This window comes from Pseudoxanthomonas sp. GM95 (genome assembly GCF_900109775.1).
Classification (GTDB): Bacteria; Pseudomonadota; Gammaproteobacteria; order Xanthomonadales; family Xanthomonadaceae; genus Pseudoxanthomonas_A.
Genome location: NZ_FOAX01000001.1, coordinates 1,358,773 through 1,473,864, shown reverse-complemented (window position 1 = coordinate 1,473,864; position 115,092 = coordinate 1,358,773). Strand labels below are relative to the sequence as shown.

Genomic DNA, 115,092 nt, shown 5'->3' with positions numbered 1-115,092 from the left:
TTTGCCTGAAGACCGGCTATACACGGCCTGCACTTGTCAGGGTTTGAAACATCCACCGTACAGCAGGCAACACCTCGCAGCGGCGCGCTTCCTAGCATGGACTCACCGCGCCGGAACACCTCCGGCCGGACTTCCATGACGATAGGAGCAACCCCAATGCGCATTTTGATTCTGACCTCGCTGCTGACCCTGCCCGGCCTGGCGTTCGCCTCACCCCAACTGGGTGGCGGCGATCCCGAACAGGCCGCCGCGCAGGTCGCTGAGAAGTTCAAGCAGGCCGATGCCGATCAGGACGGCAAGCTGACCGAAGCTGAAGCCAAACAGGGCATGCCGCGCATCGCCAAGAACTTCTCCAAGATCGATCTGGCCGGCAATGGCTACGTCACGCTCGACCAGCTGCGCGCCTTCGCCCAGCAGCAGGCCGCTGGCCGCTCGCGCTAAGCGCGCAAGCCGTTCCCTCCCCGCTCGCCCAGGCATCGCCTGTCCTCTCCCCCGGTCCGGCGAGCGGGGTCCTGTTCCATCCGCCAGGAGTGTTCCGATGGCAAAGAAGCAACCTGCGGCAGCCCCAGCGCTGCCGGCAACGACCAAGCGCCCACGACGCGCCAAGCCCCGTCCCATGAGCGCGGCACAGAGCGCGACCAGCCCTTCGCCCGCGCGGTCATCGCCACGCATCGCGACAGACGGAGACACCGCAAGCAAGACCGAGCCACCGGGCGTGCTCCGCTACACCCTGCGCATGCACTGCAGGGGCACACCTTTCAGGGCGTGGGCCTCATGGCGAATCGATTCGGTCCGACTCGATCTCGTCCGCCCACGCGTGCCGCCTTCCAAAGCTGCGACCCACAAAGGAGCTCGACGTGCACGGCCAAGCCAGCCACGTGTGCGCGTTCATTGACCTGGACGAAGAGCAGCGGTACTGGCTCGATCTGTTCTCCAGCCATTCGGCGGTGATGAAGATCGGCAGTTTCGGTGACTGTTGGCCATTGGTGGTGCTGGGGTACTCACGCTACCTCACCCACATCCGCAGCGGCGAAGACGTGTTCCAGGACGCCTTCCTGCACGCAGCGAAGCGTTCCTCCCAATTGATTCGCGACAGCGATGCCCATCAACTCCTGATCGTCCTCAAGGCGCGCATGGCGTGGCTCGCAGAACAACAGCAACCCAACAGGCAGCAGGCCCTTCGCAAGCAGGCAGATAAGCGTGCATCGGGGCGTCGTTGCTGAACTGACCTTCGGCCACTCAAGAAGCGGCTCACTTACTCAAAGCGGAAACACCATGAATACATCACAGCGACTGATCTTCTCCGCCCTGGTCCTGGCTTGCGCGCCGGCCTTCGCACAACAAGGCGATGATTCCGCCCCCGCACCCGCCACCGAAGCATCCAATGCACGCGGGTGGTCATTCGGCCTGGGCGCGCTGGTCACGGACAGTCCCTACGCCGGCGAAGATCACCGCACCCTGCCCTTCCCGTTGATCAGTTATGGCGGCGAGCGCTTCTACGTACGCGGGCTCTCCGGCGGCTATCACCTGTTGAACAGCCGGGCTTTCACCCTTGATGCGGAATTGAGCGTGCGCACCGACGGCATCGATGCCGATGACTTCGGCCGCGCGGAACTCGCGCGCAACGGCATCGACAAGTCGCAACTCTCCGACCGCGACCGCGGGATCGATGCAGGCCTTGCCGCCCAGTGGCGTGGCCCCGCTGGCATCCTGCGCGTCGGCGCAAAGACCGATGTCTCCAACGCCAGCGAAGGCTATGAGCTCTCCGCAGACTATGGCTTCCCGATCCGCGTTGGCACCGGGGTCATCACGCCCCGCATTGGCGTCGCCCGCTATTCGGACGACCTGGCCAACTACTACTACGGCATCTCCGACGAAGAAGTCGCTCGCGGTGTCACTGCTTACAGCCCCGGCGCCGTCACCTTCGCGCGCGCAAGCGTGGATTTCGCCTATGCATTGGGCAACGGCTGGGGCGTGGTCAGCCGGCTCAGCTACAGCCAGCTGCCCGACGAGCTCCAGGACAGCCCGCTGGTGGAGCCCGATACCGATGGCGTGACCTCGCTGATGATCGGCCTCACCCGCCACTTCTAAAGCCGGCCCGGCGATGCCGCCGGCGTCCCTGCTCGCGGGACGGATCGATCACGTCAGTCCAATACCCAATGATCGTTGAGTTCCGGGCCACCGCCCCGGTTGGCGCTGCCGGCCACGAGATGCAGGTCGCCGCTGATCACGGCCGCCTGGGTTCCGTGCCGGCCCACCGGTAATGCGGGAAGCGTGCGCCACTGGGCGTGTGCGATGTCATAGGCCTCGACCTCGGCATGCGCCTGGACATGCGCATCGCTCTCACCCCCGATCACTACGACACTGCCGCCCACCAGTGCCGCAGCCGTGCCCGCACGCTTGGTGGGCAGCGGCGCAGTCGCCGTTGACCACGTCCCGGAACCGATGTCGTAGATATCCAGCTCGCTGATGGTCAGCGCGAGCGGCTGGCCGGTGTCGTACGAAGACCTGCGCCCACCGCCCGCGTAGAGCTTTCCGTCGTGGGCCACCGCCTGAAAGTGATCCCGGGCGCGCGGCGCGTCCTTCAGCGGCGTCCATGTCCCGGTGGCGGGATCGAACACATCAAGCCACGGCACGTAGCCACTGTTATGGCCGCGCGTGTTGCCGCCGATGACGTAGATCAGCCCCTGGTGGGTGACCACGCCACTCGCGCCGCGACGACGTTCCTTGGGAATCTCGGGGCCGTTCGACCAGCGATCCGTACGCGGGTCGTAGATCAGCACATGGCGCAACGAAGCCTCTTCAGGAAACGGACCGGTCAACGCACTGACAACAAATACCCGCCCAGCGAAGCCTACGGCTTGTGCGTGGTGGATCTCCAACGGCGGTTTGGCGCCGATCGTCCACGCGCCTGTCGCAGCATCGAAGATCTCCAGCGGCCGATCGCCACGCCCTCCGAACAAATAGCCCTTGCCGCCTGCTTCGGCGAAGCTGCTTTCGTGGCGCGCCGTTGGCGTTCCGCGCGGTGCAAGGCTCCTCCATGTAAGCGCGCCCGCACCATCTGGATCGGCGATTTCTTGTCTCTTCAAACTTGAGGTTTCAGCCCCTTCCGCTGGCATCGTCGCCGAGAGCGCGAAGAACAACAGGGTGGATGTGGCCAGCAGGACGCGCATCTGGGATCTCCGTTGGAAGGCATGCGCGACGGTCGCCAGCGCCTTGGCCCTTATCCTGCCAGCTCATGTCATGCGCTGGCCTGGCATCTCACGCGCCCAGCATTACAACTCGGACCGACGTTCAACGCGCTGCTGGCGTATTCCAGAGCAATCGTTGGCGATGCACTGGCCGACCTCATCGCGCATGACCCCAGACTCGTCTCCGGTCCTGGAGATGCAGGACTCATTTTTTTTGACGCTTTTTCTGCAGGCACATGGGACATCCTCGAAACGAGCCGGGACGCAGCTTTCTGCCGATGCCCGGTCGGATTCATCCCGCCCTTCGGATCGCCTCACTATCCTGATCGCCCCTTTTTCATGCGACGGATTTTCCATGTCGACCTCCTATCCCAACACCCAACTCCTAATCGGCAACGATTGGGTGGATGCCGCCAGCGGCAAGACGCTGGACGTGCTGAACCCGGCCACCGGTCAGGTCATCGGCACCGTCGCCCATGCCGGCAAGGCCGATCTGGATCGGGCCCTCGACGCGGCCAGCCAGGGCTTCAAGGCCTGGCGCAACACGCCGGCACACGAACGCGCGGCCACCATGCGTCGCGCCGCCGCGCTGCTGCGCGAGCGGGCGGACGCGATCGCTGCCCTGCTCACCCAGGAACAGGGCAAACCGCTGGCCGAGGCGCGCGTGGAAGTCGCCGCCGGCGCCGACATCATCGAGTGGTTCGCCGATGAAGGCCGCCGCGTCTACGGCCGCATCGTGCCTTCGCGCAACCTGGCCGCTCAGGCGCTGGTGATCAAGGAGCCGGTCGGTCCGGTGGCCGCATTCACGCCCTGGAACTTCCCGATCAACCAGGTGGTGCGCAAGCTCGGCGCGGCGCTGGCCGCGGGCTGCTCGTTCCTGGTCAAGGCGCCGGAAGAAACCCCGGCCTCGCCGGCCGCGCTGATCAAGGCTTTCGTCGATGCTGGCGTGCCGGCCGGCACGGTTGGCCTGGTGTTCGGCGATCCGGCCGAAATCTCGTCCTACCTGATCCCGCATCCGGTCATCCGCAAGATCACCTTCACCGGTTCCACGCCGGTCGGCAAGCAGCTGGCAGCGCTGGCCGGCCAGCACATGAAGCGCGCCACGATGGAGCTGGGCGGCCACGCGCCGGTGATCGTCGCCGAGGATGCCGACGTCGAACTGGCGGTCAAGGCCAGCGGCGGCGCCAAGTTCCGCAACGCCGGCCAGGTGTGCATCTCGCCGACCCGCTTCCTGGTCCACAACAGCATCAAGCAGGCCTTCACCGAAGCGCTGGTCAAGCATGCCGAATCGCTGACGCTGGGCAACGGCCTGGACGCCGGCACCACGCTGGGCCCATTGGCCAACGCGCGTCGCCTGGACGCGATGGCACAGGTGGTGCTGGACGCGCGCAACAAGGGCGCCAAGGTCGCCACCGGTGGCGAACGCGTGGGCAGCAGCGGCAACTTCTTCGCGCCGACCGTGCTGGCCGACGTGCCGCTGGATGCCTCGGTATTCAACGACGAACCATTCGGCCCGGTGGCCGCGGTGCGTGGCTTCGATACGCTGGAAGACGCCATTGCCGAAGCCAATCGCCTGCCCTACGGCCTGTCGGCCTACGCGTTCACCCGCTCGATCAAGAACGCGCACCTGCTGACCCATCAGGTCGAGACCGGCATGCTGTGGATCAACCAGCCGGCGCTGCCAGCACCGGAACTGCCGTTCGGCGGCGTCAAGGATTCCGGCTACGGCTCCGAGGGCGGCCCGGAAGCGGTCGAGGCGTACTTGAACACCAAGACCGTGAGCATCACGGCGGCTTAAGTCGGTGCGCTGAAGCGTAAGCCAGGGGTTCCATGCGGCGGTCATGCACGTGCATGACCGCCGCTTTTTTTTGCGCGGGACAATGATCGCCGTGTGCCTGCGTTGACGCAGCGAATTCAGCATCGCGGTCGTTGCCGACTCAGTCAGCCCTGCCCCGCCATAGCGCCACTTTGTACTGCAGGATCAGGCGATTCTCTTCCGCATCGCGCCGGCCCAGAACCTACTTGGCGAGCTGCACGCCCGAGACTGCGGCGTTGTCCCGGGCCTGCTTACGCTGCTGTCCGCGGGTCAGGAGGTAGGTGATCAGGGCCGAGCCGACTAGCAGCGTGCCGACGAAGATCAGCCCCCAGCGATAGCTGCCGGTGCGCTCCAGGATGAAGCCGATCACCGAAGGGCCGACGAAGCCACCCAGATTGCCGATCGAATTGATCGTAGCGATGCCCGTCGCAGCGGCCGAACCGGACAGGAACAGTGTCGGCATGCTCCACAATGGCGGCTTGGACGCGCTCACACCCATGTTGACCAATGCCAGCGCGGCAACCACAGCCGCCAGGCCTACCGCGAAGCCGGCCAAGTACAAGCCCACTGCGGCCACTAGGCAGGCGACCACCACATGCCAAGAGCGCTCGCCGGTCCTGTCCGAATGGCGCGCCCAGAAGAACATCGCCACCACCGCCACGATTGCGGGAATCGCATTCAACAGGCCGGTCTGGAAGGTGGTCAGGCCCAGCGAATGGATGATCTGCGGCGCCCAGATCCCGAGCGTATAGAGACCCGCCGACGTACCGAAGTACACCGCAGACAGAGCCAGCACGCGCGGATCGCTCAGGCCCTTCCAGATACTGTGGCTCGCTCCCGCGCTGGCCTTGGCCGCGCGCTCTTCTTCCATCGTCTTGGTCAGCCAGGCACGCTCGTCATCGGCCAGCCACTTGGCTTTCTCCGGCTTGTCGGTCATGTAGAACAGCACGACGACGCCGAGGATCACCGCGGGAATGGCTTCGATCAGGAACATCCACTGCCAGCCGTTCCAGCCCAGATGTCCGTCCATTTCCAGCAACGCACCGGACAGCGGAGAACCGATCGCCACGGAGATGGGCGCCGCCGCCATGAACAAGGCCGTGACCGACGCGCGCCGACGCGCCGGAAACCAGAAGCTCAAGTAGAGAATGATGCCTGGGAAGAAGCCGGCTTCGGCCACGCCCAGCAGGAAGCGCAGCACGTAGAAGCTCATCGAGCCCTGCACGAACACCATCGCCGCCGAAAGGATGCCCCAGGTGATCATGACGCGAGCAATCCAGATCCTGGCACCGAAGCGGTTCAACGCCAGGTTGGAAGGCACTTCGAACAGGAAATAGCCGACGAAGAACAGGCCGGCGCCCAGGCCGAACACCGAGGGCGACAGGCCCACGTCCTCGTTCATGTGGATGGCCGCGAAGCCGACGTTGACCCGGTCCAGAAAAGCGATGAAGTACAGCACCATGACGAACGGAATGATGCGCCATGCCACCCGCTTCATCGTGCGGGATTCGATATCTGAAGTCATGTTCCCCTCCTCAAGCGAACATTGATCAGTGGATGTCGATGCGCCGCGCGCAGTGCTACTGGATCTGCGCGATACGCATCACGTTGGTGGTCCCTGGTGTTCCGAATGGCATGCCGGCCGAGATCACGACGGTCTGCCCGGTCGTGCCGAATCCCTGCGCCCTGGCGGTGGAGCACGCGCGGTCGCTGACTTCCTGCGCGTCGAGCAGTTCTTCGCAGATGACCGGATGCACGCCCCACACCAGCGAGAGCCGCCGGGCGACGGCGTTGTCGGGGGTCATGCCGATGATCGGCGTGGCCGGTCGCTCCCGGGCCATGCGGATCGCCGAGTAGCCGGAGCTGGTGTAGGCCACGGTGGCCGCGGCGTTGAGCAGGCCGGTGACATGGCGCACGGCGTAGCCGATGGCGTCAGCGGTCTCGGCACGCGGCGCGGTATGCGAGCTGGTGATGATGTCGCGGTAGTACGGGTCGCGTTCGGTGTGGCGGATGATCGAATCCATCACGCGTACTGCTTCGACCGGATGCGCGCCGCTGGCCGATTCGGCCGAGAGCATCACCGCATCGGCGCCGTCGTAGATTGCCGTCGCCACGTCCGACGCCTCGGCGCGCGTGGGCGTCGGGGCGGACACCATGGATTCGAGCATCTGCGTGGCCACGATCACCGGCCGCCCCAATCGCCTGCAGGTGCGCACGATCCGGCGCTGGATCGACGGCACCTGCTCCGCCGGCATTTCCACGCCCAGGTCGCCGCGCGCCACCATCACCGCATCGCTGTGCTGGACGATGGCATCGAGCGCATCGATGGCGGCTGGTTTTTCCAGCTTCGAGACGATGGCCGCCCTGCCCTGCACCAGTTCGCGCAGTTCCAGCAGGTCCTCCACCCGCTGGACGAACGACAGCGCGACCCAGTCCACCCCAAGCCCGAGGCCGAAGGCAAGATCCGCGCGGTCCTTCTTGGTCAAAGCAGAGATCGGCAGCATCACGCCGGGCACGTTCAGTCCCTTGCGCTCGGAAAGCCTGCCGCCGACCACGACCACGGTCTTGGCGAAGTCCGCCGCGCACGTTTCCACACGCAGCTGGATGCGGCCATCGTCGAGCAGCAACATCGCGCCAGGCACCAGCACCGACAGGATCTCCGGATGCGGCAACGCGACCCGGGTGATGTCGCCCGGCGTGGCGGTGTCCAGATCCAGCCGGAACACGGCACCGACCGCCAGCTGGACAGGCCCATCGGTAAAGGTGCCGATACGCAGCTTTGGCCCCTGCAGGTCCAGCAAGATGCCGACCGGCCGGCACGCCTCGCGTTCAAGGTCGCGGATCATCGCCACGCGTGCTGCGTGGTCCTGCTGCAGGCCGTGGCTGAGGTTCAGCCGGAACACATCCACGCCGGCGTGGAAGAGCGCCGCGATCATCTCGCGGTCGTTGGTGGCCGGACCAAGTGTCGCCACGATCTTCGCGTTGCGTTCGCGACGGATGTTCACGCGTGCTCCTGTTGCTGGAAGGAAGGCGCCGGCGCTGCGATGTAGATGGCGCGGAAGTCGTTGACGTTGGTCAGCGTTGGCCCGGTGATCACCGAATCGCCCAACGCCTGGAAGAATCCGTGGCCGTCGTTGCCGTCCAGGCATTGCTGAGGCGAGAGGCCGAGCGCACGTGCGCGCGCCAGCGTGTCCGGGCCGATGTAGGCGCCGGCCAGTTCTTCGGCACCGTCCACGCCATCGGTATCGCCGGCCAGGGCATGCACCCCGGCGGCACCGCCAAGTGCGATGGCCAACGCCAGCAGAAACTCGACATTGCGTCCGCCGCGGCCCTGGCCGCGCACGGTCACCGTGGTTTCGCCACCGGACAGCAGCAGGCACGGGGCAACGAAGGGCTGCCCGCGGCGACGCACCTGCAGTGCGATGCCCGCCATGACCTTAGCGACATCGCGCGCCTCGCCTTCGATCGAATCGCCGAGGATGTAGGTCGCAATGCCGGCCTTGCGTGCCTGCGACGCAGCGGCTTCCAGCGCAGCCTGCGGTGCGGCGACCAGATGGGTCTGGATCTGCGGCAAGCGCGCATCGCCAGGCTTGAGACTTTCGTTGCGGCCGGCCTCAAGCGCTTGCTGCACCTCGCTCGGCAACGACACACCGTAACGACGCACGATGGCCAGCGCATCGGCGCAGGTGGTGAGGTCGGGCACGGTCGGACCGGAGGCAATATCGCTCAGGTCATCGGCCGGCACGTCGGAGATCACCAGGTTGACCACGCGCGCCGGATGGCAGGCCGCGGCCAGGCGCCCGCCCTTGATCGCCGACAGATGCCGGCGCACGCAGTTCATCTCGGAGATGCTGGCGCCCGCGGCCAACAAGGCCGTATTGATCGCCTGCTTGTCCGCGAACGCCAGGCCCTGCATGGGCAGCGGCATCAGGGCCGAGCCGCCCCCGGAGATCAGGCAGATCACCAGGTCTTCCTCGGTCAGCCCGGACACGGCCTGCAGGATCTGCTGTGCGGCGGCGTGTCCCTGCAGATCGGGCACTGGGTGCGCCGCTTCCAGGATGCGGATCTTCTCGCAGGCCACGCCATAGCCGTAGCGCGTGACGACAACGCCTTCGAGCGGCCCTTGCCAATGCTGCTCCAGCACGCGCGCCATCGCCGCCGAGGCCTTGCCCGCGCCGATCACCACAGTCCGTCCTTTCGGCGGCGACGGCAGGAATGCGGGAATCCGCAACGCCGGCTGCGACGCCTCGATCGCGGTGTTGAACAGTGCAGTCAGCAGCGGCCGGATGTCGACCGCTGGCTGCGGATCGGCGGCGCGTAGAGGCATCACGCGCATCGCGTGTACACCGTTGCGCAGCGCTGGAGATCCATCGCGCGCTCGCATCGCAAGTTCATGCCCTGATGCATCATGGTTCGCATCGTTCCACCCGTTTTTCGCAGGGCACAGTTGCCCGTGATCCGGCCGGCGGCCGAATGTCTTTCGCTATTTCGAGATCAGGGCCGGACACCTCGCGGTGCCTGGCGCCGGTGGTTTACGCCGCCAGTTCGCTGGCCTGCATGGACTTGGCGATGAAGTCGCAGGCTGCGGCGGTCACCTGGGCCGTCGTGGCCGATCCGCCCAGGTCGCGCGTGTGCAGGTGCGGGTTGGAGGCGATCTCTTCCACCGCATCCATCACCAGCCTGGCGGCGTCGTGCTCGCCGAGGTGTTCCAGCAGCATCGAGACCGACCAGAAGGTGCCCAGCGGATTGGCCAGGCCCTTGCCCATAATGTCGAACGCCGAACCATGGATCGGCTCGAACATCGACGGGAAGCGGCGCTCAGGATCGATGTTGGCGGTCGGCGCGATGCCCAGGCTGCCGGCCAACGCCGCGGCCAGATCGCTCAGGATGTCGGCGTGCAGGTTGGTCGCCACGATTGTATCCAGCGACGCAGGGCGTCCGACCATGCGCGCGGTCGCCGCATCCACCAGCTCCTTGTCCCAGGTCACATCGGGGAAGTCCTTGGCCACCTCGGCGGCGACTTCATCCCACATGACCATCGCGTGGCGCTGCGCGTTGCTCTTGGTCACCACGGTGAGCAGCTTGCGTGGGCGCGCCTGGGCCAGCTTGAACGCGTAGCGGATGATCCGCTCGGCACCGGCGCGGGTGATGACCGAGACATCGGTCGCCACTTCGATCGGAAAGCCCTGGTGCACGCGGCCACCGACGCCGGAGTATTCGCCTTCGGAGTTCTCGCGCACGATGACCCAATCTAGGTCCTTGCCCGTGCAGCGCTTGAGCGGCGCATCGATGCCAGCCAGTATCCGGGTCGGGCGCACGTTGGCGTACATGTCCATGCCCTGGCAGATCTTCAGGCGCAGGCCCCACAGCGTGATGTGGTCGGCGATGTCCGGGTCACCGGCGGAACCGAACAGGATCGCGTCCTTGTCGCGCAGCGCGTCCAGGCCATCGACTGGCGCCATCAACCCGTGCTTGCGGTAGTAGTCGCCGCCCCAGTCGAAGTCCTCGAAATCAAACGCAAACGACTTGCTGTACTTGGCCAGCGCCTGCATGACTTCCTTGCCGGCCGGGACGACCTCCTTGCCAATGCCATCGCCAGGAATCGTCGCGATCCGATAGGTTTTCATGTCTGTTGTCTCCGCTCAACGTTGAAAGTGGCGAGGACTTTATCGGCTCCGCACTGCAGCAAAGATCGCGCTAGACTTAAATCATTATTAACTTTGTTTCACAAGCGAAGATGGCCGAAACCGTCCAGCCGACCGACCTCTCCTTCTTCTCCGTGCTCGCTGCCGCCGGCAGCCTGAGCGCCGCCGCACGCGAGTTGGGCCTCACGCCTGCCGCGGTCAGCAAGCACCTTTCCGCGATGGAACAGCGCGCCGGCGTGACGCTGGTCAACCGCACCACGCGCAGCATGACCTTGAGTCCGGAGGGCGAGCTGTACCTAGAACACGCGCGCCGCATCCTGGAAGACATCGATGCGCTGTCCGAGTTGATCGGCAGCTCGAAAAAAGAACCCAAAGGGCTGCTGCGGGTGAATGCGACGCTTGGCTTCGGCCGCAGTTTCGTCGGGCCGGCGATCTCGCGCTTCGTGGAGAAGCATCCCCAGCTCTCGGTGCAGCTGCAGCTTTCGGTGACGCCGCCGCCGGTGACCGATGATTCGTTCGACGTGTGCATCCGTTTCGGAGAGCCACCGGATTCTCGCATCGTTGCGCGCCGGTTGGCACCCAATCGACGCCTGCTGTGCGCGGCGCCGGCGTACCTCAAACGCCGTGGCCATCCGCGCACGCCCGGCGACCTCGCACGACATAGCTGTATCGGCATCCGCCAGGGCGACGAAGCCTACGGGGTGTGGCATCTCAGCACCGGTCGGGGCAGTGCGCGCAAGACGCGCTCGGTGCGCATCAACGGCGGCCTGGCGACTAACGACGGCGAGATCGCGGTCAAATGGGCACTGGATGGCCACGGCATTCTGATGCGCGCCGAGTGGGACATCCGGCAATACCTGGAGAACGGAGCGCTGGTGCAGGTGCTGCCCGAGTACGACACGCCCAACGCCGACATCTTCGCCGTCTATTCGCAGCGCCGACAGCTGTCCAACCGGATCAGGACGTTCGTGGATTTCATCGCGCAGGATCTGAAAAGCTCGCAGCCGATTCGCAAGGCCTAGCGGCGCAGCTTGTCAGCGAGCCCGCGCTCAGATGATGGCCCGATCACTCCATCGCACACGTAAGTATTGTGAGGCGATCTTCGACTCTTTATCCTTCGCCGCCCCGCTCAATGGGCATGCGCGCAAGACGCAAGCCCGGCATCGTTTCGACGGCAGACCAGTGCACCCGCGACAAGCCAGCCTCATGCAACCGGATCTGTGGTCCGCAGAGCTTCTCAACCCGATGCAGGGCGCAGGCGTGGCATCGACACGTGCAGTGAATGAGGCGTCGCGCAGCGCGCAGGCTTCGCGGCCGGCCGCACGTAGCGCCGCCCCAAAGGCACGCGCGCCGCGTCGCATGATCCGCGCATCGTCCCTGGCGCAACTCGCGCTGTTCTAGCGCCTGCGCGGATGTGATCGCGTTGCGCGCCATCACGTCATGCCGATCCCACGCTGCTGTGTCACGCTAATGCGCCCTGCCCCGCGATGCCTGCACGTGAACGCTTCCGATTCTTCGTCCGCCGCGCCTGTCGATCCTTCGCTGCGCATCTTCGTGATCCGGCATGGCGAGACCGAATGGTCGCGCTCGGGCAAGCACACCGGGCGCAGCGATATTCCCCTGACCAACCGCGGCGAGCAGATGGCGCGCGAACTCGCACCGCTGCTGACGAACGTGGACTTCAGCGAAGTGCTCAGCAGTCCGCGCCGGCGTGCGCATGACACCTGCGTGTTGGCAGGGCTCGGCGCGCTGGTCGGCACCGAGCCGGATCTTGCCGAGTGGGATTACGGCGATGACGAAGGCCGAAAATCCGTCGAGATCCTGGCCGAACGCCCGGACTGGGACATCTGGCGCGATGGTTGCCCGGGCGGCGAAACGCCGGACGAAGTTGCCGCGCGCGCAGATCGACTCGTCCACAAGCTCAAGGGCCTGTCGGGCAATGTCGCGGTGTTCTCGCACGGACACTTCGGCCGCGTGCTGACGGCGCGCTGGCTGGGCCAACCGATCGGCATCGGCCGGCACTTCATCCTGGACCCGGCGACGCTGGGCATCCTGGCGCTGGATGCCCGTCACGGCCTGACGCCCGTGATCCAGCGCTGGAACGTCGCGCCCTGACGGCGCGACGACCTCAGGGATTGGCCAGCGCGTAATCCAGCGCTGCACACACTGCGGCGACCTGCGCGTCGTTGCATTGCTGCGGCGTGGCGCGCGGACTGTCCGGGTAGACCTCGGTGGTCGTGGTGTAAATCGCGTTGGTCGCGCCTGCGCACAGGCCGGACCGCTTGAGCGTGTAGTTGATGACGCCCGGTGCAACCACCGGCGAGCCGATGATCTGCCCCTGCGCATCGGCCGGCGCGATATGGGTGACCTTGGCCACCGCGGCGATCACCGCCTGCTGGAAGGCCGGCTGCGGATTCTCGCTATCGCCGACCAGGTAGAAGCCATCAGGGATGCTGTCCGGCTCATAGGCCACGCCATCGCGGGCGGCCAATGCGGGGCGGAACTCGGACTCGTCGCTGTCGGTGGTTTCGTGCAGGTCGATGTGCATGACGACCCGCCCGTCCAGCGGCGCGACCAGCGCCAGGATCGCCGCGGATTCCTGGGCGGGGCTGGGCGTACGGAACGAACGATTGGGATCGATCGCCTCGGCATTCCAGCGCTGGATGCGCTCGTAGCCCCACGGGCTCACGCAAGGGGCGACCAGCAGGTTGATGCGACCGGCATAGGCTTCAGCGTGTTTGTCCACGAACTGCAGCGCGCCATGCACGCCGCTGGTTTCGTAACCGTGCACGCCGCCGGTGACCAGGGCGACGGGCAACGCGTCATCCCACTGGCGGCTGCGCAGGCAGAACAGCGGGAACTGCTCGCTGCCGTAATCCAGCTGGCCGTACTGCGAGACCTCGAAGCGATCGCCCAGCTGCTCGATGCGGCGCACGACCTCATCGGCGTAGCTGCGCTTGACGGTCTGCATCGCACGCCACTGCGCCTTTTCCTGTGCGCCCCAGGGCTGGCCGGGCGTGCCGATCGGGAAGAAGGAAGTGTCTGCTGGCATGGAGAGCGCTCGCGTGGAAAAGGCGACGCGATTTTCGCATGCCGGCATCGCGTCGGGCGCCCTCGCGCCGCCCACGTTGCGGAACGCTCAGGCCGGGATGCGCACCCAGCCTTCCATCAACACGCGCGCACTGCGGCTCATCAGCGCCTTGCGCACGACCCATTGGCCAGCGACCTGCGTGGCTTCGGCTCCCACGCGCAAGCTGCCGGAGGGATGGCCGAAGCGCACCGCCTGGCGCGCGCCACCGCCAGCCGCCAGATTCACCAGCGTGCCTGGGATTGCCGCAGCCGTGCCGATGGCCACCGCCGCGGTGCCCATCATCGCGTGGTGCAGCTTGCCCATCGACATCGCGCGTACCAGCAGGTCCACATCGCCTTGCGCGACCTGCTTGCCGCTGGAGGCGGTGTAAGCGGCTGGCGGCGCCACGAACGCCACTTTCGGCGTGTGCTGGCGCTTGGCGGCCTCGCTCACCTCGCCGATCAGGCCCATGCGCACCGCGCCGTGCGCGCGTATGGTCTCGAACATCGCCAGCGCCTTGGCATCCTCATTGATCGCGCCCTGCAGCTCGGTGCCGGTGTAGCCCAGGTCCGCGGCGTTGAGGAAGATCGTCGGGATGCCGGCATTGATCAGCGTGGCCTGGAAGCTGCCCACGCCCGGCACGTCGAGCGTATCGACCAGGTTGCCGGTCGGGAACATCGCGCCACCCTCGCCTTCGCCATCATCGGCCGGGTCGAGGAATTCCAGCTGCACTTCGGCGGCGGGAAACGTCACACCGTCCAGTTCGAAATCGCCGATCTCCTGCACCTGGCCGGCGGTCATCGGCACGTGCGCGATGATCGTCTTGCCGATATTGGCCTGCCAGATGCGCACCGTGGCGATGCCATCGCGTGGCACCCGCGCAGCATCGACCAGGCCATTGGCAATCGCGAACGGCCCGACCGCCGCCGACAGGTTGCCGCAGTTGCCGCTCCAGTCGACGAACGCCGTGTCGATGGACACCTGGCCGAACAGGTAGTCCACGTCGTGATCGGCGCGTTCGCTGCGCGAGACGATCACCGTCTTGCTGGTGCTGGAGGTCGCCCCGCCCATGCCGTCGATCTGCTTACCGTACGGATCGGGGCTGCCGATCACCCGCAGCAGCAGCGCATCGCGCGCTGCACCGTGGACCTGTGCGGCATCGGGCAAATCCTGCAGGCGGAAGAACACACCCTTGCTGGTGCCGCCACGCAGATAGGTGGCGGGAATCTTGATCTGGGGTGCGTACGACATGGAGCGTCCTTCGGCGTGCGCGTGCATGCCTCGAATCAGAAAAGAGAAGATTGCAGCGTGGGCGGTTTGCTCGGCGCCAGCGCCCAGCGTGCCAAGGTCTGGTAGCGATACGGATCGCCACTACCAACCACCAGCTCGAAGCTGTCGATGGCCCAGGCGATGGTGCGGATCGGATGGCTCTGCTGCCGCTTCACATCCGTGTGGTGGCGATAGCTCAGGGTCACGTGCGGACGATGGCCGCTGCGCGTGGTGAGAAGATCCTGCCCGGCGATGGCGGCCTTCAAGGCCACGATCAGCTGCTTCAACCCATCGACGTCCTGCGAGCAGCACAGCTCCACATTGGCGCTTTGGCGCTCGTTGGGCGAGATACGCAGGCGATCCAGCGCCAGGGTGAAACCACGCAGCTGGATGCCATCGCCGGCACGACGCAGCAGGTCGCGGGTGTCAGGCGTGTCGATGAAGCGGTCGGACAAGGTCTGGTGCCAGTTGACCAGCGGGAACATCGCCAGCCCGGTGCTGGCCTGGATGCCCTGCTCGCGCGTGGACGCATCGAACACTTCGCGCATCGCCTCGTCCGGGCGCGCAATGAACAACAAGCGGTCGCCGCCCATCCCCGGCGACCAGAGTCGATCCATCAAGCGCGGTCGTTCCATGCCCGGGCCTCCGCTCTGCAACGTCGACAGCATGCCTTCAGGCCGCCTTGGCCGAGGCCAGGAAATCCTGTGCGAAGCGCTGCAGCACGCCACCGGCTTCGTAGATCGCCACTTCCTCGGCCGTATCCAGCCGGCAGGTCACGGTGACCTGCTGCTGGCTGCCGTCGGCACGATGGATGATCAGCCACAGATCGGCGCGCGGCGTCGGCTCGCCGATCACGTCGAAGGTCTCGGTGCCGTCGATATGCAGATCCTTGCGATCGACGCCGCGCTTGAACTCCAGCGGCAGCACGCCCATGCCGACCAGGTTGGTGCGGTGGATGCGTTCGAAGCCCTCGGCCACGATCGCCTCCACGCCCGCCAGGCGCACGCCCTTGGCTGCCCAGTCGCGCGAGCTGCCCTGGCCGTAGTCGGCCCCGGCAATGATGATCAGCGGCTGCTTGCGGTCCATGTAGGTCTCGATCGCTTCCCACATGCGCACCACCTGCCCCTCCGGCTCGATGCGCGCCAGCGAGCCCTGCTTGACCTGGCCGTCGACCACGGCCATTTCATTGATCAGCTTCGGGTTGGCGAAGGTGGCGCGCTGGGCAGTCAGGTGGTCGCCGCGATGGGTGGCGTAGGAATTGAAGTCCTCTTCCGGCAAGCCCATTTTCGCCAGGTATTCGCCGGCGGCGCTGCTGGCCAGGATCGCGTTGGACGGCGAGAGGTGATCGGTGGTGATGTTGTCGCCCAGCACCGCCAGCGGCCGCATGCCGCGTAGCGTCCGCACGCCGGCCAAGGCGCCTTCCCAATACGGCGGACGACGGATGTAGGTACTCTGCGGACGCCAGTCATAGAGCGGATCGATCTTCGGCCCGGTCTGCGGATGGCGGGCGAACATCGGGTCGTAGACCCGGCGGAAATGCTCGGGCTTGACGCTGGCCGCAACGATTGCATCGATCTCCGCATCGCTGGGCCACAGGTCCTTCAGCGTGACCGGCTGGCCATCGTGGTCCAGGCCCAACACGTCCTTTTCGATATCGAAGCGCACCGTGCCGGCGATCGCATACGCCACCACCAGCGGCGGCGAGGCCAGGAAGGCCTGCTTGGCATACGGATGGATGCGTCCATCGAAGTTGCGGTTGCCCGACAGCACGGCCGTGGCATACAGGTCACGCTCGATCACTTCCTGCTGGATCGCCGGATCCAGCGCGCCGCTCATGCCGTTGCAGGTGGTGCAGGCGAACGCGACGATGCCGAAGCCCAACTGCTCCAGCTCGGGCAGTAGGCCGGCTTCTTCCAGATAAAGCTGCACAGCCTTCGAGCCCGGCGCCAGCGAGGACTTCACCCACGGCTTGCGGGTCAGGCCGCGCGCATTGGCGTTGCGCGCCAGCAGGCCGGCGGCGATTACGTTGCGCGGGTTGGACGTATTGGTGCAACTGGTGATGGCGGCGATGATCACCGCGCCATCGGGCATCAGGCCTTCGGCCTCCTGCGCCAGCGGTCCGGCCATGTCGCCGGCGATGCCGCGCGTGGCCAGGTCGCTCGTCGCCACGCGCTTGTGCGGGTTGGACGGCCCGGCCATGTTGCGCACCACGCTGGACAGGTCGAACTGCAGCACGCGCTCGTATTGCGCGGTCTTGAGCGCGTCAGCCCACAGGCCGGTCGCTTTCGCGTAGGTTTCGACCAGCTTGACCTGCGCATCCTCGCGGCCGGTCAGGCGCAGGTAGTCGATCGTCTGCTGGTCGATATAGAACATCGCCGCGGTCGCACCGAATTCCGGGGTCATGTTGGAGATGGTCGCGCGGTCGCCGATGGTCAGCGCATCGGCGCCCTCGCCGAAGAATTCCAGATACGCCCCAACGACCTTCTCCTTGCGCAGGAATTCGGTCAGCGCCAGCACGACATCTGTGGCCGTGATGCCCGGCTGCGGGCGCCCGGTCAGTTCGACGCCGACGATATCCGGCAAGCGCATCCACGAGGCGCGGCCCAGCATCACGCTCTCCGCCTCCAGGCCGCCGACGCCGATCGCGATGACGCCCAGTGCATCGACGTGCGGCGTGTGGCTGTCGGTGCCGACCAGCGTGTCAGGATAGGCGACGCCATCGACGGCGTGCACCACCGGCGACATCCGCTCCAGATTGATCTGATGCATGATCCCGTTGCCCGGCGGGATCACGTCCACGTTCTTGAACGCACGCTTGGTCCAGTCGATGAAGTGGAAGCGGTCGAAATTGCGGCGGTCTTCCACTGCGCGATTCTTGGCAAACGCCTCACGATCGAAGCCCGCGTATTCCACCGCCAGCGAATGATCGACGATCAGCTGGGTCGGCACCACCGGATTGACCTGCGCCGGATCGCCACCCTGTTCGGCAATCGCATCGCGCAGGCCGGCCAGGTCCACCAGCGCAGTCTGGCCGAGGATGTCGTGGCAGACCACGCGTGCGGGAAACCAGGGGAAATCCAGGTCGCGCCGGCGTTCGATCAGCTGCCGCAACGCTTCGTCCAGCAACGCCGGATCACAGCGACGCACCAGGTTCTCGGCATGGACGCGGCTGGTATACGGCAACCCGTCATACGCGCCGGGCTGCAGCGCCTCGACCGCCGCGCGGGCGTCGAAGTAATCCAGGTCGGTGCCGGGCAGCGGCTTGCGGTTGGCGGTATTCATGGGCGGATCGGATCTACGAAAGAGGACAAGGCGTCTGGAGCGCAGGCGCTCAACGCGGCGTGGGCGTCGTCTTCCTGCATCTGGTGCATCCACATCGCAGGCGGAAATGTGGCACCGGCAAATGCATTGATCAATCTTGATTCCGACAATCAACCTGTCGCCAGCACCCTCGCCTTCATCGAAGCGAAGCACAGCCGCCTGCGCCACACAGTCTGCGGCGCGGCGCGTGAAATTCTTCAGCGCGTGCCCCAGCAGTGACGGGATCATCGGCCTCCCGCCCGCTCGCTTACCGCGACCCAAGAAAAAGGGAACCGGACATCGCCGGTTCCCTCGATTCTCAACGTGTCGGCGACGCGGCTGTTCGCACTGACGCGCAAAAACGCCACAGGCCGACCTAGCCTGCTCCCACCGATCGGCGCGCACGTTCAAAACGCCCGCTGCGCACGTCACAAAGGACGTAACTGACGCCTACGACTTCGGCGCCTGCGCTGCCCAGGCCACCGCGGCGTCGAACAGCTTCACGCCATCCGGGCTGAGGTTGGAAAACGTGTCGTTGTCCAGGAACAGCGCCACCCGCCGCGCCGGTGCGACGAAGTCGTAATCCATCGTCGCGCCGCGCTCGTAGGCGAAGACCACCGCCTTGTCCGGCTCGCCCGGCAGGGTGGCGATCACCGTCGCCGCACGCGCCGGCACGCCCCAACCCATCATCACGTCGCGCGGATACACGTAGGTCTTGCCGTTGGACACGCCGCCGGCCAACGCATGCGGCGCATTGATGACGCGGATGTAGTGCTCCTTTTCCACCTCGCCGTAATCGAGGCCCTTACGCCGCCCGGTCAGGCGCAGCGAATCCATCAGGTCGTTCTCCCAGGTCAGCAGCGGCACCTTGACGTCCTTGAAGCCGGTGTCGGCCATCTCACGCGACTGCACCACCGAGGACAGCACCACCAGGTCGAAGCCGGCCGCCTTGGCCGGATCGACGGTCTGGTCGAAGAAGGTCACCTTGAACCCCAGCTGCTCCAGGTGCGCGGCGACCAGCTTGTCGGCGGCCAGCCCCTGCTGCTGGATCTGCTGGTGGCGCTCGGTGGCGCCCGGCACTTCATCCAGCCGGGTCACATAGAACACGCGCTTGCCGGCCTGTGCTGGCGCGGCATTGACCGTGCCCAGCGACAGCAGCAGCGCGCACACCAGCGCGATCAGTACGAAAGTTTTGCTTGAGAATCGCATGTAGGTCAGCTCCTTCGGCTCAGAAATCGAACGTGGCATTGAAGTTCACCGTGCGCGGCAGGCCGACGGCGAGCTGGCCGCTGCCGGCCGCACTCCAGTACTGCTTGTCGGTCAGGTTTTCCACGTTGAGCTTGAAGGTGGTCGGCACGCCATGCAGCCGCGTGGCGTAAGCGGCGCCCGCGATATAGGTCGTGTAGCCGGGGATGCTGGCGCGGTTCTGGTCGTCGATCGGCCGCGACGCCATCGCAAATGCACCCGTGCTCACCGACAGTCCTTCCAGGAACGGCACGCGATAGTTGAAGAACAGGCTCGCCGTGCGCTTGGGCGTGTTGTTGGGCGTGTTGCCCTCCAGCGTGGCGGTGGTCGCCTTGGCGATCTCCGCATCCAGCAGCATGCCGGTGACCACGGCCGAGAAGTTCTCGGTCAGGTTGCCCTGCGCGGAAAACTCCAGACCCTGATAACGCGCCTGGCCGTTGAGCGCGTAGACGCCGCTGTCATCGGTATCGGCCGAGGCCTGGTCGAGGCGAAACACGGATGCCGACAGCAGCGTGCCGTTGTCCATGCGGTAGCGCGTGCCGACTTCCTTCTGCCGGCTGACGGCCGCTGGCAGCGCCTGGCCGGCATTGATCGCGGTGCTCGGCGCGGTGCCGCCCGACTCCAGGCCTTCGACATAACTCGCGTAGACCGTGGCCTTGGGCGAGAGCTTGTAGGTCAGGCTGAGCGACGGCGTGGTCGCGCTGGTGTTGTAGGAATCGGCATTCAGCTGACGCGTCCCATAGCGGGCGTAGCGCAGCGCGCCGATGACCTGCCAGCGATCGCCCAGCTCCATCCGGTCCATCGCGTAGACGCCGCTGTCGCGGATGGTCTGCTCGTAGAACGCGCGGTCGCGCAGCGTGGTCTTCGACCCGGTCGGCGAGCGCGTCAGCGAGGTGATGGTCACCGCGTCGTACATGTTCTGCGCAGCGGTGTACATGTAGGTATTGAAGCTGGGCTGGTAGAGCTTGTTGGCGTCGGCGCCAACCTGCAGGTGGTGGATCACCGGCCCAGTCTGGAAGCTGCCTTCCACACTGCCGCGGACGTTGGTGTTGGTGTATTCCTGGCCCTGCTGGTCGGCACCGTAGACGGTGCCCTCGCCCGTGGTCTTGTTGTAATTGTCGAAGATCCACAGCCAGCGATCGCGGCGCGTCACCGACTGGCCGGCACTGAAGCGTGCGGTCCATGCATCGTTCAAGGCGTATTCGCCACTGAGCAGGTGCGTGGTGGCATCGGACAACGTGTCCTTGCCCTTCATCGACAGCAGCTTGCTCGCATCAGGCAGGCTGGGCAGCGTAATCACGCCATTGACCGCCGACGGCGGCACGATCGCAGCCTGCTCGGTGATCCGCGCGCGAATGCGCTCCACGTCGTAATGCAGGCTCAGGCGGCTGTTGACGTCCCAATCCAGCGCGGCGCTGGCCATCTTGCGATAGCCGTTGTCGCCGTCGATGGGCAGGTGGACGTTCTGGTCCACCGCGTTGACGCGGATGCCGAACTGCTTCTCCGCGCCGAAACGGCGCCCGACATCCAGATGCACCTGGCTGCCGCCCTGGTCGTCTGCCGACAGCGACACCGAGGTGATCGGCTTGACCGTCGCGCGCTTGGTCACCAGGTTGACCACGCCGCCGGGCGTGACGAAGCCGTAGTACAGCGCGGCCGCGCCCTTGAGCACTTCCACGCGCTCCTTGTCCTCCATCGGGATCGGCACGTTGTTGTCGAACGGCAGCACGCCGTTGAACAGGTAGCTGGAGCGGTTGTCCAGATTGATGCCGCGGATGGAGAGCTGGTCGTACGCCACCCCACTCTGCTGCTGGCGGACCACGCCGGCCACGTTGCGCAGCGCGTCGTAGAGGCCGGTCGCGCCCTGCGCATCAAGCAGGTCGCGCGAGACCACGTTGATGTTGGCCGGCACGTCCAGCATGTCCAGGCCGCGGTACGGCCCGGTCTGGCTGTCGGGCACGGTGAAGCCGTTCTGGCGCAGGCCCACGACCTTCACCGCGTCGAGATCGGTCTGGGTTGGCTCATTGGTGGCCAGCGTGGCCTGGGGATCGGATTCGGAGGCAAGCGCGGGCAACGCCGCCAGCAAGGCCAGCGGCAGGAGTTTGGGAATAAGCGGGGACATGGAAGACCTGTAGGGGGTGGAGAAGCACACCGCGCCGTTCTTCCGTGACGTTAGATGCGAATGCGTCGCATTAGTCTAGAATGCTGCGCTGCCACAGGCAAACCCGTTCATCTCCAGGTGATACACGTGCACGCCATCTGTTCTGTTGCCCTCCCCGCCACCGGATGTGTCCGGTGCTGAAGAACATCCTGTTCCAGTTGCACTGGTTCCTGGGTATCACTGCCGGCACGGTGCTGGCGGTGATGGGCATCAGCGGCGCGACGCTGTCGTTCGAGGACGAACTGGTCCACTGGACCACGCCGGCCATGACCAGCATCGCCGCGCAGCAGCGCGCCGGCGCGACGCCGCTGGCGTTCGAGCAATTGGTCCAACAGCTGCGGCCAAAGCCCGACACCGAGGTCACGCGCTTCAATCTCGATCCCAGTGGCGAGCGGCTGTCCAGCATCCGCTTCAAGGGCGTGGACGGCAGCGTCTATTTCGACCCGTACACGGGCAAGACGCTGGCCGAGCCGACCCTGACCCCGGTGCTGCAGTTCATGGAAGACCTGCACCGACGCCTGGTCGCCGGCGAGGTCGGCAAGCAGATCACCGGTGTGTGCGTGATCACGCTGGTGTTCTTCTGCCTCTCAGGCCTGTACCTGCGCTGGCCACGGCGATGGTGGTCGCCGCGCGAGTGGTGGCAGGTGCAGTGGAAGCGCACCGGTCGCAGCTTCCTGTGGAGCCTGCATTCGGTAATCGGCACCTGGTGCATGGTGTTCTACCTGATGATCGCGCTGACCGGCCTGTACTGGTCTTACGACTGGTATCGCAAGGGCTTTGTCGCCGTGCTCGGCGGCGAACAACGCAACGAAGGTCGTCCAGCCGGCAAGCTGGGCAAGCGCGTGGACCTGGCGGCGATCCAGCAGGCGCTCGACCAGACGCCGGCGTTGGCGGGCGTCGCTTACGAGCTGCGTTTCCCGAATCGCCCCGGCGCGCCCTTGAACGTGCGCTTCCGGCAGGACAGCGCGCCGCATCCGCGCGCCTTCGACAGCGTCGAGCTGGACCCAAGCAGCGGCCAGGTCGTCAAGCAGACGCAATACGCCGATCAGCCGCTGGGCCGGCAGCTGGTGACCAGCGTCTTCGCGCTGCATTCGGGCAGTTTCTTCGGCCTGCCCGGCCGCGTGCTGGTGATGCTGGCCAGCCTGTGCATGCCGCTGTTCTTCGTCACCGGCTGGATGCTTTATCTGGATCGCCGCCGCAAGAAGCGTGAGGTGGCTCTGAGCCGTGGCGCGCTGGCGCCGATGGCGACTGGCGACGGCACACCGTGGCTGGTGGCCTTCGCCAGCCAGAGCGGCTTTGCCGAACAGCTCGCCTGGCGCGCCGCCGGGCAGCTGCAGGCCGCCGGCATGCCGGCCGAAGTGCGCTCGCTGGCGCAGCTCAAGCCCAAGGAATTGCAGGACAAGCGCAACGCGCTGCTGGTGCTGAGCACCTTCGGCGATGGCGAGCCGCCGGATACTGCGCGGGCCTTCGACAAGCACATGCGCGAAGCGTCGCACCGCCTGGAAGACCTCCGCTACGCGGTGCTGGCGCTGGGCGATCGGCAGTACGACCGCTTCTGCGGCTTCGCCCTGCAGGTCGAGCAGTGGCTCGCGAAGCAAGGGGCCGCGGCGCTGTTCCCCACCGTGCAGGTGGATGCGGCCGATGACCGCGCGCTCACCCAGTGGCAGCGCCACCTCAGCGACCTCACCGGCGTCGAGCACGTGTTCGAATCCAGCCACGAACCGCTGCAGGCCTGGCGGCTGGCCGAACGCACACTGCTCAATCCCGGCAGCGTCGGCGGTGAGGTCTGGCATCTGCGCCTGGCCCCGCCGCAAGGCGTGACCTGGCAGGCCGGCGACATCCTGCGCATCCAGCCGCACAACAGCGAGGCGAGCGTGCTGGCCGCGCTGGCGCGTGATGGCCTGTCGCCCGAGGCGCTGGTCCAGCACGCCGGCCACGCCGTGCCGTTGATCGAGGCCGCCGCGCAGCATGCGCTTCCGCCGCGCGCGGTGGCCGAACAGGACGCCGAACACTGGTTGGCCCATCTGCCGCTGCTGGCCGAGCGCGAATACTCCATCGCCTCGGCCCCGGTCGATGGTCTGGTCGATTTGGTGGTGCGCCTGGTCACCCATGACGACGGCCAATTCGGCATCGGCTCGGGCTGGCTGGGCCGGCATGCGCCGCTCGGCGGCATCGTGCATGCGCGCGTGCGCAGCAACGCCGGCTTCCATCGCGTACTGGATCGCGGGCCGATGATCCTGATCGGCAACGGCACCGGCATCGCCGGCCTGCGCAGCTTGTTGCGCGACGCCGACGCGGCAGGCCACCGCGGCCACTGGCTGCTGTTCGGCGAACGCAACGAAGCGCACGATCTCCTCTTCGGCGATGAACTGGACCAGTGGCGGGCGTCAGGCCATCTGGCCCGCCTGGACCTGGCCTACTCACGCGACGCCGGCGGCGCGCACTACGTGCAGGACCTGCTCGAAGGCCAGGGCGAAGCCCTGCTGGCGCAGCTCGATGCCGGCGCCGTGATCCATGTCTGCGGCAGCGCGGTCGGCATGGCGCAGGCCGTGGACCAGGCCTTGCGCACGCTGGTCGGCGAAAGCCCCATGGATCACCTGCTCGCCGAAGGCCGCTACCGCCGCGACGTGTACTGAGCCTGGCTTGCCGGCACCCGACGGCGCCGGCAGCCTCGCCTTCAGTCAATGGCGATGTGCTGCGCCTGGGCGCGCTTGACCCGGTACATCGCTTCGTCGGCGCGCTTCATCAGCTCGGCCGCGTCGTAATCCGGCCCGGCCTGAATCGCCACGCCGATGCTGGGCGTGATGCGCAACCCATGTCCGGCCGCCGGCAGCGGCGCCACCATGCCGGCCATCACCTTGGCCGCGATCAACTGCGGATCTTCGCCGGCGTTGGACATCGGGCCCAGGTGCACCACGAACTCGTCGCCGGACAGGCGCGCGATGAAGTCTTCCTCACGCAGCGTCTCGCGCAGGCGCACGGCGAAATCCACCAGCACCGCATCGCCGACGTCATGCCCGTAGGTGTCGTTGACCTGCTTGAAGCCATCCAGGTCGATGAACATGATCGCCACCGGCACCTGGCTGGTCCGGGCACGGGTGATCTCCAGGTCCAGCTCGACCATCCAGGCCGCACGATTGGGCAGGCCGGTCAGCGCATCGGTCATCGCCCGCTGTTCCAGCATCCGCGACAGGCGCGTTTGTGCGGTCATGTCGCTGACCATCAGGTGGAACCCGCGGCCGATCCGCTCGCCCGTATCGGCATCGCGCGGCGTGGGAATGTAGGCGGCGTGCATGTGCCGCAACTGACCCTCGCGGTCGATCACATCAGCGTCGAACAACACCGTCTCGCCCGCCAGCGCCGCCTCGGCGCGATGGCGGATGCGCTCCCAGTGTTCGGGGCGCAGCAGGTCGCCCATGCGCCGCCCGACGATGTCGGCCGGGGTCAGGCCGAACCACCGCGCATAGGGCTCGTTGACGAATTCGTAGCGCATGTCGTGGTCGACGCGGCCGATCATCGCCGGCACGTTGTCGGCAATGGTGCGCAGCCGCTCTTCGCTGGACCGCAGCGCGTGCTCGACTTCCCACTGCTGGGTCAGGTCCTGGATCTGCGAGACGAAATGCAGCGGCTTGCCGTCGGCGCCATGCACCATCGACACGGCCAGGTGCGCGCGGATGGTGTGGCCATCGCTGTGGAAATAGCGCTTGTCCATCTGGTAGCTCACGCGCTTGCCGTCCAGCAGTTCGTGCACCAGTTCCAAGTCGGCCTGCAGGTCGTCGGGATGGGTCAGCTGCTGGAAATCCAGCGCCATCAACGCATCGCGGCTGTAGCCGAAGATCACGCAGGCGGCGTTGTTGACGTCCAGCCACTTGCCTTCCAGCGACACCAGCGCCATGCCCTGGGCGGCGGCGGAGAATGCATCGCGGAAGCGCTGGGCTTCGACCTGCGCCGCATCCTGCGATGCGCGCAGGCGGGTGACGTCGTGCATCACGCAGACCGCGCCCAGCAGCGTGCCGTCCGGCGCATGCAGCGGTTCGGCATTGCACAGCACCCGCCGCGGCGGCTGGCCGCGTGCGCAGATGACGATCTCCAGCTCCACCACGTGCAGGCCGCGCAGCGCACGCGCCAGCGGTACCTCATCGACCTCCAGCAGGCGCGACATGCCGACCTCATAGAGGCTGAAGTGCTCGGCCCAGCGCTCGGACGGCACCGCGGCCGGGTCCAGGCCGTGCCATTGACGGGCCTGGCGATTGAATTCGGACAGCTTGCCGTGCGCATCGCAGGTCACCACCGCGTCGGGCATGGCCTCCAGCAGCAACTGCAGGGTCTGCTCGCGCGCCTCGCTCTGGCTGTTGCGTTGGCGCATTTCCAGGCTTTCGGTCACCTGGCGGGCCAGCGCGACCAGGCCCCGATGCTGCGCCTGGCTCAAGGTGCGCGGCACGGTATCGATCACGCACAGGCTGCCGTAGCGATGCCCTTCGGCGCCGATCAGCGGCGCGCCGGCATAGAAGCGGATGTGCGGCGCGCCCAGGACCAGCGGATTGTCAGCAAACCGCGCATCCTCCAGGGCATCGGGCACTTCCATCAGCGTGTCGCGCAGGATCGTGTGGGCGCAGAAGGCCATGTCGCGCGGCGTCTGCTGGGCGGCCAGGCCACAACGCGCCTTGAACCACTGGCGCTCTTCATCGACCAGGCTCACCAGCGCGATGGGCGCTTCGCAGAGCTGGCCGGCCAGCCAGGCCAGGTCGTCGAAGACGGGCTCGGCCGGAGTATCCAGCACATCGAGGGCTTGCAGGGCCGCCAGCCGGGAAGCCTCCTGCAACACCACCAGCGACTCGGGAGTAGGACGGGAATGCGACACGATGCAGCGGCAGCCTTGATGCTGTGACGTGGCGGATTATCCGGCATCCAGCGCTGGAATGCGGGGCGACGTTCACATCGGGACCTGGCCGTGTGTCATCTGCTGGGACCTGCCCAGGCGTCAGCGACACACCTTGAAAACCCGCGCGTCCCAGTACGAGGCCTCCCGATACGACCAGCGCACTCCAGTGCGCTCATGGGCCGCGTGGCGGGCCTGGCGTTCGCGCTCGCAGGGCGACAGCGCCCGCGTTGATGCGCGGCTCGCCAGGCGCGGGGTTCGCACGGGCTTGGGCCGATTACTGGCCTGCAGGTATTGGCGATCGCGCGCGATGCTGCGCTCCGCGGCCTGCCGCTCGGCCGAGGCCGTCGTCGCAAGACCGGGATCGGCCATCCAGGTCTTCTCCGTCTTGCCGCTGCAGGCTGCGGACTGATAGACCACCGCGCCTGCGGCATCACGGCATCTGTAGACCGACTGCGCCGTGGCACTGGTGGCCAGTGCGCATAGTGCCAGCATCAGGACCAGCTTCATCACGCACTCCCTTGCGCGGGTTGAGGCGGTCAGTGTCGATATGCGCGTGCGGCCACGCCATCGGCCGACTGCGCGGCGCGATGTCGGACAACGCCCCGGGTGCATCCGTGTCGCTGTTGCCTGCGTAAGTGGATTATCGAACGCACCGCAGGTGATCCATGCCCAAGTTGATCGCACTCGCCCTGGCCCTGTCCTCCGCAGCGGCTTCGGCTGCGCCTGCCATTACCCACTACGAAGGGGTCGCCTATGCGGCTTCAGGCAGCGTGCTCTACAAGGAGTCGCATTGGATTGGCGACGGTGGCGCGCGGACGGTGCTGTATCGCTGCCCGAACGGCCAGCCGTTCGCGCGCAAGCAGGTGTCCGATGGCAGTGCTGCGCCGGATTTCGAGCTGGTCGACGCGCGTGCCCATTACCGTGAGGGCGTGCGTGGCCAGGGCGGCGCGCGCGAGGTCTTCAGCAGCGAAGGCGGCAAGGAGCAGGCCAAGGCGCTGAAGACACAGGCCGCGCAGGTCATCGACGCAGGCTTCGACAGCTACGTGCGCAAGCACTGGGACGGCCTGGTGAACGGCCAGGACACCCAGATCGCCTTCCTGGTGCCTTTGCGCCAAGGCAACCTGGACCTGCGCATCCAGCCCATGGCGAGCAAGGATCAGACCCATCAGTTCAAGCTGGCCCTGGATGCGTGGTACGGCGCGATCGCGCCCAGCATCACCGTGACCTACGACAACGCCAGCCACCGACTGATGCGCTTCGAAGGCGTGGGCAACATCCGCGATGCCAAGGGCAGCTATCCGAAAGTGCGGATCGAATTTCCTGCCGACGCCGTCGGCACCGCGACGCCGGCGCAGATGCAGGATGCCGGCACGATGCCCCTGGTGAACCGCTGTGCCGCTTAATCCCGCCACCGCGTTCACCGTGCTTCCCGCCGCGTCCGGTCATAAGGAGCGGGCGCGGCCCGCCTGCCCGCTTTCCCTGGAACTACCATGGTCAATGCCTATCTCTGGTTCAACGCCCTGCTCTACATTGGCCTGGCCATCTGGTGCACGCTCGCCCCGGACAGCACGGCCGCGGCCGTGGGTTTCACCGCGCTCACGCCGTCCGGTCAGACTGAATTCCTCGCCGTCTACGGCGGCATGGAATTCGGCATCGGCCTGCTGTTTGCTTACTTCGCTGTCAGCCGGCAGCCGCGCAACGGCCTGGTCCTGGGCGTGGCCTTCTACGCGCCCATCGTGGCTTGGCGCGCGTTCGCCATCAGTCGTTATGGGCCGCTGGAAACGACCACGATCGCGCTGGCCGGGTTCGAGTGGCTGCTCTTCCTTGTGGGACTGGCGCTCTTCCTGCGGCAGCGCAACAAGCATCGGTGACGCCGTCGAGAGCTCATTGACGCCCGGGCCTGTAGCATCGTGGAACGCAACTGCCACCACGACCTTACAAGGCCACCTTCGCATGGCGGATTCCCCTGAGCGCAACCTGCCGGCCGACGATGCCGACCGGCTGCTGCTGGCTACGGCCCAAGGCGACACGCTCGCCTTCGAGCAGCTCTACCGATCCACATCACCGCGTCTGTTCGCCGTCTGCCTGCGCCTGCTGCACCAGCGCAGCGAGGCCGAGGACGTGCTGCAGGAGGTCTACAGCAACGTCTGGCGCAAGGCGGCGCAGTTCGATCCCGGCAAGGCCAGCGGCCTGACCTGGCTGTCGATGATGGCGCGCAACCGGGCCATCGATCATCTGCGTGCATCGCGGGTCGAACGCGCCTCGGTGCCGATCGACCTGGGGCCGGAGCTGATCGATACCTCGCCGCGCGTCGAGCAGATGGCCGAGGCCGCCATGGAAGCGCACGGGCTTGAAGTCTGCCTGGACGAACTGGAACCGCAGCGCCGCAGCCTGATCCGCACCGCGTTCTTCGAAGGCAGCACCTACGAGGAACTGGCCACGCGCAGCGGTACGCCGCTGGGCACCGTGAAAAGCTGGATCCGCCGCAGCCTGACCAAGCTCAAGGCATGCCTGGAACGATGAACACATCCACCGCCCCTTTCGAAAGCGATCCACCCGAACGCGACGTGCTCGCCGGCGAATACGTGCTGGGCGTGCTCGATGCCGCCGGTCGCGACCGCGTGCGCAGCCTGATGGCCAGCGACCCGGTGTTCGCCGATGAAGTGCTGCGCTGGGAAGCGCACTTCGGCCCGTTGATCGATCAGGTCGCGCCCGTGGCCGTGCCCGAATATGTCTGGGCCCGCATCGGCAACGCACTGGGTCTGGCGCCTGCGCCTCGCCAGGCGCCGGTGACGTCGCCTGCGCCCAAGCGCGGCTTCTGGGACAACATCGGCCTGTGGCGCAGCGTCGGTATCGGCGGCTTCGCCACTGCCGCGGTGGCCGTGGTCGCGTTGCTGTCGGTCCTGCGCACCGAGCCGGTCGCGCCGACCCCGCCCCCCGTGGTGGCCCAGCAACCGCCGGTCCCGGCCATGCCGCAGATGGTGGCCTCGCTGGCTGGCGATGATGGCAAGACCGGCTACGTCGCCACCATGGAAACACGCAGCGGCAGGATGACGATCATGCCCATGAGCCCGACCCGCGAAGACGGGCGCGTGCCCGAGCTGTGGATCATTCCCAAGGGCGGCGCGCCGGTCTCGATGGGCATCCTCGATACCGAGCACGTGGCCGAACACACGCTGCCCGAAAACCTGCGCGCACTCCTCAACACCGACGCCCTGCTGGCGATCACGATGGAACAGCCCGGTGGCTCGCCATCCGGGGCACCGACCGGGTCGATCGTGGCCAAGGGCGGCATCACGGCACTGCTGGCTCCCTGAGACCGGGTGCATCCAAGGCGATGCCCCCGACGTATCTGTGTAGGACCTGACGTTCGAAGGAACCCGCGTGCAAGAGCCGTCGATTACCACCACGCATGTGTCTGCCGCACCGCCGGCCGCGCCGAAGGCGCGCGGCTGGTGGAAGACGGTGCTGCGCTGGTTCGATACCGACGCGCAGTCGCCGCTGGACCCCGCGCGCGCCGATCGCATCGACTGGCTGCGCGCGGTGCCGTTCGTGGTGATGCACCTGATGTGCATCGGCGTGGTGTGGGTGGGTTGGTCGTGGTTTGCCGTGGGCGTGGCTGCGGCGTTGTACGTGGTGCGCATGTTTGCGATCACCGCGTTCTACCACCGCTACTTCTCGCACAAGACCTTCAAGGCCTCGCGGCCGGTGCAGTTCGTGTTCGCCGCGATCGGCGCGTCCAGCGTGCAGCGTGGGCCGCTGTGGTGGGCCGCGCACCATCGCCACCACCATCGCGTGACCGATACGCCGGAAGACCCGCATTCGCCAAGCCAGCATGGCTTCTGGTGGAGCCACATGGGCTGGTTCCTGACCCCGCGCGGGTTCCGCACCAACTGGGATGCGATTCCGGACCTGAAGAAGTTCCCGGAGCTGCGCTTCCTGGACCGCTTCGACATCCTGTTGCCGGTGCTGCTGGCACTTGGCCTGTTCCTACTCGGCGGCTGGCTGGAAGAGGCCGCGCCGCAGCTGGGCACCAGCGCCGGGCAGCTGCTGATCTGGGGCTTCTTCATTTCCACCGTCGTGCTGTTCCACGCGACGGTCACGATCAACTCGCTGTCGCACAAGTTCGGCTCGCGCCGTTTCGACACCCATGACGACAGCCGCAACAACTGGATGCTGGCACTGCTGACCTTCGGCGAAGGCTGGCACAATAACCACCACTACTTCCCCGGTTCCGCCCGGCAGGGTTTCCGCTGGTGGGAAGTCGACCTGACCTGGTACGGCCTGAAGGCGATGTCGTGGGTCGGCCTGGTCCGCGATCTCAAGCCGGTGCCGGCGGGACTGGTCAGGAAAGCCCGGAGCCCGCAATGAGCCGCATCGCCGTGGTCGGCGGCGGTATCGCCGGCATGGGGGCGGCCTGGGCGCTGTCGCAGCAGCATGATGTCACCCTGTTCGAAGCCGGCGACTATCTCGGCGGCCACACCCATACGCACGACATTGTGGTCGAAGGCCGGCATTACGCAGTCGACAGCGGCTTCATCGTCTTCAACCCGGCCAACTATCCGCTGCTGACGCGCCTGTTCGACACGCTGGGCGTGGCCTCGCAGCCGACCACGATGAGTTTTTCGGTCAGCGATGACCGCACCGGGCTGGAGTACAACGCCGGCAATCTCGCCGGCCTGTTCTGCCAGAAGCGCAACCTGGTGAGCCCACGTTTCTGGAAGATGCTCGCCGACCTGCGCCGCTTCTATCGCGAGTCGCCGGCCGTGCTGCAGCTGCCCGCACCCGGCCCGACGCTGGGCGATTACCTGCGTGACAACGGCTATGGCGCCACGTTCCGCGACGCGCACATCGTGCCGATGGCATCGGCCCTGTGGTCTTCGCCGTCGAAGACCATCCTGGATTTCCCCATGCAGCACCTGGTGCGCTTCATGGACAACCACCACATGCTGCAGCTCAGCGGCCGCCCCGAATGGCGCGTGGTCAGCGGCGGCTCCAACCGCTACGTGCAGGCGTTGAAGGCGGCGTGGAATGTGCAGCTCAGACTGCGCACGCCGGTCCACGCGGTGCAGCGGAGTGCCTCCGGCGTCGCGCTGCAGACGGCCGAAGGCAGCGCCGAATTCGACGAGGTCGTGCTGGCCTGTCATGCCGACGATGCGCTGCGCCTGCTCCGCGATGCGGACGCGCAGGAACAGCAGGTCCTCGGCGGCATCACCTACCAGGCCAACGACACCGTGCTGCACACCGATACCCGGGTGCTGCCGCGCGATCGCCGCGCCTGGGCCGCGTGGAACGCGCACATCCCGGCGGCCGACGACGGCCAGTGCACGGTGAGTTACTGGATGAATGCGTTGCAGTCGATCGACGCGCCGGTGCCGTTCATCGTCAGCCTCAACCAGGGCAACCAGATCGACGAGAGCAAGGTGTTGCGCCGCATGCAGTACCGGCATCCGCACCAGACGCCGGCCTCGGTCGCCGCGCAGCGCGCCCTGCCGCAGATCCAGGGACGTGGGCATGTCTGGCACGCCGGCGCGGGCTGGGGCTTCGGTTTCCATGAAGACGGCCTGCGCAGCGGGATCGACGTCGCGCGTGCACTCGGGGCACCGCTGCCGTGAGCACGCCGCGCCATGTCGCCCTGCGGACCGCCGCCTCGCCTGCGGTAGAGGGCGCCCGCGCGCCGAAGGCGAGCGCCGGATCGTCCACGGAGATCCGCGACACCCTGGCCAGCGCGCTCTACGTCGGCCGGGTTAGCCATCGCCGCCATGCACCCGAACCGCACGCGTTCACGTGGCCCTTGTTCATGGCCTATCTCGACCTGGGCGAACTGGAGCGCGTGTTCGCCAGGCGCTGGCTGTGGTCGGTCGGCCGCCGCAACGTGGTCGAGTTCCGCCGTTCGGATTTCCTCGGCGATCCCGCGCTGCCGTTGGACCAGGCCGTGCGCGACTGCGTGGCAGCGGAGGTCGGCCATCGCCCCGCAGGCCCCGTGCGCATGCTCACCCACCTGCGCATGTTCGGGCATAGCTTCAATCCGGTGACGTTCTACTACTGCTTCGCCACCGATGGCCGCACGCTGGACACGCTGGTGGCGCAGATCACCAACACGCCGTGGAAGGAACGCCACACCTACGTGCTGCCGGTCAGCGATGCCGCGCGCGAAGGCGAGTTCTTCAGCTGGACCTTCGACAAGCAATTCCACGTGTCGCCGTTCATGGCGATGGAACATGACTACGGCTGGCGCTTCCAGCTGCCGGGCGACGCGCTGCGGGTCCACATGGACGTGCTGTGCCAGGCCGACGCCGCCGGCGATATCGCGCCCAAGCGGTTCGATGCCACGCTCACGCTGCAACGCCGTCCGATGCGTGGCCGCGCAATGGCATGGGCCTTGCTGCGTTTCCCGCTGATGACCCTGCAGGTCGTCGCTGCGATCCACTGGCACGCGCTGCGCCTGTGGCTACGTGGCAATCCCATCCACGATCATCCCGACAAGAGGGCTGCCCCATGAGCCGCATCGACGCGTCCACCACGCCCGGCACCCCGGCAACCGCTGAAACCGGCTCGCTGGCCGAGCGCATCCTGCGCCGCCGCCTGATCGACACACTTGCGCAGCTGCGCGGCTGTCGCCTGCTACTGGAAGAAGGTCACCAGGTCCACGTCCTCGGCACCGTCGATGCGGACGATGCGACGCCGTTGCAGACCCGCCTGCGCGTGCATGATCCGGCGTTCTGGCGCATGGCCGCGCTCAACGGCAGCGTCGGCGCCGGCGAGGCTTTCATGGACGGATTGTGGGACTGCGATGACGTGGTCGTGCTGATGCGCATGCTGGTGCGCAACCGCGACCTGCTCGATGCGATGGACAGCGGCACCGCCAGGCTCGGCGGTGCGTTGATGAAGCTGCTGCACCTGTTCGCCCGCAACACGCGCACCGGCAGCCGGCGCAACATCGCCGCGCATTACGACCTGGGCAATCCGCTGTTCTCGCTGTTCCTGGATGAGAACCTGATGTACTCCTCGGCGATCTACGAGGATGAAGGCGAATCGTTGGAGACCGCCGCCACGCGCAAGCTGGACCGCATCTGCCAGAAGCTGCAGCTCGGGCCGCAGCATCGGGTGGTCGAGATCGGCACTGGCTGGGGCGGTTTCGCCCTGCATGCCGCGGGCAAATACGGCTGCCATGTCACCACCACCACCATCTCGCGCGAGCAGCACGACCTGGCGGCGCAGCGCATCGCCGCGGCCGGGCTGCAGGACCGCATCACCCTGTTGATGCAGGACTACCGCGACCTGGAAGGCACCTTCGATCGCGTGGTCTCGATCGAGATGATCGAGGCGATCGGCCACCAGTACCTGGACACCTATTTCGCCAAAGTCGCCAGCCTGCTCAAGCCCGATGGCCAGGCGATGATCCAGGCCATCACCATCGAGGACCATCGCTACGTGCAGGCGCGCGATTCGGTGGACTTCATCAAGCGCCATATCTTCCCGGGCAGCTTCATTCCCTCAGTGGCGGCAATGACCGGGGCGTTGGCCAAGTCCAGCGACCTGCGCCTGTTCAACCTGGAAGACATCGGCCCCAGCTACGCGCTGACCCTGCGCGCCTGGCGCGAACGCTTCATGGGCCAACTCGATCAAGTGCGTGCGCTGGGCTACGACAGCCGCTTCATCCGCATGTGGGAGTTCTACCTGGCCTATTGCGAGGCCGGTTTCCTGGAACGCTCGATCGGCGACGTGCATCTGTGGCTGACCAAGCCCGGCGCGCGTGCGACGCAATATCCCTACGCGCTGCAGGGCCTCTGAGCCTGATGTGGCCGAACCTGCGCAATTACCTGGCCCTGCAGCTGCTGTGGCTGGCTGCCGTGGCCGGCGCGGGGCGCGGCTGGTGGTGGGCAGGTCCGGTGGCGTTGTTGCTGTTCGTCGCGCTGCACTTCGGCCTGCACTGGCAGGCGCGCGGTGACCTGTTGCTGATGCTGGCTGCACTGCTGCTGGGCAGCGTGGTCGATTCGCTGGCCACGATGAGCGGCGTGGTGCATTACGCGGCGGCGTGGCCATTCCCTTCGCTGGCGCCGCTGTGGATCCTGGCGCTGTGGATGGGCCTGGGGCTGACGCTCAACCATTCGTTCGGCTGGCTGATGCGCCGACCTGCGCTGGCGGTGCCGGTGATGGCGCTCGGAGGGCCGCTGTCTTACTGGGGCGCGCAGGCCTCGTTCGGCGCAGTGCATTTCTCAACGCCGCCCTTTGTCGGCCTGTTGCTGATCGGAGTGTCGTGGGCGGTGGCCACGGCCGTGCTGGCCGCTTTGGTGCTGCATCTGCGCCGTCCCGCGCCGCTCTCCATGCGGGGCGTCGAATGAATGCCTGGCCGATCCTGTGGGTGTTTCTCGGCACGCTGGCACTGATGCTGCTGGCCTGGCTGTGGCAACGCCACACGCGCAATGCCGGCGTGGTCGACGTGGTGTGGTCCGCCGGCATGGCGGGCAGCGCGGTGCTGTATGCCTGCACATTGCCAGGCGCCGCCCTGCCCCGCCTGCTGGTCGGCGTCCTCGGCGGCTTCTGGGGACTGCGGCTGGCCTGGCACCTGGGGGCGCGCGTGTTCGGCGACGCGCATGAGGACGGCCGCTACGCCTACCTGCGCGAGCACTGGCACGACGCGCAGGGCAAGTTCCTGCTGTTCTTCCTCGCCCAGGCCGTGATGGTGGTGCTGCTGTCGCTACCCTTCTGGATCGTCGCCCACAACCCCGTCGGTGCGTGGTCACTGTGGACCACGCTTGGCGTGCTGGTCTGGCTGCTGGCCGTGGCGGGCGAAAGCCTGGCAGACCGCCAACTGGCGGCGTGGAAGCGCGATCCGGCCAACAAGGGCCACACCTGCGATCGCGGCCTGTGGCGTTACTCGCGCCATCCTAATTATTTCTTTGAATGGCTGCACTGGTTTGCCTATGTCCTGCTCGCCGTCGGCCTGCCGTTGGGCTGGGTAGCGGCCAGCCTGTGCGGCCCGGCACTGATGTTCGCCTTCCTCTATCGCGTGACGGGCATCCCGTACACCGAAGCCCAATCGCTGCGCAGCCGCGGCGAAGACTATGCGCGCTACCAGCGCACCACCAGCGCGTTTTTCCCGCTGCCGCCAAAACATTGATCGATCGAAGGAGAACACGATGTCAGTTCCTGCCGCTGAAGAAACGGAAGTTCGCGAGAGCCTCGCCACGCGCCTGGCCGAGTCCGGCCGCCTGCCCGACGCGCTGCTGCGCATGGGCATCCGCCGCATGTGCGCCCAGCGCCTCAAGGACGAGCGCAAGGGCGGCACCGGCGCGGTATTCGAACGCCAGCAGGCGTGGCTCGACGGCCTGCGCGAAGATGCCATCGCGGTGGAAACCCAGGCGGCCAATCGCCAGCACTACGAGCTGCCGCCGGAGTTCTTTCGCCTGTGCCTGGGTAAGAACCTCAAGTACAGCAGCTGCTTCTGGGACGAGAGCACCACCGACCTGACCCAGGCAGAGGAAAAGATGCTGCGCCTGTACTGCGAGCGCGCCGAGCTGGCCAACGCCAGCCGCATCCTGGAGCTGGGCTGCGGCTGGGGTTCGCTCACCCTATGGATGGCCGAGCGCTATCCCAAGGCGATGATCACCGCCGTCTCCAACTCGCGCTTCCAGAAGGAGTTCATCGAGGCCCGTTGCCGCGAGCGCGCGATCTTCAACGTCGAGATCATCACCGCCGACGTCAACGCCCTGCAGCTACCCGAAGAAATGTTCGACCGCGTGGTCTCGATCGAGATGTTCGAGCACATGCGCAACTACCAGGAGCTGCTGTCGCGCGTGGCCAATTGGCTCAAGCCCGGCGGCAAGCTGTTCGTGCATATCTTCTGCCACCGCGAGCTGCTGTACCTGTTCGAGACCGAAGGCAGCGACAACTGGATGGGGCGGCATTTCTTCACAGGCGGCCTGATGCCCGCCGCCGACACGCTGCTCAAGTTCCAGGAAAAGCTCACCATCGAGGAGCGCTGGCTCCTCTCGGGCACGCATTACGAAAAGACCGCCAACGCCTGGCTGGAAAACCAGGACGCCAACCACGACCAAGTCATGGGCCTGATGCGCCAGACCTACGGCGTGGCCGATGCCTCACGCTGGTACCAGCGCTGGCGCATGTTCTGGATGGCCTGCGCGGAGCTGTTCGGATACGCGGGGGGGAATGAGTGGATGGTGGCGCATTATCGATTCACGCGCTGATCGCTATTTATTCTTTACAAGCAAAGACAAGAGCTTTCGTGCGGCTTCGCCGCCCGACCTACTTTCTTTGCTTGTGCAAAGAAGGCAAAGAAGCGCTTTTCCACTGACGCATGTCTTGTCAACACACTCCGGGCGGCACGCCTGCGCTGCGCGCAGGTTCGCTACGGGACGAGGGATTTTTGGAAGGGACATCCATGTCCCTTCCAAAAACGCCGCACCTCCTTGTGCAGCGCCCTCCGGGTCTTTCCTCGCCCTTTGCCGTGTCTCACGGAGACCTGAAAGCGCAAGCAAGAGCAGCACCGCGCCCGGTGCCGATTTTGCTTTTGCTGTTGCTTCGCTTTTGATCTTCAGCGCCTTCAAAGCGAGCCGAGCACCGCAGGCGGAAACGGCCGCAGAGGCGCGGGTGTCTGAGCGCAGCGAGTTCCCGCGCCGTGCCGTTTCCGGCGAGGAGCACAGGGCACCGATGCGCAGCATCGGCGAGTGTCAGGCGCTGGCGGTTTTGGCTACTTTTGTCAAGCACAAAAGTAGCTCGCGCCGCGAAGCGGCGTGAAAGCTCTTGCCCCTAAAAAGCCACACCGATCGAATGAATGACCTGAGCCAAAAAACTCAGGGCGCAACGCGCAATAACCCCGCCACCCAAGCCCCCAAAAACACCAACACCAATCCCCCAACCAAGCTGATCCCCAGATTGGCCAGCATCACCGCTGAACGCCCGGTGCGAGCAAAGATCAGGCTTTCCATCATCAGCGATGAAAACGTGGTCAATCCACCCAGGATGCCCACGATCAGAAATGCGCGCACATATAGCGCCGACGGGCCACGTCCTTCCAGCCACACCACCAGGAACCCGCCGATCAGCGATCCCAGGAAATTCACCGCAAGCGTGCCGTAAGGCAAGCCGCTGCCGAACTGGCGCAGCATCATGCCGCCGATCCAGAACCGCATCCCCGCACCCAGCGCACCGCCGCCCATCACCAATGCCAGTTGCTGCCACCAGATGGCCGGATTCATGGCTTGCCTTTCCCGGTCCGCGCCTGCGCACGCGCAGCGCGCAAGGCATCGAGCTTCTGCTTGAGTTTGATTTCCAAGCCGCGCTCCACAGGTTCGTAGTACACGCGTTCGCCCATCGCATCGGGAAAGCCGGTCTGATCCAGCGCGATACCACCTTCGGCATCGTGGTCGTACTGGTAGCCGTCGCCGTAGCCGAGGCCTTTCATCAGCTTGGTCGGCGCGTTGCGCAGATGCATCGGCACTTCCTGCGTGCCGGTTTCGCGCACTTCGGCCTTGGCCAGGTTGAAAGCGGCATAGCCGGCGTTGGATTTGGCGGTGGACGCCAGATACAGCACCAGCTGGGCCAGCGCCAGCTCGCCCTCAGGGCTGCCCAAGCGCTCGTAGATGTCCCACGCTTCCAGCGCCATCTGCTGCGCGCGCGGATCGGCCAGGCCGATGTCCTCGATCGCCATGCGCGTCAGCCGCCGCGCCAGATAGGCGCGATCGCAGCCGCCGTCGAGCATGCGCGTGAGCCAGTACAGCGCCGAATCGGGATTGGAGCTGCGCACGGATTTATGCAGCGCCGAGATCTGGTCGTAGAACTGCTCGCCGCCCTTGTCGAAGCGCCGCGTGCGGTCGGCCAGCACCTGGACCAGCGTGGCCTCGGTGATCTCGCCGTCTTCGTCGGCGGCCAGTTCGGCCGCGATCTCCAGCAAGGTCAGGCCACGGCGCACATCGCCGTCGGCGGCGCTGGCAATCTGCAGCAGCGCCTCGTCGGACACCTTGAGTCCCTGCCCGCCCAGGCCGCGCTCGCCGTCGTCCAGCGCATGCTGCAAGGCCTGTGCGATATCGGCCGGCGAGACCGCCTCCATCACGTGCACGCGGCAACGCGACAGCAGCGCGGAGTTCAGCTCGAACGACGGGTTCTCGGTCGTCGCACCGACGAACAGAATCGTGCCGCGCTCGATGTGCGGCAGGAACGCATCCTGCTGGCCCTTGTTGAACCGATGCACCTCATCGACGAACAGCACGGTGCGCCGGCCTTCGGCAAAGCGATGCGCGGCCTCGGCCAGCACCTGGCGCACTTCCGGCAGGCCGGACAGCACCGCGGAGATGGCCTTGAACTCGGCATCGGCATAGCGCGCCAGCAGCAGCGACAGCGTGGTCTTGCCGCAGCCCGGCGGGCCCCAGAGGATCATCGAATGCACGTGGCCGGACTCGACCGCGCGACGCAGCGCGGTGCCCGGCGCCAGCAGCCGGCGCTGGCCGACCATGTCGTCCAGCGTGCGCGGACGCATGCGTTCGGCCAGCGGCTGCATCGCGCTGCGATCCACGCTCAACAGGTCCGGCGTATCGCTGGGAAAGGTCTTGGCTCTGGCCACGTCCCTATTCTATCGCGGCCCCGCCAAGACACCGGCCTGGGCCGCACATTGCTTCAGACGGCTCAGCTTTCGCCGACCACGTCCACGCCGGCCGCCGGCTTGTAGCTGAAGGTGCCGGCGCTGAAGGATGGATTGCGCTTCCAGCCGGTGAAGTCCACCTCGGTGCGCTGGCCGACCGCGTCGGTCACGTCCATGCGCATCAGCTGACCGTTGGCAAAGCCGAGCTTGGCGATCTGGAAGCTGGTGGCCGAGTCATCGCGCTTGGGCGTCAGCGTCATCCACTGCAGGCCCTGCTCAGTCGGGCCTTCGGACACGTCGAACTTGCTGTCCAGCTCCCTGGGCTTGAGCAGCGCCGCCAGCGGGCTGGTCTGGGCCTCGTTGCCCTGGCTGCGCACGGTCACCTGCTGCAGGTCGGGCTCATACAGCCACACCTTCTTGCCGTCGGCCACGATCAGCTGCTCGTAAGGCTTGGCGTATTCCCAGCGGAACAGGTCCGGCGCCGACAGCGCGACACGGCCGCTGGAACGCTCTTTCAGGCTGCCGTTGCCGTTGAAGGTCTTCTGGGTGAACTGGCCATCCAGCCCCTTCAGGCCGTTGGTGAAGGTGGTCAAGTCATCGCGCGCGCCGGCCAGGGCGGTGCCGGCCAGCAGCGCCGTCCCCAGGACGGCCAATCGCAGCATGCGGATCATGGGAAAACCCCCGTTGTTTCGATACGACAAGTGTGACGCGTTCAGTCTGAATCCGCATGCCACGGCGCGCGGCGCCTCGTGGCGCGCGTTCAGCGTGGCAGCGTCACATCAGCGCGCGGTCTGCACCGTGGACAGGTCGCCGTACAGGATCTGCCCGCGAAAGCCGCGGCGCACGTCCTGGTACAGCGCGCGGAACGCCGGGTAATCGGCCGGCCGGCACAGCTGGTCGCTGCCGTGAATCGCATTGAGCGTCAGCCGATGGGTGGCGGTGACCTGTTGCCCGTCGCGCGCCCAGGTCACTTCGTACCGGCCGGCGGCGTTTTCGAACTGTGCGCTGCGCGGGATCGCGATCACCGGCACGCTGGCGGGGAACCGCAGCACGTAGGTTTCCTCGCGCAGGGTCTGGTTGCACTGGAACGGGGTCAGGTTGGCTTCGGCCACGGCCTTGGAGTACAGGTCGCGCATGGAATCGGCGCCCGGCATGTCCGGCAGGATCATCCCGCCGACGCTGCTGAAATCCACATCGTCCTGCGCCTTGAAATCGAACGCGTAGCCGAATGGCTGGTCCAGGTCCTCAGCCTGGCCCTGCAAGCGCAGCTGGCCCTGCCCGTTGAGGCCGGAGCCGGCCATGATCGAGTCCTCGATCCGCTGGCGGTTCTGCGTGGTCAGCTGCGAGAACGTGCCGCGCAGGCCGATCTCGCCACTGGCGCCGCTGTCGATCGCGGTATGGCCGCTGACGTTGCCCTGCGCATCGAAATCGAACGTGCTGGTCGCGCGGTACGCACTGCGGCTCGGGTCGTTGGCCGGCGTGCGCGCGACCACGCCATCGGCCGTGTGCACCACCGGCGCGCCCAGGTCCGAGGCGGGCAGCTGGCCGAAGCGCGCGTACGGGCTGGTCGAATCCAGGTACAGCCCGAATTCGGGCACCCAGGTGATCGCATGGTTGAAACGCCCCAGGACCACGCCCTTGGGCAGGGTCGGGCCGCCGCCTGCGCCGATCAGCACCGGTGAACTGGCAATGCCCTTGGCCGCCAGCAGCGCCTCCAGGATCACCGTGTGGTCCTTGCAGTCGCCGTAGTGGTTGGCCAGGATCGCGCCGGCCGGGTTCGGCTCCAGCCCGCCATTGCCCAGGTATACCGCCACATAGCGGATGTTGGCAGCGACCCATTCGTAGATTGCCTGCGCCTGCGCGCCCCGGTCGCTAATGCCGGCGGTGATCGCATCGGCCTGGCGCTGGATATCGGGCGTGACCTTGGCCGCCTGCCCCGCCGCCTGCTGGTAGGCGCGGCCGAGCTGGCCATAGCTGTCAAAGGTGCTGGCCATGATCCCGGGGCTGAACTCCCAGGCCGACACGCTCCACGGCTGCGGGTCCATTGGGGTGCGGTTGCTGTAGGTCCATTCCCAGCGCGCGTTGCCGCCTTCGACCTTGCGCTTGCCGCCCTGCATGCCGGTCGCCTGCAGGTGCATCGGCATCGCCACCGGCGCAGTCAGGGTGACCTTGGCCTGGTCGTACTGCTGCATCAGCGGGAAGGTTTCCCACAGGTTGAAGTAGCCGGCGAAATACGGCTGGATCTGGTGCGTGCGGTAGCGATAGACCACGCGCGTGCCCGGCGCCAGGTTCGGGAACACGATCACCTTGACCTTGCGGTCGGCGTACATCGCCGCCGAGGCGCTGGAATAACTTTCCTGCGTGTAGATGCGGTCCGGCGCCACGTCATGGCGCTGGCCGTCGGCGGTGATGGTGTAGGCGGCCAGCACCTCCAGCCGCTCCATCTTCTCGCTGTAGCTCAGGCGTACCTGGCTCCAGGCGTCGACGCCGGCCTTGGTGCGCACCAGCACTTCGTACTCGTCGGTCTCGGTACTGGTGTAGTCCGGCGCGACCACGTAATCGGCCAGATAGCGGACGAAGCTGAAGTTGTTGCTGGCCTCGGCCGGCGTTGCGCCCTGGCGGCTGGACGCCGGCCTGGCGTCAGTGGTCGTTTGCGCCCACGCGCAGGCAGGCAGCAGACAGGCACACAACAGGAGCAGCAGACGCGACATCAGGGCATTCCGGGACACACAGACCAGGCTTGGAGTGTGACGCGCGCGGAAGGGTTCCCGCACGCGCCTGACCGTCTTGTCGATCTGGCGCCGCTCAACGCGGCGGCGGCGGGGCCAGCACGCTGCGATCGCCGTTGTGCTCGGGCGGCGACACGACGCCGGCTGCTTCCATCGCCTCGACCAGGCGCGCGGCGCGGTTGTAGCCGATCTTCAGGCGACGCTGCACGCCGGAAATCGAAGCGCGGCGGGTTTCAGTGACGATCTTCACCGCTTCGTCGTACAGCGGATCGGATTCGTCGCCACCGCCACTGTTGGATTCGGGCAGGCCGGTCGGGCCGACCATCACGCCGTCGCCCATCGACTGCATCTCTTCCAGCACGCCCTCGATGTAATCGACCGGGCCGCTGGCCTTGAGATGTTCGACCACGCGGTGCACTTCCTCGTCGCTGACAAACGCGCCGTGCACACGGTCGGGCATCGCCGTACCCGGCGGCAGGTACAGCATGTCGCCGTGGCCCAGCAGGGTCTCGGCGCCGGACTGGTCCAGGATGGTGCGCGAGTCGATCTTGGAGCTGACCTGGAATGCGATGCGGGTCGGGATGTTGGCCTTGATCAGGCCGGTGATCACGTCCACCGACGGGCGCTGGGTCGCCAGGATCAAATGGATACCGGCCGCACGCGCCTTCTGCGCCAGGCGGGCGATGAGTTCTTCGACCTTCTTGCCGACGATCATCATCATGTCGGCGAATTCGTCGATGAAGATCACGATGAACGGCAGCGTGTCCAGCTGGCGCGGCATCTCGTCCAGGTCCGGGTTCGGCTTGAACAGCGGATCCATCAGCGGCTGGCCGGCGTTGACAGCGTCGGTGACCTTCTTGTTGAAGCCGGCCAGGTTGCGCACGCCCACCGCGCTCATCAGCTTGTAGCGGCGCTCCATCTCGGCCACGCACCAGCGCAGGCCATTGGCGGCCTCCTTCATGTCGGTGACGACCGGCGCCAGCAGGTGCGGGATGCCTTCGTAGACGCTCAGTTCGAGCATCTTCGGGTCGATCATCAGCATGCGCAGCTCTTTCGGGCTGGCTTTGTAGAGCAGGCTCAGGACCATGGCATTGACCGCAACCGACTTACCCGAACCAGTCGTACCGGCCACCAGCAAATGCGGCATGCGCGCCAGGTCGGCCACGGTCGGCTGGCCTGCGATGCCCTTGCCCAGCGCCAACGTGAGCGGGCTGGCCGACTTGTCGTATTCCTTTGAGCGCAGCAGCTCGGAGAGATAAATCATCTCGCGGCTGGTGTTGGGGATCTCCAGGCCGATCACCGACTTGCCGGGGATCACGTCGACCACGCGCACCGCCTTGACCGACAGGCCGCGGGCGATGTCCTTGTCCAGCGAGCTGATCTGGCTGACCTTCACGCCCGGCGCCGGCTCCAGCTCGAAACGGGTGATCACCGGGCCCGGATAGGCGCCGACCACCTGCACGTCGATGCGGAAGTCCTTGAGCTTGAACTCGATCTGCCGCGACAGGGTTTCCAGGGTTTCCTCGGAATAGCCCTTGGCCTGCGGCTTGGGATCGTCCAGCAGGGCCAGCGGCGGCAGGCCGTCGGCGGTTGCGCCGGTGCCGTGGAACAGCGGGATCTGGGTCTCGCGCTTGGCGCGCTCGCTCTTCTCCACCACCGGCGCGGCCGGCGGCTCGATCTTGACCGGCTCGCGCTTGGCCTGCTTGACCGCATCGACCTTGCGCACTTCCTCGCGCTGTTCGCGCAGGGTGCGGGTCTGCTGCCAGTCCTCAGCCTGCTTGCTGCCCCGGCGCAGCAGGCCCGGCAGCGCAGTCACGCCCTGCCCGATCCGCTCCATCACCGCAAACCACGACAGCCCGGTCGCCAGCGTCACCGACACCAGGAACAGCGCCAGCAGGAACAGATTGCCGCCCAGGTCACCGAACAGCACCGTCAGCGAGCGCCCCACCAGACGCCCCAAGATGCCGCCCGGCCCGGCCGAAAAATCGGTGGCCGAGATGTGGCGCACGAACAGCAGGCCGCTGAAGGAAATCAGGAAGCCGACCATGCCGACCAGACGCAGCGCCGGGCCGAGGTCGGATTCGCCATCGCCGTCCTTGTCCATGCCGAACAGTGCAATCCAGGCGATCGCGCCCAGGATCAGCGGCAGCACGAAGGCGACGTAACCGCAGAAGCCCAACAGCAGGTCGGCCACGATTGCGCCGACCTTGCCGCCCATGTTGTGGATCGGCGTGGTCAGCGTGCTGGCTTGGGTCCAGCTGGGGTCCTGCGGCGAATAGGTGAACAGGCAGGCCAGCAGGTACAGCAGCACCGGCGCGATGACGATCAGCGCAAGGTCGCGCCACAGCCGCTGGCGGCGGGGATTGGGCGGCGTGGACGGCTTGGTGCGGCGCGCGGCAGGGGCGCCTTTGGATTTGCCGCGTTCCGGGAGCGCTTTTGCCACCTTGGGATCCGACCTCAGGAATATTTCGTTAGTGCTTGATAGTAAACGAATCGCCGGCGAAATTCAGTGAGGCCTGCGGGAGCGCTGCGTCCGCCTGAAAAACGCCCCGTGTCCGGCTGGCCCGAGTCCATGCAGCTGGAGCATTCCACCTGCGCGCCTTGATTCGACCCGCCCGGACCGCCACTCTATGCCCCGCACGCAACGGGCCCAATAGCGCCCGTTTTGCCCGGTTTTCCCTACTTTTTCGAGTATACATGAGCACTTCCAAGCACAGCCGCCTGTTGATCCTGGGCTCCGGCCCGGCCGGATGGACCGCCGCCGTCTACGCCGCGCGCGCCAATCTCAAGCCTGTGGTGATCACCGGCCTGCAGCAGGGCGGCCAGCTGATGACCACCACCGAAGTAGACAACTGGCCGGGCGACGCCCACGGCCTGATGGGCCCGGACCTGATGGCGCGCATGCAGGCCCACGCCGAGCGCTTCGAGACCGAGGTCATCTTCGACCACATCCACACCGCTGATGTCTCCCAGCGCCCGTTCAAGCTGATCGGCGATTCGGCCGAGTACACCTGCGACGCCCTGATCATCGCCACCGGCGCCACCGCCAAGTACCTCGGCCTGGAATCGGAAGAGGCTTTCAAGGGCCGCGGCGTCTCGGCCTGTGCGACCTGCGACGGCTTCTTCTATCGCGACCAGGACGTGGCCGTGGTCGGCGGCGGCAACACCGCGGTCGAGGAAGCGCTGTACCTGTCCAACATCGCCAACAAGGTCTACCTGGTCCATCGCCGCGACACCCTGCGCGCGGAAAAGATCATGCAGGACAAACTGCAGGCCAAGATCGACGCCGGCAAGATCGTCCCGGTCTGGCACCACACCGTGGACGAAGTGCTGGGCAACGAGGCCGGCGTGACCGGCCTGCGCGTGAAGTCGGTGCTCGATGGCAGCACCCAGGACCTGGTGGTGCACGGCTTCTTCGTGGCCATCGGCCATACGCCCAACACCAGCCTGTTCGACGGCCAGCTGGCCATGAACAACGGCTACCTGACCATCCAGTCCGGCCTGGACGGCAACGCAACGCAGACCACGGTGGCGGGCGTGTTCGCCGCGGGCGATGTGGCCGACCAGCACTACCGCCAGGCGATCACCTCGGCCGGTTTCGGCTGCATGGCCGCGCTGGATGCCGAGCGCTTCCTGGACAAGGGCGCCTGATCCGGTCCAGCCGATGATCTCGCTGGGAATGGAATCCCACGGACTGTTGCGCGCAATCGTCCTGCACGGCGGCGGGTTGGCCTGGCCAACCGCCGCCGTCTTCGTTTGGGCGCTCTGGCGCCTGCGCCACCGGGCGTGCTGGCGCCTGCTGCTGGCGATGGCGCTGGCGGCGAACCTGCTGTTCCTGTGGGCGCGCTTCATCGAGCCCAACCTGATCGTGGTCCGGCACACCGCACTGGCCGGCACCGGCGCCAGCGCCCGCATCGCGCTGATCGGCGACCCGCATGTCGGGATGTTCAAGGACGCCGCGTTCCTCGAACGCGTGGTCGCGCGGGCCAATGCGCTCAACGTCGACGCAGTCCTGCTCGCCGGCGACCTCACCTACGAGCCGCAGGGCCAATCGCTGGACGCGCTGCTGGCGCCACTGGCCAGGCTCAAGGCGCCGGCATATGCCGTGCTCGGCAACCACGACCAAGGCAAACCCGGTCCGGATATCGACATCGCGCTGCGCCGAACGCTGGCGTGTCACGGCGTGCAGGTGATCGAAGGCCGCGCAGTCAAGCTGAAGGGCTTCCAGCTGGCCGGGCTCGGCGACCGCTGGGCCGGCAAGGATGATCCGGCCATCCTCGCCACGCTGCCTGCCGATGCGCCCACGCTGGTGTTGGCGCATAACCCCGACAGCGCCGAGCGCCTGCAGCCCGCGCCGCATCTGCTGATGCTGGCCGGGCACACGCACGGCGGGCAGATGCGCATTCCCTTCCTTTACCGGCATGTGCTGCCGGTCCAATACGGCTTCGATCGCGGCGAGCAATGGCTCGATCGTCCGCAGGGCACGATCCGCGTCTTCACCACCGCCGGCGTCGGCGAAAGCGGCCTGCCGCTGCGGCTGTTCAACCCGCCCGTCATCGACGTGCTGGATTTACAGCCTTAATCGCAGTCCGCTTCTCGTGAGGGATCTAATGGAGGCGGACTGCGATGGCACCGCATTGCCCCCGCACGTCCACGCGCCACATGCGGCAGGCATGGGCATACTGGTCGCCCGTCCCGACGTCCCGCACACCGCCCCATGATGTCGAAGTGGAAACTGAGCTGGGGCCGCGTGACCCGTCGCATGTGGTTCCGCTCCACGCTTTATGGCGCCTTGGGCGTGGCAACCGCGCTGGCCGGTGCATTCGCGAAGTTCCTGCTTCCCACCGGGTTGGCCACGCGAATCGGCGCCGATTCGGTCGGCAACATCCTGGGTATCCTCGCCGCATCGATGCTCACGGTGACCATTTTTTCCCTGTCGACCATGGTGTCGGCCTACGGCTCGGCCTCCAGCGGCGCCACGCCGCGCGCGGCGCGCCTGCTGATCGAGGACACCCGCGCCCAGGGCGCGCTGGCGACCTTCATCGGCGCCTTCCTGTTCTCCATCGTCGGCTTGATCGCCCTGAGCACCGGGATCTACGGCGACAGCGGCCGGCTGGTGCTGTTCGGCGCGACCATCGCGGTGATCGTGGTCATTACCGTGACCTTGCTGCGCTCGATCGAGCAGCTCTCGCGCTTCGGGCGCATGGGCGAAACCATCGACCTGGTCGAGCGTGCAACCCTGCAGGCCATGCGCCTGCGCGCGGACGACCCGCTGTTGGGCGCCAGCCCCGCGCCGGACCAAATCCCCGAAGACGCCAGCCCGCTCTGCGCGGGCAAGGTGGGCTACGTCGAGCACATCGATACCGCCGGCCTGTCCGCCCTGGCCGAACAGCACGACCTGACGATCCAGGTCACCTGCCAGCCCGGCACGTTTGCCACGCCCGACCGGCCGCTGCTGTCGGTCCAGGGCCGGCTGGACGGTGACTTGATCACGCAACTGCAAGCGACTTTCAGCCTGGGCGACACGCGCATCATCGAGAACGACCCACGCTACGGCCTGGTGGTGCTGACCGAGATCGCACAGCGCGCCATGTCGCCGGCGGTGAACGACCCGGGGACCTGCATCGATGTGATCGGCACCTGCGTGCGACTGCTGAATGGCTGGGCCGAAAAGCGTGCCAGAGGCGAGCCGGCCGAGGTGCGGTTCCCCCGGGTACACATGGCGCCCCTGGCCGAAGCCGACATGTTCGATGACATCTTCCCCCCAATCTCCCGCGATGCAGCCGCCTCGCTGGAGGTCAACATCCGCTTGCAGAAGGCCTACGCGGCCATCGCCGCCAGCGGCTATGCACCGATGCAGCAAGCCGCCAGCGCGCACGCCGCACTGTCGTTGGCACGCGCGCTGCAGCACCTTGATTTCGCGCCGGACCGCGCTCGCCTCTCCAGCATCGCGCTGCGCGAAAACGGGCTATCGGCCCCGCCGCAAGGAACTTCGCCTTGATGGAGGCCCGCTGGATCCGCAGTCTGGACCAGGTCCCTCGCCAGGCCTGGGACGCCCTGCATGGCGGCGACAACCCTTTCGTCTGTCACGCGTTTCTGTCCGGTTTAGAACAAACCGGCTGCCTGCGCACGGACTGGGGCTGGACGCCGCAGCACCTGACGCTCTGGGCGGGCGACACGCTGATGGCCGCGGCGCCGGGCTACCTGAAAAGCAATTCGCACGGCGAGTTCGTGTTCGACCACGCCTGGGCGCACACCTACGCGCGCTACGGCGAGGACTATTTCCCCAAGTGGCTGTGCGCCGCGCCCTACTCGCCCGTGACCGGTCCGCGCCTGCTGGCCGCAACGCCGCAGGCCCGGCAGGCCTTGCTGGAGGCGATGACGGCGCACGTGCGGCGGCACGGCCTGTCCTCGGCCCACGTCAATTTCCACACCGCCGCCGAAGACGCCGACTTCGGGCCGGAATGGCTGGCCCGCACCGACGTCCAGTACCAGTGGCACAACAGCGTCGGTTGGGCAGACTTCGATGCCTTCCTGGGCGCGATGGACCACAAGCACCGCAAGAACATCCGCCAGGAGCGGGCCAAGGTCGCGCGCAGCGGCGTGCGTTTCCGCGTGCTGCATGGCGATGAGGCCAGCGACGACGACCTGGAGGCGATGTACGGCTTCTACCTGCAGACCTTCCACGAGTACGGCAATTCGCCGGCACTGACCCTGGATTTCATCCGCCACCTGGCACTGACGATGCCGCGCTCGCTGGTGCTGTTCCTGGCCGAACTCGAAGGCGTGCCGGTCGCCGGCGCGCTGTGCCTGCGGGGCGGCGACACGCTCTACGGCCGTTACTGGGGCGCCGATGCCACCCTGCCCGGCCTGCATTTCGAGACCTGCTACTACCAGGGCATCGACTATTGCCTGCGGCAGGGCCTGACCCGCTTCGAGCCCGGCGCGCAGGGCGTGCACAAGATCGCGCGCGGCTTCCTGCCGACCTTCGTGCGCAGCCGTCACTGGATCGCCGATCCCGGCTTCCGCGAGGCGCTGGGCCGCTGGTGCGCGGAAGAAAGCGCCGACGTCCGCGCGCATGCGCAGACGCTGGCCGAACGCTCGCCGTTTCGCGCGGCCGACGCGTGAGCGCGCGGCTGATCGTCGACAACGCGGGGACAGGCCTGCGATGAGCCGCCGTTTGCCGTTCCTGCTCGACACCGCACCAGATGCGCCTTTCCCCGATCCGCGCCTGGCGCTGCGCGAGCCCGATGGCCTGCTGGCCGTCGGTGGCGACCTCTCGCCGCAGCGCCTGCTCAACGCCTATCGCAGCGGCGTGTTTCCGTGGTATTCCGATGGCCAGCCGCTGCTGTGGTGGTCGCCCGACCCGCGCACCGTGTTCCGCACCGATGGCGTACGCCTGAGCACGCGGTTCCGACGCCAGCTGCGTGGCAGCGGCTGGGTGCTGCGCGCCGATACGGCTTTCGCCCAAGTGATGCAGGCCTGCGCAAGTGCGCCACGCCCCGGCCAGGACGGCACCTGGATCACGTCCGAGATGCTGGATGCGTATCTGGCGCTGCACCAGCTCGGCCACGCGCACTCGCTTGAAGTCTGGGACGGCGACGCACTGATCGGCGGCATCTATGGCGTGGTGATCGGCCGGATGTTCTTTGGAGAAAGCATGTTCAGCGCGGTCTCCGGCGGCTCCAAGGCCGCGCTGGCGGGCCTGGCCCGCACCCTCGCCGATTGGGGCTGGCCGCTGATTGATGCGCAGGTCGATAACGACCATCTGGGCCGCATGGGCGCCGAGCAGTGGCCGCGCGCGGAATTCCTCGCCCTCGTGGCAAAACAGGTCCAGTTCGACGAGGCGCCAGGCAGCTGGACGGCGCGCCTCGGCGAACTGCCGGGTTCCACGTTGGGCCACGGTTAACGCTATTTTTGCGATGACGGCGTAAGCGAGGTACAATGCGCGGCTCCGCGGGCAGCGCTTCCGTTGCCGCACTCTCAGCAGGCTTCCATGTCGAAAGACGATTCAATCGAATTCGAAGGCGCCGTCACCGAGACGCTGCCCAACACCATGTTCCGCGTGAAGCTGGAAAATGGACACGAAATCATCGCCCACATCTCCGGCCGCATGCGCAAGAACTACATCCGCATCCTGACCGGCGACAAGGTCAAGGTCGAAATGACGCCCTACGACCTGACCAAGGGCCGCATCACCTACCGCATGAAGTAAGTCGCCCAGGCGGCTTGTTTGAAAAGGCAGCTCTTCGAGCTGCCTTTTTGCGTTGGGCGATGTCGAGGAAACTGCCGCCCGACGCATTCATTCGCTTGGCCGGACACCGGGCAAAGAAAAAGCGGCTTGCGCCGCTTTTTCTCGCTCTCGCTTCCCGCGCGATCAGTCGACCGTGGCCGGCAAAAGGCGCTCCGGCTCGGACTGCGCGGTGACCACCAGCTCGTCGTCCTTGACGTCGATGCTGACCCGGCCACCGCCGATCAACTTGCCGAACAGCAGCTCGTCGGCCAGCGGACGCTTGATCTTGTCCTGGATCACGCGCGCCATCGGACGGGCGCCCATCTGCGGGTCGAAGCCATGCTGGGCCAGCCAGTCGCGCGCTTCCGGCGTGGCCGAGAGCGTGACGTGCTTTTCGTGCAGCAGCATTTCCAGCTCGATCAGGAACTTGTCCACCACGCGCAGGATGTGATCGAAGCCCAGCGCCTGGAACTGCACGATCGCATCGAGGCGATTGCGGAATTCCGGGGTGAAGCCGCGGCGGATCACTTCCATCGCATCGGTCGAGTGGTCCTGCTTGGTGAAGCCGATCGAACGACGCGACGCCTGCGCCGCGCCAGCGTTGGTCGTCATCACCAGGATCACGTTCTTGAAGTTCGCCTCGCGCCCATTGGTGTCGGTGAGCACGCCGCGATCCATGACCTGCAGCAGGATGTTGAAGATGTCCGGGTGGGCTTTTTCCACCTCGTCCAGCAGCAGCACGCAGTGCGGGGTCTTGACGATCTTCTCGGTCAGCAGGCCGCCCTGGTCGAAGCCGACATAGCCCGGAGGCGCGCCGATCAGGCGGCTGATCGAATGCGGCTCCATGTATTCGGACATGTCAAAGCGCACCAGCTCGATCCCGAGCTGCATCGCCAGCTGCTTGGTGACCTCGGTCTTGCCCACACCGGTGGGACCGGCGAACAGGAAATTGCCGATCGGCTTTTCCGGATTGCCCAGGCCCGAGCGCGCCAGCTTGATCGCCGAGGCCAGCGATTCGATCGCCGGATCTTGGCCGAAGATGACCATCTTCAGGTTGCGCTCCAGGTGCTGCAGCACGTCCTTGTCGGTCGCGCTGACCTGTTTGGCCGGGATGCGCGCCATCTTGGCGACGATCGTCTCGATTTCCTCGATGTCGATCAGGGTCTTGCGCTGCTCTTCCGGCAGCAGGCGCTGGCGGGCGCCGGCCTCGTCGATCACGTCGATGGCCTTGTCCGGCAGCAAGCGGTCGCCGATGTGCTTGACCGACAGGTCCACCGCGGCCTGCAGTGCATCGTCGGCGTAGCTGACGTTGTGGTGCGACTCGTACTTGGGCTTGAGGCCCTGCAGGATCTCGTAGGTCTCGGCGATGGTCGGCTCGACCACGTCGATCTTCTGGAAGCGACGCGCCAGGGCGCGGTCCTTCTCGAAGATGCCGCGGTATTCCTGGAAGGTGGTCGAGCCGATGCAGCGCAGCTCGCCCGACGCCAAGGCCGGCTTGATCAGGTTGGAGGCATCCATCGTGCCGCCCGACGCCGAACCCGCGCCGATGATGGTGTGGATCTCGTCGATGAACAGCACCGCGTTGGGCACCTTCTTCAGCGCGCCCAGCACCGCCTTCAGCCGCTTCTCGAAGTCGCCGCGGTACTTGGTGCCGGCCACCAGCGCGCCCAGGTCGAGCGAATAAATGACCGCGTCTTCCAGCACCTCGGGCACTTCGCCGTCAACGATGCGCTTGGCCAGGCCTTCGGCCAAGGCGGTCTTGCCCACACCGGCCTCGCCCACGTAGAGCGGGTTGTTCTTGCGGCGGCGGCACAGGACCTGGATGGTGCGTTCGATCTCTTCGGCGCGGCCGACCAGCGGGTCGATCTTGCCGTTGCGGGCCGCCTCGTTGAGGTTGCTGGCGTATTCGGCCAGCGCGTCGCCCTTGGCTTCGCCCTCGCCGCCTTCGGCCTTGCCTTCGGCCGCATCGCCGGAGGACGCCTGCGGCTCGCCCTCGCCCTGCTTGGCGATGCCGTGCGAGAGGTAGTTGACGATGTCCAACCGGGTCACGTCCTGCTGGTTGAGGAAGTAGACCGCGTGCGAGTCCTTCTCGCCGAAGATCGCCACCAGCACGTTGGCGCCGGTGACTTCCTTCTTGCCCGAGGACTGCACGTGGTACACGGCCCGCTGCAGGACACGCTGGAAGCCCAGCGTCGGCTGGGTATCGCGGCCATCGTCCTCGGCCAGGCGCGAGACCGAAGCCTCCACGGCCTGGTCCAGGTCGGTGCGCAGGCGGCCGGTATCGGCGCCGGTGGCCTTGAGGACCGCCTGGGCCGAGGGGTTATCGAGTAATGCGAGCAGGAGATGCTCGACCGTCATGAACTCATGGCGCGCCTCGCGGGCGCGCTTGTAGCACTGGCCGATGGTCTGCTCGAGGTCTTTGCTGAACATGGATCGCTCCCAACTGCTGTTGCCAACAATATGCGGCCTGTAGCGGGAATTTCCACAACGGGTTTGGACTGCAGTGTTCAGCCGGCGGTTGGCCAGGCCGTAGCCGGGGTCAAGACTGTTCCATCGTGCACAGCAACGGGTGCTGGCTCATCCGGGAAAACTCGTTCACCTGGGCGACCTTGGACTCTGCCACCTCGCGCGTGTAGACCCCGCACACGCCCCGACCGCGGGTGTGGACGTGGAGCATCACCTGGGTGGCCTTTTCGATGTCCATGTTGAAAAACTGCTGCAGCACCGAGATCACGAAATCCATCGGCGTGTAGTCGTCGTTGAGCAGCAGGACCTGGTAGAGCGGCGGTGGCGCGACTTCTGGCTTGCCGGTTTCGACAAGGACGCCGTGCTCATGCTCGTGTTGGGGGGTGCGGGGCATGGGGGAATTATACGGATTGGACTGGCCGCGTCTGCGCACGCACAATTTGCCTGGTGAAGATTTCCCACCGCGTGCGCGTGCGCGATGGATTTACGCGCAACTGTCCCAATATCGGGTCAATTCCCTGCATGACGTCCCTGCGATGACCTTCGAGAACGACCGCTTCTGGCAACCCGACACCACCGTGGCCACGATCGTCGTGCGCGACGGCAAGCTGCTGATGGTCGAGGAACATGCCGAAGGCCGGCTGGTGCTCAACCAGCCCGCGGGCCATCTGGAGCCGGACGAAAGCCTGCTCGACGCCGCCGTGCGCGAGACCCTGGAGGAAAGCGCCTGGACGGTGCGCCTGACCCAGTTCGTCGGCGCTTACCAGTGGAAGGCCGAGACCGGCCGCCACTACCTGCGCTTTGCCTTCGCCGCTGAACCGGTCACGCACGATGCAGCGCTGGCGCTGGACGAGGGCATCGTCCGCGCGGTGTGGATGACGCCCGAGGAATTGCAGCAGGCGCACGCGCGCCACCGCAGTCCACTCGTCTGGAAGGTGGTCGAGGACTATCTGGCCGGCCGCCGGTTCCCGCTGACAGCCGTGAACCAGCTCACATGAGCACCCCGCGCATCGTGGTCGGCGTGTCCGGCGGCGTGGATTCGTCGGTGGCGGCGCTGCAGCTGGTCCAGGCCGGCGAGCCGGTGGCCGGCTTGTTCATGCAGAACTGGTCCGACGACGGCAGCGGCGAATGCCGCGCCGAGGACGACCGCCGCGACGCGGTCGCGGTCTGCGGCCGGTTGGGCATGCCCTTCCACTTCCGCGATTTCTCCCAGGAATACTGGGACGGTGTGTTCGCGCATTTCCTGGCCGAATACGCGGCCGGCCGCACGCCCAACCCGGATGTGCTGTGCAACCGCGAGGTGAAGTTCAAGCATTTCATCGACGCGGCGCGCGAGCTGGGCGCGGAGAAAATCGCCACCGGCCACTACGCCCGGGTCGAACAGCGCGGCGCGCGCTGGCACCTGCTGCGCGGCGCCGATGCGGGCAAGGACCAGAGCTACTTCCTGCATCAGCTCGGGCAGGAGCAGCTCTCGGCCACGCTGTTCCCGATCGGCCACCTGCACAAGCCGGACCTGCGCGGGATCGCGCGCGAAGCCGGCCTGCCGGTGCACGATAAAAAGGATTCCACCGGGATCTGCTTCATCGGCGAGCGCGATTTCCGCCAGTTCCTGGGCCAGTACCTGCCGGCCAAGACCGGCGAGATGCGCGATCCTGACGGTGCGGTCATCGGCCAGCATCCGGGCGTGTTCTTCTTTACCCTTGGCCAGCGCGAAGGCCTGAACATCGGCGGCGTGCGCGGCCGGCAGGCGGCGCCCTGGTACGTGGTCGGCAAGGACGTGGCGACCAACGTGCTGTACGTCGACCAGGACACGCGCAGCCCCTACTTGCATTCCACGCGCCTGCGCAGCGAGGCCATGCACTGGATCGCCGGCAGCGCCCCGGCGGCGCGCTTCGACTGCAGCGCACAGACCCGCTACCGACAGGCCGCCGAGGCCTGCACGGTCCACGTTTTAGAGGACGGAACACTGGATATCGAATTCGCCCGCGCGCAACGCGCCGTCACACCCGGTCAGTCCGTCGTGCTCTACGACGGCGATGACTGCCTGGGCGGGGCCGTGATCGCGACCACCAACGCGCCGCTGGAAGTGCGCCTGCAGGAGCGCGCGGCATGAGCGCACCGCTGAACGAGCGCGTGCTCGCGCTGGCCGCGTTGGCCCAGGCACTGGCGCAGGTGCGCCGCATCGCCGAGACCGGGCATTCGGACAACAGCGCCACCGGCGCGGTGCTGGACAGCGTGTTCCGCATGGATGCGCCGTCGACCGAAGCCGTGTACGACCGCGCCGCCAACCTCGGCCCGGGCCTGCGCCTGGTGCGTGATTACTTCGGCGGCGAGAACAAGGACCCGTCCCTGCCCCGCCTGGCGATGGCGGTGCTGCAGGTCGAGCGCCGCTTCATCCATGAGGACGACACCGTCCAGGCCGTCACCGGCGGCCTGGAGGAAATTGCGCCCCAGGCCAGCGAGCGCGGCAGCACGCATCCGGACGTGCTGATGGCGCTGGGCACGCTCTACGCCGACACCATCAGCCACCTGCGCCCGCGGGTGATGGTCCAGGGCAATCCGCACTACCTGGCTCAGCCGGGCGTGGTGTCAGAGATCCGCGCGATCCTGCTGGCCGCGGTACGCGCGGCGGTGCTGTGGCGGCAGCTGGGCGGCAGCCTGTGGGACTTCGTGTTCGCCCGCAAGGCGATGGCGCAGGCCGCGCGTGGCTGGCTGGGCGCCTGACGCCTGCAGCGCCGACACCTTCGCCCGCCGGTTGATCCGCGGCGCGTAGTAGGCAAAGAAAAAGCCCGGCGAACGCCGGGCTTTTTCTTGTCGCACTTCAAACCTGATCAGGCGGCGGTCTTCTCGCCGACCTTGTAGTCCTCGATCTGGTCGAAGTTCATGTAGCGATAGATGTCCGCGCTGGAGGCATCCAGCACGCCCACGCCTTCCATGTATTCGGCCTTGGTCGGGATGCGACCCAGGCGCGAGCAGATCGCGGCCAGTTCGGCCGAACCCAGGTACACGTTGGAGTTACGGCCCAGGCGGTTGGGGAAGTTGCGGGTGGAGGTGGAGAACACCGTCGCGCCTTCCTTCACCTGCGCCTGGTTGCCCATGCACAGCGAGCAGCCCGGCATTTCCATGCGCGCACCGGCCGCGCCGAAGGTGCCGTAATGGCCTTCCTTGGTCAGCTCGGCGGCATCCATCTTGGTCGGCGGGGCAACCCACAGCTTGGTCGGGATGTCGCGCTTGCCTTCCAGCAGCTTGGACGCGGCGCGGAAGTGGCCGATGTTGGTCATGCACGAACCGATGAACACTTCATCGATGGTCGCGCCGGCCACTTCGGACAGGGTCTTCACGTCGTCCGGGTCGTTCGGGCAGGCCAGGATCGGCTCGTGCACGTCGGCTAGGTCGATGTCGATGACCGCGGCGTACTCGGCATCGGCGTCGCCCTTGAGCAGCTGCGGGTCGGCCAGCCAGGCTTCCATCTTCTCGATGCGGCGCTGGATCGAACGCGGATCCTGATAGCCCTCGGAGATCATCCACTTCAACAGCGTGATGTTGCTGTTGATGTACTCGATGATCGGCTCCTTGTTGAGGTGCACGGTGCAACCGGCGGCCGAACGCTCGGCCGAGGCATCGGACAGCTCGAACGCCTGTTCGACCTTCAGGTCCGGCAGGCCTTCGATCTCCAGGATGCGGCCGGAGAAGATGTTCTTCTTGCCCTGCTTGGCCACGGTCAGCAGACCGGCCTTGATCGCATACAGCGGGATTGCGTTGACCAGGTCACGCAGGGTCACGCCCGGCTGCAGCTTGCCCTTGAAGCGCACCAGCACGCTCTCGGGCATGTCCAGCGGCATCACGCCGGTGGCCGCGGCGAAAGCGACCAGGCCCGAACCGGCCGGGAACGAAATGCCCACCGGGAAACGGGTGTGCGAGTCGCCGCCGGTGCCGACGGTGTCGGGCAGCAGCATGCGGTTGAGCCAGCTGTGGATCACGCCATCGCCCGGACGCAGCGAGATGCCGCCGCGGGTGGAGATGAACTCCGGCAGGGTGTGATGCGTCTTGACGTCCACCGGCTTCGGATACGCGGCGGTGTGGCAGAACGACTGCATCACCAGGTCAGCCGAGAAGCCCAAGCAGGCCAGGTCCTTCAGCTCGTCGCGGGTCATCGGGCCGGTGGTGTCCTGTGAACCGACCGAAGTCATCTTCGGCTCGCAATAGGTGCCCGGACGCACGCCCTGGCCTTCCGGCAGGCCGATCGCACGGCCGACCATCTTCTGCGCCAGCGAGAAACCCTTGCCGGTATCGGCCGGCTGCTGCGGCAGGCGGAACAGGTCGGTCACCGGCAGGCCCAGCGCTTCACGCGCCTTGGCGGTCAGGCCGCGGCCGACGATCAGCGGGATGCGGCCACCGGCGCGCACTTCGTCGAACAGCACGTCGGACTTGACCTGGAATTCGGCAATCACGTTGCCGTCCTTCAGCGCCTTGCCTTCGTACGGACGCAGTTCGATCACATCGCCCTGCTCCATCTGCGACACGTCCAGTTCGATCGGCAGCGCGCCAGCGTCTTCCATCGTGTTGTAGAAGATCGGGGCGATCTTGGAACCCAGGCACACGCCGCCGAAACGCTTGTTCGGGATGAATGGGATGTCTTCGCCGGTCCACCACAGCACGGAGTTGGTCGCCGACTTGCGCGAGGAACCGGTGCCGACCACGTCGCCCACGTAGGCAACCAGGTGACCCTTGTCCTTCAGGTCCAGGATCTGCTGGATCGGGCCGCGCTTGCCGTCTTCTTCCGGGGTAAACGGCGCGCCGTCGCGCTTGTTCTTCAGCATCGCCAGGGCGTGCATCGGGATGTCCGGGCGCGTGGTGGCGTCCGGCGCCGGCGACAGGTCGTCGGTGTTGGTTTCGCCCGGCACCTTGAACACCGTCAGCGTCATCGACTGCGGCACTTCCGGCTTGGTGGTGAACCACTCGGCATCGGCCCAGCTCTGCAGCACGGCCTTGGCGTTGGCATTGCCCGCGTCGGCCTTTTCCTTGACGTCGTGGAAGGCGTCGAAGATCAGCAACGTGTGCTTGAGGCCTTCCGCGGCGATCGCGCCGACGTTGGCGTCGTCCAGCAACTCGACCAGCGGGTGCACGTTGTAACCGCCGAGCATGGTGCCGAGCAGTTCGGTCGCGCGCGCGCGGCTAATCAGGTCGTTCTTCTCGGTGCCGAAGGCAATCGCGGCCAGGTAACTGGCCTTGACCTTGGCGGCATCGTCCACGCCGGCCGGCACGCGACTGGTGATCAGGTCGACCAGAAACTCGGCTTCGCCGGCCGGCGGGCTTTTCAGCAGCTCGATGACGGCGGCGGTCTGCTGCGCGGTCAGCGGCAGCGGCGGGATGCCCAGCGCGGCGCGCTCGGCAACGTGGTGGCGATAGGCTTCCAACATGGTCAACTCCCGGTTGATGCGTAAATAAAGTGGGTGGAACTCAGACCTGCGGCACGATCAGGCGCAGGCCCTTGAAGTAGTCGCGATAGAACGGCTGGCTGTAGGTGATCAGCGCGTCGCACTGCAACAGCGCATGCGCCCCGACCAGGAAATCCGGCAGCGTCTGCGGACCACCGCCACGCTGACGATAGCGCCGTTGCATTTCACCCGCGCGCAGGGCGGATTTGGCTTCCAGCGCGTTGAAATGGATGCCCATCTCTTCCAGCACGCCCAGAGCCTCGGTGCCGTTGCGCAGCGCGCCGCAGACTTCGGCCAGGGCCACGTCGCACACAACCACGCGACCGTTGGCCAGGCATTGGCGCAGGCAGGCTTCGGCGGCGTCGGCCTGGGGGCCATTGGCCAGCAGGTCGACCAGCACGGGGGAATCGATGGCAATCACGTCAGGGGCTCGTTACTTGCTCAGGCCTTGGACGGCTCGCGGGTGGCGCGCACGGCGGCCTCGGGCGATTCGAATCCATCCAGCGCAAAACGCCCACGGGCCTTGGAAATCGCGTCGTCGACGCTCTTGCGCAGCACGATGCGGCTGCCGTCGAGTTCAACCTTCAACAATGTGCCCTTGGTCAGGCCGAGCGCGTCGCGGACGGCCTTGGGAAGGGTGATCTGACCGCGTTCGGCGACCGTGGCTTCCATGGAATGCCCCTTGAAGTATGCACAGATTATACATACTTGGAGTTCCATACTGTTAGCGGAAAGCTGAGCCACAGCCCGTCTCAGATGCCTCTGCGCGGACACCCCTCTGTCACGCACCGGCGCCGATACTGAACAGGATCAGGTGGTCATCGAGCAGCCAGCCCTGCCGCACCGGCGATGGGCAAGTCACATCGAACAGGAGCACAAGTATGAGCGACACCTTCAAGACCCGCAGCCAGCTGGACGTCGCCGGCGCCACATACACCTATTTCAGCCTGCCCACGCTGGGCAAGCAGTACGACATCGCCCGCCTGCCCTACTCCATGAAGATCCTGCTGGAGAACCTGCTGCGCGGCGAGGATGGCGTCAGCGTGACGCCCGAGCACATCACCGCCGTCGCCCAGTGGCAGCCCACCGCCGAGCCGGACACCGAGATCGCCTTCATGCCCGCGCGCGTGGTGCTGCAGGACTTCACCGGCGTGCCGTGCGTGGTTGACCTGGCCGCGATGCGCGATGCGGTGGTCAAGCTGGGCGGCGACGCCGAGCAGATCAACCCGCAGATCCCGTCCGAACTGGTGATCGACCATTCGGTGCAGGTGGATGTGTTCGGCAAGCCCGACGCGCTGGATCTCAATGGCAAGATCGAGTTTCAGCGCAACAAGGAGCGCTACGGTTTCCTGCGCTGGGGCCAGAAGGCCTTCGACAATTTCAAAGTGGTGCCGCCAAGCACCGGCATCGTCCACCAGGTCAATCTTGAGAACCTGGCCCGTGTGGTGATGACTGCAGAGAAGGACGGCACGACCGTCGCGTATCCGGACACCGTGTTCGGCACCGACTCGCACACCACCATGATCAATGGCATCGGCGTGCTGGGCTGGGGCGTGGGCGGGATCGAGGCCGAGGCCGCGATGCTGGGCCAGCCTTCTTCCATGCTGATCCCGCAGGTGGTCGGCTTCGAACTGACCGGCAAGCTGCCCGAGGGCGCGACCGCCACTGACCTGGTCCTGACCGTTACGCAGATGCTGCGCAAGCATGGCGTAGTCGGCAAGTTCGTCGAGTTCTTCGGCGAAGGCCTGCAGCACCTGCCGCTGGCCGACCGCGCCACCATCGGCAACATGGCGCCGGAGTACGGCGCGACTTGCGGCATCTTCCCGATCGATGGCGAATCGCTGAACTACCTGCGCCTGTCCGGCCGCAGCGAAGACCAGATCGCACTGGTCGAGGCCTACGCCAAGGCCCAGGGCCTGTGGCACGACGCCGACAGCCCGCACGCCGACTACAGCGCCACGCTGCGCCTGGACATGGGCGAGGTGAAGCCCTCGCTCGCCGGCCCCAAGCGTCCGCAGGATCGCGTCCTGCTGAGCGACATGCAGACGAACTACCGCGACAGCCTGGTGCCGTTCGCCGAAGCGCGCGAAAAGAAGCGCCACAGCGACGCCAAGCAGGAAGACCGCCTGGCCAACGAAGGCGGCGGCGGCACCGGCGTGGGCACCAAGGAATCGCAGGCCGAATCGACCGCCGACAGCGGCGCGGGCTGGGAATTGACCGATGGCGCGGTGGTGATCGCTGCGATCACGTCCTGCACCAATACCTCCAACCCGGCGGTGATGCTCGGCGCTGGCCTGCTCGCACGCAACGCGGTGGCCAAGGGCCTCAAGGCCGCGCCGTGGGTGAAGACCTCGCTCGGCCCGGGTTCGCTGGTGGTCACCGATTACCTGAAAAAAGCCGGCGTCCTCGACGACCTGGAAAAACTCGGCTTTTACGTGGTCGGCTACGGCTGCACAACCTGCATCGGCAACTCCGGCCCGCTGCCGGATGACGTGTCCGCCGCGATCGCCAAGGGCGATCTGGTGGTGTCTTCGGTGCTGTCGGGCAACCGCAACTTTGAAGGCCGCGTGCACCCGGAAGTGAAGATGAACTACCTGGCCTCGCCGCCGCTGGTGGTCGCCTACGCCATCGCCGGCACCACCGACATCGACCTGACCACCCAGCCGCTGGGCCAGGACGCGAGCGGCAAGGACGTGTTTCTCAAGGACATCTGGCCGACCAACAAGGAAATCGGCGACTTCATCGCCAAGACCATCGGCCCGGAGATGTTCAAGAAGAACTACGCCGATGTGTTCAAGGGTGACAGCCGCTGGAACAGCATCGAATCGCCCGACGGCGGCCTGTACGCATGGGATGGCGACTCGACCTACATCAAGAATCCCCCTTACTTCGACGGCATGTCGGCCAGTTCGGGCACGATCGATGACGTGCACGGCGCACGCGTCATGGGCGTGTTCGGCGATTCGATCACCACCGACCACATTTCCCCGGCCGGCAACATCAAGAAGGATTCGCCGGCGGGCCGCTTCCTGCAGGAACGCGGCGTGCAGCCGGCCGACTTCAACAGCTACGGCAGCCGTCGCGGCAACGATGACGTAATGGTGCGCGGCACCTTCGCCAACATCCGCATCAAGAACCTGGTGTTCGGCGGCGAGGAAGGCGGCAACGCGCTGTACTACCCCAAGGCCGGCGGCGAGCCGGAAAAGCTGGCGATCTACGACGCGGCGGTGAAGTACAAGGCCGACGGCGTGCCGCTGGTGGTCCTGGCCGGCAAGGAATACGGCACCGGCTCCTCGCGCGACTGGGCGGCCAAGGGCACCAACCTGCTCGGCATCAAGGCCGTGATCGCCGAGAGCTTCGAGCGCATCCACCGCTCCAACCTGGTCGGCATGGGCGTGCTGCCGCTGCAGTTCAAGGACGGCGCCAACGCACAGTCGCTGGGCCTGGATGGCTCGGAAGTCATCGACGTCACCGGCCTGAAGGATGGCGACTCCAAGACCGCGCAGGTGGTGGCGAAGAAGGCCGACGGCAGCGAGGTGAAGTTCGAGGTCCGCGTGCTGCTGCTGACGCCGAAAGAAGTCGAATACTTCCGCCACGGCGGCCTGCTGCACTACGTGCTGCGCCAGCTGGCTGCGAAGAAGGCGGCCTGAGCCACAGGCGCTTCGCCTGACGCGATTGTCATCGGCACCATAGAAAAGGCCCCGCACTGCGGGGCCTTCTTCTTTTCAGATCAGCGCGATCCTTTCCAGCTCAACGCGACCATTGCGCGGTGTAGAGCTTCCAGTCGCCACCTTCCAGCCGCCAGCCGGTGGTGACCTGATATGCGCCCGCCTGGTCGGGAATCCAGCGCCCGCTGCCACCGGTCAACAGCGCGCTGAAACGCACCGTGGCGTGGTCGCCCTGGAGGGTTACCTCCATCGGGCCGATCGTGGCACCGACGTCGGCATTGGCCAGGAACTGCACGCGAAGCAGGTTGTGCAGGCCTTCGCGGTCCATTCCGCCGTTGCCGGCGAAGTCCTCGGCGACCCGATCCATCACCTCGCCCGGCTTGCGGGCCTGGATGTCCTGCTGCATGGCCGCGATGTCAGCACGCAGGCGCGCCTCGGGATCGGGCCGGCTGCAGGCCACGCACACCGCCAGCAGCGCGACCAACCCGGTCCAGCGCACCATCCGCGCCAGTATCGAAAGATTCCGGTTTCTGTCGCCTGCCGGTATGCTCATCGCCACATTTTTCAGGGGACGCCGGATCGCCCGGCGGGCGCCCGACCTTAGCACCCTGGGAGGGGCAGACAAGATGACGCAAGACCGGCCCTGGTTTGCCAGCTATCCCAACGGCATCCCGCACGACATCGACGTCGAGGAATACCGCTCCGTCGCCTCGGTGCTGGAAACGGCCATCGAGAAATACCGCGAGCGTCCGGCGTTCTCCAACTTCGGCAAGGTCCTGACCTACGCCGACATCGATGTACTGAGCCAACAGATGGCCAGCTACCTGCTGCATGAGCTCAAGCTCAAGCGCGGCGACCGCGTCGCGGTGATGATGCCCAACTGCCTGCAGTATCCGATCTCGATCTTCGGCATCCTGCGCGCCGGGCTGACCGTGGTGAACGTCAACCCGCTCTACACCGCACGCGAGCTGCACCACCAGCTGGAAGATTCCGGTGCTTCGGCGCTGATCGTGGTCGACAACTTCGGCGACACCGCCGCCGAGGCGCTGACCGGCACACCGGTCAAGCACGTCATCACCACCGCGCTGGGCGACATGCTGGGCTTCCCCAAGGGCCCGCTGGTGAATTTCGTCCTGCGCTACGTCAAGAAGATGGTGCCGGACTACGAGATCAACGGCGCCGTCCGCTTCCGCGATGCGCTGGCGTTCGGCAAGGGCAAGCCGCTGCCGAAGCTGGATATCCAGCCGGGCGACATCGCTTTCCTGCAGTACACCGGCGGCACCACCGGCGTGGCCAAGGGCGCGATGCTCACCCACCGCAACCTGGTGGCTAACATGCAGCAGGCCTCGACCTGGATCGGCGTCAAGGCGCGCCCGGGCGAGGAATACATCATCACCGCGCTGCCGCTTTACCACATCTTCGCGTTGACGGCGAACTGCCTGGTCTTCATGAAATTCGGTGGCCTCAACCACCTGATCACCAATCCGCGCGACATGAAGGGCTTCGTCAAGGAGCTGTCCAAAGCGCCGTTCACCGCCATTACCGGCGTCAACACGCTCTTCAACGGCCTGCTCAATACGCCGGGCTTCGACAAGATCGATTTCAGCCGCGTGCACCTGACGCTCGGCGGCGGCATGGCCGTGCAGCACTCGGTCGCCGACCGTTGGCAGCAGGTCACCGGGGTTACTTTGGTGGAAGCTTACGGCCTGACCGAAACCTCACCCGCGGCCTGCATCAACCCGATCGACCTGGCCAGCTACAACGGCTCGATCGGCCTGCCGGTGCCGTCCACGGACTGCTGCCTCAAGGATGACGACGGCAACATCGTCCCCGGCGGCGGCGATGCCGTCGGCGAGCTGTGCATCAAGGGGCCGCAGGTGATGAAGGGCTACTGGAACCGTCCCGACGAGACCGCCAAGGTCATGGACGCCGATGGCTGGCTGCACACCGGCGACATGGCGCGCATGGATGCCAAGGGCTTCTTCTACATCGTGGACCGCAAGAAGGACATGATCCTGGTCTCGGGATTCAACGTGTATCCCAACGAGGTCGAGGACGTCGTCGCCGGCATGCCCGGCGTGCTGGAAGTAGCGGCGATCGGCGTGCCGGACGAGCGCTCGGGCGAGACGGTCAAGGTCTTCATCGTGCGCAAGGATCCGAGCCTCACCGTCGAGCAGGTCAAGGCGTTCTGCCGCGAAAACCTGACCGGCTACAAGCAGCCGCGTCATGTGGAATTCCGTACCGAACTGCCCAAGACCAACGTCGGCAAGATCCTGCGCAAGGACTTGCGCCAGCAGGAAAAAACCGCGCATTGAGTGCACGCGCCGGGTGCAGAATGCAGCCCGGTTGTCGCTAAGCCCGCCTGACGAAACCTTGGGATGATGCCGTGCCGAAGGAGAGACGGCGAGTGACGATTTCACTTTAAGTGACGCGCGTCACATAAAATCTGGAGTGTCCAAGATCGCCATAAGTCGTTGACTTATGGCGATTTTTTTGACGCATTTAACACTTGGTTCAGGTGTAGGATCGGCTACGCGACGACCCCCGGCGTAGCGCTTCCCTTTGACACCCCCAAGGACCCGCCCCAATGAGCACCATTGAAAAACTCCACCGCGCGCGCGATTTCCACACCATCCGCACCGAATCTTCGCCGGACAACAACTGCCACTGGCTGTACATGCACCACGACGCACAGGCAGGCGCCCGCCCCTGCTTCCGTCCGCAGTTGCTCGAAGAAATGTGGGGTTTTACCTCGTCGATCACCCACAACAACTCGCAGGAACGGCAGGCCGGACGCCTGCGTCACTTCGTGCTGGCGTCGGAAGGTTCGGCGTTCAACCTGGGCGGAGACTTGGAACTGTTCGGCCGCCTGATCCGTAGCCGTGACCGCGAGCATCTGCTGCAGTACGCGCGTCGTTGCATCGACGGGGTCAACATCCTGCAGACCGGGCTGGGCGGTGACGTGCGCACGATCGCACTGCTGCAGGGCGATGCACTCGGCGGTGGCCTGGAAATGGCGCTGGCCTGCCACACCATCGTGGCCGAGGAAGGCGTCGAAATGGGTCTGCCGGAAGTGCTGTTCGGCCTGTTCCCGGGCATGGGCGCCTACTCGTTCCTGTGCAAGCGCGTCTCGCCGCAGCTGGCCGAGCGCCTGGTGCTGGATGGCGTGATGTACAAGAGCGAAGACATGTACCGGATGGGCGTGGTCGACATCCTCGTCGGCAAGGGCCAGGGCCAGGCGGCGGTGCAGGACCTGATCCGCCAGCAGCAGCGTGCGCCGCACGCGCATCTTGCGATGAACCAGGTGCGCAACATCAGCCAGCGCGTGAGCTACGACGAGCTGATGGACATCACCGAGATCTGGGTCGATACCGCCCTGGCCCTCGGCGACAAGTCGCTGCGCATGATGGAGCGCATCGTGCGCGCGCAGGAACGCCGTTCCGCCGCACACGCCGCCTGATCGATGCCGTTCTGACGGCGGATCGGATCAGACCGATTCGTTGCGGTTTTCGCGCGCCTGCTGGTGCTTGTTCTTGAGTCGCACGTCCAAGGCGGTGCGGGCATGGGCCAGCTCGGACTTGATCACCGACAGGCGCGTGCGCCATTCCTGCGAGGCCTGCCAGTCGCTTAGCCGCATCAGCTCACCACTGCATGCGGCCAGGCGGCTCAGGCCCAGGTTGCTCGACACGCCCTTGAGCGCATGGGCGTGGTCGCGGACTTGGTCGATCTGGCGACGCTCCATCGATTCCCCGATCGCGGCGATACAGCCATCAGCGTCGGACAAACACTGCGCGATGAACTCGCGCTCGAATTCTTCTCCCATACCCAGCGCACTGAGTTCATCCAGTACGCCCGAATCCAGGATCTCGTCGTAGTTGATCTGGGTGGACTGGCGCTCCAGCTGAGGACGCATCGGCGCGATGATCTTGGCGTTTCCGGCGATCTCGGCCAGCACGTCCAGCAGGCGCACCGCCACCACCGGTTTGGCCATGAAAGCGCGGGCACCCGCCTGCTCGCAGCGGCTGATTGACTCGGGCGTGACATCGGCGCTCAGCACGATGACCGGGGTCACCGGGCCGCCGCCGGCCTGCATGACCTTGAGCTGCTTGAGCAGGTCCAGGCCGCTGACACCGGGCATGTGCAGGTCGATGATCACCGCGTCGTAGTCCGACACTTCCAGCGCGTCGAGCACTTCCTCGCCGCCACCGACGCAGTTGATGCGGTGGCCGGCCTTCTGCAGCAGGCGCTGCACGACCATGCGATTGGCCTCGTGGTCGTCGGCCACCAGGATCTGCATGCTACGCACACGCGCGCGGTGGCGCAGGAACGGATCGGAGAACGCGATGACGTTTTCCGGCGTCTCTTCGGCAGCCTCGACCACCGACGGACCACGCGGCACCACGCCCGGCTCGGCATCGACGACCTTGAAAGGCAGCTTGACCCAGAAGGTACTGCCCAGGCCCATCTCGCTTTCGAAACCGATGTTGCCACCCATGGCTTCGGCCAGGCCCTTGGCGATCGTGGTGCCCAGGCCCGTGCCGCCATAGCGGCGGCTCAAACTGACGTCTGCCTGTTCGAACGCGTCGAACAAGCGCGCCTGCAGGCGCGCCGGGATGCCGATGCCGGTATCGATCACGGTAAAGGTCAGCGATGCCGTCGCTTCATCGACGCCGCTCTCCATCGCCACGTGCACGCGCACGCCGCCGCGCTCGGTGAACTTGACCGCGTTACCGACCAGGTTGGTCAGGATCTGGCGCAGGTGGCGCGCATCGCCGCGCACCTTCTGCGGCACGTCCTCGGCGATGTTGACCACGTAATCCAGGTGCTTGGTGCGCGCCTGCGGCTGCATGATGAAGCCGACATGCTGGACCAGCTCGCGCGGCGAGAACTCGCTTTCATCCAGGCGCAGCTTGCCGGCCTCGATGGCCGAGATATCCAGCACGTCCTCGACCAGCGCCAGCATGCTGCGGGTCGAGGCCTGGATGGTGGACAGGCATTCGCGCTGCTCGGTGTCGAGCTGGGTGGTGCCCAGCAGGTCGGACATGCCCGACAGGCCATTGAGCGGCGTGCGGAACTCGTGGCTCATGTTGGCCAGGAAGCGGCTCTTGGCCTCGTTGGCGCGACGCGCTTCGGCGGTGGCGCGGGTCAGCTTCTTCAACAGGCCCGACAGGTACAGCGGGATCGCGATCAGGCCAACCCACAAGCCGACCGACAGACTCATGTTGGCCTGCCAGAACGCATTGGTGGCGATCACGCCAGCAAAACCGACGCAGCCCATCGCGATCGCGGCAATCAGATAGCGGCTACCGAAGCGCAGGCCGTTGCCGACCGTCACCCACATGATCAGCACGTACAGCCAGGACAGCGGTTCGCCCTTCATCGCCATGGCCGTGCACATCAGGCCGTAGTCGACGACCATGCCGGCCGCGCGACGCACGTCGGAGCGGCCGGGCTGCTGCAGGATCCACAGGAAGATCAGCGCGCCACTGGACACGCCCATGACGCTCATGATCAACGATTCAACGTAGACCTGCGGCGAGAGCACCTGGGTCAGCGCACACAGGGTCAGGTACACGATGACGCCGCTGAAGATCAGGATGCGGATCAACGCCTGACCGTGCTCGCTGTCCTGGCGAAGCGCCAGACGCTCCCTGATCTTGCTCAGCATTGCATCCATGACCTACTCCAACCCGGGGCGGACTTGCAGCGTGGAATAACGTTCGCAGATGCTGTCCAGCCGCTCGCGGCCGCGGAACAGCGCGTCGACGCAGGCCGGGTCGAACAGGCGACCACGCTGCGCGTAGAGATAGGCCAGCGCCGCGTCGCGGGTCCACGCGGGCTTGTACGGGCGCGCGGAGATCAGCGCGTCGAACACGTCAGCGACCGCGACGATGCGCGCTTCGATCGGGATCTGTTCGCCACGCAGGCCATCGGGATAGCCGGTGCCGTCGTAGCGCTCGTGGTGGCGTAGCGCGATGATCGCGCCGGTCTGGATCAGGCGGTTCTGGCTGCCGCTGAGCAGTTCGTGGCCGATCTTGGGATGGCGGCGCATGATCGCCAGCTCATCGGGATCCAGCGGACCGGGCTTCATCAGCACGGCATCGGGAATCGCGATCTTGCCCATGTCGTGCAGCGGTGCGGCCAACTCGATGGCGCGCACGTCTTCCTCGCCCATGCCCAGCTGTTCGGCCACCAGGGCGGCGATGCGTGACATGCGTTCGAGGAAGGCGCTGGTGCCGCTGTCGCGGTACTCGATGGCGCGGGCCAGGCGCGAGAGCGTCTCGCGCTCGCGCTCTTCGACCTCGTGCATGCTCGACAGCAGGCGCTGCTCCAGCGAGAGCGCGCGCTGCTTGACGTTCTCCGACTGCTGGCGCAGCTGCAGCAGGTTGCGGCAACGGGCGCGCAGCTCACGCGGGCGCACCGGCTTGACCAGGAAATCGATGACGCCTGCTTCCAGCGCGGCCTGGCGGATCGGCTCGTCGCCGACCACGGTGATCAGGATCACGGGGATGTCGCGGTGCATCGGCAGGCGGCGGAACCGGCGAGCGAATTCCAGCCCATCCATGCCTGGCATGCGGTAATCGAGCAGCAGCAGGTCGGTGCGATTGTTGCTGCACCAATCCAGGGCCACCTGCGGATCGCCGAAGTCGTGCACCGCCAGTTCGGTGGCGATGTCCTCGATCACATGGCGCAGCATCGTGCGCGCAGACGCCTGATCGTCGACGATGACGATGTTCAATTCGCTACCTGCGCCATTGGGCCAGTGCTGCTGGTCCGTTGGGGAGGAGACCGCGGTGAAGACGCGGCTTGGGGTGAGCATGTAACGCCACCTCTCGGGGGAATGCGAGGCTGCAAGGGACTATAGGGGAAACGTCGGAGATCCGGGCTGGCGGCCTGAAACGCGACCACCACCTCGGAATGGGAGGACATCAAGCACGAAGCGTGCCACCGATGCTCACCACGGCACGCAACGCGGGCCATCAAGCTGACAGTCCCGTCATTCACGCGCTTGACGCGTCAAAAGCCCTGCCTCATGGGCGCTGCAAGGCCATCCCCGCAGCACAGTCCCGGCAGCGCCGTTCCGCTGGCTCGCCGCGTGGAGGCGGCGCCTGCTGCCCTCACGCGTCACTTTTCAACCCTGCGCTTCGGGGCGCATGTAGGGGAACAGCAGCACGTCGCGGATCGAATCGACCCCGGTCAGCAGCATCACCAGGCGGTCGATGCCGATGCCCAGGCCGCCGGTCGGGGCCATGCCGTATTCCAAGGCGCGGATGTAGTCGGCGTCGAAATGCATCGCCTCGTCGTCGCCCCCGTCCTTGGCTTCGACCTGGGCGCGGAAGCGTGCGGCCTGGTCTTCCGGATCGTTGAGCTCGGAGAAGCCATTGGCGATCTCCTTGCCGTTGATGAAGAGCTCGAAGCGGTCGGTATAGCCGGCCTCGGTGTCGCTGGCGCGGGCCAGCGGCGAGACTTCCACCGGGTGGTCGGTGATGAAGGTCGGCTGGACCAGGGTGTGTTCGACCGTGGCCTCGAAGATCTCCAGCAGCAGCTTGCCCCAGCCGTAGGACGGCTTGACCCGGATCTTCAGGCGTTCGCAATGCGCCAGCAGCGCGGCGCGATCGGTGCAGTCCTCAACCGTGATCTCCGGGTTGTAGTGGCGCACCGCCTCATCCATGCGCCAGCGGCGGAAGGCCGGGGCCAGGTCGATGTCGGCACCGTCCCAACGGGCCTGCGTGGTGCCCAGCACGGTCTGCGCGGTCTCGCGGATCACGTTCTCGGTGAGGTCCATGATCTCGTGGTACGTGGCGTAGGCCTCGTACAACTCCAGCATGGTGAATTCCGGGTTGTGCCGGGTTGAGACGCCTTCGTTGCGGAAGTTGCGGTTGATCTCGTAGACGCGCTCCAGGCCGCCCACGACCAGGCGCTTGAGGTACAGCTCCGGCGCCACGCGCAGGTACAGGTCCAGGTCCAGCGCGTTGTGGTGGGTGGTGAACGGCTTGGCCGTAGCGCCGCCGGGGATGTAATGCATCATCGGCGTTTCCACTTCCAGGAAGCGGCGCGCGTCCAGCCAAGCACGGATGGCGCGGATGATCTTGGAGCGCTTGATGAAGACCTCGCGCGCCTCGGGCGTCACGATCAGATCCACATAGCGCTGGCGATAGCGCTGCTCGACATCGCTCAGGCCGTGCCACTTGTCTGGCAGCGGACGCAGCGACTTGGTCAGCAGGCGGATCGCGGTGGCCTTGACCGACAGCTCGCCGGTCTTGGTGCGGGTCAGGCCACCCTCGACGCCGATGATGTCGCCGACGTCCCAACCTTTGAACGCGGTGTAGGCATCATCCAGCACGTTGCCCTGCAAGAACAGCTGGATGCGGCCGGACTCGTCCTGGATCTGGGCGAAGCTGGCCTTGCCCATCACGCGCTTGGCCATCAGGCGACCGGCCAGCTTGACGTGGCGATCCAGGCCTTCGAGCACTTCATTGGTGAAAGTGTCCGCGTCGGCGAATTCGGCCTGCAGGTCGCCGGCCACCACGTCGCGACGGAAGTCGTTGGGATAGGCGATGCCCTGCCCGCGCAGCGCGTTGAGTTTTCCGCGGCGCTCGGCGATGAGGCTGTTCTCGTCGACGGGAGGCTGCGGTGCGGCGGGCTGTTCGGTCATGGCGGTATCGGGACTAATTTGAAATGTGGGGTTTTGACGTGGGAGCCGCTTCAGCGGCGATGCGGCGTTGCGTGGCAAGCGCCATCGCCGCTGCAGCGGCTCCCACAGGTGGCGCGGATCAGGCGTCGATGCGTTTGGCGCCGGCTTCCAGGCCGGACTTCAGGCTGGCCTCGACGAATTCGTCCAGATCGCCGTCCAGCACCTTCTGCGTATCGGAGCGCTCCACGCCGGTGCGCAGGTCCTTGATGCGGGACTGGTCCAGCACGTAGTTGCGGATCTGGCTGCCCCAGCCGATGTCGGACTTGGTGGCTTCCAGCGCGTTCTTCTCGGCGTTGCGCTTCTGGATTTCCAGCTCGTAGAGCTTGGCGGCCAGCATCTTCATCGCGTTGTCGCGGTTCTGGTGCTGGCTGCGGCCGGTCTGGCAGGCCACGACCGTGTTGGTCGGGATGTGGGTGATACGCACGGCCGACTCGGTCTTGTTGACGTGCTGGCCGCCGGCACCGGACGAGCGGTACACGTCGGTGCGCAGGTCGGCCGGATTGATGTCGATCTCAATGTTGTCATCGACTTCCGGCGACACGAACACCGAGGTGAAGCTGGTGTGGCGGCGGTTGTCCGAGTCGAACGGCGACTTGCGCACCAGGCGATGCACGCCGATCTCGGTCTTGAGCCAGCCATAGGCGTACTCGCCTTCCACGCGCACGGTCGCGGACTTGATGCCCGCCACTTCGCCGCCGGAGACTTCCATCAGCTCGGTCTTCCAGCCGCGCGATTCGGCCCAGCGCAGGTACATGCGCAGCAGGATTTCGGCCCAGTCCTGGGCCTCGGTGCCGCCGGCGCCGGCCTGGATGTCGACGAAGGCGTTGGTGCCATCCATCTCGCCGGAGAACATGCGCTGGAACTCCAGCTTGTCCACGGCCACGGCAATGCGGTCCACGTCGGCGACCACGGCCAGCGCGGTGTCCTCGTCCGATTCCATCTCGGCCAGTTCCAGCAGTTCGCCGGCGCCAACCAGGCCTTCGGTCAGGTCGCGGATGCCGTTGACGGTCTTGTCCAGCTGCGAACGCTCGCGGCCTAGCGCCTGGGCGCGCTCGGAGTCGTTCCAGACATCGGGGTTTTCGAGCTCGCGCTCGACTTCTTCAAGACGCTCACGCTTGGCGTCGTAGTCAAAGAAACCCCCGGAGTGAGTCCAACCGGCCGGTGAGTTCGGCGATGCGGTGGCGCACGGGATTGAGTTCGATCATGGGTTGCGGTGGTCTTGAGGCAAGACCGCAATTCTAGCAAGTCTGCCCTGCCCGGCTGCCGTCTCGCGCCGCGTCGCCGGTACAATGGGCGGTTCCGGTAACAGGGGACCGGTGCCGTGCTGCTGATCGTCCGCAATATCCTTTCCGTCATCGCGCTGCTTTGGCTGCTGGTGGGCGCGCCTGTGCCCGCGTGGGCGGCGATGCCGGCCGATCCGGGGCTGGACCAGCAGGTCAACCGCTGCTTCGAACTGCGCCGCAACCAGCCCAGCGAGGCCGCGCGCATCGCCCGCAAAGCCCTGCCCCAGGCCGAGCGTGACCCGGCCCGGCACATCAAGCTGCTCAGCTGCCTGGGCCAGAGCCAGGCGCTGGCCGGCCATGCCGCCGAGGCGCTGGCCACGGTCGACCGCACCCTGGCCGAACTGAAATCCCATCCGCAGCCGCCGGCGTTCAACCTGCGCGTGTATTCCAATGTGGCCGTGGCCCTGCATGTGGCCGGCCAGCTCCACCGCGCGCTGGACTACTACAACCTGGCCTACGACGCAGCGCTGGCCGGCGATTCGGCGGTGGCCCAGGTCAGTACGCTGATCAACGTGGCGATCATCTACAGCGAAGAGCTGGACGCCTTCGACCGGGCCGAGGATTACTTCGCCCGTGCCCAGGTCATCGCCGACCGCGCGGCGCTCTCCAATCCGCTGTTGGCTTACAACCGCGCGCTCAATGCGATCCGGGCTGGCCGCGATGGCACGGTGCCCGCGCTGCTGGACCAGGCCGAGCGCCTCGCCCGCGATACCGATACCCAACTCGTGGTCGCCCGCGCCCAGGCCGAACGTATTGCGCTGCAAGCCCGCAACGGCACGGGCGAACAGGCGCGCCCGCGCCTGCTGGACATCGCCCGCCAGCAGCGCGAGGCACAGGATCCCTCCGGCGCTTCGACCACGTTGGTGCGCGTGGCCACGCTGGCCCTGGCCGATAAAGATCCCGCCGCAGCCCTGCATCAGGCCACCACTGCCCTGCAGCTCGCCCGCAGCGGCGGCTTCCGTACCGAGCAGCGCGATGCGATGCGGGTCCTGCTCGCCGCGCAGCAGGCGCTGGGCCAGTACAAGCAAGCGCTGGCCACCAGCGCCCAGCTCAGCGACCGCCAGCTGCAGGCGCTGCGTTCGCAGAACCTGGCCGGCCTGGCCGCCTTGCAGGACCGGCTGGACGACACCGACCGCGCACGCGAGCTGGCCGCGATGCGCGCCGACCAGCGCGTGCAGGCGCTGCAGCTGGAGAGCGCACGCACCCTGCGCAACCTGGCCATCGCGGGCTTTTGCGTACTGGCGCTGCTCAGTGCCGGCTTCTACGTCTACCAGCGCCGCGTCCACGCCGAGCTGGAGCGGCTCAGCAGCACCGATGCGATGACCGGCATGCTCAACCGGCGCGCGGCCAACCAGCGCATGGCCGCGCTGCCGGCGCCGGGCGATGGGCGCCGGCACGTCGCCTTCCTGGTGGACATCGACCACTTCAAGGACGTCAACGACCTGCACGGCCACGAAGCCGGCGATGCACTGCTGGTGGAAATCGGACGGCGCCTGCGCACCGAGGGCGAGCCCGGCGACATCGTCGCGCGCTGGGGTGGCGAGGAATTCCTGGTGGCGCGGGCCAATGTCGATCCCGACCGCGTTGCGCAGATCGCCGAAGACATGCGCGCCTGCATCGCTGACCGTGCCGTGTCGCTGCCGACCGGCGGCGCCCACCGGCTGACCGCCTCGATCGGGTTCGCGTGCTGGCCGTTCTATCCCGATGCGCCGGCCGAACTACGCGGTGATTTCCACTGCGCGCTGAGCCTGGCCGACCGCGCGCTCTACGCGTCCAAGCATGGCGGGCGCGATGCCTGGACCGGACTCTGGGGCCAGGCCGGGCAGGACGGCCGCCCGGTGCGTGCGCTGGACCAGCCCGATGCGGCCGAAGCCGTGGGCCAACTCCGCATCCTCACCAACCGCGCCCCCGCGCAGTGGCACGCCCGCGCGATGGCGCAGGACTGACTCAGGCCGCTTCGCGCAGCGCGGCCCGATAGCTGCGGCTGCAGGGCACTGCGGTGCCATCGCGCAGGTGGACGCGTGCATCGCCGCTGTCCAGCGGTTCGATCGAGGCCACCTGCGACAGGTTCACCAGGTAGCTGCGATGCACACGCACGAAGCGCTGCGGATCCAGCCGCGCCTCCAGCCCGGCCAGCGTGCTGCGCAGCGGATAGTCATGGCCGCGCACGCGCAGGTTGACGTAGTTGCCCTGGGCCTGCGCCCACTCCACATCGGCGGTGGCGATCAGGAATTCGCGCCCCAGCTTGCGGATCAGAAAGCGCTCCGGGCGCTCGACCGGGTCCACCGCCGGACCATCGTCGGGCGCATCCAGCAGATGCGCTTCGCCGACCCGGCGCCGGCCGAACCAGTCGACGAAATGGCTCACCGTGACGATGGTGAAGAAGGTCCGCACGTCCTTGAGGTACTCGTAGACGCTGCGCGCCAGCCAGCTCTGGTCATCGTGATACTGCAGGCCGCGCAGCCAGTACACCCACTCGCGCAGCCAGACCATCGCACTGACATGCACCAACGACCAGACCACGCTGGCCAGCAGGTACACCGGCAGCCGCCGACGCCAAGTATCGGCATGCAGCGGCCAGCGCTCACACGCCCACAGCACCAGCGGCAGCATGGCCAGGATCACGCCATTGCTGGTCAGCTCCCAGGTCATCGGCTGCCACAGCGGCAGGTGCGCGCCCTGGCGACCGGCATCCATCACCCCGGTCAGCGCGTTGCCGACGGCCGACACCATGAACACGAGCAACCAAAAGCCCCATTCGCTCCAACGCCGGCGACGGCGTGACGTGGGCGTGGCTTCGGTGGCTTCTATCGGCAGCTCTGACATCGCGACATGGTAGCCAGCGCTGCGACGGCGCGGCACGTGCCCACGGTCATGCCGCACACCCCAGCCACGGCATTCAGCCTTTCGACGCAGCATCAACGGCGCGATCGCGCACCAACACCGCGGCGTCGACATTGGCCAATCCCGTTCGTCCCTGCCCGGCCGCGGCTGGTCACAACCCAAGCCCGATCAGTCACTTGGGCCTCGCCCCGACCAGGACGCCAGACGCACGCTGGCCATCACTCCTTCCCCGGTCCCGGCCATGCCACGTCGCCACGATATCGATGCCCTGCGGGTCATCGCCTTCGCCCTGCTGATCCTCTATCACTGCGCCATGGTCTACGTGGCGGAGTGGGACTTCCACCTCAAGAGCAGCCATACGGCCGAATGGCTGCAATCGCCCATGATCGCGATGAACCGCTGGCGGATGCCGCTGCTGTTCGTGATCTCCGGCATCGCCATCGGGCTTGCAGGTGTGGAAACGCGGCGTTGGCGCTTCGCCGCGCTGCGGACCTGGCGACTGCAGCTGCCGTTGCTGTTCGGCATGTTTGTCGTCGTGGCGTTCCAGGCCTATTGCCAGGGCCGCGCTGAAGGCCGCCTGGCACCCGGCCTGTGGCCGTTTTTCATCCGTTACTGGCGGCTCGATCTGCCGCCCGGCGCCGGCGGTCTGACCTGGAACCACCTCTGGTACCTGGCCTATTTGTGGCCGTACACGCTGCTGCTGGTCGTGGTGATGCCGGTGCTGCGCCCGCTGCGTGCGTGGCTGGTCCAGCCCAGCACCCCGCGTCTGGCGGCGTGGCTGCTCGCCGTGGTGCCCATCGCCTGGCTGGCGGTCGTCCAGTTCGCGCTGGCGCCACGCTATCCGGAAACCCACGCCCTGTTCGGCGACTGGACGGTGCATGCCGAATCGTTGCCGCTGTTCCTGCTGGGATATCTGCTGTCGACCAGCCCGTGGTTCTGGGCCTGGGTCGTCCAACTGCGCTGGCCGACGCTGCTGGTCGCCTGCCTGGCGATTGCCACCGAATTGTCGCTGCGCTGGCTGGGCCGCCATCCACCACACGGTCCGATGCCGGACTGGGTGCTGCACGTGCCGTGGTACGCGGTCGAGCGCATCGGCCGCGTCACCTATACGTGGACAGCCTTGCTGGCGATCTTCGGGTGGGCCCGGGTGCAGCTGGACCGCCCGTTCCGCTGGTTGCCGTATTGCAGCGAGGCCGTGTTCCCCTGGTACATCCTGCACCAGAGCCTGATCATCGCCTTGGCGTACTGGTTGACTCCGATGCGCTTTGGCCCGGTGATCGAACCGCTCCTGCTGATCGCCGGCACCGTCGCAGGCTGCCTGCTGTTGCACGAGCTGTTGATCCGCCGCATCGGCTGGCTGCGGCCGCTGTTCGGGCTGAAGCGCCGCGCCGTCGCCACACGGATCAAGCGGGCCGCACGCCCCATTGAGCACGCCATTGGCGAACAAGGCAGCTAATCCACGGCTTTGATTTGCGTAGGCGTGTCGCGGCGACGCGCCTGCCGAATGACTCAGGCCGCCACGCAATGCTCGACGATCAGCTGGATCGCATCGCCGCCGCGGTAGTCGTCCGGTGCCAGCCGGTAGGCCAAGTGGACGTGGGGCGGCGGCGCCTCGGCCTTGAGGCCGTTGAAGTGGATCGCGTTGATATGTTCGCTGCGGCCGGGCACGCGCAGCACCAGCTTGAGGTGGCGTTCGCCCACCGCGCGCCAGTCGACCACCTCGAAGGTGCCGTCGAACAGCGGCTCGGCAAAGCCCTGCCCCCACGGCCCGCCATCGCGCAACGCCTCGGCGTGGGCGCGATCGAATTCGTGCGGTAGCAGTTCGCCATCGCTGAGCAGTTCGGCTTGCAGCAGCGCCGCGTCCATCACGCTGGCGACATGGCTGCGGAACGCGGCCTCGAACGCCGGTAGCTGGGCCAGGTCCATGCTCAACCCCGCGGCCATCGCGTGGCCGCCGAACTTCTGCATCAGGCCCGGATGCTGGGCATCGACCGCCGCCAGCGCATCGCGAATATGAAAACCAGGGATCGAACGCGCCGAGCCGCGCAGCGCGGTGCTGCCCGGCTCTGCCGGGGCGAAGGCGATCACCGGGCGATGCACGCGGTCCTTCATCTTCGACGCGACCAGGCCGACCACGCCCGGATGCCAGTCGCCATCGAACAGGCACACCGCCAGCGGCACGTCGCCATCGCCATCGAGTGCAACCTTGGACAACGCCAGTTCGGCCTCGTCGGTCATCTGCTGCTGCACGCCGCGGCGTTCGGCATTGATGCCGTGCAGGACGCCGGCCATCTCACGCGCCGGCGTGTCCTCGTCGCAGAGCAGGCAGGCGATGCCCAGCGCCATGTCTTCCAGGCGGCCGGCCGCGTTGAGGCGCGGGCCGATGGCGAACCCGATGTCGGCGGCGCTGAGCGTTTCGGCTTTACGGCCGCACACCTCGATCAAGGCGCGCAGACCGGCACAGCCCTGCCCCGCGCGCAGCCGGCGCAAGCCCGCAGACACCAGCGCCCGATTGTTCGCATCCAGCGGCACCAGATCAGCCACCGTGCCGACCGCGACCAGGTCCAGCAGCGTGGATAGATCCGGTTCCGGCGAAGGCAGTTGACCGCGCTCGCGCAGCGTCCGGCGCAAGGCGAGCAGCACGTAGAACATCACGCCCACGCCAGCCAGCGACTTGCTGGGGAAGCCGTCGCCAGCCAAGTTCGGATTGACGATGGCGTGGGCCTGCGGCAGCGCCGGCCCCGGCAAATGGTGATCGGTGACCAGCACCTGCCAGCCCAGCGCCCGCGCCTGGGCGATGCCGGCGTGGCAGGCGATGCCGTGGTCAACCGTGACCAGCAGCTCGGGCTTGAGTTCGGCCAGCTCGGTGACCAGCGACGGCGACAGGCCGTAGCCGTGGGTCACGCGGTTAGGCACGGCCGGACTGACGTGGCGCGCGCCCAGCATCACCAGTCCGCGCACGGCGACCGCGCACGCGGTGGCGCCATCGCAGTCGAAGTCGCCAACCACCACGATGTGGCGATCCTGGGCGATGGCCTCGGCCAGCATCGCCACCGCCGCGTCCATGCCGGACAGCAGTTCGGGCGCGTGCAGCTGGGCCAGGCGCGGCCGGGCCTGGGTGTCGTCCAGTGCGCCGCGCGCGGCATAGATCCGCCGCAACAGCGCCGGCATCGCCGCCGGCCATGCGCCGCCTTCAGGCACCGCGCGCCGGGTGATCCGTGGCGACGTGCTCATGCGTCCAGCGTGGCCAGGGCGCGGCGCCAGAACCGCCAGCGCTGCTTCGCTTCCAGGGTGAAGGACGCGCCATCCTGGAAATCCAGCACCACGCGCGCCAGCTCGCCGCGGCGCAGTTCGGCCAGCAGCGGCACCAGTGCGTCGTCGCAGAACATCGCCAGCGAGCGCAGGTGGCGCAGATCGACCAGCGCGTCGACTTCACCGGACGCCTGTTCCGGTACGCCGGCCAGGCTGGAGAGCGCCCGCACGATCTCGTCGCGGCTGCGCACCTGGCGATAAGCGGTGTTCACCGACGTCGGCAGGCGACCTGCGCCCCAGAACCACAGCGCATTGACCACGGGCTTGCCCTCGGACGCACGCTTGGCATTCCACGGATGCTGGTGCAGGGTCACCTGCACCTCGTTGAATAAGGCGCGCCAGCGACGCCCGGCATCGCCTTGCGGCAGGTGGCCGAACAGGTCATCGCCCACGACATCTTCGGGCGCCGCGAACTCCGGCAGCGGCGCATCGCCGGCCAGGCGCAGATACCAGCGCGACGGCTCGGGCGCATCCAGCAGAAAACCGGCATCGCCGAACAGTGGCTTCAGCGCCGGCAGCAACGCCTCGACATCGACCTGGGTCAGGCCCAGTGCCGGGCCGTGCGCCAGCAGGCGCGCGCCGGTCATGTCGGGCGCGAGAAACGCCGGATCGGCACGCAGCCAACGACCGTCGCCCGCATCACCGGCATCGAGCTGACGGGTCAATGCGGCCACCGGCCAGTGGTCGGGAATCAACTGGAAATGGCGGCGTAGCTGGGCACGTTCGCCGGCCTCGCCCTTAGCAAGATCGGCACGGGCCAGCGCACGGCCGGCCTCGGCCTTCAAGGGGCCGGCAAGCTGGACGCGTGCCGGCAGCAGCAGCGTGGCGGAAGCCATCGCGGCGCGGACTCAGGCGCTGTACGAAACGCTGACGATCTCGTACTCGTGCTCGCCGGCGGGCGCCTGGATGACGACGCTGTCGCCCTCGTTCTTGCCGATCAGGGCACGGGCGATCGGCGAGGAAATGGCGATCAGCGACTGCTTGATGTCCGCTTCCAGGTCACCGACGATCTGGTACTTCTTCTCTTCGTCGGTATCCACGTCGGCCAGCACCACGGTCGCACCGAACACCACGCGCGAGCCGGCGTTGAGCGCGGCCACGTCGATCACCTCGGCCGTGGACAGCTCGGCCTCCAGCTGGTTGATGCGACCTTCGATGAACCCCTGCTGCTCGCGGGCGGCGTGGTACTCGGCGTTTTCCTTCAGGTCACCGTGCGCACGCGCTTCGGCGATGTCGGCGATCACCTGCGGACGCTTGACCGACTTGAGGTGATCCAGCTCATCGCGCAGGCGCGCGGCGCCTTGCTTGGTGATGGGGGCTCTCATGCTTGCAACTCCTTGTGCAGTTCCTGCAGCGCCAGGACCGGGCCGGTGCCACGGAATTCCAGCGAGTTCACCAGCGCACGTGCGCCGGCGATGGTGGTCGAATACGTGAGGCGCTGCTGCAGCGCCTCGCGACGGATGGAGAACGAATCGGAGATCGCGCGGCGGCCTTCGGTCGTGTTGACGATGTAGACGATCTCACCGTTCTTGATCAGGTCGACGATGTTCGGACGGCCGTCGGTGACCTTGTTGACCAGCTCGCAGGCCACGCCCTGCTCGCGCAGGAACGCCGCGGTGCCCGCCGTGGCCACCAGGGTGAAGCCCCGCTCGACCAGCGCCTGGGCGACCGGCAGCACGCGCTGCTTGTCCGGGTCGCGGACCGACACGAACGCCTTGCCCGGCTGCGGCGCCTTGATGCCACCGGCTTCCTGCGCACGCGCCATCGCTGCGCCGAAGCTGCGGCCCACGCCCATCACCTCACCGGTGGAACGCATCTCCGGCCCGAGGATCGGATCGACGCCCTGGAACTTGGCGAACGGGAAGATCGCCTCCTTCACCGAGTAGTAGTCCGGCACGATTTCCTTGGTCGCGCCCTGCTCGGCCAGGGTCTTGCCGGCCATGCAGCGGGCGGCGATCTTGGCCAGCGCCATGCCGGTGGCCTTGGACACGAACGGCACGGTGCGCGAGGCACGCGGGTTCACTTCCAGCAGGTAGACGATGTCCTCGCCGTTGTCGCCGGCCTGGATCGCGAACTGAGTGTTCATCAGGCCGACCACGTTCAGCGCCTTGGCCAGCTCGATCACCTGGCGACGCAGCTCGGCCTGGGTTTCAGCCGAAAGCGAGTACGGCGGCAGCGAGCAGGACGAGTCGCCCGAATGCACGCCGGCTTCTTCGATGTGCTCCATCACGCCGCCGATCAGGACGTTGCCGTCCTTGTCCGCGATGATGTCCACGTCCACTTCCACGGCGTTGTCCAGGAAGCGGTCCAGCAGCACCGGCGAATCGTTGGAGACCTTGACCGCGTCGCGCACGTAGCGCGCCAGGTCCGATTCGCCGTAGACGATTTCCATCGCGCGGCCACCCAGCACGTAGCTCGGGCGCACCACCAGCGGATAGCCGATCTCGCGCGCCAGCAGCAGCGCTTCCTGGTCGTTGCGGGCGATGCGGTTCGGCGGCTGCTTCAGGCCGAGCTTGTCGACCAGGCCCTGGAAGCGCTCGCGGTCTTCAGCCAGGTCGATGGAGTCCGGCGAGGTGCCGATCACCGGCACGCCGTTGGCCTCCAGCGCACGGGCCAGCTTCAGCGGGGTCTGGCCGCCGTACTGGACGATCACGCCCTTGGGCTTTTCCAGTTCGACGATGGCCAGCACGTCTTCCAGCGTCAGCGGCTCGAAGTACAGGCGGTCGGAGGTATCGTAATCGGTCGACACGGTCTCCGGGTTGCAGTTGACCATGATGGTTTCGAAGCCATCGGCGCGCAGCGCCAGCGCCGCGTGCACGCAGCAGTAATCGAACTCGATGCCCTGGCCGATGCGGTTCGGACCGCCGCCCAAGATCATGATCTTGTCGCGGCTGGTCGGATTGGCCTCGCACTCGTCCTCGTAGGTCGAATACATGTAGGCGGTGTCGGTGGCGAACTCGGCCGCGCTGGAGTCCACGCGCTTGTAGACCGGCTTGACGCCCAGCGCCTTGCGCAGCACGCGCACGGCGGTCTCGTCGGTGTTGGTCAGCTGGGCCAGGCGTGCATCGGAGAAGCCCGCGCGCTTGAGCTTGCGCATGCGCGCCTTGTCCAGCGAGCCCAGGCCTTCGGCGGCCACGCGCGCTTCGTCCTTCATCAGGTCTTCGATCTGGTCCAGGAACCACGGATCGATGAAGGACAGCGCGTGGATGTCTTCCACGCTCATGCCGGCGCGGAACGCGTCGCCGACGTAGAACAGGCGCTCGGGGCCCGGCGCCTTCAGCTCACGGCGCAGTGAAGCCAGGTCGTCTTCGCTGGTCAGGTCCAGGCCGGTGGGGTCCAGGCCGACCTTGCCGGTCTCCAGGCCACGCAGCGCCTTCTGCAGCGATTCGGAGAAGGTGCGGCCCATCGCCATCACCTCGCCCACCGACTTCATCTGGGTGGTCAGGCGCGAATCGGCCTGCGGGAACTTCTCGAAGGCAAAGCGCGGGATCTTGGTGACGACGTAGTCGATCGACGGCTCGAACGAGGCCGGGGTCAGCCCGCCGGTGATCTCGTTCTTCAATTCGTCCAGCGTGTAGCCCACGGCCAGCTTGGCTGCGACCTTGGCGATCGGGAAGCCGGTGGCCTTGGAGGCCAGCGCCGAGGAACGCGACACGCGCGGGTTCATCTCGATCACCACCACGCGGCCGTTGTCGGCATTGATGCCGAACTGCACGTTGGAGCCGCCGGTATCCACGCCGATCTTGCGCAGCACGGCGATGGAGGCATCGCGCAGGCGCTGGTATTCCTTGTCGGTCAGGGTCTGGGCCGGGGCCACGGTGATCGAGTCACCGGTGTGCACGCCCATCGGGTCCAGATTCTCGATCGAGCAGACGATGATGCAGTTGTCCGCCGTGTCGCGGACCACTTCCATCTCGAATTCCTTCCAGCCCAGCACCGACTCTTCCACCAGCACTTCATGCACCGGCGACAAGTCCAGGCCGCGCTTGATGATCTCTTCGAACTCTTCGCGGTTGTAGGCGATGCCGCCACCGGTGCCGCCCAGGGTGAAGGACGGACGGATGATGGTCGGGTAGCCGACCTTTGCCTGGATTTCCACGGCCTGCTCGAAGCTGCGCGCGACTTCAGCCTTCGGGCATTCCAGGCCGATCTCGCTCATGGCCACGCGGAACAGCTCGCGGTCCTCGGCCATCATGATGGCTTCGCGCTTGGCGCCGATCAGCTCGACGTTGTACTTCTCCAGCACGCCATTGTCGGCCAGGTCCAGCGCGCAGTTCAGCGCGGTCTGGCCGCCCATGGTCGGCAGCAGCGCGTGCGGCTTTTCCTTGGCGATGATCTTCTCGACCGTCTGCCAGTTGATCGGCTCGATATAGACCGCGTCGGCCATCTCCGGGTCGGTCATGATCGTGGCCGGGTTGGAGTTGACCAGGACCACGCGGTAGCCCTCGTCGCGCAGCGCCTTGCACGCCTGCGCGCCGGAATAGTCGAACTCACACGCCTGGCCGATCACGATCGGACCGGCGCCGATGATCAGGATGGTCTGGATGTCGGTGCGCTTTGGCATGTCTTCTCTCAGTCAAGTCGGTCTGGTCGCGCGCAAGGGCGCGCGCCCGTGGATCTGGTCGGTAAAGCCCGCAAGGCGCGGACTTCACCGCAGGGCGCACCGCGTCAGCGGCGCGCAGTCGCGCTCAGCTTGCGCGCTGCGCCAGCATCGAAACGAAGCGGTCGAACAGCGGCGAGACATCCTTCGGGCCCGGCGACGCTTCCGGGTGGCCCTGGAAGGAGAACGCCGGGGCGTCGGTCAGTTCGATACCCTGGTTGGTGCCGTCGAACAGCGAGCGATGGGTCACGCGCACGTTGGCCGGCACGCTGGCCTCATCGACTGCGAAGCCGTGGTTCTGCGAGGTAATCATCACCCGGCCCGAATCCAGGTCGATGACCGGATGGTTGGCGCCGTGGTGGCCGTGACCCATCTTCAGGGTCTTGGCGCCGGCAGCCAGCGCCAGCAGCTGGTGGCCCAGGCAAATGCCGAAGGTCGGAATCTTCTGCTCGACGAAGGTCTTGATCGCGGCGATCGCGTAATCGCACGGTTCCGGGTCACCGGGGCCGTTGGACAGGAACACGCCATCGGGCTTGAGCGCCAGCACGTCGGCGGCGGAGGTCTGCGCCGGGACCACGGTCACTTCGCAACCGCGCTCGGCCAGCATGCGCAGGATGTTGAGCTTCACGCCGAAGTCGTAGGCCACGACCTTGAACTTGGGCGCCGTCTGCACCGGCTTACCGGTGTCCAGGTCCAGCTGGCCGTCGGTCCAGCCGTAGGTCTTCTCGGTGGAGACGACCTTGGCCAGGTCCATGCCCTTGAGGCCGGGGAACTTGCGCGCGGCTTCCAGCGCCTGCTCGACGTTGATGTCGCCGGCCATCACCGCGCCGTTCTGCGCGCCCTTCTCGCGCAGGATGCGCGTGAGCTTGCGGGTGTCGATGCCGGAGATGGCCACCACGCCGCGCGCGCCCAACCATTCCTGCAGCGAGACCTGGCTGCGCCAGTTGCTGGGGCGGCGCGGGACATCGCGCACGATCAGGCCGGCCGACCAGACCTTGGCGGCCTCGTCGTCCTGGTCGGTGAAACCGGTGTTGCCGATATGGGGATAGGTCAGCGTCACCAGCTGCCGTGCGTAGGACGGGTCGGTGACGATCTCCTGATAGCCGGTCATGGCGGTGTTGAACACCACTTCGCCGACGGACAGTCCGTTTGCGCCGACCGATTCGCCCTCGAATACCGTGCCGTCTTCGAGAACCAGGATTGCGGGTTGAGTCACTGCAGCTCGCCTTGGGGAATGAAGGAAACCCTGCGTCCACGTCAACTTGCGGCTGCAAGAAACCGCGAACACGGTGTTTCTCCGGTCCGAGGCGATGTGGTTAACAGGCGAGTGCGAATTGTACGGACCGGGCCGGGTCGGCGCCAGCCGTTTTTTCAGTTACGTGAATCGTGTCAGCGGCGCGATTCAGTCCAAAAGGTCGCGAACGCGGTATAGGCCGGGCTTTCGCGCGACCAGTCGTTGCGCTGCGTGCAACGCACCGCGCACGAAGATGTCACGGTTGGTCGCCCGGTGGGTCAGCTCCACCCGCTCGCCCAGCCCGGTGAACTGGACCAGATGCTCGCCGACGATGTCGCCGGCGCGCAGGCTGGCATAGCGCGGCGTGGCGCCGCCAAGCTCCGCGCCCTGCCCCAGGGTCAACGCCGTGCCCGAAGGCGCGTCCTGCTTGTGCACGTGATGGGACTCGACGATGTCGCAGTCCCAGCCCTGCAACGCGGCGGCCGCGCGCTCGACCAGTTCGGCCAGCACCGCCACGCCCAGGCTGAAGTTGGAGGCCCAGACCACGGCAATCCCTTCCGAGGCCGCCTGCAATGCGCTGCGCTGGGCCTCGGACAGGCCGGTCGTGCCCGACACCAGCGCAGCGTTGCGCTCAACGCACAAGGCCAGGATCGGGTCGAAGCCCTCGGGCAGACTGAAATCGATGGCGACATCGAACGCCGGCACGCCAGCCAATTCGCCGGCGGCGAAATACGCCACGCCATCGACCACGCGCGCCGCAGGAGAACGCCGGGTCACGGCGGCTACCACAGCCAGATGCTCGTTTTCGGCCGCCAGGCGCAGCAGCGCCTGGCCCATGCGGCCGGACGCGCCGTGGATCAGCACGCGCAAGGGAGTGGTCATCGTGGAATCCTCAGGCGGCTACTGCAGATGGCAACGCGTCGATCTCGGCCTTCACCAGCGCCCCGAGGATCTTCATGCCCGCCTCGATCCTGGCCGCCGGCACCGTCACGAACGACAGGCGCAGCGTATTGATCTGCGGATCGTTGGCGTAGAACGGCGCGCCGGGCACGAAGGCCACGTTCTGCGCGATCGCCTTGGCCAGCAGCTGGGTGGTGTCGATGCCCTTGGGCAATGTGACCCAGATGAACATGCCGCCTTCGGGCCGGGTCCACTGCGCCTCGGGCGGGAAGTACTGCTCCAGCGCCGACAGCATCAGCTGGCACTGGCTGCCGTAGAGATCGCGGATGGTCGGGATGTGCGTTTCCAGGAAGTCGTCCTGCAGCGTTTCGTAGACGATGCGCTGGGTGAAGGATGGCGTGTGCAGGTCGGTGGCCTGCTTGGCCTGGACCAGCTTGGAATACAGCGGCTCGGGCGCGACCACGTAGCCCAGGCGCAGGCCCGGGGCCAGCACCTTGGAAAACGAGCCCATGTAGATGCCGCCCTCCGGGTTGAGCGACAGCAGGCTGGGCAGCAGCTCGCCGTTGTAGCTGAGTTCGCCGTAAGGATCGTCCTCGACTACCGGCACGCCGGCGGCCAGCGCCTTGGCGACCAATTCCTTGCGGCGCTCCAGCGGCAGGCGCTTGCCGGTCGGGTTCTGGAAGTTGGGCAGGCAGTACATGAAGCGCGCACCGGCCAGCAGCTCGGGCGTCAACGCATCGGTGTCGATGCCATCCTCGTCCGAGGGCATGCCGACGAACGCGGGACGGAACAGCGAGAACGACTGCAAGGCCCCGAGGTAGCTCGGCGTTTCCACCAGCACCTTGCTGCCTTCGTCGACCAGGGTCTTGCCCAGCAGGTCCAGACCCTGCTGCGAGCCGGTCACGATCAGCACGTTGGCTGCGCTCACCGGCGCGCCATTGCGGGCCAGCCGTGCGGCCACCCATTCGCGCAGCGGCAGGTAGCCCTCGGTCGGGCCATATTGCAACGCGGCCTGCGGCGCTTCGTCCAGGACCTTGTTGGTCGCCGCGCGCATGCGCTCGACCGGGAAGGTCGAGCCGGACGGCAGACCGCCAGCGAAGGAAATCACCTCGGGACGCTCGGTGACCTTGAGGATTTCGCGGATCGCCGAGCTGGTAAGGGCCAGGGCGCGCTGGGACAGGGTGATCTGGTTGTTCATGGCCCAAGGATACCGCGCGTGCTTTGCGCAGACGCGCTGCAGTGCGTGAAAAACGCGGGCGCTTGTTGCGCTGCCGGTGCAGCTTGAAGCGCTTCAAACGCCTAGCACTGCCGCCGATGCAGTGGCAAGGGATTTTCCACAGCATCCTTCGCTGGTGAAAAATTGACCAAACCGTTGGCGAGCCTTACGCCGCGCGGCCTGTGAAAGTTGTCCACAGGTTTGTGCGGAACTTCATCCACAGCTTTTGTGGATGAAGTGGATGGCCTAGCGCAGCGTCAACCGCATGTGGAATTCCTGCGGGTCTTCGCCTTCCACCACGAAGCCCAGGCGCTCGTACAAGCCGCGCGCCGGATTGGCCTTGAGCACGTGCAACGTAACGTCCTTGCCGGCACTGCGGGCTTCTTCGATGTAGTCCAGCAGCAGCGCCTTGCCCAGGCCGAAGCCCTGCAGCGCGGGCGCGACCTGGATCTGCATCACCACGTAGTCGGCGCCGCTGCGGTCGAGCTTGAGCAGGCCGGCGATGCGGCCTTCATGCAGCAGCACATCGGCGTGCTGATAGCCGTTGAGCAAGCGCGTGCGCATGCTGGCCGGCGATGCATCGGCGCCGGAATTTTCCATGTGCGCACGCATCGTGGCTTCGCGCAGGGCCAGCAGTGCGGGGATGTCGTCTTCGGTCGCCGGCCGGCGCTGCAGGTCGGCAACGCCGAGTTTTCCGGTCACCGGGCGTGCCAGCAGATCGGTCGCGAACACATTGCGATCCAGCACCCGGCCGATCCCGCTCGCGTCGACTTCATCGGCCGCCGCAGCCAAGGCGACCAGATCGGTGCCGGTGTCGAAACCCAGGCGAAAATGCACTTCGCCGGCTGGATTGCGCAGCGAATGCAGCGAGGCGATGCTCACGCCGTGTCGTTCGAACACGTGCAGCATCGCGCGCAGCGAGCCCGGCTGGTCCAGCGGCAGATGCACCGACAGGCTGCAGGGCTCGGCCAGGTCGGCCAGCAGATAGCCGATGCGCTCGAAGCGGTAGTTGCCGTCGGCCAGCGCGTCGCTGCCGATCGCAGCCTTGTTGTCGGCCAGCAGGTGCTGGCGGAACGCGCCGCGCGCGGCCTCGCCACCCTCGCCCACCTGGTCGCGCAGCGCCGAGAGTTCCTCGACCAGCGTGTCGAGCACCTCCGGCACGTGCGGATTGCCGAACTGGATGTCCTCGTAGATCGCCGGGTTGAGCGAGAGGATGCGCGCGATCATCGCGCCATCCATCTCAAACGAGGCCGAGCGATACGGGAACAGCTCAGCCAGCGAGCCGACGCGATCGGCGTAGCGACGCAGCACGCCGGCCTGGGCCAGATGACCGGCGTGGACCATCGCCTGCACCAGCGCCATCACCTGGTCGTGGTGCTCGGGGCTGGTGCGCACGCACTGCGCTTCCAGCCCATCGAGCAAGGTCTGAAGCCACGGCCGCCAGGTGTCCAGGCGCGCCTCGCACACCACCATCGGCCGGCCCTTGAGCGTCGGAGATTTCGGCGGCGCGGACATCGGATGCAGGCCGACGACTTCGGCCTGCGAGCTCAGCATCGCCGCGACCGGCCCGGATTTGATCGAGGTCAGGTCCATCCACAGCTGGCCGCGCTCGCGACCGGCGGCCAGGCTTACGTAATCCTGGATCAGGCCGGCGGTGACGCGGATCGGCGCGCTGAACACCAGCACCTGCGCCTGTTCGATCAGCGCCTCGGGCGAATGCGACTGCGGATCGGCCGGATCGTGGCCGATGACCTGCAGGCCCAGGTGCCGCTGCAGGAACTGGCCAAGCCAGCGCCCATACGCGCCGGCACTGCCGACGATTCCCACGCATATTTCACGATTCTTAGTAACGAGACTACCCATCAGTCTTGGCGCTTCTTGAGGCTCAGGACCCAGCCAGAAGGATTGATCGGAATCTGAATCACCGATCCAGCCCGCGCAGCCTCAAAACGCTGCGCGCTTCTGGAAAATTCAAAATCCTGATACGGCGGTAGAACCCAGCTATGTGGAATCGCAACGAAGAGAACGCATGCAAGCATCGCCGACGCCACCACTCGAACAGGCCGACGACCTTCATGGAAGACCTGCCAGAGGATGCATACATACATCGCGAGGATCGGCAAGAACGCATACCTTCCGCCCGCGGTGGATCGAGAGAAAATCGGCCACTGTGGCTCCGCGCTGGATATTTGGGGTGACAACAATGCGGCCCCAAACACCATGCCGCCAAGCGCGACGACCATCATTATCCTTGGACCACCTTTGAACCAAGCCCGTGCCATCAGCAGCACGGCAACAACGGAAACCACGCACGAGGGGATCCAAGAAGCGCTCCACCAGGAGCGGTTGGCTACACGGAGCCACATATCTCCCAACAGCCCCCCGAGCACAACCTGCCCCCCGACAATTTTCCAGAACAGCTCAAAGGTCGCTCCATTTGGGGCGGCCGTTCTTGTTTCTGGCGTCGCCAGAATAAAGAAGAGCTGCAGCACGGCACAAAGAGACATCAGTGCCGCGAGAGCCAGGGACCTCCGGGACCGACTCATCCAATGGCGCCAGACTGCAATAGGCGCAAGAAACAATGCAAAAGTTCCACTCAACCCGCACAGAACGACAAGAAAAAGGTCAGATATTTTCCTGAAGCTTCCTCGCCAGTCATTAAAAAAGATCACCAGCAATGCAGCCACTGCCAGATGCCAATGAATGTTCGTAACGTTAACGTGGACCTCGCCCGAATACGGATGCGCCACATAGAGAAAGCTCAGCAGCAACCTGACACGCCGGTCTGCAAGCAGTTCAACCCCTCTTGCGCCATTGATGAGAAGCACAGGAAGCGCATTGAAGAAGAGTGCGACCAGGTTAAAAAATAAAGGCGCATATTCCAACGGAACATTCAGACTCAACAACGCAGTCATGCGCGACACAGTCTGGAAATACCCGTTCTGGGAATGAAGCAGGCTTGCCACCCCAAGTTCGTAAGCCTGCCGATACCAGATGACACCATCTTCCGCCCAGAATTGGGCATTCGTCAGTGCATCGACCCTCCTGCTAAAAATCAGCAGGCATGAAAACGCGAACATCGCTGGCGCAGAAAACAGGATGTCCCTGAAGCGCCGGGTGCGCCCCCCATTGAGTTGACTTATCGACATTGGGACGCGTGCAAGCACATCTCCTACGGACCTAGAATCGCAGACGGGTCCATCTTCTGGGCCCATTCAAGGAAGATTTCTCAGGACGTCATCCGGTCCCAGAAACCCTTGACGCCATCGAGGAACGTGGCCGACTTGGGCGAGTGCTTGCGCGCCTCGTCCTCGCCGACGAAGGTCGCCTCGAACTTCTGCAGCAGCTCGCGCTGCTCGGTCGTCAGGTTGACCGGGGTTTCGACCACGACCTTGCAGAACAGGTCGCCGGTGGAGCGGCTGCGCACCGACTTGACGCCTTTGCCGCGCAAGCGGAACAGCTTGCCGGTCTGGGTTTCGGCCGGGACGCGGATCTCGGCCTCGCCGCCCAGCGTGGGCACACGCACGGTATCGCCGAGTGCCGCCTGCGAAATGCGGATCGGCACGTCGCAGTGCAGGTCGTCGCCGTCGCGCTGAAAGATATCGTGGTCGCGCACGCGCACTTCCACGTACAGGTCGCCGGCAGGCGTGCCGGACGGACCGGCCTCGCCTTCGCCGGACAGGCGGATGCGATCGCCGCTGTCCACGCCAGCCGGGATCTTCACCGACAGCACGCGTTCTTCTTCCAGGCGGCCGGCGCCGTGGCAGGTCTTGCAGGGGTTGCGGATGACCTGGCCGCGGCCTTCGCAGTGCGGGCAGGCCTGCTGCATGGTGAAGATGCCGCGCTGCATGCGGACCTGGCCGCGGCCGCCACAGGTGGTGCAGGTCTCGGTCTTGCCGTCTTCCGAACCGCTGCCGTGGCAGGGCTCGCAGGCGGCCATGGTCGGGATCTCGATGCGCTTTTCGACACCGGCGACGGCTTCCTCCAGGTCCAGTTCCATCACGTAGCCGATGTCGGCCCCGCGACGTGCTGCACGCCCACCACCGGCGCCACCGCCAAAGATGTTGCCGAAGATGTCGCCGAAGATGTCGCCCATGTCGGCACCGCCGAAGCCGGCTCCACCCCCGCCGCCTCCGCCCATGCCGTGTTCGAACGCGGCGTGGCCGTGCTGGTCGTAGATGCGGCGCTTACCGCCGTCGGACAGCACTTCGTAGGCCTCCTTGCACTCCTTGAACGAGGCCTCGGCCGATGCATCGCCGGGGTTGCGGTCAGGGTGGAACTTCATCGCACAGCGACGGTAAGCCTTCTTCAGCTCGTCGTCGGTGGCGGTGCGGGCCACACCCAGCACCTCGTAGTAGTCGCGTTTGCTCATTGGCGAAGGAAGCCTGCTTGAAAGGTGGAGCCTGCATCGCCGTGTGCCCGGGCATGGGCGCCATGACGATGCGCTGCTTAGAAAACGCCGAAAGGAGCGGAGCCGTGGCCCCGCTCCTTTCGTCAGTGTTGCCGGTGCTTCAAGGGCGACTTACTTCTTGTCGTCCTTGACCTCGGTGAACTCGGCGTCCACCACGTCATCGGCGGCGCGGTTGGCCTGCTGCGCACCCGACTCCGGGCCTGCACCCTGCTCGCCGGCCGAAGCGGCGGCGTACAGCGACTGGCCGGCTTCTTCCAGGGTCTTGGACTTGGCTTCGATCTGGGCCTTGTCGTCGCCCTTCATCGCCGTTTCCAGGTCGGCCAGCGCGGCCTCGACCTTGCCGATCACATCGCCGCCGACCTTGGCGCCATGCTCGGTGATCGCGGTGCGGGTGGCGTGGATCAGGCCATCGGCCTGGTTGCGGGCCACGACCAGTTCCTGGAACTTCTTGTCCTCGTCGCGGTGCGCTTCGGCGTCGGCGACCATCCGGGCGATCTCGTCGTCCGACAGGCCCGAACCGGCCTTGATCTCGACCTTCTGTTCCTTGTTGGTCTTCTTGTCCTTGGCCGACACATGCAGGATGCCGTTGGCGTCGATGTCGAAGGACACTTCCACCTGCGGCATGCCGCGCGGCGCGGCATCGATGCCGGACAGGTCGAAGCGGGCCAGCGACTTGTTGAAGCGGGCCTGCTCACGCTCACCCTGCAGCACGTGCACGGTCACGGCCGACTGGTTGTCCTCGGCGGTGGAGAAGGTCTGCGAGGCCTTGGTCGGGATGGTGGTGTTCTTCTCGATGATCTTGGTGAACACGCCACCCAGGGTCTCGATGCCCAGCGACAGCGGGGTCACGTCCAGCAGCAGCACGTCCTTGACGTCGCCGCCCAGCACGCCGCCCTGGATCGCAGCGCCCAGCGCCACGGCCTCGTCGGGGTTCACGTCCTTGCGCGGCTCCTTGCCGAAGAACTCGGTTACCGCCGCCTGCACCTTGGGCATGCGGGTCTGGCCGCCGACCAGGATCACTTCGCCAATGTCGCTGGCACGCAGGCCGGCGTCGTTCAGCGCGGTGCGGCACGGCTCGATCGACTTCTTGATCAGGTCTTCCACCAGCGCTTCCAGCTTGGCGCGGGTCAGCTTGATGTTCAGGTGCTTCGGGCCCGAGGCGTCGGCGGTGACGTACGGCAGGTTCACTTCGGTCTGCTGGCTGGAGGACAGCTCGATCTTGGCGCGCTCGGCGGCGTCCTTCAGGCGCTGCAGGGCCAACGGATCCTTGCGCAGGTCGATGCCCTGGTCCTTGTTGAACTCTTCCACGAGGTAGTCGATGACGCGCGCGTCGAAGTCTTCGCCGCCCAGGAAGGTGTCGCCGTTGGTGGCCAGCACTTCGAACTGCTTCTCGCCGTCGACGTTGGCGATCTCGATGATCGACACGTCGAAGGTGCCGCCGCCCAGGTCATAGACGACGATCTTGCGGTCCTGCGAGTCACCCTTGTCCAGGCCGTAGGCCAGGGCTGCGGCGGTCGGCTCGTTGATGATGCGCTTGACGTCCAGGCCGGCGATCTTGCCGGCGTCCTTGGTCGCCTGGCGCTGGCTATCGTTGAAGTAGGCCGGCACGGTGATCACGGCCTCGGTGACGGTTTCGCCCAGGTAGGCTTCGGCCGTCTTCTTCATCTTTTCCAGCACGCGCGCGGAGATTTCCTGCGGCGCCATCTTCTTGCCGTCGCTGCTGGCCACCCAGGCATCGCCGTTGTCATGGGCCAGGATGCTGTACGGCACCAGGTCCAGGTCCTTCTTCACTTCGGCGTCGGTGAACTTGCGGCCGATCAGGCGCTTCACCGCGTAGAAGGTGTTCTTGGGGTTGGTGACGGCCTGGCGCTTGGCCGAGGCGCCCACCAGCACTTCGCCGTCCTTGGTGTAGGCGACGATGGAAGGCGTGGTGCGGTCGCCTTCCGAGTTCTCGATGACGCGGGCCTTGCCGCCGTCCATGATGGCCACGCACGAGTTGGTCGTGCCGAGGTCGATGCCGATGATCTTGCCCATGATGCTGACTCCGTAAAAAGCGAAGGTTTATTGGGTGGGGACCCGGCGTGCGCCGGATCGATGAACCCGATATGAGGACGTGCCGGCGGGCTTCAAGCGCCCGTGGAACACAAAATTCCGATCGGTCAGGGACCGATCAGCGCTGCGGCGCACTCAATCGTGCGCCGCGACCACCACCAGCGCCGGCCGCAGCAGGCGCTCGTTGAGCAGGTAGCCCTTCTGGAACACCTGCAGCACGCTGCCCGGGGCCGCGCCGTTGGCCGGGGCCTGGCTGATGGCCTGGTGGTGGTCCGGATTGAACGCCTGGCCGGTCGGGTCGAGCACGGTCAGGCCGTTGTCGTCGGCCACCTTCAGCAACTGCTTCTGGGTCAGCTCCAGGCCTTCGCGCAGCGGGCTGGGTTCGGCGCCGGCGGCGGTCAGGCCCGCGTCCAGGCTGTCGAACACCGGCATCAGCTGGCCGAGCAGCTTCTCGTTGGCGAACTTGCGGGCGTTGTCCACGTCGCGGGCCACGCGCTTGCGCTGGTTGTCCAGGTCGGCCCGGTCCAGCAGGACCGATGCGCGCAGCTGGTCCAGCTCGTTGCGCAGGGTTTCGATCTGCGCCAGCAGGGCGGTTTCGGCGTCCTGCGGGGCGTCGGCGGCCGCATCAACGCTGGCCTGGTGTTCGTTTGAAGTCATCGAGGGGTTCCGTCATGGCGGGACGATTTCCGCCGCAAGCCCCACCTATGGGGTCGGCGCGGACGGATTCAAGTCATCGCCGGGACGCAGCATCGCGGCGCCGAGCGCATCGGCGGCCGCCTGGACCAGCGGAATCACCTGCTGATAGGCCATCCGGGTCGGTCCGATCACGCCCAGTACGCCTAGCACCTGGCCACTGGCCCGGTACGGTGCGGCGACCAGTGACATCCCGTCCAGCGGCGCCAGGCCGGTTTCCTCGCCGATGAAGATGCGCACGCCCGGCGCGCTGATCGTGCGCTCCAGCAGCTGCAGGATCTCGCGCTTGCGGGCAAAGGCCTCGAACAGCTCGCGCAGCCGGTCCAGGTCGGACAGGTCCTGCACGCCCATCAGCCGGGTTTGCCCGGCCAGCACCATGTCGTCGTCCGACGGCGTCAGCGCGTGCTCGGCCAGTTCGACCGTATGGGCCAGCAGGCCTTCCATCTCCGAACGGGCCGCGCGCAGCTCGCGCAGCAAGGTGGCGCGGATCTCGGCGATCGGCCGGCCGGCAAAATGCGCATTCAGGTAATTGGCGACCCGCTCCAGCTCGGACGGGTCGTACAGGCGCCGCGGTTCGATCACCCGGTTCTGCACGTCGTTGTCGGCGAACACCAGGATCGCCAGCACCCGGCGCCCGTCCAGCGGCACGAAGTCGATATGACGGAAGGCGAACTGCTCGCGCTTGGGCGCGCCGACCACGCCAACAAAGTGCGTCATCGCCGACAGCAGCTCCGAGGCATTGCCCAGCAGCGCCTGGGTGCCGGTGCCGGCCGGCAGTTCGGCGCGCAGGCGGGCGACCTCGCGGTCGGCCAGCGGCTGCATCTGGACCAGGCTGTCGACGAACACCCGGTAGCCCTGCGCCGTCGGGATGCGCCCGGCCGAGGTATGTGGCGAGGCCAGCAGGCCGGCGTCTTCGAGGTCTGCGAGGATGTTGCGGATCGTCGCCGCGCTGACGTCCAGCCCGGCGTGCTGGGCCAGCGTGCGCGAGCCGACCGGTTCGCCGTCGTGGATATAACGGCCGATCAACGTCCGCAGCAGCTGCCGCGAGCGCGCATCCAGGTCGGGACTTCGGGAATTCATGGGCGATAGATAACGACAGGCGGCGCCCTTTGCAACCGCTCGCGCGTTGTCTCAATCCGTGCGCCGGCAGGCCCTACAATGCCGACCGCATATGCTCAGACATCTCACGATTAAGGACTTTGCCGTGGTGCGCGCCACGGACATGGAATTCGGCCCCGGCATGACCGTGATCTCCGGCGAGACCGGCGCGGGCAAGTCGCTGCTGGTCGACGCGCTGGGCTTTTTATCGGGCATACGCGCCGACGCCGGCATGGTCCGCCACGGCGCCCAGCGCGCCGAACTCTCGGCCGAATTCGACCTCACCTCCAAAGCCCCTGCCCTGGCCTGGCTGGCCGAGCACGCCTTGGACGAAGCCGGCGCCTGCCAGCTGCGCCGCGTGCTGCGGGCAGACGGTGGTTCGCGCGCCTGGATCAACGGCCGCGCCGTGCCGGTGTCGCAGCTGGCCGAGCTATCCGGGCTGCTGGTGGAAATCCACGGCCAGCACGAACACCAGGCCCTGCTGTCCAAATCCAGCCAGCTGGCGCTGCTGGACGCCTTCGCCGGCAGCGACGCACAACTGGCCGCGGTGCAGAAGGCCGCCGCCACTTGGAATGGCCTGCTCGTCGAGCGCGAACGCCTGACCGCCGCCGGCGATGTCTCCGACCGCCTCAACTACCTGCAGCATCAGCTGGAAGAGCTGCGTCGCGAGGACCTGGCCCCGGCCGCGATCGAAACCCTGGTCGCCAGCCATCGCCGCCAGGCCCACGCCTCGACCCTGATCCAGGCCTGCGATGACGGCCTGGCGCATCTGTCAGGCGATGACGATCCGTCGGCCGCGAGCCTGCTGTTGCGGACCCGCGGCGAACTGGCGCGCGTGCTCAACCACGAGCCGCGCCTGGCCGAAGTCGACACCTTGCTGGAAGGCGCGCAGATTCAGCTGGAGGAAGCCCTCGGCCTGCTCAACCAGATCCGCGACGACCTGGAGATCGACCCCGACCAGCTGGAACAAGCCGAGCGCCGCCTGACCCGCCTGCACGACCTGGCCCGCAAGCACCGTGTCGCGCCCGAGCAGCTGGACGAAGTCGCCAACCGGATCGAGCAGGAGCTGGAGGGCCTGCGCGGCGCCGGCGAGCGCCTGGCCGGGCTCAACACCGAGATCGAAGCCGCCCGCCAAGGCTGGAAAACCGCCGCCGCCGCGCTGACCAAGGCCCGGACCAAAGCGGCCACGACGCTGGCCAAGAAGACCAGTGCGCTGATCGGCGAGCTCGGCATGGGCGGCGGCAAGCTGGAAGTCCAGCTGGAACCGGCCGAGGCCGAGCGCCCCGATCCGCAGGGCGCCGAACGCGTCGAACTGCTGGTCGCCGCCAACGCCGGCCAGCCGCCGCGCCCGCTGCGCAAGGTCGCCTCCGGCGGCGAGCTCTCGCGGATCTCCCTGGCCATCGAAGTGGCGGCGCTGGGCTCGGACGCGGTGCCGACCATGATCTTCGACGAAGTCGATTCAGGCATCGGCGGCGCGGTGGCCGACATCGTCGGCAAGAAGCTGCGCGACCTGGGCCGCGAGCGCCAGGTGCTGTGCGTGACCCACCAGCCGCAGGTCGCCGCCCAGGGCCACGCCCATTACCGGGTCAGCAAGGCGCCGGTCGAAGGCATGACCCAGTCTTCGGTCGAGGCGCTCGATGCCAAGGCCCGCCAGGAGGAACTGGCCCGCATGCTCGGTGGTGTGCAGGTCAGTGCCGAGGCGCGCGCGGCCGCGGGCAAGCTACTGGAATCGGTCGATTAAACGCTGCCTGCGACCTCCGCGCAATGAAAAAGGCCGGGAATTCCCGGCCTTTTTCTTTCTGCTGGCGACGGCTTACTTGCGCTTCTTGCGCACGTACAGCACCAGCGAGTGTTCCTCGATCTCGTAGCCGTGCTCGGCGGCGATCTTTTCCTGCAGGGCCTCGATCTCGTCACTGGAGAACTCGATGACCTTGCCGGTGTCGATGTCGACCATATGATCGTGGTGCTCGCCACGGTCCAGTTCGTAGACAGCCTGGCCGCCTTCGAAATTGTGCTTCAGCACCAGGCCGGCGGCCTCGAACTGGGTCAGCACGCGGTACACCGTGGCCAGGCCGATCTCATCGCCCACGCCCATCAAGGCGCGGTAGATGTCCTCGGCGGTCATGTGGCGCGGCTTGGCTTCTTCCAGCAGTGCCAGGATGCGAAGGCGCGGGTGTGTGACTTTCAGGCCGACCTTGCGTAGATCCTGCGATTCCATCGGGGGCTCCCATTCATTGGCGGTTTAACGCCAGCTGCCTCGCGATTGGGTCGCGGCGATGGGCGCAGTGTATCATCGGCGGGCTCGTTCCCGCCCTATCGCAGATGCCCTTCTCCATGCGCAATTACCTGTTGATCGCCGCCATCGGCCTTGCCACATCCGGCTGCGGCATCATCTACAAGCAGCCCATCTACCAGGGCAACCTGATCGACAAGAGCGATGTCGACCAGCTGGTCGTCGGCCAGACCAAGCAGCAGGTGCTGGCATTGCTGGGCACCCCGTCGGTGGCCGATCCGTTTCACGCGCAGCGCTGGGATTACACCGCCACCGAGCGCACCGATCGCCTGGGCCACGTGCACATGAAGAACTTCACGGTGTACTTCGACAACGACCAGGTCACCAAGTGGGACGGCGATTACTTCCCCAACCAGGATGAGCAGCTGGCCCGCAGCAGCGTGCGTCAGTTTGGTCCGAACCTGGCTAAGGACAAGAAGAAGGGCCAGGGCGGCGGTTGATCGCCTGACCTGACCGCTTCAACGCATCACGGCCCGGCGGCGCGACGCCGACGGGCGTCCTTCGGATCAATCAAGAGCGGTCGCAGCAGTTCGACGCGGTCGCCTTCATGCAGCAGGGTTTGCGGCGTCGCATTGACGCCGAACACCGCGATCCCCGTGGCCTGCCCTGCCTCGTCCATCGCCGCGGCCTTGAGCGCATCGGCCACGCACGCGCCGGGCGGCAGTTCCACCGTCACCGCCTGGTAGCGGCGCGACCACGCCAGCACGACTTCGACTCTCACCGGCTCAGCCGCCGCGATCGGCCGTGCGCACGAAATCGTCCACCATGCGGTCGGCCAACCCCTGGAAGCCCAAGGTGAACGCCGGCCCCAGCAGGCGGCTCGACGGCTCGAAATCCAGGGTCAGGCTGACCTTGCTCACGCCCTCGCCCAGCGTCTGGAATTCCCACAGGCCGTGCAGCTTGCGGAACGGGCCGTCCTTGAGATTCATGTCGATGCGGCCCGGGCGCTCCAGCGTGTTCTCGGTCGTGAACCAGGTGCGCAGCGCGCCCAGGCCCAGGTCCAGCCTGGCGACCATGCGTTCATCGCTCGATTCGAGGATCTCGGCCTTGTCACACCAACCGAAGCGGCGCGGATAGGCCTGGACGTCGTTGACCAGATCGAACATGTAGTCGGCCGGGTGTTCGACCAGGGCGCTGCGGCGGATGGTGGGCATCAGTGCGACAAAAACCTGAAGTGACGGCGGGCTCGCTCGAACCGTCCCCATCGGCGACAATGGACGGATGGCAAAGAAGTCGGACAAGGATAAAGCAAACAGCACGGGCACCATCGCGCTGAACAAGCGCGCGCGCCACGAGTACCACCTCGAAGAGCGCATGGAGGCCGGGCTGGCGCTGCAGGGCTGGGAGCTGAAGTCGATCCGCGCTGGCCGCGCCAACATCGGCGAGAGCTACGCGGTGGTGCGCAGCGGCGAGCTGTTTCTGTTCGGTGCGCAGTTCACGCCACTGATCCAGGCTTCCACGCACGTGGTGGCCGATGATCGACGCACCCGCAAGCTGTTGCTGCATCGGCGCGAGATCGACGTACTGGTCGGCAAGGTCGAGCGCGATGGCTACACGCTCATCCCGACGGCGATGTACTGGAAGGGCAACAAGGTCAAGCTGGAGCTGGCGCTCGCCAAGGGCAAGCAGACCCACGACAAGCGCGCGACCGAGAAGGACCGCGAGTGGGCACGCGACAAGCAGCGCCTGATGCGCCGGCACAACCGCGACGCCTGATCACAGGCATCGCGTGGCAGCGCGGGCTCAGGTCTCGGCCAGCATCTTCACCAGGTTCGGAATCCCGCGGCCCTGCATGTAGCGGTCGCGGCCGATGTCGTTGCAGTGGCTCATCAACACGTCCTTGATCTTGTCGGGGAAGCCGATGTACTCGCGCCGCACCGACAGGAAGCCGGCGATCAAACCGGAAACGTGCGGCGCGGCCATGCTGGTGCCGCTCATCTCCACCATCCAGGTCTTGGGATCGTTGGCCTTGTAGCCGAAGTGGGCAGAGACGATCTTCTCACCCGGCGCGACCACGTCCGGCTTGCAGCGCCCATCAGCCGTCGGGCCTTTCGACGAGAAATACGACACGCCGTAGCTGCGCGGGTTGGTCTTGTGCACCGAGCCGACGGCGATGGCTTCCTCCAGGTTGGCCGGATCGCCGATGGTCATGTCCATGTTGGCCGCCAGCGCCATGCCGTCCTGCTGCACCAGCCAGGCCAGGCCTTCGTTTCCCGCCGCAAGCACCACGACCACGCCCTGGCGCCACAGCCGGCGCAGCTCGTTGCACAGCGGGGTGAAGCCGCAGCCGTAGCTTTCCGCATCGAACCAGCCGCCCAGGCTCAGGTTGACGCCGTGGATCACCAACTGGCCAGCCTCGTCGTTGATCCGCGCCACCTGCTGGATCGCCTTGATGACCCACGAATCGCGGCCATTGCCTTCGTCGTCGAGCACCTTGAAACCATACAGCTGTGCCTGCGGCGCGATCGCGGTGAAGTCCACGCGCGCCTTACCGTCGCCGCCGGGCAGCGGCGCCGCACAATGCCCGGCGATAATCCCGGCCACGTGCGTACCGTGCCCAGCCTTGTCCAGATGGCTGAAGGCGCGCCCATCGCTGCGCTTGAGCTCGCGCGGGCGACCACGCTGCGTGCAGTCCCATTGCGCGATGACAACGTCGCGCACGCCGGCTTCGTAGAAGTGTGGATGGCCGGCGGCGATGCCGGTATCCAGCACCGCCCAGCCGATGCCCTGCCCCAGCGCGTGATACGCATTCTGCGCCGCGTCGGCCTGGATCACCGCGCGCGAGCGATCCAGCAACGCACGCTTGCCGGCGTCGCGCCACAGCCGCTTGAAATTGAGCGCCTGGTACTGGTTGCGCAGCGATTCGATCTCGAAGCGCGTCAACTGCGCCGAGACGAAGCGCTCCATCGAATCTTCCAACACGATCGCCTGGTCCAGCGCCTCGCCGCTCAATCCGGTTTCCGGCGCGGCCAGGTCGCGGATGTAATCCACCAGCGCTGCGCGCGCCTGCGCTGGCGACGTGCCGGCAGGCAATTGGTCCAGTTCGATCAGCACCTCGTGCCGGGTCGCACTGCCATGCGCCTCCATCCGGTCGGACAAGTCTTTGAGCACCACCGTACTGGTCACCGGCTGGTCGAAGCCGGTGCCGACTACCGCGCGCACGTGGCTGCGCACCTGCGCGATCGACAGGTAACCCGAACCCGAATGCGGATTGCGCGGCCCATCGGGATTGATGCCCGGCGCCGTGTAATTGCTGAAGCGGCCGTTGGCGCCTTCGATGTCATCGGTGAGGTCGCCATCCAGCGCCACTGGATCGTAGCGATCGGCCACGTTGTACCAGGCGCGCACGCAAGGCGGGAACGGCAGTTTTTTCTTCTTGATGTCCTGCTTCAACATGCTGCGCACCGCCGGCAGGCCAAGCGGCGAGCCGATGGTCAGCAGCAGCGCCACATCGCAGTCGGCCGCCTTGAGCTTGCGCAGCACCTCGTAAGCGATCATCGAACCCTGGCTGTGGGCCACGACCACGAACGGGCCGCCACCGGCCTTGAGCCGCTCCAGCAGGCTGCGCTCCATCGCCGCGCGTCGGGCCGGCACGAAGAAGAAATCGTGCACGTCCTGCAGCAACGCGGCCGAGACCAGGCGCAGCAGGATCTCGTTCAACCCCGACCACAGGCTGCGCGCGCCGGGTCCTGCCGTCGTCGCCGGCGCTGCGCCGACCTGCACCTGTTCCAGCAGCTCCTCCAGCTTGGCGCGTTCGGCCGGCGTCTCGGCCAGCGCATCGACCAGCGCGTGCAGATCGCCGCCGGCCGGCGCCAGGCCGAAAGTTGACAGCACGCGCTGCTCGGCCTGGCTGATGGTCGGGCCTTCGTCGCGGTCGCTGCAGGTGCCGGCCTCAGGCACCGGATAGCGCTGGCGATCCACCCAATACGCCAGCCGCGTGCGCTCGCCCATCGCCCGGCCGAACAGCGCCTGGTCCCACTGGCAGCGCAACACCTCGGCCGGCGGCTTGTTTCCGATGCCGTGAATGTAGACCACGGTCATGGCCTGCCCCTGCGCGCCGGCCATGTAGCCGCTGTTGGCCAGCGCGTTGACGGCTGCGGGGGCTTCCGCGGCCTTGGCAATGCGGGCGGCGCTCGGTTTGGGGGCCTTCTTGATGGCTTTATTGGCCGACTGTTTGGTCGCTTTCCTGGCGGACTTGGTTGTGGGGGTTGTCGCCTGCGCCGGGCGCTTGCCGGCCTTTGCCCCATCACCCGCCGCGCGGGTCCGCGCCGGTCGTTTGGTCGCCATTTGAGCTCTCCCATCCTGGATGCGTCATCACCAACGCCGCCCCCTGCAGCGTTCGGCCACTGGACCGCAGGCTAACCGCGCTGCGTCGCATGCCTTGTGACAGGGGTCGCGCGCCCCTACACTGGGTGCATCGGGATGATCTTCCGACCTTGTTCGAAACCGGGGGTGCACTGGCTTCGACGGGGGTTGCGAAATTACCTGGTGCATGCCGAGGGGGTAGCTTTCCTCGTAAATCCAGCTGCAAACTTCTAGTTGCCAACGACGACAACTACGGTTCGGACTTCGCTCTCGCCGCCTAAACAGCAGTGTTGAGTTGTAGTTCTACAGCCGCCTAAGGCGAACCCCCGAAACCACTTGTGCCCGTGCTCGTGGATGTAGGGTCATTATCACGGAACCGGCTTTGACGGCTGCCTGTCAGTCATCGCTTAACCAAAACAGGCTGGTCCTGGGGTGCGTTTTGCACACCGTGCTGCCACAGGGCGAGATCCAACGGTGAGCTAAGCATGTAGTACCGGGGATGGAGTGCCTTCGGACGGGGGTTCAATTCCCCCCACCTCCACCAATTGGCCGTCTTGCGACGGCACGGAAAGCCGGAAGCCTGTGATGGGCTTCCGGCTTTTTTGTTGGGCGGTTTTCGCCCCGTCGTCCTTCATTGATGCAGTAGCGGTGGGGGGAAGTGAACCCTCGCCCTGATTCGCCAGCGCGCCATCGAGATACGCAAACACCGCCACGCACGCGCCAGACGCTTCATTGCAGAAATGCGACGTTCGCGACCCACTGAAGCGCCGCGACTTCTCGATCCGGATCACAGAGCGGGCGATCGGGTGTTGACCCACCCGTTGCACCGGGCGATATGTGCTGCACCGCGTGCCACATCGTGTGGCAACACAGGGGCGCGGCAGACGCGTCGTTCCCACCGCAAGAACCGGGCTGCAGACCGGGCCACTTCGATCGCAACACCGCCACCGTGCTCCGCCATTCGCGCGATCGTGCGGGGTAGCGTGCGGCCACCCGACAAGGAGCTCGACCGATGCGAACCTGGACCTGCCTGCTGCTGTTGCTTGCCCTGCCCTTTAGCGCCCACGCGCAGATCGTGGACCTGGACAAGGGCGGCTACGTGCTGACCTACGACTGCGACAACCACACCGCCCTGCGCTACGAGTACACGCTGACCGAAGACAACGGCAGCGAGGCGCGGCCTTCGAGCTTCTATCTGGACCCGGACCTGCCCCAAGGCTGCGAAGGCCAGACCAGCACCGCCTCCTACCAGAGCGAACACGATGGCTATGACCGCGGCCATCTGGTGACGTCCAACCACATGGACTACAGCGCCAGCTACATCCACGAAGCCAACTACATGAGCAACATCGTCCCGCAGGTGTCCGGCTTCAACCAGGGCGTCTGGGTGAAAGCCGAAAACATCGCCGAGTGCTATCGCGACATCGCGCCCGTCACCGTCTATGGCGGGGTGATCTACGACGACACCTCCAACGATTACTTCCAGACCAGCCACGGCATCCGCACGCCGGATTATTTCTGGAAGACCGTGGTCACCACTGATCCGGACACTGACGAAGAAAAGGCGATCAGCTGGCTGATCCCCAACGAAGCCAACTTGGGCAGCCTGGACGACTACATCGTCAGCATCGACGAACTGGAAGCGGATTTCGGCAGTAGCTACGTCGCGATCAACGCCTCGGCCGCGACCAAGGCAATGCGGCCGGACACGACCTGGGTGCAGCCCAGCGGTTGCAACCTTGGCCTGGTGGCCGAAACGCAGGGACCGTAATGCCGGCCGTCATGGACTCACGCGCATGACCGGTTGAATGCACCCCGCGCGGCGCTCCTACGCCGCGCGGTATTGCCTTATCCCTGCCCGTGCGCGCGCAGGGAATCGAGCACTTCGTAGCACGCACCCATGGTGTGGTAATCGGTCTTGCCGGCCGGGCTCTTCTCGTCGCTGTACTTGCGGTTATCCGCATCCAAAATTCGGTACCAGGCGCCGTACTGGTGGTCGATCATGTGCGCCCACGAGAACTGCCACAGCTTGTCGTACCAGGCCCAATAGGCGGCATCGCCCGTCCGCAGCCCCAGCAGGGCCGCCGCCGCCAGGCTCTCGGCCTGCACCCAGAAATACTTGTCGTCATCGCAGACCGAACCATCCGGCGCAAAGCCGTAGTACATGCCGCCACGCGCGTCATCCCAGCTCCGCGCCAGCGCGGTGTCGAACAGGTGGCGCGCCGTGGGCACCAGCCAGTCGACGCTACCGTCCAGCTCACGGTCCAAGATCAGCAGCAGCTTGGTCCATTCGGTCTGATGCCCGGGCTGGAAGCCCCACGGCCGGAACAGGTGCTTGGGATTGTCCTTGTTGTAGTCCCAGTCCACGTTCCAGTCGGTGTCGTAGTGCTCCCACACCAGGCCATCGGCCTTGGCCGCCTGGCGACGGGTCATGTGGTCGGCCAGCAGCAGCGCACGCTCCAGATAGCGGCGCTCGCCGCTGGCCTGGTACGCAGCCAGCATCGCCTCGCACATGTGCATGTTGGCGTTCTGGCCGCGGTAGGTGCTGAAGTTCCACTCGGCGTCGGCCTCGTCGCGGTACAGGTCGGCATCGGCATCCCAGAAGCGCGTTTCCAGCAGCTGCCAGGTTTCATCCATCCACGCGCGCGCATCCTCGACGCCGGCCTTGAGCCCGCACGAATACGCCAGCAGCACGAAGGCCACGCCGTAGCAGTGGTTGGTGGCGTCTTCCACCACGCCATCGCGCAAGGTCCAGGCGTAGCCGCCCGTCTGTGGATTGCGATGGACCTCGCGCAGGTAGCGCAGGCCGTGCAGCACCTTGGCGAAGTATTCCGGGTTCTTGAACTCGCCGAACGCCATTGCGTAGTTGAAGACGAACCGCGTGCTGCTCACCAGATGGCGATGGCCGGCGTCGTAGACCGTGCCGTCGTCCTTGAAATACTGGAAGAACCCACCGCGCGGATCGAGATCGCGCGGATGGTAGAAGGCGAGCGTCTGCGCGATGTGCGCACGCAGGAAGTCGGTGGAACGGAAGTCTGGCTCAGTCGTTGTATTCATTGGATTCCTGGAGCAAGGACAAGACGTCGGCGCGCTGCGGCATGGCAGCAAACGCGCCCTTGCGGGTCACGGCCAGCGCACCGACCGCGGCGCCGAAGCGGACCGCCTGGGTGATGCGCTCGATATCGGCGCAGAAGGCGGGAAAGCCGGCGCCGGCACCGCCCAGTTCGACCAGGTGCAGCAGCAGCCCACCGACGAAGGCATCGCCGGCCGCCGTGGTATCGCGCACCTGCACGGTGAACGGCGCCACCTTGCCGTCGGCATCGCGCGTGGTCCAGACCACGTCGCCACCGCCGTCGGTGACCACCACCAGCTGCGCATGCGCGGCGAGCAGGCGCTGGATGACCGGCGCTTCGTTCTCCGGCGTACCGGCCAGAAACTGCAGCTCCTCGTGCGAGAGCTTGACCAGGTCGGCCAGCTCCAGCGCCTGCCACAGCGTCGGCGTGGGATCGACCTGCGCCGGCCACAGCGCGGGCCGCAGGTTGAGGTCGCAGCTCACCACTGCACCGGCATCGCGCGCACGCTGGGCGCCGACGAAGGTGGCCTGCGCATAGGCCGGATCGGTGAGGCTATTGGAGCAGAAATGGAAGACATCGGCCTGCGCCAGGCAAGCCGCATCGAAATGCTCCTCGCGGAACAGCAGGTCCGCTGCCGGGGGCCGGTAGAAGCTGAAACTGCGCTCGCCGGTTTCATCCAGCGCCACGAACGCCAGCGCGGTCTTGGCCGCGTCGGTGCGCACGGTGTAGCCGACGCCGACACCGGCTTGTGCGAGTGCGTCATGCAGGAAGTCACCGAACATGTCCTGGCCGAGCATGCCGACGAACTCGCTGCGTGCGCCCAGCCGGGCCGTGGCAACCGCGACATTGGCGGGCGCGCCACCAGCGTATTGCTCGAACGCGCGCGCCTGGCCTTCGACCGGCGGCTGGGCCAGCATGTCGATCAGCACTTCACCGAAGCAGACGATGTTCGGCGTCGCGCGCGACAATGGGGAATCACTGGACATCAGGTCTCCATGAGAGGAAGGAAGGTGCACAGGAACGTCGTGCGTCATGGCCATCGGGTTTGGCAACGTGCAGCGCACGGGCCGATCGACGCCATGCCTTCAAGGGCAAACGGACGTTGTAGCAGAACGCGAAGGCTGGGCCACGCTTTCCAACCGTGCGGCGCGCATCACCTGGCATCGGCCCGCCAGCGCAGGTACACGCACATCGCCATGTCGCCGCGCGCGTCATGGCGCGGCGAAACACGGGAAATGGGAGCGCTGGATCGGCAATGTGGTCAAAGGCCCAGATTAGATCGATCTAAATTCTGCCTGATGCGATGTTAAAAGCACCGTGCAGTGCAACATTCGCCCCACACGTCCGGCCACAAGCGTGCGACGCCGAACACGAAAAAGCCGGGGCAAGGCCCCGGCTTCCAACGCCATCACGCCATTGGACTGGCTCAGCGACCGGCCTGCGCCTCGATCTGCCGGACCTGCCCGTCCGAGCGCTGGGCCAGGAAATAGACCCCCAGGCCGACCAGCGCGGTCGCCGCACCGACGTAACCGGTCACGGTCCAGCCCATGCCGGCGCCGATCGCCAGGCCGCCCAGCCACGGCCCCAGCGCGTTGGCCACGTTGAAGGCCGCGTGGTTAGAGGCCGCGGCCAAGGTCTGCGCTTCGGAGGCCACATCCATCAGCCGCGTCTGCAGCGCCGGCGACAAGCCGACCATCGTGCCCACCGCGATCACTGCCGGCAGGATCGTCCACAGCGAGTGGGCGGCCATCGGGAACAGCATCAGCATCACGCACGACCACACCAGCATCACCGCCACCGCGCGGAACTGCAGCTTGTCGAACAGCCAGCCGCCGACCACGTTGCCCAGCATGCCGCCGATGCCGAAGGCCGCCATCGCCATCGGCACCCAGTGCTCGCTCAGGCCGGTGACATGCATCAGGGTCGGCGCCAGGTAGGAGAACACGCAGAACATGCCGGCAAAGCCGATCGCGCCGATCGCCAGCGCGTACCAGACCTGGGCCTGGTTGAACGCGCGCAGCTCGGTCAGCGGATTCTGGCGTGGCTCGTCGGGATCAGGCTTGAGGAAGGCGAACACCAGCACGACGGTCAGCAGTGCGACCAGGCCCACCAGGCCGAAGGCATAGCGCCAGCTCAGCACCTGGCCCAGCCAGGTCGCCAGCGGATTGCCGATCAGCATCGCCACGCTCAGGCCCATCAGCACGCGGCTGACCGCAGCGGCACGGCGATTGGGCGCGCTCATCGAGGCCGCCACCAGCGCGGCCACGCCGAAGTACGCGCCATGCGGCAGCCCGGCGATGAAACGGAACAACAGCGCCATCTGGTAGTTGGGCGCGAACGCGCTGGCCGCATTGCCGGCCGCGTAGAACACCATCAGCAGCAGCAACAGCGAGCGTCGGCGCAGGCGCGCACCGAAGATCGCCAGGGTCGGCGCGCCCACCACCACGCCCAGCGCGTAGGCGCTGATCAGATGGCCGACCTGGGTTTCGGAGATCGCCAGCCCTCGGGCGATGTCGGGCATCAGGCCCATCGAGGCGAACTCGCCGATGCCGATCGCAAAACCGCCCATCGACAGGGCAAACAGCACCAGCGCATACACGCGGCGGGAAACGGCTGGCGCGGTCTGCACGCTGGCGGGCACGGTCGAGTCGACCATGTCATGACATCCTGCAAGGGGGCGGCCCATTATGACGCGGCGCACCATTCAGCCCGAGAGCGAATCCCGCCCTATTTGCCGGAAACACGGCAAGGCCGCGCTTGCCTCAAAAAGAAACGGGCCGCGATGTGCGGCCCGTCCCAGTGATGCCTGGCGGTTGGATCAGCCGCGCGGGACCTGCGACGAGGTCTCCTGCTCGACCGGCAGCACGCGGATCTCGACGCGGCGGTTCTGCGCACGGCCCGCATCGGTGTCGTTGCTGGCGATCGGATAGCGCTTGCCCATGCCGATGATCTCGAAGCGCTGGCGCATCAGGCCCTGTCCGATCAGGTAATCGCCGACCGAATTCGCACGCGCCTCGGACAGCGTCTGGTTGGCCGCATCGCTGCCGACGCTGTCGGTGTGGCCACTGACTTCCACGATCGTCTGGTTGTACTCCTTCAGCGTCGCTGCGACGTTGTTGAGCGCGGGGTAGAACTGTGACTTCAGCGTCGACTTGCCGAAATCGAAGGTCACGCCATCGGGCAGATTGAGCTTGATGACATCGCCATCGCGGCTGACGTTGATGCCGGTGCCAGCGGTCTGGCGACGCAGCTCGGCTTCCTGGCGATCCTGGTAGACGCCCACTGCGCCACCGGCCAGGCCGCCCACGCCGGCGCCGATCAGGGCGCGCTGACGACGCTCGGTGGCGTTGCCGCCGCTGAGCAGGCCGATGGCCGTGCCGATGCCGGCACCGATCAACGCGCCGTTGCGCGTGCGATTGGGATCGTTCGGATCGCTGGTCTGGCCGGTGTAGGTCGCGCAGCCGCTAAGCAGCAGGGTCGACAGCACGCCGCACAGCACGGTGCGCGACAGAAGTTTGTTGGTTTGAAGATGCATGGTTCCTCGCTTCGGGGGTGGCCCCGCGATGTGCAGTGCGAGCAACCTAACGTCACCGTGTGGAAAACGAGATGAATCCGCGCACCGCGTGTCGGCGCATGTTCAGGTGCGCGAACGCGCCACCTTGCAGACCTGTCAGCGTGACTGCGCGTAGGCAGCCAGCGCGGCTTCGCGGCCTTCGGCCAGGTCCACGATCGGCTGGCGCGGATACGACGGCGCCAGCCGCTTGAGCAGCTCCGGCGACTCCCACGGCGCGAAGCGCGCCTTGAGCGGCAGCGCTTCCAGCTCAGGCACCCAGCGGGTGATGTAGCGCGCCTGCGGATCGAACTTCTGCGCCTGCGTCACCGGGTTGAACACGCGGAAATACGGCGCCGCATCGGCGCCGGTGCCGCCGATCCACTGCCAGCCCAGCGTGTTGTTCGGCAGGTCCGCATCGACCAGCGTGTCCCAGAACCAGCGCGCCCCTTCCAGCCAGTGCATGCGCAGGTGCTTGGTCAGGTAGCTGCCCACGATCATGCGCACGCGGTTGTGCATCACGCCGGTGTGCCACAGCTCGCGCATGCCGGCATCGACGATGGGCACGCCGGTCATGCCGCGCTGCCAGGCCTGCAGCTTCGACGGTGTGGCCGGCGCCCACTTGAACCCATCGAAGCGCGGATTGAGGTTCTCGTCGGTCGTGTGCGGGAAGTGATGCAGCAGGTGGTAGGCGAACTCGCGCCACACCAGCTGGCGGATGAAACCATCGATGTCCGTATCGAGCTTGGCGCTGCGCTCGGCTTCCAGCGTGGCGATCACCCGCCACGGCGCGATCTCGCCGAAGTGCAGGTGCGGCGAGAGCTGCGAGGTGCTGGTGCGATCGGGCAGGTCGCGCTGCTCCAGGTACCCGTGCAGCGCGCCGTCGATGAAAACCTCCAGCGCTTCGCGCGCCCCGGCCTCGCCTGGCACCCATTGCTCCCAGAACCCCTTGTCCCAATCGAGCTTGGGCGACAGCCCGAGCGCATCGACGCCATCGCTGTGGAGCGTCGAAGACACGCCCGGCAGCGATGTCGGCGCGTCCTGCAGCGCACGCTGCGGCAGCGCCGTCATCACGTTGCGGTAGTACGGCGTAAAGACCTTGTACGGCCCGCCGGTCTTGGTCTGCACGTCCCAGGGCTCGACCAGCAGCGCGGCGTTGCAGCTGCGCACCTCGAAGTCCTGTTCCTTGAGCGCCTTCTTGATCGCTGCATCGCGCGGCTGCGTCGCCGGCTCGTACTTGCGATTCCAGAACAGCGCCTGCGCCCCGCTCTGCGCGATCAACTCCTGCAGCACCGCGGCGCTGTCACCCTGGCGCACGACCAGGCGCGAGCCGCGTGCGTGCAGGTCCTGGCTCAGCGCCTTGAGCGAACGATGCCGCCACGCATTGGACGCGCCGCCGGGCGCCCAACGCCCTTCTTCATGCGGCGCGTGGATATAGACCGGGATCGGGTCGAACCCCGCATCCAGCGCCGCGTGCAGCGCAGGATTGTCGGCCAGGCGGAGATCACGGCGGAACCAGACAAGCGCGGCGGGCATACGGGCATTCGACGATCAGATCGGGCGCCCATGATGCCTGCGCGTCAGGCCGATGCCGGTGAAAGCGCCACCTGTTGCGACGCGCCCGGCGCGCAGCTCACGCGATGGCCGCGCGACCGCCCAGCAGGCGCGCCGGCAGCATCAGCACGGCCCGCAGGAAAGCGAACACGGCGGAAAACGTGATGCCCAGCAATCGGAACGGCAGGCTCAACAGCCACACCAACGGCCAGGCCACCAAGGCCAGGAGCGCCAGCGGCCAGCACAGGACAAACAGCAGGCACCACGCCAGCAGCACGAACAGGGTCGTCATGTCAGCTTCCTTCGACAGCGAGACGCCGCCTTTCCCACACAGCGTTACGTAGCGCTGCGGCCTTCGCAACCGCGATGCGATGAAACTGCCGATGCGGCGACGAAACCACGCCAGCCCGGACCGAAGCGCCCCGCCCGGGCGCGAACCGCCTTACTCGAAAGAACCCACCGAATCATGTGAGAGATTGTCGAAGCGCGTGTATTCGCCGAAGAACTTCAGCTTGCAAGAGCCGGTCGGGCCACCACGGTGCTTGCCGATGATGATCTCGGCCAGGCCCTTGTCCGGCGAATTTTCCTTGTTGTAGTAATCGTCGCGGTAGATGAAGACGATCATGTCCGCGTCCTGCTCGATTGCGCCGGATTCGCGTAAGTCGGCCATGACCGGGCGCTTGTCGGTTCGCGTTTCCAGCGAGCGGTTGAGCTGGGACAGCGCGATCACCGGCACGTTGAGTTCCTTGGCCAGGCCCTTGAGCGAACGGCTGATCTCGGAGATTTCGGTCGCGCGGTTTTCGCTGTTGCCCGGCACGCTCATCAGCTGCAGGTAGTCGATCACGATCAGGCCCAGGTCGTGCTCGCGCTTGAGGCGGCGGCACTTGGAGCGCAGCACTTCTGGCGACAGGCCGGGCGTGTCGTCGATGAAGATCTTGGTTTCCTTGAGCATCCGGATCGCGGAAGTGACGCGGCTCCAGTCCTCGTCTTCCAGCTGGCCGCTGCGCAGCCGCGTGGCGTTGATGCGACCGTTGGAGGAAATCAGGCGCAGCGCCAGCTGCGAGGACGACATTTCCATCGAAAACACCGCCACGGCCTTCTTCGACTTGATCGCGGCGAACTCGGCGATGTTCAACGCGAAGGTCGTCTTGCCCATCGCCGGACGCGCGGCCAGGATGATCAGGTCAGTCGGCTGCAGGCCGGCGGTCATGCCGTCGAATTCGGTGTAGCCGGTCGGCAGTCCGGTGATGTTGCCGCCGTTGTTGAAACGGTCCTGCAGCAACGAGAACGCGTCCTTCAAAGCGTTGGGCATCGCCACGAAATCGGTGCGGCCGCGCGACCCGGCCTCGGCGATGGCGAACACCTTCTGCTCGGCGTTGGCCAGCAGTTCGGAGCTTTCACGGCCCTCGGGCTGGAAGCCGTTGTTGACGATCTCGGTACCGACGTCGATCAGCTGCCGCATGACGGCTTTGTCGCGCACGATCTCGGCGTAGGCGCTGATGTTGGCCGCCGACGGCGTCGAGCTGGCCAGTTCGATCAGGTAGGCACCGCCGGCGATCATGTCCGACTGGCCCTGGCCGTCGAACCACTCGCCCAGCGTCACCGCGTCGTAAGGGCGGCTGCGCTCGGCCAGCTCGGTGATCGCGCGATAGATCAGCTGATGGTCGCGGCGATAGAAGTCGTCCGGATTGAGCTTGTCGTTGACCTTGTCGTAGGCGTCGGTGACCAGCATCAGGCCACCCAGCACCGCCTGCTCGGCTTCGATCGAATGCGGCGGCATGCGCAACTGCTCGATCCGCGAATCGCTGGGATCGTTGCGGAAATCGCGATCTCGGTCGCGGTCGCGATCACGTTCGCGGCGGGGAGCAGGCATGGTCGACTCTCAGGAAAAACGGCGGGCGCGCGGGCACGGTTGCATGGTAGTCACCCCGCCGCGCGGCCGGTATGGATAAAGCTGTGGATAAGCGGTGCGCAAGGTGTGCAACACCGGCGTCGCAGGCCCTGCGACAGGCACGCAAGGATCCGGCAGACAAAATAAAACGGGCGCCTTGCGGCGCCCGTCCGGTCGCAACCTTCAGCCTGAAGATCAGGCTTCGGCGACGACGATCACCTTGACGGTGATTTCGACGTCGGCGTGCAGCTTCAGCAGCACGTCGTATTCGCCGATGTTGCGGAACGCGCCATCGGTGAGGATGACTTCGCTCTTTTCCAGCGGCTTACCGGCGGCGGTGAAGGCGTCGGCGATTTCGCGCGCGCCCACCGAACCGAACAGCTTGCCTTCGGTCGAAGCATTGGCTGCCACGGTGACGCTGGCGTCTTCGAACTTGGCGGCGCGGCCGGAGGCCTCGTCGTGCACGGCCTTGGCCTTGGCTTCGTAGTCAGCGCGCTTGGCTTCGAACTCGGCCACGTTGGCGGCGGTCGCCGGCACGGCCTTGCCCTGCGGCACCAGGTAGTTGCGGCCGTAGCCCGGCTTGACGTTGACCTGGTCGCCCAGGACGCCGAGGTTGGTCACTTTCTGCAGGAGGATCAGCTTCATTTTCTTTAAGTTCCGTATTCGTTAGCAGCGCGAAAGCGCACTGCAACTGGTGCTGTCCGAATGGACGGTGGAACCTGCAATCGATCCCGGAGCTGCGCACGCAGAAGCGAGCGCAGCGCCAGGACGGGCGATTACACGTCGTGGTTGTCGGTGTACGGGATCAGGGCCAGGAAACGGGCGCGCTTGACGGCCGTCTGCAGCTGGCGCTGGTAGCGCGCCTTGGTGCCGGTGACGCGGCTCGGGACGATCTTGCCGGTCTCGGTCAGGTACTGGCGCAGGGTGTTGAGATCCTTGTAATCGATCTCCTTCACACCTTCGGCGGTGAACTTGCAGAACTTGCGGCGACGGAAGAACTTGGACATGTCAGTAATCCTTAGGCGGCTTCGGAGGCGTCGGAATCGTCGTCGGACTTGGCGGTGTCGCCTTCGTCGTCACGACGGCGGCGTTCGCCGCGCTCGGGCTTGTCGCCCTTCTCGTCCTTGCTCTTCATGATGATCGACATCTCGGTGTCGGCCACGTCGCCATCGCGCTTCATGATCAGGTGACGCAGGATGGCGTCATTGAAGCGGAAGGTCTCGGTCAGCTCGGCCAGGGTGGCCTGGTCGACTTCGACGTTCAGCAGGACGTAGTGGGCCTTGACCAGGTTCTGGATCGGATAGGCCAGCTGACGGCGGCCCCAGTCTTCCAGACGCACGATCTTGCCGTTGTTGCTCTCGATGATGCCCTTGTAGCGCTCGACCATGGCCGGCACCTGCTCGCTCTGGTCCGGGTGGACCAGGAACACGATTTCGTAGAAACGCATGTTGTATTTCCTTTCGGATGAAGGCGGTTTCCGCATGGAATCCGCCGGACAGCCCCCCGCTTGGATGCGGTGGAGCAAGGGACCCAACAGCCAGACAGGCCCGCAGGGAGCAGGAAATTATGTCAGGCCAAGGAGTTGCGTGCAATCGGGCAACCCAGAGCACGCCAGACAGGCCACCGGCCGCGTCGCAGGCGGCGCCAAATCCCAGGCCAATCGCCCGGACACCGGCGCGCCAGCGCCGGCGGGACCGCTCTCAGGCTGCGTCAGCCGAGGTCGTGAAGCTCTCGCCGCAGCCGCACTCGGCGGTGGCGTTGGGGTTGTTGAACAGGAAGGTCTCACCCAGGCCCTGCTTGCCGAAGTCGATCTCGGTGCCGTCCACCAAGGCCAGGCTGTCGGCGTCAACGTAAATCCTGACGCCCTGGTCTTCGAACACCGTGTCGCCGGCGCGCTCGTCGCGGGCCAGATCGGTCACATGACCCCAGCCCGAGCAGCCGGTGCGGGTCACGCCAAAGCGCAGGCCCAACGCGCCGGGCGTGGACTGGACGAAGCGCTGCACGCGCTGGTGGGCGATGGACGTGAGGGTGATGGCCATGGTGGTGCCTTCAATAATGCCTAGAGGCCGATTATAGGGCCGCGGGCCGATCCGGGCCGCTCCATCAGGTGAACGGAGCGTGCCCGCTGCGCAGCCAACCGGTAGACTTGCGCGTTCCTTTAGATCGCGCCGAACAGGCCAGGATTCAAGACATGACGGTGGTGAGCGTCGAACATGCGCTGGCGGGCAAGTTCCCGGCCGGCGGCGAAGTGACGGTCCGCGGCTGGGTGCGCACCCGGCGCGACTCCAAGGCAGGCCTGTCTTTCGTCAACGTCAGTGACGGTTCGTGCTTCGCGCCCATCCAGGTGGTCGCCCCCAATACCCTGTCCAATTACGAATCCGAGGTGAAGCACCTCACCGCCGGCTGCGCCGTGGTCGCAACCGGCACCCTGGTCGCCTCTCAGGGCCAGGGCCAGAGCTTCGAGATCCAGGCCTCCTCGGTCGAGGTGGTCGGCTGGGTCGAAGACCCGGAAACCTACCCGATCCAGCCCAAGGCGCACTCGCTGGAGTTCCTGCGCGAAGTGGCCCACCTGCGCCCGCGCACTAACCTGTTCGGCGCGACGACCCGCATCCGCAACTGCCTGGCACAGGCGGTGCACCGCTATTTCCACCACAACGGCTTCAACTGGATCTCCACCCCGATCATCACCACCTCCGATGCCGAAGGCGCCGGCCAGATGTTCCGCGTGTCTACGCTGGACATGGCCAACCTGCCCCGCAACGCCAAGGGTGAGGTGGATTTCGGCCGCGACTTCTTCGGCAAGGAAACGTTCCTGACCGTGTCTGGCCAGCTCAATGTCGAGGCCTACTGCCTGGCCCTGAGCAAGGTCTACACCTTCGGCCCGACCTTCCGCGCCGAGAACTCCAACACCACCCGCCACCTGGCCGAATTCTGGATGATCGAACCGGAAGTGGCCTTCAACGACCTGGCCGCCAATGCGGACCTGGCCGAGGACTTCCTGAAGTACCTGTTCAAGGCGGTGCTCGACGAGCGCGCCGACGACCTGGCCTTCATCGCCGAGCGCGTGGACAAGACCGCGGTCACCAAGCTGGAAGCCTTCATCAACGCGCCGTTCGAGCGCATCGACTACACCGATGCGATCAAGCTGCTGCAGGACGCGAAGAAGAAGTTCGATTTCCCGGTCGAATGGGGCCTGGACCTGCAGACCGAGCACGAGCGCTGGCTGACCGAGGAACACGTCGGCCGCCCGGTGGTGGTGACCAACTACCCCGAGCACATCAAGGCCTTCTACATGCGCCTGAACGACGACGGCAAGACCGTTGCGGCGATGGACGTGCTGGCCCCGGGCATCGGCGAGATCATCGGCGGCAGCCAGCGCGAAGAGCGCCTGGATGTGCTGGACGCGCGCATGGGCCAGTTCGGCCTGGATCCGGCGCACTACGGCTGGTACCGCGATTTCCGCCGCTACGGCACGGTACCGCACGCCGGCTTTGGCCTCGGCTTCGAGCGCCTGGTGGTGTACGTGTGCGGCCTGAGCAACATCCGCGACGCGATCCCCTACCCGCGCGCGCCGGGCACGGCGGAGTTCTGATGAGCGCCGAACTGGTCGTGCAGTCGGTGACCTTCCTGGTCGGCGCCGGTGCGTTCGGCTTCGGCCTGGTCGGCATCGGGCGCAGCCTCAAGCTGCAGCAGTTGCTGGTGCGCAAGCAGCAGCAAGGCGTGGATGCGAAGCGACTGAAGACCGACCCGGACGTCAGCGCGGCCATGCGCCGGCTGCGCATGCCGCTGGTCTGGGCCACGGTGCTGGCGGTGTGTTCGGTCGCCGCGCCGTCGGTGGCGCGCCTGATCCTGGCGTGATCCTGTTCTTCGCCCTGCTGTTCGTGGCCTCGGCAATCGCCGGGTTCTGCGCGTTCGTGATCTTCTGGCCGCTGACGCTGATCCACGTGCGCGACCGCCACCCGGACCTCGGCGAGCGCTTCGGCCCGGGCGCCTTCATGCAACCCGCCGCGCTGGCCTGGCTGATGCGCGGCGACTACCGCAGCACGGGCGACCGCTCGCTCAGCGGCCTGGCCACGCCCGCACGGATTTCCGTGCTGGTGATCCTGGCCGGACTGGGCATGGCCGGCCTGCTGTGGCTTGTTTTCGAGATCCTGAAATGAACGACACAACACATACCCAATGGTGGCTGGCCAGCCTCGGACTGACCCTGATCTGGGCGCGCCTGCGCATCAAGGACGCCGGTACTGCCGAAGTCCTGGATAGCGATGGCAACACGCTGGCCTACGACAGCGAGGACAGCGCCCGCGCGGCGCTGTTCGACGCCGAGTTCGTTGCCTACGACGGCCTGGACGAGGAAGACGCGCTGCGCCGCG

The 115,092-nt window shown here is 66.4% G+C and carries 99 protein-coding genes, 1 other RNA gene and 1 pseudogene (2 of these 101 cut by a window edge); 43 read left to right on the top strand and 58 right to left on the bottom strand.

Annotated features, from left to right (window positions below; translation table 11 throughout):
* The 4 genes from BMZ17_RS06950 to BMZ17_RS06935 form a co-directional block, all read left to right on the top strand.
* Nucleotides 1–9: the final stretch of an ATP-binding protein gene (locus tag BMZ17_RS06950; RefSeq protein WP_093137510.1), read on the top strand. Its footprint begins 1,299 nt before the window's first position; only the last 9 of its 1,308 coding nucleotides appear in the window; the start codon falls outside the window, past its left edge; its stop codon occupies nt 7–9.
* 147 nt (nt 10–156) lie between these two features.
* Nucleotides 157–441: an EF-hand domain-containing protein gene (locus BMZ17_RS06945; protein ID WP_254775194.1), complete on the top strand. Its 285-nt coding sequence runs from the start codon at nt 157–159 to the stop codon at nt 439–441.
* A 416-nt stretch (nt 442–857) separates the two neighbouring features.
* A complete protein-coding gene (locus BMZ17_RS06940) occupies nt 858–1,223 on the top strand; it encodes a hypothetical protein (RefSeq protein ID WP_093137508.1) in 366 nt (121 codons plus the stop codon).
* 52 nt (nt 1,224–1,275) lie between these two features.
* Entirely contained in the window at nt 1,276–2,091 is an 816-nt protein-coding gene (locus tag BMZ17_RS06935) for a MipA/OmpV family protein (protein ID WP_093137506.1), read from the top strand.
* Nucleotides 2,092–2,144: 53 nt separating this feature from the next.
* Here the strand turns inward: BMZ17_RS06935 and BMZ17_RS06930 are convergent, their stop codons facing one another.
* On the bottom strand, nt 2,145–3,173 hold the full coding sequence (locus BMZ17_RS06930; RefSeq protein ID WP_093137504.1) for a Kelch repeat-containing protein: 1,029 nt from the start codon (nt 3,171–3,173) through the stop codon (nt 2,145–2,147).
* Between the two features lie 373 nt (nt 3,174–3,546).
* Between BMZ17_RS06930 and BMZ17_RS06925 the strand changes: the two genes are divergently transcribed.
* Nucleotides 3,547–4,989, top strand: a complete 1,443-nt coding sequence (locus BMZ17_RS06925) for an NAD-dependent succinate-semialdehyde dehydrogenase (RefSeq protein WP_093137502.1) — start codon at nt 3,547–3,549, stop codon at nt 4,987–4,989.
* Between the two features lie 220 nt (nt 4,990–5,209).
* Here BMZ17_RS06925 and BMZ17_RS06920 read toward each other — a convergent pair whose 3' ends face one another.
* The 4 genes from BMZ17_RS06920 to BMZ17_RS06905 form a co-directional block, all read right to left on the bottom strand.
* Complete coding sequence (locus tag BMZ17_RS06920; RefSeq protein ID WP_093137500.1) at nt 5,210–6,532, bottom strand: MFS transporter; 1,323 nt, start codon at nt 6,530–6,532, stop codon at nt 5,210–5,212.
* Nucleotides 6,533–6,587: 55 nt separating this feature from the next.
* Nucleotides 6,588–8,012: a pyruvate kinase gene (gene pyk, locus BMZ17_RS06915; RefSeq protein WP_217645735.1), complete on the bottom strand. Its 1,425-nt coding sequence runs from the start codon at nt 8,010–8,012 to the stop codon at nt 6,588–6,590.
* Nucleotides 8,009–9,343 (bottom strand): glycerate kinase type-2 family protein, encoded by a 1,335-nt coding sequence (locus BMZ17_RS06910; protein ID WP_217645734.1) that lies wholly within the window; start codon nt 9,341–9,343, stop codon nt 8,009–8,011. The genes pyk and BMZ17_RS06910 overlap by 4 nt, the downstream gene beginning before the upstream one ends.
* A 196-nt stretch (nt 9,344–9,539) precedes the next feature.
* On the bottom strand, nt 9,540–10,634 hold the full coding sequence (locus BMZ17_RS06905) for a tartrate dehydrogenase (RefSeq protein ID WP_093137498.1): 1,095 nt from the start codon (nt 10,632–10,634) through the stop codon (nt 9,540–9,542).
* A gap of 110 nt (nt 10,635–10,744) precedes the next feature.
* Here BMZ17_RS06905 and BMZ17_RS06900 point away from each other — a divergent pair, with 110 nt between their 5' ends.
* Nucleotides 10,745–11,674 carry a LysR substrate-binding domain-containing protein gene (locus tag BMZ17_RS06900; RefSeq protein ID WP_093137496.1) on the top strand — a complete coding sequence of 310 codons (930 nt, stop codon included), beginning with the start codon at nt 10,745–10,747 and terminating at the stop codon, nt 11,672–11,674.
* 475 nt (nt 11,675–12,149) lie between these two features.
* On the top strand, nt 12,150–12,767 hold the full coding sequence (locus BMZ17_RS06895; protein WP_217645733.1) for a histidine phosphatase family protein: 618 nt from the start codon (nt 12,150–12,152) through the stop codon (nt 12,765–12,767).
* Nucleotides 12,768–12,780: 13 nt separating this feature from the next.
* On the opposite strand, the gene BMZ17_RS06890 is transcribed toward BMZ17_RS06895, so the two are convergent.
* The 4 genes from BMZ17_RS06890 to acnD all read right to left on the bottom strand — a co-directional run bounded on the left by BMZ17_RS06890 (nt 12,781) and on the right by acnD (nt 18,273).
* Nucleotides 12,781–13,704 carry a M14 family metallopeptidase gene (locus BMZ17_RS06890; protein ID WP_093137492.1) on the bottom strand — a complete coding sequence of 308 codons (924 nt, stop codon included), beginning with the start codon at nt 13,702–13,704 and terminating at the stop codon, nt 12,781–12,783.
* A gap of 87 nt (nt 13,705–13,791) precedes the next feature.
* Nucleotides 13,792–14,973: a 2-methylaconitate cis-trans isomerase PrpF gene (gene prpF / locus BMZ17_RS06885; RefSeq protein WP_093138088.1), complete on the bottom strand. Its 1,182-nt coding sequence runs from the start codon at nt 14,971–14,973 to the stop codon at nt 13,792–13,794.
* A 35-nt stretch (nt 14,974–15,008) separates the two neighbouring features.
* Nucleotides 15,009–15,626 (bottom strand): 2'-5' RNA ligase family protein, encoded by a 618-nt coding sequence (locus tag BMZ17_RS06880; protein WP_139202803.1) that lies wholly within the window; start codon nt 15,624–15,626, stop codon nt 15,009–15,011.
* Between the two features lie 37 nt (nt 15,627–15,663).
* A complete protein-coding gene (gene acnD, locus BMZ17_RS06875; RefSeq protein ID WP_093137488.1) occupies nt 15,664–18,273 on the bottom strand; it encodes a Fe/S-dependent 2-methylisocitrate dehydratase AcnD in 2,610 nt (869 codons plus the stop codon).
* A gap of 126 nt (nt 18,274–18,399) precedes the next feature.
* Between acnD and BMZ17_RS21370 the strand changes: the two genes are divergently transcribed.
* On the top strand, nt 18,400–18,531 hold the full coding sequence (locus tag BMZ17_RS21370; RefSeq protein ID WP_256371046.1) for a hypothetical protein: 132 nt from the start codon (nt 18,400–18,402) through the stop codon (nt 18,529–18,531).
* Nucleotides 18,532–18,741: 210 nt separating this feature from the next.
* Here the strand turns inward: BMZ17_RS21370 and BMZ17_RS06870 are convergent, their stop codons facing one another.
* On the bottom strand, nt 18,742–19,500 hold the full coding sequence (locus BMZ17_RS06870) for a hypothetical protein (protein WP_093137486.1): 759 nt from the start codon (nt 19,498–19,500) through the stop codon (nt 18,742–18,744).
* A 19-nt stretch (nt 19,501–19,519) separates the two neighbouring features.
* Nucleotides 19,520–21,658 carry a TonB-dependent siderophore receptor gene (locus tag BMZ17_RS06865; protein WP_093137484.1) on the bottom strand — a complete coding sequence of 713 codons (2,139 nt, stop codon included), beginning with the start codon at nt 21,656–21,658 and terminating at the stop codon, nt 19,520–19,522.
* A gap of 173 nt (nt 21,659–21,831) precedes the next feature.
* Here BMZ17_RS06865 and BMZ17_RS06860 point away from each other — a divergent pair, with 173 nt between their 5' ends.
* A complete protein-coding gene (locus BMZ17_RS06860) occupies nt 21,832–24,333 on the top strand; it encodes a sulfite reductase flavoprotein subunit alpha (RefSeq protein WP_093138087.1) in 2,502 nt (833 codons plus the stop codon).
* A gap of 41 nt (nt 24,334–24,374) precedes the next feature.
* Here the strand turns inward: BMZ17_RS06860 and BMZ17_RS06855 are convergent, their stop codons facing one another.
* Both BMZ17_RS06855 and BMZ17_RS06850 read right to left on the bottom strand, forming a co-directional pair.
* A complete protein-coding gene (locus tag BMZ17_RS06855) occupies nt 24,375–26,558 on the bottom strand; it encodes a PAS domain S-box protein (protein ID WP_175485491.1) in 2,184 nt (727 codons plus the stop codon).
* A gap of 120 nt (nt 26,559–26,678) precedes the next feature.
* Nucleotides 26,679–27,086 carry a DUF4124 domain-containing protein gene (locus BMZ17_RS06850; protein WP_175485490.1) on the bottom strand — a complete coding sequence of 136 codons (408 nt, stop codon included), beginning with the start codon at nt 27,084–27,086 and terminating at the stop codon, nt 26,679–26,681.
* 158 nt (nt 27,087–27,244) lie between these two features.
* On the opposite strand from BMZ17_RS06850, the gene BMZ17_RS06845 reads away from it, so the two are divergent.
* The 11 genes from BMZ17_RS06845 to BMZ17_RS06795 all read left to right on the top strand — a co-directional run bounded on the left by BMZ17_RS06845 (nt 27,245) and on the right by BMZ17_RS06795 (nt 36,790).
* A complete protein-coding gene (locus tag BMZ17_RS06845; protein ID WP_093137478.1) occupies nt 27,245–27,982 on the top strand; it encodes a hypothetical protein in 738 nt (245 codons plus the stop codon).
* Nucleotides 27,983–28,069: 87 nt separating this feature from the next.
* Nucleotides 28,070–28,450 (top strand): DUF4345 domain-containing protein, encoded by a 381-nt coding sequence (locus BMZ17_RS06840; protein WP_093137476.1) that lies wholly within the window; start codon nt 28,070–28,072, stop codon nt 28,448–28,450.
* Nucleotides 28,451–28,532: 82 nt separating this feature from the next.
* On the top strand, nt 28,533–29,102 hold the full coding sequence (locus BMZ17_RS06835) for a sigma-70 family RNA polymerase sigma factor (protein ID WP_093137474.1): 570 nt from the start codon (nt 28,533–28,535) through the stop codon (nt 29,100–29,102).
* Complete coding sequence (locus BMZ17_RS06830; RefSeq protein WP_093137472.1) at nt 29,099–29,896, top strand: anti-sigma factor; 798 nt, start codon at nt 29,099–29,101, stop codon at nt 29,894–29,896. The genes BMZ17_RS06835 and BMZ17_RS06830 overlap by 4 nt, the downstream gene beginning before the upstream one ends.
* Nucleotides 29,897–29,993: 97 nt before the next feature.
* A complete protein-coding gene (locus BMZ17_RS06825) occupies nt 29,994–30,950 on the top strand; it encodes an acyl-CoA desaturase (protein WP_254775244.1) in 957 nt (318 codons plus the stop codon).
* Nucleotides 30,947–32,194, top strand: a complete 1,248-nt coding sequence (locus BMZ17_RS06820; RefSeq protein ID WP_093137470.1) for an NAD(P)/FAD-dependent oxidoreductase — start codon at nt 30,947–30,949, stop codon at nt 32,192–32,194. The genes BMZ17_RS06825 and BMZ17_RS06820 overlap by 4 nt, the downstream gene beginning before the upstream one ends.
* A gap of 20 nt (nt 32,195–32,214) precedes the next feature.
* Nucleotides 32,215–33,081, top strand: coding sequence for a DUF1365 domain-containing protein (locus BMZ17_RS06815; protein WP_093138085.1), 867 nt, complete (start codon nt 32,215–32,217; stop codon nt 33,079–33,081).
* Entirely contained in the window at nt 33,078–34,373 is a 1,296-nt protein-coding gene (locus BMZ17_RS06810; RefSeq protein ID WP_093137468.1) for an SAM-dependent methyltransferase, read from the top strand. The genes BMZ17_RS06815 and BMZ17_RS06810 overlap by 4 nt, the downstream gene beginning before the upstream one ends.
* 5 nt (nt 34,374–34,378) lie before the next feature.
* On the top strand, nt 34,379–34,924 hold the full coding sequence (locus tag BMZ17_RS06805; protein WP_093137466.1) for a DUF2878 domain-containing protein: 546 nt from the start codon (nt 34,379–34,381) through the stop codon (nt 34,922–34,924).
* A complete protein-coding gene (locus BMZ17_RS06800) occupies nt 34,921–35,703 on the top strand; it encodes a DUF1295 domain-containing protein (RefSeq protein WP_093137464.1) in 783 nt (260 codons plus the stop codon). The genes BMZ17_RS06805 and BMZ17_RS06800 overlap by 4 nt, the downstream gene beginning before the upstream one ends.
* Nucleotides 35,704–35,722: 19 nt before the next feature.
* Nucleotides 35,723–36,790, top strand: a complete 1,068-nt coding sequence (locus BMZ17_RS06795; protein WP_093137462.1) for an SAM-dependent methyltransferase — start codon at nt 35,723–35,725, stop codon at nt 36,788–36,790.
* A 606-nt stretch (nt 36,791–37,396) separates the two neighbouring features.
* Here the strand turns inward: BMZ17_RS06795 and crcB are convergent.
* From crcB to BMZ17_RS06765, 5 genes are all read right to left on the bottom strand, one after another.
* Nucleotides 37,397–37,801, bottom strand: a complete 405-nt coding sequence (gene crcB, locus BMZ17_RS06785) for a fluoride efflux transporter CrcB (RefSeq protein ID WP_093137458.1) — start codon at nt 37,799–37,801, stop codon at nt 37,397–37,399.
* Entirely contained in the window at nt 37,798–39,162 is a 1,365-nt protein-coding gene (locus BMZ17_RS06780; protein WP_093137456.1) for a replication-associated recombination protein A, read from the bottom strand. Before BMZ17_RS06780 ends, crcB begins: the two co-directional genes overlap by 4 nt.
* A gap of 62 nt (nt 39,163–39,224) precedes the next feature.
* Nucleotides 39,225–39,851: an outer membrane lipoprotein periplasmic chaperone LolA gene (gene lolA / locus BMZ17_RS06775; RefSeq protein WP_093137454.1), complete on the bottom strand. Its 627-nt coding sequence runs from the start codon at nt 39,849–39,851 to the stop codon at nt 39,225–39,227.
* 108 nt (nt 39,852–39,959) lie between these two features.
* Nucleotides 39,960–41,891, bottom strand: a complete 1,932-nt coding sequence (locus BMZ17_RS06770) for a DUF3857 domain-containing protein (RefSeq protein WP_093137452.1) — start codon at nt 41,889–41,891, stop codon at nt 39,960–39,962.
* Between the two features lie 94 nt (nt 41,892–41,985).
* On the bottom strand, nt 41,986–44,352 hold the full coding sequence (locus BMZ17_RS06765) for a DNA translocase FtsK (RefSeq protein ID WP_093137450.1): 2,367 nt from the start codon (nt 44,350–44,352) through the stop codon (nt 41,986–41,988).
* Nucleotides 44,353–44,606: 254 nt separating this feature from the next.
* On the opposite strand from BMZ17_RS06765, the gene trxB reads away from it, so the two are divergent.
* The 6 genes from trxB (at nt 44,607) to infA (ending at nt 50,124) form a co-directional block, all read left to right on the top strand.
* Complete coding sequence (trxB, locus tag BMZ17_RS06760; protein WP_093137448.1) at nt 44,607–45,560, top strand: thioredoxin-disulfide reductase; 954 nt, start codon at nt 44,607–44,609, stop codon at nt 45,558–45,560.
* Nucleotides 45,561–45,588: 28 nt separating this feature from the next.
* Entirely contained in the window at nt 45,589–46,491 is a 903-nt protein-coding gene (locus BMZ17_RS06755; RefSeq protein WP_175485489.1) for a metallophosphoesterase, read from the top strand.
* 138 nt (nt 46,492–46,629) lie between these two features.
* Nucleotides 46,630–47,910: a DUF2254 domain-containing protein gene (locus BMZ17_RS06750; RefSeq protein WP_254775193.1), complete on the top strand. Its 1,281-nt coding sequence runs from the start codon at nt 46,630–46,632 to the stop codon at nt 47,908–47,910.
* Nucleotides 47,910–49,037, top strand: coding sequence for a GNAT family N-acetyltransferase (locus BMZ17_RS06745; RefSeq protein ID WP_175485488.1), 1,128 nt, complete (start codon nt 47,910–47,912; stop codon nt 49,035–49,037). The genes BMZ17_RS06750 and BMZ17_RS06745 overlap by 1 nt, the downstream gene beginning before the upstream one ends.
* 40 nt (nt 49,038–49,077) lie before the next feature.
* Nucleotides 49,078–49,818, top strand: coding sequence for a leucyl/phenylalanyl-tRNA--protein transferase (gene aat / locus BMZ17_RS06740; RefSeq protein WP_093137438.1), 741 nt, complete (start codon nt 49,078–49,080; stop codon nt 49,816–49,818).
* An 87-nt stretch (nt 49,819–49,905) separates the two neighbouring features.
* Nucleotides 49,906–50,124 carry a translation initiation factor IF-1 gene (infA, locus tag BMZ17_RS06735; protein WP_014160711.1) on the top strand — a complete coding sequence of 73 codons (219 nt, stop codon included), beginning with the start codon at nt 49,906–49,908 and terminating at the stop codon, nt 50,122–50,124.
* A 162-nt stretch (nt 50,125–50,286) separates the two neighbouring features.
* Here the strand turns inward: infA and clpA are convergent, their stop codons facing one another.
* Together clpA and clpS are read right to left on the bottom strand one after the other, a co-directional pair.
* Nucleotides 50,287–52,572 (bottom strand): ATP-dependent Clp protease ATP-binding subunit ClpA, encoded by a 2,286-nt coding sequence (clpA, locus tag BMZ17_RS06730; RefSeq protein ID WP_093137435.1) that lies wholly within the window; start codon nt 52,570–52,572, stop codon nt 50,287–50,289.
* Between the two features lie 109 nt (nt 52,573–52,681).
* The gene (clpS, locus tag BMZ17_RS06725; protein WP_093137432.1) at nt 52,682–53,002 is read right to left on the bottom strand and encodes an ATP-dependent Clp protease adapter ClpS; all 321 of its coding nucleotides are present in this window, start codon (nt 53,000–53,002) and stop codon (nt 52,682–52,684) included.
* A 142-nt stretch (nt 53,003–53,144) separates the two neighbouring features.
* On the opposite strand from clpS, the gene BMZ17_RS06720 reads away from it, so the two are divergent.
* Genes BMZ17_RS06720 through hflD form a run of 3 tightly spaced genes read left to right on the top strand, consistent with a single transcriptional unit; the run spans nt 53,145 to nt 55,332 of the window.
* Nucleotides 53,145–53,606, top strand: coding sequence for an NUDIX hydrolase (locus BMZ17_RS06720; protein ID WP_093137429.1), 462 nt, complete (start codon nt 53,145–53,147; stop codon nt 53,604–53,606).
* Nucleotides 53,603–54,721 (top strand): tRNA 2-thiouridine(34) synthase MnmA, encoded by a 1,119-nt coding sequence (gene mnmA / locus BMZ17_RS06715; RefSeq protein ID WP_093137426.1) that lies wholly within the window; start codon nt 53,603–53,605, stop codon nt 54,719–54,721. The genes BMZ17_RS06720 and mnmA overlap by 4 nt, the downstream gene beginning before the upstream one ends.
* Entirely contained in the window at nt 54,718–55,332 is a 615-nt protein-coding gene (hflD, locus tag BMZ17_RS06710) for a high frequency lysogenization protein HflD (RefSeq protein WP_093137423.1), read from the top strand. Before mnmA ends, hflD begins: the two co-directional genes overlap by 4 nt.
* 107 nt (nt 55,333–55,439) lie before the next feature.
* On the opposite strand, the gene acnB is transcribed toward hflD, so the two are convergent.
* From acnB to BMZ17_RS06695, 3 genes are read right to left on the bottom strand one after another with little or no spacing between them, the layout of a single operon-like run.
* Nucleotides 55,440–58,028 carry a bifunctional aconitate hydratase 2/2-methylisocitrate dehydratase gene (gene acnB, locus BMZ17_RS06705; protein ID WP_093137420.1) on the bottom strand — a complete coding sequence of 863 codons (2,589 nt, stop codon included), beginning with the start codon at nt 58,026–58,028 and terminating at the stop codon, nt 55,440–55,442.
* 40 nt (nt 58,029–58,068) lie between these two features.
* The gene (locus BMZ17_RS06700) at nt 58,069–58,467 is read right to left on the bottom strand and encodes a type II toxin-antitoxin system VapC family toxin (protein ID WP_093137418.1); all 399 of its coding nucleotides are present in this window, start codon (nt 58,465–58,467) and stop codon (nt 58,069–58,071) included.
* A gap of 20 nt (nt 58,468–58,487) precedes the next feature.
* Nucleotides 58,488–58,718: an AbrB/MazE/SpoVT family DNA-binding domain-containing protein gene (locus BMZ17_RS06695; RefSeq protein WP_093137416.1), complete on the bottom strand. Its 231-nt coding sequence runs from the start codon at nt 58,716–58,718 to the stop codon at nt 58,488–58,490.
* A 209-nt stretch (nt 58,719–58,927) separates the two neighbouring features.
* Here BMZ17_RS06695 and acnA point away from each other — a divergent pair, with 209 nt between their 5' ends.
* Nucleotides 58,928–61,696, top strand: coding sequence for an aconitate hydratase AcnA (gene acnA / locus BMZ17_RS06690; RefSeq protein WP_093137414.1), 2,769 nt, complete (start codon nt 58,928–58,930; stop codon nt 61,694–61,696).
* Between the two features lie 100 nt (nt 61,697–61,796).
* Here the strand turns inward: acnA and BMZ17_RS06685 are convergent, their stop codons facing one another.
* Entirely contained in the window at nt 61,797–62,216 is a 420-nt protein-coding gene (locus tag BMZ17_RS06685) for a hypothetical protein (RefSeq protein WP_093137412.1), read from the bottom strand.
* A 124-nt stretch (nt 62,217–62,340) separates the two neighbouring features.
* Here BMZ17_RS06685 and BMZ17_RS06680 point away from each other — a divergent pair, with 124 nt between their 5' ends.
* Both BMZ17_RS06680 and BMZ17_RS06675 read left to right on the top strand, forming a co-directional pair.
* Nucleotides 62,341–64,029 carry a long-chain fatty acid--CoA ligase gene (locus tag BMZ17_RS06680; RefSeq protein WP_093137410.1) on the top strand — a complete coding sequence of 563 codons (1,689 nt, stop codon included), beginning with the start codon at nt 62,341–62,343 and terminating at the stop codon, nt 64,027–64,029.
* Nucleotides 64,030–64,301: 272 nt separating this feature from the next.
* On the top strand, nt 64,302–65,174 hold the full coding sequence (locus tag BMZ17_RS06675; RefSeq protein ID WP_093137408.1) for a crotonase/enoyl-CoA hydratase family protein: 873 nt from the start codon (nt 64,302–64,304) through the stop codon (nt 65,172–65,174).
* Nucleotides 65,175–65,201: 27 nt separating this feature from the next.
* On the opposite strand, the gene BMZ17_RS06670 is transcribed toward BMZ17_RS06675, so the two are convergent.
* The 4 genes from BMZ17_RS06670 to prfB all read right to left on the bottom strand — a co-directional run bounded on the left by BMZ17_RS06670 (nt 65,202) and on the right by prfB (nt 71,614).
* Nucleotides 65,202–67,391: an ATP-binding protein gene (locus BMZ17_RS06670; protein ID WP_093137406.1), complete on the bottom strand. Its 2,190-nt coding sequence runs from the start codon at nt 67,389–67,391 to the stop codon at nt 65,202–65,204.
* Nucleotides 67,392–67,394: 3 nt separating this feature from the next.
* Nucleotides 67,395–68,534, bottom strand: coding sequence for a response regulator (locus tag BMZ17_RS06665; RefSeq protein WP_093137404.1), 1,140 nt, complete (start codon nt 68,532–68,534; stop codon nt 67,395–67,397).
* Between the two features lie 312 nt (nt 68,535–68,846).
* Entirely contained in the window at nt 68,847–70,370 is a 1,524-nt protein-coding gene (gene lysS / locus BMZ17_RS06660; protein ID WP_093137402.1) for a lysine--tRNA ligase, read from the bottom strand.
* Nucleotides 70,371–70,488: 118 nt separating this feature from the next.
* Nucleotides 70,489–71,614 (bottom strand): peptide chain release factor 2 gene (gene prfB, locus BMZ17_RS06655; protein WP_139202802.1). Its coding sequence is split into 2 segments (ribosomal slippage): nt 70,489–71,538 and nt 71,540–71,614, totalling 1,125 coding nucleotides; the frame shifts between segments, so codons are not numbered across the junction.
* Between the two features lie 116 nt (nt 71,615–71,730).
* Between prfB and BMZ17_RS06650 the strand changes: the two genes are divergently transcribed.
* The gene (locus BMZ17_RS06650; RefSeq protein WP_093137399.1) at nt 71,731–73,638 is read left to right on the top strand and encodes a GGDEF domain-containing protein; all 1,908 of its coding nucleotides are present in this window, start codon (nt 71,731–71,733) and stop codon (nt 73,636–73,638) included.
* A gap of 1 nt (nt 73,639) precedes the next feature.
* On the opposite strand, the gene BMZ17_RS06645 is transcribed toward BMZ17_RS06650, so the two are convergent.
* Nucleotides 73,640–74,425, bottom strand: a complete 786-nt coding sequence (locus BMZ17_RS06645) for a LytTR family DNA-binding domain-containing protein (protein WP_093138084.1) — start codon at nt 74,423–74,425, stop codon at nt 73,640–73,642.
* 352 nt (nt 74,426–74,777) lie between these two features.
* On the opposite strand from BMZ17_RS06645, the gene BMZ17_RS06640 reads away from it, so the two are divergent.
* Nucleotides 74,778–75,992: an acyltransferase family protein gene (locus BMZ17_RS06640; RefSeq protein WP_093137397.1), complete on the top strand. Its 1,215-nt coding sequence runs from the start codon at nt 74,778–74,780 to the stop codon at nt 75,990–75,992.
* A 53-nt stretch (nt 75,993–76,045) separates the two neighbouring features.
* Here BMZ17_RS06640 and recJ read toward each other — a convergent pair whose 3' ends face one another.
* The 14 genes and pseudogenes from recJ to hrcA all read right to left on the bottom strand — a co-directional run bounded on the left by recJ (nt 76,046) and on the right by hrcA (nt 94,034).
* Nucleotides 76,046–77,770 (bottom strand): single-stranded-DNA-specific exonuclease RecJ, encoded by a 1,725-nt coding sequence (gene recJ / locus BMZ17_RS06635; protein WP_093137394.1) that lies wholly within the window; start codon nt 77,768–77,770, stop codon nt 76,046–76,048.
* Nucleotides 77,767–78,684, bottom strand: a complete 918-nt coding sequence (locus tag BMZ17_RS06630) for a phosphoglycerate mutase (RefSeq protein WP_093137392.1) — start codon at nt 78,682–78,684, stop codon at nt 77,767–77,769. The genes recJ and BMZ17_RS06630 overlap by 4 nt, the downstream gene beginning before the upstream one ends.
* A gap of 12 nt (nt 78,685–78,696) precedes the next feature.
* Nucleotides 78,697–79,173, bottom strand: coding sequence for a transcription elongation factor GreA (greA, locus tag BMZ17_RS06625; protein WP_093137390.1), 477 nt, complete (start codon nt 79,171–79,173; stop codon nt 78,697–78,699).
* A complete protein-coding gene (carB, locus tag BMZ17_RS06620; protein WP_093137387.1) occupies nt 79,170–82,412 on the bottom strand; it encodes a carbamoyl-phosphate synthase large subunit in 3,243 nt (1,080 codons plus the stop codon). The genes greA and carB overlap by 4 nt, the downstream gene beginning before the upstream one ends.
* Nucleotides 82,413–82,536: 124 nt before the next feature.
* Nucleotides 82,537–83,664 carry a glutamine-hydrolyzing carbamoyl-phosphate synthase small subunit gene (gene carA, locus BMZ17_RS06615; protein ID WP_093137384.1) on the bottom strand — a complete coding sequence of 376 codons (1,128 nt, stop codon included), beginning with the start codon at nt 83,662–83,664 and terminating at the stop codon, nt 82,537–82,539.
* Between the two features lie 186 nt (nt 83,665–83,850).
* The gene (gene dapB / locus BMZ17_RS06610) at nt 83,851–84,564 is read right to left on the bottom strand and encodes a 4-hydroxy-tetrahydrodipicolinate reductase (RefSeq protein WP_093137381.1); all 714 of its coding nucleotides are present in this window, start codon (nt 84,562–84,564) and stop codon (nt 83,851–83,853) included.
* 10 nt (nt 84,565–84,574) lie between these two features.
* Nucleotides 84,575–85,780 carry an aminotransferase-like domain-containing protein gene (locus tag BMZ17_RS06605; RefSeq protein WP_093137379.1) on the bottom strand — a complete coding sequence of 402 codons (1,206 nt, stop codon included), beginning with the start codon at nt 85,778–85,780 and terminating at the stop codon, nt 84,575–84,577.
* Between the two features lie 264 nt (nt 85,781–86,044).
* On the bottom strand, nt 86,045–86,398 hold the full coding sequence (locus tag BMZ17_RS21270) for a GNAT family N-acetyltransferase (protein ID WP_256371052.1): 354 nt from the start codon (nt 86,396–86,398) through the stop codon (nt 86,045–86,047).
* Between the two features lie 141 nt (nt 86,399–86,539).
* Nucleotides 86,540–87,661, bottom strand: a pseudogene (locus BMZ17_RS06595) (prephenate dehydrogenase); the annotation flags it as partial.
* Nucleotides 87,661–88,947 (bottom strand): hypothetical protein, encoded by a 1,287-nt coding sequence (locus BMZ17_RS06590; protein WP_093137377.1) that lies wholly within the window; start codon nt 88,945–88,947, stop codon nt 87,661–87,663. The gene BMZ17_RS06590 and the pseudogene BMZ17_RS06595, both read right to left, overlap by 1 nt.
* Nucleotides 88,948–89,027: 80 nt before the next feature.
* Nucleotides 89,028–90,170: a molecular chaperone DnaJ gene (gene dnaJ, locus BMZ17_RS06585; protein WP_093137374.1), complete on the bottom strand. Its 1,143-nt coding sequence runs from the start codon at nt 90,168–90,170 to the stop codon at nt 89,028–89,030.
* A 150-nt stretch (nt 90,171–90,320) separates the two neighbouring features.
* Nucleotides 90,321–92,243, bottom strand: a complete 1,923-nt coding sequence (gene dnaK, locus BMZ17_RS06580; RefSeq protein ID WP_093137372.1) for a molecular chaperone DnaK — start codon at nt 92,241–92,243, stop codon at nt 90,321–90,323.
* Nucleotides 92,244–92,396: 153 nt separating this feature from the next.
* Complete coding sequence (gene grpE, locus BMZ17_RS06575; RefSeq protein WP_093137370.1) at nt 92,397–92,918, bottom strand: nucleotide exchange factor GrpE; 522 nt, start codon at nt 92,916–92,918, stop codon at nt 92,397–92,399.
* Nucleotides 92,919–92,963: 45 nt separating this feature from the next.
* Nucleotides 92,964–94,034 carry a heat-inducible transcriptional repressor HrcA gene (gene hrcA, locus BMZ17_RS06570; RefSeq protein ID WP_093137368.1) on the bottom strand — a complete coding sequence of 357 codons (1,071 nt, stop codon included), beginning with the start codon at nt 94,032–94,034 and terminating at the stop codon, nt 92,964–92,966.
* A gap of 91 nt (nt 94,035–94,125) precedes the next feature.
* Here hrcA and recN point away from each other — a divergent pair, with 91 nt between their 5' ends.
* On the top strand, nt 94,126–95,793 hold the full coding sequence (gene recN, locus BMZ17_RS06565) for a DNA repair protein RecN (protein ID WP_093137366.1): 1,668 nt from the start codon (nt 94,126–94,128) through the stop codon (nt 95,791–95,793).
* Nucleotides 95,794–95,865: 72 nt separating this feature from the next.
* Here recN and fur read toward each other — a convergent pair whose 3' ends face one another.
* A complete protein-coding gene (fur, locus tag BMZ17_RS06560; protein ID WP_093137363.1) occupies nt 95,866–96,270 on the bottom strand; it encodes a ferric iron uptake transcriptional regulator in 405 nt (134 codons plus the stop codon).
* Between the two features lie 116 nt (nt 96,271–96,386).
* Between fur and bamE the strand changes: the two genes are divergently transcribed.
* On the top strand, nt 96,387–96,785 hold the full coding sequence (gene bamE, locus BMZ17_RS06555) for an outer membrane protein assembly factor BamE (RefSeq protein ID WP_093138082.1): 399 nt from the start codon (nt 96,387–96,389) through the stop codon (nt 96,783–96,785).
* 26 nt (nt 96,786–96,811) lie between these two features.
* Here the strand turns inward: bamE and BMZ17_RS06550 are convergent, their stop codons facing one another.
* Nucleotides 96,812–97,066: an RnfH family protein gene (locus BMZ17_RS06550; protein ID WP_093137359.1), complete on the bottom strand. Its 255-nt coding sequence runs from the start codon at nt 97,064–97,066 to the stop codon at nt 96,812–96,814.
* 4 nt (nt 97,067–97,070) lie between these two features.
* Nucleotides 97,071–97,499, bottom strand: coding sequence for a type II toxin-antitoxin system RatA family toxin (locus BMZ17_RS06545; RefSeq protein ID WP_093137356.1), 429 nt, complete (start codon nt 97,497–97,499; stop codon nt 97,071–97,073).
* A gap of 67 nt (nt 97,500–97,566) precedes the next feature.
* Here BMZ17_RS06545 and smpB point away from each other — a divergent pair, with 67 nt between their 5' ends.
* Nucleotides 97,567–98,061, top strand: a complete 495-nt coding sequence (gene smpB, locus BMZ17_RS06540) for an SsrA-binding protein SmpB (RefSeq protein ID WP_093137354.1) — start codon at nt 97,567–97,569, stop codon at nt 98,059–98,061.
* A gap of 27 nt (nt 98,062–98,088) precedes the next feature.
* Here smpB and BMZ17_RS06535 read toward each other — a convergent pair whose 3' ends face one another.
* Nucleotides 98,089–100,410 carry a S8 family serine peptidase gene (locus BMZ17_RS06535; RefSeq protein ID WP_093138081.1) on the bottom strand — a complete coding sequence of 774 codons (2,322 nt, stop codon included), beginning with the start codon at nt 100,408–100,410 and terminating at the stop codon, nt 98,089–98,091.
* A 383-nt stretch (nt 100,411–100,793) separates the two neighbouring features.
* Here BMZ17_RS06535 and ssrA point away from each other — a divergent pair.
* Nucleotides 100,794–101,194: a transfer-messenger RNA gene (ssrA, locus tag BMZ17_RS06530) on the top strand.
* A gap of 468 nt (nt 101,195–101,662) precedes the next feature.
* Complete coding sequence (locus tag BMZ17_RS06525; RefSeq protein ID WP_093137351.1) at nt 101,663–102,421, top strand: DNA/RNA non-specific endonuclease; 759 nt, start codon at nt 101,663–101,665, stop codon at nt 102,419–102,421.
* Between the two features lie 77 nt (nt 102,422–102,498).
* Here the strand turns inward: BMZ17_RS06525 and BMZ17_RS06520 are convergent, their stop codons facing one another.
* From BMZ17_RS06520 to BMZ17_RS06470, 11 genes are all read right to left on the bottom strand, one after another.
* The gene (locus tag BMZ17_RS06520; RefSeq protein WP_093137348.1) at nt 102,499–103,707 is read right to left on the bottom strand and encodes an AGE family epimerase/isomerase; all 1,209 of its coding nucleotides are present in this window, start codon (nt 103,705–103,707) and stop codon (nt 102,499–102,501) included.
* Nucleotides 103,691–104,710, bottom strand: a complete 1,020-nt coding sequence (locus tag BMZ17_RS06515; RefSeq protein WP_093137346.1) for a carbohydrate kinase family protein — start codon at nt 104,708–104,710, stop codon at nt 103,691–103,693. The genes BMZ17_RS06520 and BMZ17_RS06515 overlap by 17 nt, the downstream gene beginning before the upstream one ends.
* Before the next feature lie 440 nt (nt 104,711–105,150).
* On the bottom strand, nt 105,151–106,380 hold the full coding sequence (locus BMZ17_RS06510; RefSeq protein WP_093137344.1) for an MFS transporter: 1,230 nt from the start codon (nt 106,378–106,380) through the stop codon (nt 105,151–105,153).
* A gap of 162 nt (nt 106,381–106,542) precedes the next feature.
* Entirely contained in the window at nt 106,543–107,259 is a 717-nt protein-coding gene (locus BMZ17_RS06505; protein WP_093137342.1) for a YiaD family glycine zipper/OmpA-like lipoprotein, read from the bottom strand.
* 135 nt (nt 107,260–107,394) lie between these two features.
* Nucleotides 107,395–108,810 (bottom strand): cryptochrome/photolyase family protein, encoded by a 1,416-nt coding sequence (locus BMZ17_RS06500; protein WP_093137340.1) that lies wholly within the window; start codon nt 108,808–108,810, stop codon nt 107,395–107,397.
* A gap of 97 nt (nt 108,811–108,907) precedes the next feature.
* Entirely contained in the window at nt 108,908–109,120 is a 213-nt protein-coding gene (locus BMZ17_RS06495) for a hypothetical protein (protein WP_093137338.1), read from the bottom strand.
* 150 nt (nt 109,121–109,270) lie between these two features.
* Entirely contained in the window at nt 109,271–110,701 is a 1,431-nt protein-coding gene (locus BMZ17_RS06490) for a replicative DNA helicase (RefSeq protein ID WP_093137336.1), read from the bottom strand.
* A 213-nt stretch (nt 110,702–110,914) separates the two neighbouring features.
* Nucleotides 110,915–111,364 (bottom strand): 50S ribosomal protein L9, encoded by a 450-nt coding sequence (rplI, locus tag BMZ17_RS06485; protein WP_093137334.1) that lies wholly within the window; start codon nt 111,362–111,364, stop codon nt 110,915–110,917.
* A 131-nt stretch (nt 111,365–111,495) separates the two neighbouring features.
* Nucleotides 111,496–111,726 (bottom strand): 30S ribosomal protein S18, encoded by a 231-nt coding sequence (rpsR, locus tag BMZ17_RS06480; protein WP_093137332.1) that lies wholly within the window; start codon nt 111,724–111,726, stop codon nt 111,496–111,498.
* 11 nt (nt 111,727–111,737) lie between these two features.
* Nucleotides 111,738–112,166: a 30S ribosomal protein S6 gene (rpsF, locus tag BMZ17_RS06475; protein WP_093137330.1), complete on the bottom strand. Its 429-nt coding sequence runs from the start codon at nt 112,164–112,166 to the stop codon at nt 111,738–111,740.
* Nucleotides 112,167–112,419: 253 nt separating this feature from the next.
* Nucleotides 112,420–112,758 carry a HesB/IscA family protein gene (locus tag BMZ17_RS06470; RefSeq protein ID WP_093137328.1) on the bottom strand — a complete coding sequence of 113 codons (339 nt, stop codon included), beginning with the start codon at nt 112,756–112,758 and terminating at the stop codon, nt 112,420–112,422.
* 152 nt (nt 112,759–112,910) lie between these two features.
* On the opposite strand from BMZ17_RS06470, the gene asnS reads away from it, so the two are divergent.
* The 4 genes in view from asnS to BMZ17_RS06450 are tightly spaced (each overlapping or abutting the next) and all read left to right on the top strand, a layout consistent with a single transcriptional unit that may run on beyond the window.
* Nucleotides 112,911–114,311, top strand: coding sequence for an asparagine--tRNA ligase (gene asnS / locus BMZ17_RS06465; protein WP_093137326.1), 1,401 nt, complete (start codon nt 112,911–112,913; stop codon nt 114,309–114,311).
* On the top strand, nt 114,311–114,577 hold the full coding sequence (locus tag BMZ17_RS06460) for a hypothetical protein (protein WP_093137324.1): 267 nt from the start codon (nt 114,311–114,313) through the stop codon (nt 114,575–114,577). Before asnS ends, BMZ17_RS06460 begins: the two co-directional genes overlap by 1 nt.
* Nucleotides 114,574–114,879 carry a hypothetical protein gene (locus BMZ17_RS06455; RefSeq protein WP_093138080.1) on the top strand — a complete coding sequence of 102 codons (306 nt, stop codon included), beginning with the start codon at nt 114,574–114,576 and terminating at the stop codon, nt 114,877–114,879. Before BMZ17_RS06460 ends, BMZ17_RS06455 begins: the two co-directional genes overlap by 4 nt.
* Nucleotides 114,876–115,092: the 5' portion of a hypothetical protein gene (locus tag BMZ17_RS06450; RefSeq protein WP_093137322.1), read on the top strand. The gene runs 92 nt beyond the window's last position; 217 of the gene's 309 nt are visible here — the first part of the coding sequence; the start codon lies at nt 114,876–114,878; the stop codon falls past the right edge of the window. Before BMZ17_RS06455 ends, BMZ17_RS06450 begins: the two co-directional genes overlap by 4 nt.

Coding starts and splice junctions, on each gene's coding strand:
- dapB (WP_093137381.1), bottom strand. CDS start 84,564: ATGACCACTCCCTTGCGCGTGCTGATCCACGGCGCGTCCGGCCGCATG.
- rpsF (WP_093137330.1), bottom strand. CDS start 112,166: ATGCGTTTCTACGAAATCGTGTTCCTGGTCCACCCGGACCAGAGCGAG.
- BMZ17_RS06750 (WP_254775193.1), top strand. CDS start 46,630: ATGTCGAAGTGGAAACTGAGCTGGGGCCGCGTGACCCGTCGCATGTGG.
- hflD (WP_093137423.1), top strand. CDS start 54,718: ATGAGCGCACCGCTGAACGAGCGCGTGCTCGCGCTGGCCGCGTTGGCC.
- acnA (WP_093137414.1), top strand. CDS start 58,928: ATGAGCGACACCTTCAAGACCCGCAGCCAGCTGGACGTCGCCGGCGCC.
- BMZ17_RS06460 (WP_093137324.1), top strand. CDS start 114,311: ATGAGCGCCGAACTGGTCGTGCAGTCGGTGACCTTCCTGGTCGGCGCC.
- BMZ17_RS06850 (WP_175485490.1), bottom strand. CDS start 27,086: ATGAAGCTGGTCCTGATGCTGGCACTATGCGCACTGGCCACCAGTGCC.
- BMZ17_RS06685 (WP_093137412.1), bottom strand. CDS start 62,216: ATGGTGCGCTGGACCGGGTTGGTCGCGCTGCTGGCGGTGTGCGTGGCC.
- infA (WP_014160711.1), top strand. CDS start 49,906: ATGTCGAAAGACGATTCAATCGAATTCGAAGGCGCCGTCACCGAGACG.
- hrcA (WP_093137368.1), bottom strand. CDS start 94,034: ATGAATTCCCGAAGTCCCGACCTGGATGCGCGCTCGCGGCAGCTGCTG.
- BMZ17_RS06770 (WP_093137452.1), bottom strand. CDS start 41,891: ATGTCGCGTCTGCTGCTCCTGTTGTGTGCCTGTCTGCTGCCTGCCTGC.
- trxB (WP_093137448.1), top strand. CDS start 44,607: ATGAGCACTTCCAAGCACAGCCGCCTGTTGATCCTGGGCTCCGGCCCG.
- BMZ17_RS06870 (WP_093137486.1), bottom strand. CDS start 19,500: ATGCGATTCTCAAGCAAAACTTTCGTACTGATCGCGCTGGTGTGCGCG.
- BMZ17_RS06810 (WP_093137468.1), top strand. CDS start 33,078: ATGAGCCGCATCGACGCGTCCACCACGCCCGGCACCCCGGCAACCGCT.
- smpB (WP_093137354.1), top strand. CDS start 97,567: ATGGCAAAGAAGTCGGACAAGGATAAAGCAAACAGCACGGGCACCATC.
- BMZ17_RS06835 (WP_093137474.1), top strand. CDS start 28,533: ATGGCGGATTCCCCTGAGCGCAACCTGCCGGCCGACGATGCCGACCGG.
- BMZ17_RS06840 (WP_093137476.1), top strand. CDS start 28,070: ATGGTCAATGCCTATCTCTGGTTCAACGCCCTGCTCTACATTGGCCTG.
- BMZ17_RS06490 (WP_093137336.1), bottom strand. CDS start 110,701: ATGCCTGCTCCCCGCCGCGAACGTGATCGCGACCGCGACCGAGATCGC.
- BMZ17_RS06890 (WP_093137492.1), bottom strand. CDS start 13,704: ATGCCAGCAGACACTTCCTTCTTCCCGATCGGCACGCCCGGCCAGCCC.
- rpsR (WP_093137332.1), bottom strand. CDS start 111,726: ATGTCCAAGTTCTTCCGTCGCCGCAAGTTCTGCAAGTTCACCGCCGAA.
- BMZ17_RS06695 (WP_093137416.1), bottom strand. CDS start 58,718: ATGGAAGCCACGGTCGCCGAACGCGGTCAGATCACCCTTCCCAAGGCC.
- BMZ17_RS06535 (WP_093138081.1), bottom strand. CDS start 100,410: ATGGCCGGCGCGCAGGGGCAGGCCATGACCGTGGTCTACATTCACGGC.
- BMZ17_RS06645 (WP_093138084.1), bottom strand. CDS start 74,425: ATGGTGTCGGCCGTCGGCAACGCGCTGACCGGGGTGATGGATGCCGGT.
- BMZ17_RS06910 (WP_217645734.1), bottom strand. CDS start 9,343: ATGCGCGTGATGCCTCTACGCGCCGCCGATCCGCAGCCAGCGGTCGAC.
- BMZ17_RS06805 (WP_093137466.1), top strand. CDS start 34,379: ATGTGGCCGAACCTGCGCAATTACCTGGCCCTGCAGCTGCTGTGGCTG.
- BMZ17_RS06525 (WP_093137351.1), top strand. CDS start 101,663: ATGCGAACCTGGACCTGCCTGCTGCTGTTGCTTGCCCTGCCCTTTAGC.
- BMZ17_RS06800 (WP_093137464.1), top strand. CDS start 34,921: ATGAATGCCTGGCCGATCCTGTGGGTGTTTCTCGGCACGCTGGCACTG.
- BMZ17_RS06500 (WP_093137340.1), bottom strand. CDS start 108,810: ATGCCCGCCGCGCTTGTCTGGTTCCGCCGTGATCTCCGCCTGGCCGAC.
- BMZ17_RS06880 (WP_139202803.1), bottom strand. CDS start 15,626: ATGGAACGACCGCGCTTGATGGATCGACTCTGGTCGCCGGGGATGGGC.
- prpF (WP_093138088.1), bottom strand. CDS start 14,973: ATGTCGTACGCACCCCAGATCAAGATTCCCGCCACCTATCTGCGTGGC.
- BMZ17_RS06630 (WP_093137392.1), bottom strand. CDS start 78,684: ATGGCTTCCGCCACGCTGCTGCTGCCGGCACGCGTCCAGCTTGCCGGC.
- BMZ17_RS06920 (WP_093137500.1), bottom strand. CDS start 6,532: ATGACTTCAGATATCGAATCCCGCACGATGAAGCGGGTGGCATGGCGC.
- BMZ17_RS06470 (WP_093137328.1), bottom strand. CDS start 112,758: ATGGCCATCACCCTCACGTCCATCGCCCACCAGCGCGTGCAGCGCTTC.
- BMZ17_RS06720 (WP_093137429.1), top strand. CDS start 53,145: ATGACCTTCGAGAACGACCGCTTCTGGCAACCCGACACCACCGTGGCC.
- acnB (WP_093137420.1), bottom strand. CDS start 58,028: ATGTTGGAAGCCTATCGCCACCACGTTGCCGAGCGCGCCGCGCTGGGC.
- lysS (WP_093137402.1), bottom strand. CDS start 70,370: ATGACCGAACAGCCCGCCGCACCGCAGCCTCCCGTCGACGAGAACAGC.
- mnmA (WP_093137426.1), top strand. CDS start 53,603: ATGAGCACCCCGCGCATCGTGGTCGGCGTGTCCGGCGGCGTGGATTCG.
- BMZ17_RS06755 (WP_175485489.1), top strand. CDS start 45,589: ATGGAATCCCACGGACTGTTGCGCGCAATCGTCCTGCACGGCGGCGGG.
- BMZ17_RS06545 (WP_093137356.1), bottom strand. CDS start 97,499: ATGCCCACCATCCGCCGCAGCGCCCTGGTCGAACACCCGGCCGACTAC.
- asnS (WP_093137326.1), top strand. CDS start 112,911: ATGACGGTGGTGAGCGTCGAACATGCGCTGGCGGGCAAGTTCCCGGCC.
- carB (WP_093137387.1), bottom strand. CDS start 82,412: ATGCCAAAGCGCACCGACATCCAGACCATCCTGATCATCGGCGCCGGT.
- BMZ17_RS06590 (WP_093137377.1), bottom strand. CDS start 88,947: ATGTCGATAAGTCAACTCAATGGGGGGCGCACCCGGCGCTTCAGGGAC.
- clpS (WP_093137432.1), bottom strand. CDS start 53,002: ATGCCCCGCACCCCCCAACACGAGCATGAGCACGGCGTCCTTGTCGAA.
- dnaK (WP_093137372.1), bottom strand. CDS start 92,243: ATGGGCAAGATCATCGGCATCGACCTCGGCACGACCAACTCGTGCGTG.
- crcB (WP_093137458.1), bottom strand. CDS start 37,801: ATGAATCCGGCCATCTGGTGGCAGCAACTGGCATTGGTGATGGGCGGC.
- BMZ17_RS06830 (WP_093137472.1), top strand. CDS start 29,099: ATGAACACATCCACCGCCCCTTTCGAAAGCGATCCACCCGAACGCGAC.
- BMZ17_RS06510 (WP_093137344.1), bottom strand. CDS start 106,380: ATGGTCGACTCGACCGTGCCCGCCAGCGTGCAGACCGCGCCAGCCGTT.
- BMZ17_RS06680 (WP_093137410.1), top strand. CDS start 62,341: ATGACGCAAGACCGGCCCTGGTTTGCCAGCTATCCCAACGGCATCCCG.
- BMZ17_RS06670 (WP_093137406.1), bottom strand. CDS start 67,391: ATGGATGCAATGCTGAGCAAGATCAGGGAGCGTCTGGCGCTTCGCCAG.
- BMZ17_RS06640 (WP_093137397.1), top strand. CDS start 74,778: ATGCCACGTCGCCACGATATCGATGCCCTGCGGGTCATCGCCTTCGCC.
- BMZ17_RS06495 (WP_093137338.1), bottom strand. CDS start 109,120: ATGACGACCCTGTTCGTGCTGCTGGCGTGGTGCCTGCTGTTTGTCCTG.
- BMZ17_RS06930 (WP_093137504.1), bottom strand. CDS start 3,173: ATGCGCGTCCTGCTGGCCACATCCACCCTGTTGTTCTTCGCGCTCTCG.
- BMZ17_RS06865 (WP_093137484.1), bottom strand. CDS start 21,658: ATGTCCCCGCTTATTCCCAAACTCCTGCCGCTGGCCTTGCTGGCGGCG.
- BMZ17_RS06905 (WP_093137498.1), bottom strand. CDS start 10,634: ATGAAAACCTATCGGATCGCGACGATTCCTGGCGATGGCATTGGCAAG.
- bamE (WP_093138082.1), top strand. CDS start 96,387: ATGCGCAATTACCTGTTGATCGCCGCCATCGGCCTTGCCACATCCGGC.
- clpA (WP_093137435.1), bottom strand. CDS start 52,572: ATGTTCAGCAAAGACCTCGAGCAGACCATCGGCCAGTGCTACAAGCGC.
- lolA (WP_093137454.1), bottom strand. CDS start 39,851: ATGATCCGCATGCTGCGATTGGCCGTCCTGGGGACGGCGCTGCTGGCC.
- BMZ17_RS06945 (WP_254775194.1), top strand. CDS start 157: ATGCGCATTTTGATTCTGACCTCGCTGCTGACCCTGCCCGGCCTGGCG.
- grpE (WP_093137370.1), bottom strand. CDS start 92,918: ATGACTTCAAACGAACACCAGGCCAGCGTTGATGCGGCCGCCGACGCC.
- BMZ17_RS06515 (WP_093137346.1), bottom strand. CDS start 104,710: ATGTCCAGTGATTCCCCATTGTCGCGCGCGACGCCGAACATCGTCTGC.
- dnaJ (WP_093137374.1), bottom strand. CDS start 90,170: ATGAGCAAACGCGACTACTACGAGGTGCTGGGTGTGGCCCGCACCGCC.
- BMZ17_RS06900 (WP_093137496.1), top strand. CDS start 10,745: ATGGCCGAAACCGTCCAGCCGACCGACCTCTCCTTCTTCTCCGTGCTC.
- recJ (WP_093137394.1), bottom strand. CDS start 77,770: ATGAGCACGTCGCCACGGATCACCCGGCGCGCGGTGCCTGAAGGCGGC.
- BMZ17_RS06795 (WP_093137462.1), top strand. CDS start 35,723: ATGTCAGTTCCTGCCGCTGAAGAAACGGAAGTTCGCGAGAGCCTCGCC.
- acnD (WP_093137488.1), bottom strand. CDS start 18,273: ATGAATACCGCCAACCGCAAGCCGCTGCCCGGCACCGACCTGGATTAC.
- BMZ17_RS06520 (WP_093137348.1), bottom strand. CDS start 103,707: ATGAATACAACGACTGAGCCAGACTTCCGTTCCACCGACTTCCTGCGT.
- BMZ17_RS06820 (WP_093137470.1), top strand. CDS start 30,947: ATGAGCCGCATCGCCGTGGTCGGCGGCGGTATCGCCGGCATGGGGGCG.
- BMZ17_RS06925 (WP_093137502.1), top strand. CDS start 3,547: ATGTCGACCTCCTATCCCAACACCCAACTCCTAATCGGCAACGATTGG.
- BMZ17_RS21270 (WP_256371052.1), bottom strand. CDS start 86,398: ATGGAAAATTCCGGCGCCGATGCATCGCCGGCCAGCATGCGCACGCGC.
- aat (WP_093137438.1), top strand. CDS start 49,078: ATGAGCCGCCGTTTGCCGTTCCTGCTCGACACCGCACCAGATGCGCCT.
- BMZ17_RS06605 (WP_093137379.1), bottom strand. CDS start 85,780: ATGAACAACCAGATCACCCTGTCCCAGCGCGCCCTGGCCCTTACCAGC.
- recN (WP_093137366.1), top strand. CDS start 94,126: ATGCTCAGACATCTCACGATTAAGGACTTTGCCGTGGTGCGCGCCACG.
- fur (WP_093137363.1), bottom strand. CDS start 96,270: ATGGAATCGCAGGATCTACGCAAGGTCGGCCTGAAAGTCACACACCCG.
- greA (WP_093137390.1), bottom strand. CDS start 79,173: ATGAGAGCCCCCATCACCAAGCAAGGCGCCGCGCGCCTGCGCGATGAG.
- BMZ17_RS06675 (WP_093137408.1), top strand. CDS start 64,302: ATGAGCACCATTGAAAAACTCCACCGCGCGCGCGATTTCCACACCATC.
- BMZ17_RS06935 (WP_093137506.1), top strand. CDS start 1,276: ATGAATACATCACAGCGACTGATCTTCTCCGCCCTGGTCCTGGCTTGC.
- BMZ17_RS06505 (WP_093137342.1), bottom strand. CDS start 107,259: ATGCATCTTCAAACCAACAAACTTCTGTCGCGCACCGTGCTGTGCGGC.
- rplI (WP_093137334.1), bottom strand. CDS start 111,364: ATGAAGCTGATCCTCCTGCAGAAAGTGACCAACCTCGGCGTCCTGGGC.
- BMZ17_RS06745 (WP_175485488.1), top strand. CDS start 47,910: ATGGAGGCCCGCTGGATCCGCAGTCTGGACCAGGTCCCTCGCCAGGCC.
- BMZ17_RS06665 (WP_093137404.1), bottom strand. CDS start 68,534: ATGCTCACCCCAAGCCGCGTCTTCACCGCGGTCTCCTCCCCAACGGAC.
- BMZ17_RS06845 (WP_093137478.1), top strand. CDS start 27,245: ATGCCCAAGTTGATCGCACTCGCCCTGGCCCTGTCCTCCGCAGCGGCT.